At 59.6% G+C, this 90865-nt stretch carries 78 protein-coding genes and 1 other RNA gene (1 of these 79 cut by a window edge); 67 read left to right on the forward strand and 12 right to left on the reverse strand.

Annotated features, from left to right (window positions below; translation table 11 throughout):
* From aspS to ACFOFO_RS11450, 5 genes are all read left to right on the forward strand, one after another.
* Positions 1–836, forward strand: the 3' portion of a protein-coding gene (gene aspS / locus ACFOFO_RS11430) for an aspartate--tRNA ligase (RefSeq protein WP_390322218.1). 970 nt of this gene lie to the left of the window's left edge; only the last 836 of its 1806 coding nucleotides appear in the window; its start codon lies beyond the left edge, outside the window; it ends in the stop codon at positions 834–836.
* Between the two features lie 78 nt (positions 837–914).
* Positions 915–1403 (forward strand): dihydroneopterin triphosphate diphosphatase, encoded by a 489-nt coding sequence (gene nudB, locus ACFOFO_RS11435; RefSeq protein WP_390322219.1) that lies wholly within the window; start codon positions 915–917, stop codon positions 1401–1403.
* Between the two features lie 42 nt (positions 1404–1445).
* Complete coding sequence (locus ACFOFO_RS11440) at positions 1446–3284, forward strand: SWIM zinc finger family protein (RefSeq protein ID WP_390331561.1); 1839 nt, start codon at positions 1446–1448, stop codon at positions 3282–3284.
* Between the two features lie 412 nt (positions 3285–3696).
* Positions 3697–4494 carry an endonuclease/exonuclease/phosphatase family protein gene (locus tag ACFOFO_RS11445; RefSeq protein ID WP_390322221.1) on the forward strand — a complete coding sequence of 266 codons (798 nt, stop codon included), beginning with the start codon at positions 3697–3699 and terminating at the stop codon, positions 4492–4494.
* 67 nt (positions 4495–4561) lie between these two features.
* Positions 4562–5722, forward strand: coding sequence for a phospholipase D-like domain-containing protein (locus ACFOFO_RS11450; RefSeq protein ID WP_390322222.1), 1161 nt, complete (start codon positions 4562–4564; stop codon positions 5720–5722).
* A 76-nt stretch (positions 5723–5798) separates the two neighbouring features.
* Here the strand turns inward: ACFOFO_RS11450 and ACFOFO_RS11455 are convergent, their stop codons facing one another.
* On the reverse strand, positions 5799–6452 hold the full coding sequence (locus ACFOFO_RS11455; protein WP_390322224.1) for a GntR family transcriptional regulator: 654 nt from the start codon (positions 6450–6452) through the stop codon (positions 5799–5801).
* 283 nt (positions 6453–6735) lie between these two features.
* On the opposite strand from ACFOFO_RS11455, the gene ACFOFO_RS11460 reads away from it, so the two are divergent.
* Genes ACFOFO_RS11460 through mdcA form a run of 4 tightly spaced genes read left to right on the forward strand, consistent with a single transcriptional unit; the run spans position 6736 to position 11341 of the window.
* Entirely contained in the window at positions 6736–7764 is a 1029-nt protein-coding gene (locus tag ACFOFO_RS11460; protein WP_390322225.1) for a TRAP transporter substrate-binding protein, read from the forward strand.
* Positions 7761–8336 carry a TRAP transporter small permease gene (locus ACFOFO_RS11465; protein ID WP_390322226.1) on the forward strand — a complete coding sequence of 192 codons (576 nt, stop codon included), beginning with the start codon at positions 7761–7763 and terminating at the stop codon, positions 8334–8336. The genes ACFOFO_RS11460 and ACFOFO_RS11465 overlap by 4 nt, the downstream gene beginning before the upstream one ends.
* A complete protein-coding gene (locus ACFOFO_RS11470) occupies positions 8333–9682 on the forward strand; it encodes a TRAP transporter large permease (protein WP_390331563.1) in 1350 nt (449 codons plus the stop codon). Before ACFOFO_RS11465 ends, ACFOFO_RS11470 begins: the two co-directional genes overlap by 4 nt.
* Positions 9683–11341: a malonate decarboxylase subunit alpha gene (gene mdcA / locus ACFOFO_RS11475; RefSeq protein ID WP_390322227.1), complete on the forward strand. Its 1659-nt coding sequence runs from the start codon at positions 9683–9685 to the stop codon at positions 11339–11341.
* On the opposite strand, the gene ACFOFO_RS11480 is transcribed toward mdcA, so the two are convergent.
* Entirely contained in the window at positions 11311–11535 is a 225-nt protein-coding gene (locus tag ACFOFO_RS11480) for a hypothetical protein (protein WP_390331565.1), read from the reverse strand. The two genes, mdcA and ACFOFO_RS11480, sit on opposite strands and share 31 nt — an antisense overlap.
* A 53-nt stretch (positions 11536–11588) precedes the next feature.
* Between ACFOFO_RS11480 and mdcC the strand changes: the two genes are divergently transcribed.
* From mdcC to ACFOFO_RS11510, 6 genes are all read left to right on the forward strand, one after another.
* Positions 11589–11903 (forward strand): malonate decarboxylase acyl carrier protein, encoded by a 315-nt coding sequence (mdcC, locus tag ACFOFO_RS11485; protein WP_390322228.1) that lies wholly within the window; start codon positions 11589–11591, stop codon positions 11901–11903.
* Positions 11900–12811: a biotin-independent malonate decarboxylase subunit beta gene (locus ACFOFO_RS11490; RefSeq protein WP_390322229.1), complete on the forward strand. Its 912-nt coding sequence runs from the start codon at positions 11900–11902 to the stop codon at positions 12809–12811. Before mdcC ends, ACFOFO_RS11490 begins: the two co-directional genes overlap by 4 nt.
* Positions 12808–13515, forward strand: a complete 708-nt coding sequence (gene mdcE / locus ACFOFO_RS11495) for a biotin-independent malonate decarboxylase subunit gamma (protein WP_390322230.1) — start codon at positions 12808–12810, stop codon at positions 13513–13515. Before ACFOFO_RS11490 ends, mdcE begins: the two co-directional genes overlap by 4 nt.
* On the forward strand, positions 13508–14245 hold the full coding sequence (gene mdcG, locus ACFOFO_RS11500; protein WP_390322231.1) for a malonate decarboxylase holo-[acyl-carrier-protein] synthase: 738 nt from the start codon (positions 13508–13510) through the stop codon (positions 14243–14245). The genes mdcE and mdcG overlap by 8 nt, the downstream gene beginning before the upstream one ends.
* A 65-nt stretch (positions 14246–14310) precedes the next feature.
* Positions 14311–15183 carry a triphosphoribosyl-dephospho-CoA synthase MdcB gene (gene mdcB, locus ACFOFO_RS11505; protein ID WP_390327856.1) on the forward strand — a complete coding sequence of 291 codons (873 nt, stop codon included), beginning with the start codon at positions 14311–14313 and terminating at the stop codon, positions 15181–15183.
* Between the two features lie 11 nt (positions 15184–15194).
* Positions 15195–16124, forward strand: coding sequence for an ACP S-malonyltransferase (locus tag ACFOFO_RS11510; RefSeq protein WP_390322232.1), 930 nt, complete (start codon positions 15195–15197; stop codon positions 16122–16124).
* A 120-nt stretch (positions 16125–16244) separates the two neighbouring features.
* On the opposite strand, the gene ACFOFO_RS11515 is transcribed toward ACFOFO_RS11510, so the two are convergent.
* Positions 16245–16967, reverse strand: a complete 723-nt coding sequence (locus tag ACFOFO_RS11515) for an anti-sigma factor (RefSeq protein ID WP_390322233.1) — start codon at positions 16965–16967, stop codon at positions 16245–16247.
* Positions 16964–17572 (reverse strand): sigma-70 family RNA polymerase sigma factor, encoded by a 609-nt coding sequence (locus ACFOFO_RS11520; RefSeq protein WP_390322234.1) that lies wholly within the window; start codon positions 17570–17572, stop codon positions 16964–16966. The genes ACFOFO_RS11515 and ACFOFO_RS11520 overlap by 4 nt, the downstream gene beginning before the upstream one ends.
* A gap of 499 nt (positions 17573–18071) precedes the next feature.
* Between ACFOFO_RS11520 and ACFOFO_RS11525 the strand changes: the two genes are divergently transcribed.
* The 28 genes from ACFOFO_RS11525 (at position 18072) to ACFOFO_RS11660 (ending at position 51853) form a co-directional block, all read left to right on the forward strand.
* Complete coding sequence (locus tag ACFOFO_RS11525) at positions 18072–18449, forward strand: RNA-binding S4 domain-containing protein (protein ID WP_390322236.1); 378 nt, start codon at positions 18072–18074, stop codon at positions 18447–18449.
* A 251-nt stretch (positions 18450–18700) separates the two neighbouring features.
* On the forward strand, positions 18701–19336 hold the full coding sequence (locus ACFOFO_RS11530) for a TetR/AcrR family transcriptional regulator (protein ID WP_390322238.1): 636 nt from the start codon (positions 18701–18703) through the stop codon (positions 19334–19336).
* Between the two features lie 241 nt (positions 19337–19577).
* Positions 19578–21368, forward strand: coding sequence for an acyl-CoA dehydrogenase C-terminal domain-containing protein (locus ACFOFO_RS11535; RefSeq protein WP_390322239.1), 1791 nt, complete (start codon positions 19578–19580; stop codon positions 21366–21368).
* Positions 21369–21635: 267 nt separating this feature from the next.
* The gene (locus ACFOFO_RS11540; RefSeq protein WP_390322240.1) at positions 21636–24035 is read left to right on the forward strand and encodes a 3-hydroxyacyl-CoA dehydrogenase/enoyl-CoA hydratase family protein; all 2400 of its coding nucleotides are present in this window, start codon (positions 21636–21638) and stop codon (positions 24033–24035) included.
* A gap of 416 nt (positions 24036–24451) precedes the next feature.
* Entirely contained in the window at positions 24452–24832 is a 381-nt protein-coding gene (locus ACFOFO_RS11545) for an endonuclease domain-containing protein (RefSeq protein WP_390322241.1), read from the forward strand.
* Positions 24833–24930: 98 nt separating this feature from the next.
* Complete coding sequence (locus tag ACFOFO_RS11550; protein ID WP_390322243.1) at positions 24931–26127, forward strand: acetyl-CoA C-acyltransferase; 1197 nt, start codon at positions 24931–24933, stop codon at positions 26125–26127.
* Positions 26128–26511: 384 nt separating this feature from the next.
* Positions 26512–27273, forward strand: a complete 762-nt coding sequence (locus ACFOFO_RS11555) for an enoyl-CoA hydratase (protein WP_390322244.1) — start codon at positions 26512–26514, stop codon at positions 27271–27273.
* 1027 nt (positions 27274–28300) lie between these two features.
* A complete protein-coding gene (locus tag ACFOFO_RS11560; protein ID WP_390331566.1) occupies positions 28301–29971 on the forward strand; it encodes a sensor histidine kinase in 1671 nt (556 codons plus the stop codon).
* Positions 29972–29982: 11 nt separating this feature from the next.
* Complete coding sequence (locus ACFOFO_RS11565; RefSeq protein WP_390331567.1) at positions 29983–30669, forward strand: response regulator; 687 nt, start codon at positions 29983–29985, stop codon at positions 30667–30669.
* Positions 30670–31711: 1042 nt separating this feature from the next.
* On the forward strand, positions 31712–34624 hold the full coding sequence (locus tag ACFOFO_RS11570; protein ID WP_390322249.1) for a sensor domain-containing protein: 2913 nt from the start codon (positions 31712–31714) through the stop codon (positions 34622–34624).
* A gap of 608 nt (positions 34625–35232) precedes the next feature.
* On the forward strand, positions 35233–35379 hold the full coding sequence (locus ACFOFO_RS11575) for a Flp family type IVb pilin (RefSeq protein ID WP_390322251.1): 147 nt from the start codon (positions 35233–35235) through the stop codon (positions 35377–35379).
* 168 nt (positions 35380–35547) lie between these two features.
* Entirely contained in the window at positions 35548–35751 is a 204-nt protein-coding gene (locus tag ACFOFO_RS11580) for a Flp family type IVb pilin (RefSeq protein WP_390322252.1), read from the forward strand.
* A 166-nt stretch (positions 35752–35917) separates the two neighbouring features.
* Positions 35918–36121, forward strand: coding sequence for a Flp family type IVb pilin (locus tag ACFOFO_RS11585; protein WP_390322253.1), 204 nt, complete (start codon positions 35918–35920; stop codon positions 36119–36121).
* 168 nt (positions 36122–36289) lie between these two features.
* The gene (locus tag ACFOFO_RS11590) at positions 36290–36493 is read left to right on the forward strand and encodes a Flp family type IVb pilin (RefSeq protein ID WP_390322254.1); all 204 of its coding nucleotides are present in this window, start codon (positions 36290–36292) and stop codon (positions 36491–36493) included.
* A gap of 114 nt (positions 36494–36607) precedes the next feature.
* Positions 36608–37213, forward strand: coding sequence for an A24 family peptidase (locus ACFOFO_RS11595; RefSeq protein ID WP_390322255.1), 606 nt, complete (start codon positions 36608–36610; stop codon positions 37211–37213).
* Positions 37214–37298: 85 nt separating this feature from the next.
* Positions 37299–38615, forward strand: coding sequence for a P-loop NTPase family protein (locus ACFOFO_RS11600; RefSeq protein ID WP_390331569.1), 1317 nt, complete (start codon positions 37299–37301; stop codon positions 38613–38615).
* An 86-nt stretch (positions 38616–38701) separates the two neighbouring features.
* On the forward strand, positions 38702–39571 hold the full coding sequence (gene cpaB, locus ACFOFO_RS11605; protein WP_390331570.1) for a Flp pilus assembly protein CpaB: 870 nt from the start codon (positions 38702–38704) through the stop codon (positions 39569–39571).
* 27 nt (positions 39572–39598) lie between these two features.
* Positions 39599–41245 (forward strand): type II and III secretion system protein family protein, encoded by a 1647-nt coding sequence (locus ACFOFO_RS11610; RefSeq protein ID WP_390322257.1) that lies wholly within the window; start codon positions 39599–39601, stop codon positions 41243–41245.
* A 10-nt stretch (positions 41246–41255) separates the two neighbouring features.
* The gene (locus ACFOFO_RS11615; RefSeq protein ID WP_390322258.1) at positions 41256–41546 is read left to right on the forward strand and encodes a hypothetical protein; all 291 of its coding nucleotides are present in this window, start codon (positions 41256–41258) and stop codon (positions 41544–41546) included.
* A 37-nt stretch (positions 41547–41583) separates the two neighbouring features.
* Entirely contained in the window at positions 41584–43089 is a 1506-nt protein-coding gene (locus tag ACFOFO_RS11620) for a pilus assembly protein TadG-related protein (RefSeq protein ID WP_390331572.1), read from the forward strand.
* A gap of 5 nt (positions 43090–43094) precedes the next feature.
* Positions 43095–43592, forward strand: coding sequence for a TadE/TadG family type IV pilus assembly protein (locus tag ACFOFO_RS11625; protein ID WP_390331573.1), 498 nt, complete (start codon positions 43095–43097; stop codon positions 43590–43592).
* 8 nt (positions 43593–43600) lie between these two features.
* Positions 43601–44182 carry a TadE/TadG family type IV pilus assembly protein gene (locus tag ACFOFO_RS11630; protein ID WP_390322263.1) on the forward strand — a complete coding sequence of 194 codons (582 nt, stop codon included), beginning with the start codon at positions 43601–43603 and terminating at the stop codon, positions 44180–44182.
* A 100-nt stretch (positions 44183–44282) separates the two neighbouring features.
* Entirely contained in the window at positions 44283–45452 is a 1170-nt protein-coding gene (locus ACFOFO_RS11635; RefSeq protein ID WP_390331574.1) for an AAA family ATPase, read from the forward strand.
* Positions 45453–45745: 293 nt separating this feature from the next.
* Positions 45746–47113 (forward strand): CpaF family protein, encoded by a 1368-nt coding sequence (locus ACFOFO_RS11640; RefSeq protein WP_390331576.1) that lies wholly within the window; start codon positions 45746–45748, stop codon positions 47111–47113.
* Between the two features lie 13 nt (positions 47114–47126).
* Positions 47127–48104, forward strand: coding sequence for a type II secretion system F family protein (locus tag ACFOFO_RS11645; RefSeq protein ID WP_390322266.1), 978 nt, complete (start codon positions 47127–47129; stop codon positions 48102–48104).
* 33 nt (positions 48105–48137) lie between these two features.
* Positions 48138–49082: a type II secretion system F family protein gene (locus tag ACFOFO_RS11650; protein ID WP_390322267.1), complete on the forward strand. Its 945-nt coding sequence runs from the start codon at positions 48138–48140 to the stop codon at positions 49080–49082.
* A 10-nt stretch (positions 49083–49092) separates the two neighbouring features.
* The gene (locus tag ACFOFO_RS11655; RefSeq protein WP_390322268.1) at positions 49093–50661 is read left to right on the forward strand and encodes a tetratricopeptide repeat protein; all 1569 of its coding nucleotides are present in this window, start codon (positions 49093–49095) and stop codon (positions 50659–50661) included.
* A gap of 184 nt (positions 50662–50845) precedes the next feature.
* The gene (locus tag ACFOFO_RS11660) at positions 50846–51853 is read left to right on the forward strand and encodes a hypothetical protein (RefSeq protein ID WP_390322270.1); all 1008 of its coding nucleotides are present in this window, start codon (positions 50846–50848) and stop codon (positions 51851–51853) included.
* A gap of 213 nt (positions 51854–52066) precedes the next feature.
* On the opposite strand, the gene ACFOFO_RS11665 is transcribed toward ACFOFO_RS11660, so the two are convergent.
* The 5 genes from ACFOFO_RS11665 to ACFOFO_RS11685 all read right to left on the reverse strand — a co-directional run bounded on the left by ACFOFO_RS11665 (position 52067) and on the right by ACFOFO_RS11685 (position 58165).
* A complete protein-coding gene (locus tag ACFOFO_RS11665; protein WP_390322271.1) occupies positions 52067–52252 on the reverse strand; it encodes a hypothetical protein in 186 nt (61 codons plus the stop codon).
* Between the two features lie 329 nt (positions 52253–52581).
* A complete protein-coding gene (locus ACFOFO_RS11670) occupies positions 52582–53076 on the reverse strand; it encodes a hypothetical protein (RefSeq protein WP_390322272.1) in 495 nt (164 codons plus the stop codon).
* Positions 53064–54104, reverse strand: coding sequence for a GSU2403 family nucleotidyltransferase fold protein (locus ACFOFO_RS11675; RefSeq protein ID WP_390331577.1), 1041 nt, complete (start codon positions 54102–54104; stop codon positions 53064–53066). The genes ACFOFO_RS11670 and ACFOFO_RS11675 overlap by 13 nt, the downstream gene beginning before the upstream one ends.
* Before the next feature lie 615 nt (positions 54105–54719).
* Positions 54720–55928, reverse strand: coding sequence for a DUF4382 domain-containing protein (locus ACFOFO_RS11680; RefSeq protein ID WP_390322274.1), 1209 nt, complete (start codon positions 55926–55928; stop codon positions 54720–54722).
* Positions 55929–56461: 533 nt separating this feature from the next.
* Positions 56462–58165: a thiamine pyrophosphate-binding protein gene (locus ACFOFO_RS11685; protein ID WP_390322275.1), complete on the reverse strand. Its 1704-nt coding sequence runs from the start codon at positions 58163–58165 to the stop codon at positions 56462–56464.
* Positions 58166–58682: 517 nt separating this feature from the next.
* Here ACFOFO_RS11685 and rnpB point away from each other — a divergent pair.
* Positions 58683–59060: RNase P RNA component class A (gene rnpB / locus ACFOFO_RS11690), an RNA gene on the forward strand.
* A 74-nt stretch (positions 59061–59134) separates the two neighbouring features.
* Here the strand turns inward: rnpB and ACFOFO_RS11695 are convergent.
* A complete protein-coding gene (locus tag ACFOFO_RS11695) occupies positions 59135–60238 on the reverse strand; it encodes an AI-2E family transporter (protein WP_390331578.1) in 1104 nt (367 codons plus the stop codon).
* A 938-nt stretch (positions 60239–61176) separates the two neighbouring features.
* On the opposite strand from ACFOFO_RS11695, the gene ACFOFO_RS11700 reads away from it, so the two are divergent.
* From ACFOFO_RS11700 to ftsZ, 19 genes are all read left to right on the forward strand, one after another.
* Positions 61177–61677, forward strand: coding sequence for a glycine zipper 2TM domain-containing protein (locus ACFOFO_RS11700; RefSeq protein ID WP_390331579.1), 501 nt, complete (start codon positions 61177–61179; stop codon positions 61675–61677).
* Positions 61678–61718: 41 nt separating this feature from the next.
* A complete protein-coding gene (locus ACFOFO_RS11705) occupies positions 61719–61889 on the forward strand; it encodes a DUF3309 domain-containing protein (RefSeq protein WP_390327859.1) in 171 nt (56 codons plus the stop codon).
* A 37-nt stretch (positions 61890–61926) separates the two neighbouring features.
* Positions 61927–62346 (forward strand): hypothetical protein, encoded by a 420-nt coding sequence (locus ACFOFO_RS11710; RefSeq protein ID WP_390322280.1) that lies wholly within the window; start codon positions 61927–61929, stop codon positions 62344–62346.
* Positions 62347–62511: 165 nt separating this feature from the next.
* Complete coding sequence (gene fusA, locus ACFOFO_RS11715; protein ID WP_390322281.1) at positions 62512–64560, forward strand: elongation factor G; 2049 nt, start codon at positions 62512–62514, stop codon at positions 64558–64560.
* Between the two features lie 628 nt (positions 64561–65188).
* The gene (mraZ, locus tag ACFOFO_RS11720; protein ID WP_390322282.1) at positions 65189–65617 is read left to right on the forward strand and encodes a division/cell wall cluster transcriptional repressor MraZ; all 429 of its coding nucleotides are present in this window, start codon (positions 65189–65191) and stop codon (positions 65615–65617) included.
* A gap of 8 nt (positions 65618–65625) precedes the next feature.
* Complete coding sequence (rsmH, locus tag ACFOFO_RS11725; protein WP_390322283.1) at positions 65626–66642, forward strand: 16S rRNA (cytosine(1402)-N(4))-methyltransferase RsmH; 1017 nt, start codon at positions 65626–65628, stop codon at positions 66640–66642.
* A complete protein-coding gene (gene ftsL, locus ACFOFO_RS11730; RefSeq protein ID WP_390322284.1) occupies positions 66639–66911 on the forward strand; it encodes a cell division protein FtsL in 273 nt (90 codons plus the stop codon). The genes rsmH and ftsL overlap by 4 nt, the downstream gene beginning before the upstream one ends.
* Positions 66908–68680, forward strand: a complete 1773-nt coding sequence (locus tag ACFOFO_RS11735) for a peptidoglycan D,D-transpeptidase FtsI family protein (protein ID WP_390322285.1) — start codon at positions 66908–66910, stop codon at positions 68678–68680. Before ftsL ends, ACFOFO_RS11735 begins: the two co-directional genes overlap by 4 nt.
* Entirely contained in the window at positions 68680–70200 is a 1521-nt protein-coding gene (locus ACFOFO_RS11740; RefSeq protein ID WP_390322287.1) for a UDP-N-acetylmuramoyl-L-alanyl-D-glutamate--2,6-diaminopimelate ligase, read from the forward strand. Before ACFOFO_RS11735 ends, ACFOFO_RS11740 begins: the two co-directional genes overlap by 1 nt.
* Positions 70200–71603 carry a UDP-N-acetylmuramoyl-tripeptide--D-alanyl-D-alanine ligase gene (locus tag ACFOFO_RS11745; RefSeq protein WP_390331580.1) on the forward strand — a complete coding sequence of 468 codons (1404 nt, stop codon included), beginning with the start codon at positions 70200–70202 and terminating at the stop codon, positions 71601–71603. Before ACFOFO_RS11740 ends, ACFOFO_RS11745 begins: the two co-directional genes overlap by 1 nt.
* Position 71604: 1 nt before the next feature.
* Positions 71605–72774, forward strand: a complete 1170-nt coding sequence (gene mraY, locus ACFOFO_RS11750; protein ID WP_390331582.1) for a phospho-N-acetylmuramoyl-pentapeptide-transferase — start codon at positions 71605–71607, stop codon at positions 72772–72774.
* 48 nt (positions 72775–72822) lie between these two features.
* Complete coding sequence (gene murD, locus ACFOFO_RS11755) at positions 72823–74355, forward strand: UDP-N-acetylmuramoyl-L-alanine--D-glutamate ligase (protein WP_390322288.1); 1533 nt, start codon at positions 72823–72825, stop codon at positions 74353–74355.
* A 20-nt stretch (positions 74356–74375) separates the two neighbouring features.
* Positions 74376–75569 (forward strand): putative lipid II flippase FtsW, encoded by a 1194-nt coding sequence (ftsW, locus tag ACFOFO_RS11760; RefSeq protein WP_390327860.1) that lies wholly within the window; start codon positions 74376–74378, stop codon positions 75567–75569.
* Positions 75570–75589: 20 nt separating this feature from the next.
* Entirely contained in the window at positions 75590–76678 is a 1089-nt protein-coding gene (gene murG / locus ACFOFO_RS11765; RefSeq protein ID WP_390322290.1) for an undecaprenyldiphospho-muramoylpentapeptide beta-N-acetylglucosaminyltransferase, read from the forward strand.
* A 106-nt stretch (positions 76679–76784) separates the two neighbouring features.
* The gene (gene murC, locus ACFOFO_RS11770; protein ID WP_390322291.1) at positions 76785–78200 is read left to right on the forward strand and encodes a UDP-N-acetylmuramate--L-alanine ligase; all 1416 of its coding nucleotides are present in this window, start codon (positions 76785–76787) and stop codon (positions 78198–78200) included.
* Complete coding sequence (locus ACFOFO_RS11775; RefSeq protein ID WP_390322292.1) at positions 78197–79189, forward strand: D-alanine--D-alanine ligase; 993 nt, start codon at positions 78197–78199, stop codon at positions 79187–79189. Before murC ends, ACFOFO_RS11775 begins: the two co-directional genes overlap by 4 nt.
* A 31-nt stretch (positions 79190–79220) precedes the next feature.
* Complete coding sequence (locus ACFOFO_RS11780) at positions 79221–80018, forward strand: cell division protein FtsQ/DivIB (protein ID WP_390331584.1); 798 nt, start codon at positions 79221–79223, stop codon at positions 80016–80018.
* On the forward strand, positions 80015–81247 hold the full coding sequence (ftsA, locus tag ACFOFO_RS11785; protein WP_390331585.1) for a cell division protein FtsA: 1233 nt from the start codon (positions 80015–80017) through the stop codon (positions 81245–81247). Before ACFOFO_RS11780 ends, ftsA begins: the two co-directional genes overlap by 4 nt.
* Positions 81248–81538: 291 nt before the next feature.
* Complete coding sequence (gene ftsZ / locus ACFOFO_RS11790; protein WP_390322294.1) at positions 81539–82741, forward strand: cell division protein FtsZ; 1203 nt, start codon at positions 81539–81541, stop codon at positions 82739–82741.
* A gap of 385 nt (positions 82742–83126) precedes the next feature.
* Here ftsZ and ACFOFO_RS11795 read toward each other — a convergent pair whose 3' ends face one another.
* Entirely contained in the window at positions 83127–83324 is a 198-nt protein-coding gene (locus tag ACFOFO_RS11795; protein ID WP_390322296.1) for a hypothetical protein, read from the reverse strand.
* 53 nt (positions 83325–83377) lie between these two features.
* Between ACFOFO_RS11795 and ACFOFO_RS11800 the strand changes: the two genes are divergently transcribed.
* Together ACFOFO_RS11800 and lpxC are read left to right on the forward strand one after the other, a co-directional pair.
* Positions 83378–83884 (forward strand): peroxiredoxin, encoded by a 507-nt coding sequence (locus tag ACFOFO_RS11800; protein ID WP_390322297.1) that lies wholly within the window; start codon positions 83378–83380, stop codon positions 83882–83884.
* 481 nt (positions 83885–84365) lie between these two features.
* Positions 84366–85301, forward strand: a complete 936-nt coding sequence (lpxC, locus tag ACFOFO_RS11805) for a UDP-3-O-acyl-N-acetylglucosamine deacetylase (protein WP_390322298.1) — start codon at positions 84366–84368, stop codon at positions 85299–85301.
* 525 nt (positions 85302–85826) lie between these two features.
* Here the strand turns inward: lpxC and ACFOFO_RS11810 are convergent.
* Positions 85827–86324, reverse strand: coding sequence for a hypothetical protein (locus ACFOFO_RS11810; protein WP_390322299.1), 498 nt, complete (start codon positions 86322–86324; stop codon positions 85827–85829).
* 67 nt (positions 86325–86391) lie between these two features.
* On the opposite strand from ACFOFO_RS11810, the gene ACFOFO_RS11815 reads away from it, so the two are divergent.
* The gene (locus ACFOFO_RS11815; protein ID WP_390331587.1) at positions 86392–87357 is read left to right on the forward strand and encodes a M23 family metallopeptidase; all 966 of its coding nucleotides are present in this window, start codon (positions 86392–86394) and stop codon (positions 87355–87357) included.
* Positions 87358–87660: 303 nt separating this feature from the next.
* Positions 87661–90423 carry a preprotein translocase subunit SecA gene (gene secA, locus ACFOFO_RS11820; protein WP_390322301.1) on the forward strand — a complete coding sequence of 921 codons (2763 nt, stop codon included), beginning with the start codon at positions 87661–87663 and terminating at the stop codon, positions 90421–90423.
* The last annotated feature ends 442 nt before the right edge of the window (positions 90424–90865 follow it).

A 90865-nucleotide genomic window follows, 5' to 3' on the forward strand; every position in this document is an offset into this window, starting at 1 on the left:
GCCTGCGCATCCCTGGCGGTGGCGCGATGCCGCGCTCCGAGATCGACGCCTACACCCAGTTCGTCGCGATCTACGGCGCCAAGGGCCTGGCCTACATCAAGGTCAACGAAAACAACAAGGGCCGTGAAGGCCTGCAATCGCCGATCGTGAAAAACCTGCACGACGCGGCGCTGGCCCAGATCATTGCGCTGACCGGCGCCCAGGACGGCGACCTGATCTTCTTCGGCGCCGACAAGGCCAAGGTTGTCAACGACGCGATCGGCGCGCTGCGCGTGAAGATCGGTCATTCCGACTTCGGCCGGAAAGTCGGCCTGTTCGACGACGCCTGGCGCCCGCTGTGGGTGATCGACTTCCCGATGTTTGAATATGACGACGACAATGATCGTTGGACGGCGACCCATCATCCGTTCACCGCGCCGAAGGACGGCCACGAAGACTACATGGAAACCGATCCGGGCCGCTGCATTTCCAAGGCCTACGACATGGTGCTGAACGGCTGGGAACTGGGCGGCGGCTCGGTGCGTATCCACCGCGCCGAGGTGCAGAGCAAGGTGTTCCGTGCGCTCAAGATCGAGGCCGAGGAAGCGCAGCTCAAGTTCGGCTTCCTGCTCGACGCGCTGCAATACGGCGCGCCGCCGCACGGTGGTCTGGCATTCGGTCTCGACCGGATCGTCACCATGATGACCGGCGCCGAGTCGATCCGCGACGTGATCGCGTTCCCGAAAACCCAGCGCGCACAATGCCTGCTGACCCAGGCGCCGTCGGTAGTGGATGAGAAGCAATTGCGCGAGTTGCACATCCGTCTGCGCGCAGTGGAACCGGCCGTGAAGGCCTGAGCCCCTCGCTTTGCGGCATAATCAAAGGCGCGGATTTCCGCGCCTTTTTTTTATTCTTGCCGCAGTCACACAGCAGCCATGATCAAGCCTTACAAAATCCCCGAATCCGTCCTCGTCGTCATCCACACTTTTGACCTCGACGTGTTGCTGATCGAGCGCGCCGACAAGCCTGGCTATTGGCAGTCGGTGACCGGCTCGAAGGACCGCCCGGACGAGCCGCTGCGCGAGACGGCGGTGCGCGAGGTGTTTGAAGAGACCGGCATTGTGGTCGGCGCCGATACGCAGCACGCGGTCGCAGCGGACCAGCTGCGCGACTGGCGCCTGTCGAACGTCTATGAAATCTACCCGGTCTGGCGCCACCGCTACGCGCCCGGCGTGATCCACAATACCGAGCATGTATTCGGCCTGCTGGTGCCGCGCGACATTGCGATCACGCTGGCGCCGCTCGAGCATCTGCATTACATGTGGTTGCCGCATCGCGCAGCCGCCGATAAATGCTTTTCGGCATCGAACGCGGAGGCGATTCTGCAACTGCCGCGCCAGACCGGGCTGGGTTACCAGTCGTAATTATGTTTCATTAATAAAAGAAATCCGTTTCAATTCCTGATTATGAGCATTCATCCTCAAACCGACTGGCGCACAGTCTTATCTGACAGCACCTTGCTTGCACTGGCCGGTAACGCTGTATTCAGGCGCGGCCAGACGTACGCCTGCAGCGGTGCAATTAGCGCGGCAGAGTTGTCCTATCCTGATGCCAGCATCACGCTTAAAGCGCAGGTACGCGGCACGCGGGCCTATACCGTTGAATTGAGTGTCGCTGCGGATGAACAGTTAGAAGGTGACTGCGATTGCCCACATGCCGAAGACGGCAATTTTTGCAAGCATCAGGTGGCGGTGGCCATGCAGCTACGCCAGTTATTGGAGGGGGCGGAGCTAACCATTGATCCCGAGGCGCAAAAAAAAGTTGCTGCGGCGAGCAAACGTGCACAAACCCAAGCCAGCAAGCGCGACGCCTTGCTCAAATTTCTACAAGAGCAAACCGCACAGACTTTGGCAGAACGTCTATGGCAGATTGCCGAACATGATCGCTACATCATGGCTGACCTTAAAGCATGGTTTGCTTTAAGCGATGTCCGGCAAGATGGTAAATCACTCAAAACAGCGCTTTCCAATATTTTGAAGTCGCAAGGTTTTCTGGATTGGTATGCTTGCACGGCCTATGCACGGCGCGCCGAACAAATACTGCCGCTGCTGGAGAAAACGCTACAGAATGAACCGCTGTTAGCGCGTACTGGGTGCGAACATGCCTTGCGTTGCCTGTACAGGGTAGCGGAGCACGCAGACGATTCAAATGGGGAAATCGGCGGGGTGCTGGGTGCTGTCATGGACTTGTTGTTGCGCTCGCTCGAGGCTGTACCACCCACGGCCGCCTGGATAGAAAATTGGTTTGCACTGATGGACGCCGATCCATGGGGGCTGTGGAATGAAGCGGCGGTACTGGAAGCGGCAGGCCCTGCGCTGGTGCATGCCTATAGTGAAAAGGTGGCACAGGACTGGCAAAAATGGCAGGTAAGCCAGCCCAAGCAAGAAACTGGCAAGGCCACTGCCAGCCGAGAAGCTGCTTATTTTTCCTATGACTACGTGCGCAGCACATTGCGGCGGCGTTACATGCAAGATCTACAGCGCCAAGGAGACGTCTTGGCAGTCATTGCATTGATGCAGGATAGTGCGCGTGAGAACCATGAACATCTGGAATTGATCAAGTACTGCGAGGATCAAAACAAGATGCGCGAAGCCTTGCAATTTGCTCAGCAAGCCTACACCCGCTACCCAGATCATTTTGCTGTAGTGGATGCTCTGCTACGCTGCTATGACCGCGACGGCTGGGATAATGAAGCCTACGCGATACGCCGCAAGCAGTTGGAAAAATCTCCCACGGTAGCGAACTATCAAGCTGTCTTGAAGAATGCCAAAACAGCAGGATTGGATGTGGCGCTGGTGCGTGAAGGATTGTTTTTCTGGCAAATCCAGGAGGAGCAGCAAGCCTTAAAAAAACCAGCTTATCAACAGAGGCTGGCGCTTCCCAATAGCGACAACAAACGTGGTGGCAACGCCGGCCTGGTCGTGAGCGCCAGAGTAGGCTGGCTGTTGGCAGAAAATCGCGTTGAGGAAGCCTTGGCGCTGGTGCAAATCCCGAACCGCTGCGCACCGGAATTATTGCATGCCATTGCGAGCCGATTACCAAGTAGCGAGAATCAGCGCGCGGTGGTCTTGTTGCTACGCCTATTTGAGCACGCCATGCCCGGTGCTTCCACCCCCTACACGCAAGCACTCGATTTGATACGTGAAATCTTGCCGCGCATGCCGGATAGCGCACAATGGTTGAGCCAGCTACGCATGCAGTACAAGGCCAAAAGAAATTTCATTAAAGGCTTGGCGGAACTGTGATGCCGTTCAGTTAAGAGAATTAATATTCTGACATTGTTACGAAAGGCAATGCTGATTAAATCCACCGATTATGCGCAATGTGCAGATAGTAGAGCCCGTTGACAGACCCAAACCGGTCATTTTTGCGCGGCGCCGCCTGCCGAACCACGATATGTTGATTGCTAAGAAAGAATATACTGGGCCGTGTATATTTCAAGATCGCGTTAAAACAAGGAGGTTTCAGCAATTTTTTCCATATACTCCAGGTGACGACTTCGTCAGATCTACACAACGCGCCCCGCGCAGTGCTGGCGGTTTTGCCGTCACAGCGCTCGAACCGGGGTGCGACCAGACCCGCGAACGGCTCCGCCTATCGCGGCGCCGATACCGATAGCCGCAGCGGCGTGACGCAGCTTTCACTACAATCGAGTCTATGAAACTGCGTATCGCTACCTACAACATCCACAAGGGCATGTCCTCATTCGGCAGCCGTCCGCGCATCCATGCGCTGAAGCAGGCCATGACGTCGATGCATGCCGACGTATTGTTCTTGCAGGAGGTGCAGGGCCGCCACGACCTGCTGGCCGCGCGTCACACGACGCATTGGCCGGAGCAGGCGCAGCACGAATTCCTGGCCGGCGATTCGCATCATTCGGCGTACGGGATGAACGCGGTGTACGACCATGGGCACCACGGCAATGCGCTGCTCAGCTGCTTTCCGATCGCGACCGCCCGCAATCAGGACGTGTCTGACCATGCCTATGAGGCGCGCGGTATCCTGCATTGCGTGGTGCAGGTGGCGCAAGTCGAGGTGCATTGTTATGTCATACATCTCGGCTTGTTTGCCGGCAGCCGTAAACGTCAGACCGAAGCGTTGATCGACGCGGTCGGCGGTTCGGCACCGGCGGATGCGCCCTTGATCATCGCCGGCGATTTCAACGACTGGGGCAACCACCTGGGCGAATCGCTACGCTTGCAGCTGGGCGTGACTGAAGTGTTCGACGACACGCTGGCGCCGCGCAGCCTCTCTGGCTACCTGCGCCGGCTGAGCGGGCGCGGACCGGCCAAGATCAAGCCGGCGCGCACCTTCCCGGCGGCGTTGCCGTGTTTGCGGCTGGATCGCATTTATGTGCGCGGCTTCGCGGTAGAATCGGCGCAGGTGCTGCACGGCGCACTGTGGGCCAAACTGTCGGATCACGCGCCGATCGTCGCGACCCTGAAGTTGCGCTGACCGGGCCAGCTCGTCGGCCCGCACCATCCGCTACCCGTTCCTATTCAATCGAGGTGAATGTCGTTCTATGCGTTCGGTCAACTATATCGCCAAAAACAACCTGACCCTGCTGCATGGCGGCGCCGAATTCTTCCCGGCGCTGCTGGCCGCGATCGATGCCGCGACTTCCGAGATTTATCTTGAAACCTATATCTTTGCCACCGACGACATCGGCGGCGCGATCAAGTCGGCGTTAAAGCGCGCCGCGGAGCGCGGCGTCACGGTGCGGCTGATCACCGACTGGCACGGCACCGGCCGGCGCCGGGTCAACGCGCTGCGGCTCGATTGCCACGGTGGCGGCGTCCAGCATCGTTCCTTCAATCCATGGTTCCGGCGCGGCGTGGCGCGCTCGCATCGTAAGATCTGCGTGGTCGATCGCAGCGTCGCCTTCGTCGGCGGTCTGAATATCAACGATGATCTGCTTGACGATGCGACGGCGACCCCGCTGGCGGCGCCGCGCTGGGATTTCGCGGTGATGGTGAGCGGGCCGCTGGTCGATGTGATCCAGCGCGAGGTCGAGGCGCAGTGGGCGCGACTGGGCAAGCTCGATCTGGTATCGCGTATCGAGTTGTACAAGGAGTTGCGCGCGACCGCCAAAATCGCGTCGCGCGATCCGGCGCTGGCTGGCCTGGTGGTGCGCGACAACCTGCGCAATCGCCGCACCATCCAGCGCGCGTATCTGCAGGCGCTGGGCAACGCGCGCAAGAGCGTGCTGCTGGCCAATCCTTATTTCGCGCCCGGTCGCAAGTTGCGTAATGCGCTGGCATCGGCCGCCGCGCGCGGTGTCGACGTGACCTTGCTGATCGGGGTCGGCCAGTTCCCGCTACAGGATTCGGTGGCGCATTCGTTCTATCCGAAACTGCTGAAAAGCGGTGTCAAAGTGGTCGAATATCGCAAGACCCAGCTGCACGCGAAGATCGCGGTGGTGGACGACGTCTGGGCCACGGTCGGCTCCAGCAACTACGATGGCCTGAGCCTGTTCGTCAATCAGGAAGCCAACGTGGTGATCAAGGACGCGGCGTTTTCGAGAATTTTGCGCCAGAAAATCGAGCACGGCATCAGCGAAGGGATCCCGGTACGGCTGGAGGATTTTGCCAATATCCCGTGGTTCAAACGGGTCTGGTACGGCATCAGCTACCTGATTTACAAGAGCATCATGCGCGTGGTCACGCTGGGTGGCTATACCTAGTACAACATGGCGCAAGTCGGATCGCCTGATCGCGCCAGCGCAGCGGCGGCCGGCGCCAGTTCTGGATGCCGCGCTGTCAGTTCTCCAGTTTGGGGAGGGAAGCGATCAAATCTGCAAACCTCTGTCCCTGAATCAGGATGTGGTGGCGCAGCAGCTCGGCGGTCCGCTCGCCGTCGCCATCGAGAATCGCCTGCACCACGTCTTCATGCTCGCCGTAAGAAGTGCCGACCCGGTCGCGCACGCGCAGTTGTAGCCGGCGGTACAAGCGCAGGCGCCGATGCAGCTTGCTGGCCTGCTCTGCCAGGAAACTGTTGTGGCTGCCGGCATAGATCAGGCCGTGAAAAATTTCATTCTTGTAAAAATAGCCGTCAGGGTCGGCCGCATCGCGGGCCTCCTTGCAGGCCTGATGCGCGGCTAGCAGGGTCGCCTGTTCGGCCGGCGTCATCCTGCGCGCAGCCAGGCGTCCGCACATCGCTTCAAATTCCGCCATCACTTCAAACATTTCCACCAGCAGTTGCGGACCTATCCTGGTCACCAGCGCGCCGCGCCGCGGGCGCATTTCGACGACGCCCATGGAGGACAGTTGTATCAACGCCTCGCGTATCGGCGTGCGCGATACGTTGAATTGCGCCGCGAGCTCGGTCTCGTCCAGATGTTGCCCCGGCTGCAGCTGCCCGACGGCAATCATTTCCTCGATTTCTTCTCGCAGGGTTTCAGAACGATTTTTCATGTTTTGGCGCACCTATTTCGCTGATTACGCGTGGGTTGTTGATTGACAGGTAAGGTCATTTTACCACTTGCATATAATTTTATTGACATTGCATGCATATTATAAGATCTTGTATACATAAATAAAAAATGAGCATATCGAAAAGTAATGTTCGCAAACTTTCAGCCCCGTTTTTGCTGTTCCGAGACCCGTCACTGTTGCTCATGAATAATTCTTCATGTCTACAAGCCGGCTTTCCGTCCAGAAAAATCTTGGTGTTTGTTCCAATCCTCAGGAGACCAGCATGTCCATGTTGAAAAGAAGATCCGTTCTCGGCGCCTTGACCGTCGCGCCCTTGTTGTCGGCACTGTCGCCGATTGCGGCCTGGGCCCAAGCGACCGTGCTCAAAATTTCGCATCAATTCCCGGGTGGCACGCTGGAAGAGGGCGACTTCCGCGACCGCCTGTGCCGCATGTTTGCGGCAGAAGTGCAAAAGCGCACCAAGGGCGCGCTCAAGTTCGAAATCTATCCCGGCTCGTCGCTGATGAAGACCAATGCGCAGTTCTCGGCAATGCGCAAAGGCGCGCTCGATCTGTCGCTGGTGCCGCTGTCCTACGCCGGCGGCGAGGTGCCGGAGGTCAACATCGGCCTGATGCCCGGTCTGGTGCCTTCGTATGAGGTCGGTGCCGCCTGGAAGAATGCGGAAGTCGGCAAGGAGCTGAACCGGCTGTTGCTGGACAAGGGCATCGTCGTGGTGAGCTGGATCTGGCAGGCTGGCGGGGTCGCCTCGCGCACCAAAGCGGTGGTCGATCCGGATGACGTCAAGGGCATGAAGATCCGCGGTGGTTCGCGCGAGGTGGACCTGGTGCTGAAGGCGGCCGGCGCCGCGGTGGTCTCGCTGCCGTCCAACGAGATTTACGCAGCGATGCAAACCGGCGCCATGGATGCGGCGATGACGTCGTCCACCTCGCTGATGTCGTTCCGGCTGGAAGAAGTGTCGAAATATCTGACTAGCGGCCGCGGCCAAAGCTACTGGTACATGTTTGAGCCACTGATGATGTCGAAGGCAATCTTCGACAAACTCAGCAAGGAGCAGCAGGCCACGATCATGGCGGTCGGCGCCGAGCTCGAAGCGTTTGCGACCAAGGCTGCCAAGCAGGACGATGCGCTGGTCGCCACCGTGTACGAGAAGAAGGGCGCGAAAGTGGTCGACCTGAATGCAGCGACCGTCAAAAAGTGGCAGGCGATTGCCAAAGCCACGGCCTGGAAGGATTACGCAGACAGAAACGAGAGCTGCGCCAAATTGATGAAAATGGCGGAGAAGCTGTTATGAGCCATGGTTTTGAACTGGAGCCGCCCAAGGGACCGCCGATCCCCGATAACCCGGCGGTCGCCGCGATCGCGCGGGTGTTGAATGCGATCAATGAACTCATCGTCAAGGTCTCGATGGTCGCGATGTTATTGACGGCACTGGTGCTGACCTATTCGGTCGTGATGCGCTACCTGTTCAAGGTGCCGACCGACTGGCAGGATGAGGCGTCGGTGTTCATGCTGATCGGCGTGTCGTTTTTTTCTGGGGCCTACGTGCAGTCGTACCGGGGGCATATCGGGATCGAGTTCTTGTCAACCGTGTTGCCGCCGTCGGTCAATCGGGTCCGCTTGATCATGGTCGACGTGGTCAGCGGCGCCTTCTGTGCGTTCTTCTCATGGAAATCCTGGACCCTGTTTCACGAAGCCTGGGTCGATGGACAGACCACCACCTCGACCTTTGCGCCACCGCTGTGGATTCCCTACGGCATGATGGCGCTGGGCATGAGCTTGCTGTCGCTGCAGATCCTGACGCAAGTGCTGGCCGCCATCACGGTTTCCAAAGTCGCTCCAGTCGCCGCAGGGAGGCCCGCATGAGTCCGCTGACCCTGGGTGTGCTGTATGGCGTGGTGACCTTGCTGGTGATGTTCTCCGGGATGTCGATCGCCTTTGCGCTCGGTGTAGTGGCGACCGGCTTCATGTATTTTTTCATGCCGGCGGCGTCGCTCGATACGATCACGCAAAACGTGTATGAAGAGATGGCGTCGATTACCCTGCTGTCGATCCCGCTATTCATTCTGAAGGGTGCAGCGATCGGCAAGTCGCCGGCCGGGCGCGACCTGTATTCGGCAATCCATGCGTGGCTGCACAAGGTGCCCGGCGGCTTGGGCATCGCCAACGTGTTTGCCTGCGCGATGTTCGCGGCGATGGCGGGTTCGTCGCCCGCGACCTGCTCCGCGATCGGTTCGGCCGGGATTCCGGAAATGCGCCGGCGCGGTTATTCGCCGGGCTTCGCGGCCGGGATCATCGCGGCCGGTGGCACCCTCGGGATCTTGCTGCCGCCGTCGATCACGATGATCCTGTATGCGGTGGCATCCGAGCAGTCGCTGGGCCGCCTGTTCCTGGCCGGCATCGGCCCCGGCTTGCTGCTGGTGGTGCTGTTCTCCGGCTACGCGGTCTATCGCGCGCGGCACGAGTACCAGCTGGCGTTGGCCGCTTACCAGCAGGGCGGCGTGAAGTCAGCCTATCTGGATGAAGAGCACTTCACGCTGCGGCAAAAAGTCGAGATGTTGCCACGCGTGCTGCCCTTCGTGATTCTGCTGATCGGTGTGATGGTCGCCTTGTATGGCGGGTACGCGACACCGTCCGAGACCGCCGGTCTGGGCGCGTTGCTGGCGATGGTGCTGATCGCGATCGTGTACCGCGTCTGGCGGCCCAAGGACATCGCACCGTTCATCGCGTCGACCATCAAGGAGTCGACCATGCTGCTGTTCATCATCGGCATGTCGCTGCTGTATTCGTATGTGATGAGCTATCTGCACATCAGCCAGTCGGCGGCGCAGTTTGTGGTCGATTTGCATCTGAGTAAATGGCTGTTGCTGAGCGTGATCCTGATGATGGTGGTGGTGTTCGGCTTCTTCCTGCCGCCGGTATCGATCATCCTGATGATGTGCCCGATCATCTTGCCGCCGCTGAGAGCAGCGGGATTTGACCTGATCTGGTTTGGCGTGGTGATGACGATCGTGATGGAGATGGGCCTGATTCATCCGCCGGTCGGCCTGAATATTTTTGTGATCAAGAATATCGCGTCCGATATTCCGCTGCGGGACATCGTGATGGGGGTGCTGCCGTTTCTGTTGTTGATGCTGGTCGCGGTGATCCTGTTGTGCCTGATGCCGCAAATCGCAACGGCGTTTCCTGATGCCTTGATGGGGGTGAAGTAAATGACCGGACGCTGGAATACCTTGCAGCTGAATCGGGATGCGCGGCTGCGTCGTGCGCAGCAGTCGCTCGGTACGCAGCTGGTCGGCAAGATCCTGTCGTCCGAGCGCATCGTGGACTTGCTGCATGCGGTGATCGAATCGGGCGACCGGGTTTGCCTGGAAGGCAATAACCAGAAGCAGGCAGATTTCCTGTCGAGCGCGTTGACCGGTCTGGATGCGGGCCGGGTGCATGACCTGCACATCCTGCAATCGGTGCTGGCCCTGCCCGAGCACCTGGATATATTCGAAAAGGGCATCGCCTCCAAGCTCGATTTTTCGTTTTCCGGACCGCAGGCGGGACGGTTGGCCAAGCTTGCTTCTTCCGGCAAGCTCAACATCGGTGCGATTCATACCTACCTGGAATTGTATGCACGCTATTTCATCGATCTGACGCCGCGCGTGGCATTGGTCGCGGCGCAGGCGGCGGACCGCTTCGGCAACCTTTACACCGGAGCGAATACCGAGGACACCCCGACCATCGTCGAAGCCACCGCCTTCAAGGCCGGCGTGGTGATTGCGCAAGTCAATGAGATCGTCGACACGCTGCCGCGGATCGACATTCCGGCCGGCTGGGTCGACTTCGTGGTCGAGCCACCGACCCCGCATTACATCGAGCCGCTGTTCACGCGCGATCCGGCACTCATTTCCGAGATCCAGGTCCTGATGGCGATGATGGCGATCAAGGGCATCTATGCCGAATATCAGGTCGAACGCCTGAACCACGGCATCGGTTTCGACACCGCCGCGATTGAATTGCTGCTGCCGACCTATGCGGCGTCACTCGGACTCAAGGGCAAGATCGCCCGCTATTGGGCGCTCAATCCGCATCCGGCGCTGATCCCGGCGATCGAGGCCGGCTTTGTCGAATCGGTGTATTCGTTCGGCTCCGAGTTGGGCATGGAAGACTATATCCGCGCCCGGCCGGACGTCTTCTTTGTCGGCGCCGACGGCTCGATGCGCAGCAACCGCGCGCTATGCCAGGCGGCCGGGCATTATGCCTGCGACATGTTCATCGGCTCGACGCTGCAAATCGACTTGCAAGGCAATTCGTCGACCGCGACGCTGGGACGGATATCCGGCTTCGGTGGCGCGCCCAACATGGGTGCGGACGCGCGCGGCCGGCGTCACGCCAGCCCGGCCTGGTTGAAGGCGGGGCAGCAGGCCCGCGCCGGCAAGAACCAGATTCCGCGCGGACAGAAGCTGGTGGTGCAGATCGTGGAGACCTTCCGCGAACACATGCATCCGGCTTTTGTCGAGACGCTGGACGCCTGGCAACTGGCCGAGCAAGCCAACATGGCGATCCCGCCGGTGATGATTTATGGCGACGACGTGACGCATATCCTGACCGAGGAAGGGATTGCCAACCTGCTGCTGTGCCGTGGCGAAGAAGAGCGCGAACAGGCGATCCGCGGCGTGGCCGGTTATACGCCGGTCGGTCTGGCGCGCGACCAGCGCATGGTGGACAACCTGCGTGATCGCGGCGTGATCCAGCGTGCCGAAGATCTCGGCATCGACAAGCGCCTCGCGACCCGCGACCTGCTGGCCGCAAAGAGCATGAAGGATCTGGTGCGTGCATCGGGCGGCTTGTATCAGCCGCCGAAGCGGTTCCGGAATTGGTAGGCAGCGGGAGCGGTGTAAACCGCAAGGAATATACTCCCCATAAATTTTGGCAAATATGCTCTATCTGCCACAGAAATATTGCGGCGTGTAAACATACTATAGTCAGTATTTTTTAGAGTCAGGTACTTACGCAAAATCACGATGTAGGGTGCGCCATGCGCACCAATACGATCAGTGGCGATATTGGTGCGCATGGCGCACCCTACGAAATCCCTTTTTGCGTAAGTCCTAATGAACAAGGATCGCGATGGAAACCCTGTTATTTCGATTTGAAAACGGCCAGCGAAAGCAGCCGCAGAATGCGCAACTGGTGGGCGTGGTCAGCTCGGGCAATCTGGAAGTGCTGATCAGCGCGGCCGATCTGAACGATGGCTGCGAGATCGAAGTGCAGACCGCGGCCAACGGCTTTGGCCCGATCTGGCAAGCCGTGATGCGCGATTTTCAGGCGCGCTGGAATCTGGCCGATACCCGCATACAGATCAACGACATGGGCGCCACGCCGGCGGTCGTCAGCCTGCGGCTGGACCAGGCGGTCGAAGCCTATCTGGAAGGCAAAGCATGAGCAGCTATCTGGAAGCGACTGCAAGACAGCGCATCGGCACGCTGCTGGATCAGTTTGAAGAATTCCTGCCGCCTTCGCAGCAGGTGATCAGCCCGCACCTGGCGCAACTGGATCTGCCGGTGTCGTTTGATGACGGTGTCGTGGTCGGCCAGGGCAGCTTGCAGGACAAGACTGTCTATGCGGCAGCGCAGGAGGGCGGCTTCATGGGCGGCGCAGTGGGCGAGGTGCATGGCGCCAAACTGGTCGGCCTGATGCAACGCGCGGTCTTGCACCAAGCCGATGCGGTAGTGCTGCTGCTGGACAGCGGCGGCGTGCGCCTGCATGAAGCCAATGCCGGTTTGATCGCGGTCTCTGAAGTGATGCGTGCGGTGCTCGATGTGCGCGCCGCCGGTATCCCGGTGATCGTGCTGATCGGCGGCAGCAATGGCTGCTTTGGCGGGATGGGCATCGTGGCCCGCTGCGCCAATGCGATCGTGATGTCGGAAGAGGCGCGGTTGGCGATGTCCGGGCCGGAAGTGATCGAGACCGCCAATGGCGTGGACGAATTCGATTCGCGCGACCGTGCGCTGGTCTGGCGCACCACAGGCGGCAAGCATCGCTATCTGCTGGGAGATTGCCAGATGCTGGTGGCGGACGATATTGGCGCGTTCCGGCAAGCGGCGCTCGACATGATGCAGGCCTGCGCACAGCAGGCGGTGGCACTGACGCTGGACGATCTGGAGCAGGAGCAATTGATGCTGACAAAACGCTTGCAGCAATTTGGCGACTATCGCGAACCGATGCAAATCTGGTCCGCGCTCGGCATCGCAGAACCGCAGCAATTGCCGATGCTGGAAGCGGCTGCATTCGTGGCGCTGGCCGGCCAGCACAGGCACCGGGTCACCACCGCGCCGGGAGCAGCATCATGAACTGGCATGCGCTGGCGACCCGGCTTTTTCCGCAAGGTTTTGAGATTGCCGAGCACGCGTGTTTCTTGTCCGGTACGGCGCAGGTCGATGGCCGCAGCGTCGCGGTGATCGGCACCACCGAACACACCCCGATCGGCGTCGAAATCGCACTGGCCCAGGCGCAGGCGGTGCTGGCGACCGTGCGCGACCATCCGCAACGACCGATCATCATCCTGGTGGACACGCAAGGTCAGCGTCTGCGCCATCGCGATGAGATGCTGGGCATCAACAGCTACATGGCGCATCTCGGTAAATGCATGGAACTGGCGCGGCGCAACGGCCATGTCATCATCGGTCTGGTGTATGACCAGGCCTTGTCCGGCGGTTTCCTGACCAGCGGCTTGATGGCCGACGCCTGTTACGCGCTGCCCGATGCCACCATCCGCGTGATGGGTTTGCCGGCGATGGCGCGCATCACCAAGGTGCCGGAAGAGCGACTGACCGAACTGGCAAAAGACAACCCGGTGTTCGCACCCGGCCCGGCCAACTATGTCCGCATGGGCGGGCTGCAGGCGATCTGGGACGGCGATCTTGCTGCCTGCCTGGTCAAGGCGCTGAGCGAGGCCGGCAGCACCGATCAGCGCAGCGCACTGGGGCAAGCGCGCGGCGGCCGCAAGTGGGCGCAACGGGTGATCGATGCGGTGATCAGCGGCGATCATGTCTAAGGCAGACGCTGCGCGAGCCCCCGAGCGGCATGATCTGGTCTGGCCGTCAGCCTCCGGCTGGCGGCAGTTGCTGGATCAGGTTGCGGTCGGCGATCGCGCCGCGATAGCGCGCTGGCAGCAGGCCGATTGGCCGGCCGTGGTACGCCGACATGATCCTGCCGATGCAGGTGCAAATGCAGCAGCCTCCGACAAAATCTATCTTGGCATTGCGCTGCCGCCCGACGCAGTCGATGGCTGCAAATGCAGGATCGCGTTAAGCATCAATAAAGCGCTGGTGCGCACGCTGCGTGCGCCGCTGGCGCTGAATGACGTGATCGCGACGGCGCCGCCAAGATGGCGCGCCGACTTGCAGGGGTTGGCGGACGGGGCCAGCACTGAAGAGATTGCCCTGCGGGTGTACGGTTCGCTTGCGCTGCAAACACTGACTGGTCAGACCTACCTCACCGACCGGTCCGACATCGATATCCTGTTCGCACCAAACAGCCGCAAACAGCTGGAGGTCGGCATCACGCTGTTATCTGACTTTGCCCGTAATTTGCCGCTGGATGGCGAGATCAGGTTCCCCGACGGGCAAGCGGTCGCCTGGAAAGAGTGGATCAATACCGTCGGTGCCGCCAGCGCCGTCGCTGCCCAACGGAACTTGCGTGCCAGAGTACTGGCCAAGAGCCTGCAACGGGTGCAGTTACAGCCGCCGGCAAAATTACTGGCCAGTCTGGAGCTGACGCCATGATCGCGCTGTCCGCCAGCGCCGCCAGCACCACCGGCGGCCAGGCAGCCAGGCCGGCGCGCGCACCGATGTCGCAGCGCGCGCTGTACCATCAGGATCTGGCGCTGCCGCTGACACCTGCACAGCTGGCGCGGCTGGCATTGCGCAGCCTGCATGGCGAATTGGTGCTCTATCCAAAACCCGGCCTGGTATCGTTGATCGATAACGGCAGCCACACCGACATGACCGCCGCGACCTTTGTGCGCAGCCTGTTTTCCTTGCGCCACTACTTCAGCGAGATCAGCTTCGCCGGCATGCAGGCGCTGCCATTCGCCAGCTTGAAGCGTCTGGCGATCGCCGCGGAACAACGGATGCTGCGCGCGACCAAGGGCGTCAATACCCATCGCGGCGCGATCTTCTCGATAGGCATGTTATGCGCGGCGATCGCCTGTTGCAGTGCGCGGCGCATTGCATTGACACCGCAGGCGATCCGCGCGGCGTTGCTGAACAACTGGGGCGAGGAACTGGCACGGCACACCCACGTGATGCTGGCCGATAGCCACGGCACGCGAGTTGCCAAACAGTATGCTGCCAGCGGTGCGCGGGAAGAGGCAGCGCTCGCTTTTCCTTCGGTATTCGAGATCGCGCTGCCGCGCTTGCAGGCGACGCTTGCGGCCGGCCGCAGTTGGCATGAGGCCCAGATCGACGCCTTCTTTGCACTGGTGGCGCACATCAGCGACACCAATCTGTATCATCGCGGCGGCGCGGCAGGCGCCCATTTCGCCAGAATGGCGGCGCAGGATTTTCTCGATGCGGGTGCCACCGCGCAACCAGACTGGCGCAGCCAGGCTGTGGCATGCCATCGGCTGTTTGTACAACACCGGCTGTCGCCCGGCGGCGCCGCGGACCTGCTGGCCGCGACCTGCCTGCTGCAGCTCTGCATGCACGACAGCGCCTGCTAATGCCCGGCCCCATGTCCAGACTCGCGATACTTTGCCCGGGGCAGGGCGCGCAACACGGCGCGATGTTCGAGCTGGCACGTCAGGATGCCGGGGTGGCCGAACAGATTCAAAAATGGTCACTGAGCGATCGGCTCGGCATGCCGCTCGACCGGATTCTGGCCGACCCGAGCGCGATGTTTGCCAATCGCATCGCGCAACCGCTGATTGTCGCGGCGACGCTGGCGGCATGGGCCGCCGTCCGTCAACTGCTGCCGACGCCGGCGCTGGTGGCCGGCTACAGCATCGGCGAGGTTGCCGCCTATTGCGTGGCCGGTGCGATCTCCGCAACCGATGCGATCGCGCTGGCAGCTGCGCGCGCCGCCCTGATGGATCGCTGTGCGCAGCCTGATGCGCCACAGTCGATGGTCTCCGTGATCGGTGTGCCCGCTGCGGTAGTGGCAGACTTGTTGCGCCAACATCATTTGCATCTCGCGATCGAAGTTGGCGAGACCAGCATCATCGCCGGCGGCTTGAGCCGCGCTTTTGCCCCATTCAACGCCATCATCGAATCCATGGGAGGTGCGGTCAACCCATTGCCGGTCGGGGTCGCTTCGCATACGCCTTTGATGACTGCCGCACTGGAAGACTTTAGCGATCTGCTGGAACGCTGCACTTTCGCAGATCCAAGAATTGCCGTGCTGTCCGGGATCCGCGCCGAACCGGTGCGCCAACGACAGCAGGCCAAGGCCGACCTCGCCCAGCAAATGGTGCAGGCCATACGCTGGAAGGATTGCATGGACCGCTGCGCGGAGCAGGGCATCACGCTCGCGCTGGAACTGGGGCCCGGCGCGGCGTTGGCGCGCATGTTACACAGCCGGCATCCGCACATCGCTTGCCGCTCGCTGCAGGACTTTCGCAGCCTCCATGGTGTCGCCGCCTGGATCAAGCGCCACGCTGATTAGCGGGACAACCTATTGTGGAGTATGGGCGCGATTCGGCGGAATTGATTGCGGATGAGGCGCAGGTAGCCACCCAGTATATGGCCGGATGATATGGCCGGATGAGCACGGCGCGATACCAGCTCAGAGCTGCACCCAGGCGCCCTTGAACACGATCGGCCCGCTCGGTCGGTTCGGATTCGGCGAACCGCCTTTCGGCTCCAGCGTGATCGCCAGCAGCGCAATGGTGTGCGGCGTCGCGTTGTCCGGCAGCGGCAGCGTGACCGTGCCATTGGCAGCCACCAGGCCGAGCGAGCGCGGCGCGCCGTCTTTTGGCACGGCCCACAGTTCCAGGCTCTTGTCGGCCGCAATCGCCTGCGCGGTCAGCACCTTGACCGTCAGTTGCCGACGCTTGGCGTCACCGATGATGATCATTGCCGGTTGCGCCTTGTCGTCGGCCAGGGTGGCGACATACGACGTGATCGGCGTGATGGGTTCCAGCTGGCGCGTCAGCAGCACGGTCACCAGGATCGTCGCCAGCGCGGTGGACGCCATGCCCAGTCCACGCCAGAAACTCAGATCATTGTGCAAACTCAGCCAGAACGCACGCTTGCGCTGCACGGCCGCCAAGTGCTGCAGGTTCAGCTGCTGTTCGAGGTGGCGCCACACCTGCGGCGACGGTTGTGCGCCGGGCGCTAATTCGGCCAGCGGATGCAGCCGATCCTGCCATTCGGCGACCGCGCGCCGCAACAGCGGATTGTCCTGCATCGCGGTCTCGAGGCGCCGCCGTGCGCCGCCCTTGAGCGTGCCGAGCACATATTCGGCCGCCAGTTGTTCCAGCAAGCTATCGTTATCGGAGATGTTCATGCCTGCTCCAGCTTATGATCGAGCTGCGTGTCCAACTTGGTCAGGCACTGGCGCAAGCGTTCCAGCCCACGCCGGATCCAGGTCTTGACGGTGCCCATCGGCAGCTTCATCTGGTCGGCGATCTCACGGTGCGACAGATCGTGATAATAGGCCAGCGCGATCGCCTGCCGGTGCAGACCCTCCAGCCGCGCCAAGCAGCGCGCCAGTCCTTTCGCATCGTCGGTCAGTTGCAGCGCCTCGAGCGGGGTCGGGTCGGTGCTTTCCAGTGCGGCCATCACGTCCTTGTCGAACGTATCGGCGTCGATTTCGACTGCATGGTCGGCCCGGCGCAGCAGGTCAAACGCCTTGTTGCGCACGATCGTGGTCATCCATGTCATCGGCGCGGACAGGCTGGTCTGATAGCCGGCCGCGTTGTTCCAGATGCTGATGAAGCTTTCCTGTAACACGTCTTCGGCCAGTTCGCGCTTCACCAATATACGCAGCGCAAAGCCAAACAGTTTCGACGATGTTGCGTCATATAAAGATCGGAAGGCGGCGACATCCTTGTGACCGACTGCCGTCAGCCAGGTTTTTAGTTGCTGCTGGAGCGCATCGTTGTTGGACATGGGTATTCGCTCATAAAAGTTGCTGCGTGAACAGGCTGCATGCGGCGGACGCCAAATAGAACGGAACTATTTGGCAATTATTGGGCTATTAGGCAACTATTACGCAACTAAGCTTGTTAAGAATACATCATGAATTGTGTGCGTGCAGCAAATCGGAGCACTCGGGCAGGGTTGAGTTCCCTCCCCCTTGCAGGGGTTAGGGGCTGCGCAGGGAATTCAGGAGGCGTGCCTCCTGCCTGCGGAGCGGTATCCGCCTGCAAGCGGATACGCCTGGAAGTGGGGTAGTGCGGTCGATGAATGATGCACGTTGCTGATTGACCATCCTACCCCCATCCCAACCTTCCCCCTGCAAGGGGGAAGGGGCGAAAAGCCTCAGCCTGCAACGATCTTCATGCAGTCGCCCTGCGAGGTCGGGTTACCTCCAGCATCGCCGGCCAAGCGACAGCTGCGGTCAGCGACTGGCAGTGATACGATCAAGGCTGGCAACAATTTCAACTTCATGACCGACACCGTTCGCATCGATAAATGGCTGTGGGCCGCCCGTTTCTTCAAGACCCGCTCGCTGGCGACCGACGCAGTCGACAATGGCAAGGTGCGCCAGAACGACGCTCGTATCAAGCCCGCGCACGGCGTCAGGCCGGGTGACACACTCGAGATCGACAACGGCTCTACCCGTTGGGAAGTGACGGTGCTCGCGCTGGCCGAGCAGCGCGGTTCGGCCGCCGTGGCGCAGACTCTGTATGCCGAAACTGCCGACAGCAGTGTCCGGCGTGCGCAACAGAGCGAGCAACGAAAGTTATACCGCGAACCGGCCAGCCTGCTGAAAGGTCGCCCGACCAAGCGCGATCGCCGCTTGCTGGACAAGGCCGGCGGCTAACCCGCTCCGCCCGGTACCTTGCAGGTGAAAAACCGGTGCGCCACAGTACCGGTCGCGCTCGCACTTCGGCGCCTCTATTGCCGTTCGCCTATAGAACCGCCCCTCTAAAAATCCCATTTGACATTTGCATCCCATTAGACAATAGTACGAGCGTTCGCATTTTTTATGCGCCCCCCGTTTTCATCGTGGCGATTCACAGTCCGGAGCGGGATTCATTGGGACGAAATATCATCAATACCACATCAAAATCCATGCGCAAGGGCGAGCTCACCAAGGCCACGATCCTCGATGTCGCGCTCGAGCTGGCCAGCCGTGATGGTCTGGAGGGCCTGACCATCGGCCTGTTGGCGGACCGGATGAATATGAGCAAGTCCGGCGTGTTCGCGCATTTCGGTTCGCGCGAAGACCTGCAACTGGAAGTGCTGAAGCTGTACCACGTCCGTTTCGAGCAGGAAGTGTTCTATCCGGCCATCCGGGAACCGCGCGGCCTGCCGCGTCTGCAAGCAATGTTTGCGGGTTGGGTCAAGTGCGTCAGCTTCGAAATTGCGTCCGGCTGCATCTATATCAGCGGCGCGGTCGAATACGACGATCGACCGGGTGCGATTCGGGAAGCGCTGGTCGGAATGGTGCAAGCCTGGCAAGACGCGTTGTTGCGCTGCGTTGCGCAATCGGTCGAGACCGGCCATTTGCGGCCGCAAACCGATGCACAGCAGATGGTGTATGAAATGTATGGACTGATCCTGGCCTTGCATCACGATGCCAGGTTCCTGCGCGTACCCGGCAGCGTCGAACGGGCGCAGAACGGATTCGAGCGCTTGCTCGACAGCTATCGCAATCCGCAGCCGGCGGCGAACCTGCATAAGTCAACCGCGAAAAAAGTCGCCTAAAAGTCAACTCACTGACCACGCAAATTCACGTAACTAATCTAGTAACTAAGCAAGTAACTAAACAAGTCAGGACTTACGCAATATAGAGAATGTAGGGTGCGCCATGCGCACCATTACCCGCGCCGACGCTACATTGGTGCGCACGGCGCACCCTACTTTTTTCTAGTTTTGCGTAAGTCCTACAAGTAACCAAACAAGTAACCAAACAAGTAGTTCTCACCATAGTCGTCAGGAGAAAATCATGGGTCAATACGTCGCTCCGTTGCGGGATATGCAGTTCGTGCTGCATGAATTGCTGCACGTCGAAGATGAACTGAAACAGTTGCCGAAGCATGCGGAAATCGATGCCGAGATCATCAACCAGGTGCTGGAAGAGGGCGGAAAATTCACCTCCGAGGTGCTGTTTCCGCTGAACCTTTCCGGCGATCGCGAAGGCTGCCATCACGACAAGACGACCCATACCGTCACCACGCCAAAAGGCTTCAAGGACGCGTACCAGCAGTACGTCGAAGCCGGCTGGCCGGCGCTGTCCTGCGACCCCGACTTCGGCGGCCAGGGCCTGCCACTGGTCCTGAACAACTCGTTCTACGAGATGATGAATTCGTCCAACCAGGCCTGGACCATGTACCCGGGCCTGTCGCACGGCGCCTACGAGTGCCTGCACGAGCATGGCACGCCGGAACAAAAAACGCTGTATCTGCCAAAACTGGTGTCGGGCGAATGGACCGGCACCATGTGCCTGACCGAAGCGCATTGCGGCACCGACCTCGGCATGTTGCGCTCGAAGGCCGAGCCACAGGCGGACGGCTCTTACAAGATCACTGGCAGCAAGATTTTCATCTCGGCCGGCGAGCACGACATGTCGGCCAACATCCTGCACCTGGTGCTGGCACGCCTGCCGGACGCACCGGAAGGCTCGAAAGGCATTTCCCTGTTCCTGGTGCCGAAATTCCTGCCGAACGCGGACGGCACGCTCGGTGCGCGCAACCCGATCACCTGCGGCGCGATCGAAGAAAAAATGGGCATCCATGGCAATTCGACCTGCCAAATGAATCTGGACGGCGCCACCGGCTGGATCATCGGCGCGCCGCACAAGGGTTTGAATGCGATGTTCGTGTTCATGAATGCGGCGCGTCTGGGCGTCGGCATGCAGGGCCTGGGCCTGACCGAAGTCGCGTACCAGAACGCACTGATGTACGCCAAGGACCGCATCCAGATGCGCAGCCTGTCCGGCCCCAAGGCACCGGATCGCCCGGCCGACCCGATCATCGTCCATGCCGACGTGCGCCGCATGCTGTTGACCGCCAAGGCCTATGCCGAAGGCGGTCGCGCTTTCTGTTCGTATGTCGCGTTGCAGATCGACAAGGAACTGAATCACCCGGACGAAGAAGTGCGCAAGGACGCCGCCGACCAGGTGGCGTTGCTGACGCCGGTGATCAAGGCCTTCATTACCGACAATGCCTGGATCGCGACCTCGGAATGCATGCAGGTGTACGGCGGCCACGGCTTTATCTCTGAGTGGGGCATGGAGCAGTATGTGCGCGATGCCCGCATCAACATGATTTACGAAGGCACCAACACCGTGCAGTCGCTCGACCTGCTGGGCCGCAAGGTACTGCAAGACAACGGCGCCAAGCTGCGCAAGTTCGGCGAGCAGGTCAAGGCCTTCGTCGAAGACAACGGCACCGACGAAGCGATGAGCGAATTCATCACGCCGCTGGCCGATCTGGGCGACAAGGTGACCAAGCTGACCATGGAAATCGGCATGAAGGCATTCCAGAATCCGGACGAGGTCGGCGCCGCGGCGGTGCCGTACCTGCGCGTGGTCGGGCATCTGGTGTACGCCTACTTCTTCGCGCAAATGGCGAAGATCGCGCTGGCCAAACAGGATTCAAGCGATACCTTCTACAAGTCGAAACTGGCGACGGCGCGCTTCTACTTCGCGCGCCTGTTGCCGGAAACCGCGATGCTGATCCGTCAGGCGCGCTCCGGCTCGGCCAATCTGATGGCGCTCGAAGCAGATCTGTTTTAAGTCGCGTGTAGCTGTCCGCTGTTTTTCTCCTCCCCCTTCAAGGGGGAGGTCGGTTGTTTCTTCTCCTCCCCCTTCAAGGGGGAGGTTGGGTGGGGGATGGGTATAACGCAATCGCATGAAACCCATCCCCCCTTGCAGGGCGCACACAGGCTTGCAAGCCTGTGCCGTTCCGCAGGCGTGGAGCATGCTCCACGAAATCCCTGCTACACCCCTAACCTCCCCTTGAAGGGGAGGGAATATTCGCTACGAACATAAAGGAATAATCCCATGTCCAATTTCATCGTCAAGAAAGTCGCCGTGCTCGGCGCCGGCGTGATGGGCGCGCAGATCGCCGCCCATTGCGTCAATGCCAAGGTGCCGGTGGTGCTGTTCGATCTGCCCGCCAAGGAAGGTGCCAAGAACGGCATCGTGCTGCGCGCCATCGAGAACCTGAAAAAACTCAACCCTGCGCCGCTCGGCAACAAGGATGATGCCGCTTACATCGAAGTGGCCAACTACGAAGACAATCTCGAGGTGCTCAAAGGCTGCGACCTGATCATCGAAGCGATCGCCGAACGGATGGACTGGAAGCACGACCTGTACCAGAAGGTCGCGCCGTACATCGCACCGAACGCGATCTTTGCATCGAATACCTCCGGCCTGTCGATCAATGCGCTGGCCGAAGGCTTCGACGCCGAACTGAAGGCGCGCTTCTGCGGCGTGCATTTCTTCAACCCGCCGCGCTACATGCATCTGGTGGAATTGATCCCGACCGTCGCCACCCGCCCGGAAATCATCGACCAGCTCGAAGGCTTCCTGACCACAACGCTCGGCAAGGGCGTGGTGCGCGCCAAGGACACGCCGAACTTCATCGCCAACCGCGTCGGCATCTTCGGCATGCTGGCAACGATTTACGAAGCGGAAAAATTCGGTTTGACGGTGGACGTGGTCGACGACCTGACCGGCAAGAAACTCGGTCGCGCATCGTCCGGCACCTTCCGCACCGCCGACGTGGTCGGACTCGATACCATGGGTCACGTGATCAAGACCATGCAGGACAACCTGGCCAGCGATCCATTCTTTGCGGTCTACAAGACACCGGAGGTGCTGGCCAAGCTGGTGGCGGCCGGTGCACTGGGCCAGAAGACCGGCGCCGGCTTCTACAAGAAGGTCGGCAAGGACATCCAGCGCCTCGATTTCGCGTCCGGTCAATACGTCGCCGGCGGCGCCAAGGCGGCCGATATCGTGGCCCGCATCCTGAAAGAAAAGGACCCGGTCAAGCGCATGAAGGCGCTGCGCGAATCGACCAATCCGCAGGCACAGTTCCTGTGGGCGATTTTCCGCGACGTCTTCCATTACATCGCGTTCCATCTCGACACCATCGCCGACAACGCGCGCGACATCGATTTCGCGATGCGCTGGGGCTTCGGCTGGAACGTCGGCCCGTTCGAAACCTGGCAAGCCTCCGGCTGGCAGGAGATCGCGGCCTGGGTCAAGGAAGACATCGAAGCCGGCAAGGCGCTGTGCAACGCACCGCTGCCGGCCTGGGTATTTGACGGCAAGGTTGTACAGAACGGCGGCGTGCACGACGCGCAAGGTTCGTACTCCGCCAGCAAGAACACCCAGGTCGCCCGCTCCGAGCTGCCGGTCTATCAGCGTCAGGCATTCCGTGCTGCGGTGGTCGGGGATGGCGTCGCCAATGGCACCACCGCCGGCATCACCGTGTTCGAGGACGAATCGGTACGCATCTGGCATCAGAACGACGACATCCTGATCCTGTCGTTCAAGACCAAGATGCACGTGATCGGTGCCGGCGTCGTGGACGGCATGTATAAGGCGATCGCAGAGGCTGAAAAGAACTTCAAGGGCCTGGTGATCTGGCATGCCGATGCGGCCGAAGGCGGCGCGTTTTCTGCCGGCGCCGATCTGCAGTCGATGCTGCCGGTATTCATGGCCGGCGGCGCCAAGGCGATCGAGCCGGAAGTGGCACGCTTGCAAAACGCGCACCAGGCGCTGAAATACGCCAACGTGCCGGTGGTCGCGGCGGTTGCCGGCCTGGCGCTGGGCGGCGGTTGCGAGTTGCTGATGCATGCGGCCAAACGCGTGGCGTCGATCGAATCCTATATCGGACTGGTCGAAGTCGGCGTCGGCCTGATCCCGGCCGGCGGCGGCTTGAAGGAAGCCGCAGTACGCGCAGCCGCCAGCGCCAAGGGCAACGATATCCTGCAATTTTTGAAGGCTTCGTTCACCAACGCCGCCACCGCCAGCGTGTCCAAATCGGCGCTGGAAGCGCAAAAGATGGGTTACCTGTCGGACGACGACGTGATCGTGTTCAATCCGTATGAATTGCTGCACGTGGCCAAGGTCGAGGCGCGCGCCATGTTCGACGCCGGCTATCGCCCGCCGTTGAAAGCGCAATTCGCGGTGACCGGCCGTTACGGCATGGCCACCATCATGGCGCAACTGGTCAACATGCGCGACGGCGGCTTCATCTCTGCGCATGACTACAAGCTGGGCGCGATGATCGCCGAGATCGTCGCAGGCGGCGAAGTCGAGCAGGGCAGCGTCGTCAACGAACAATGGGTGCTCGACCTGGAGCGCAAGGCCTTCATCGAACTGCTGAACCATCCGAAGACCCAGGAACGGATCATGGGCATGATGCAGACCGGCAAACCAGTGCGGAACTAAGCAGGCTCCCTCCCTTTCAAGCATGTCCTGAGCTTGTCGAAGGGGGGAGGGCCAAGGTGGGGATGGCGCGCTTAGCCCCCCGCGCAGCGCTGAACGACTCGCTCCCTTTCAAGGGGAGGGTTGGGGTGGGGATGGCGCGCTTAGCCCCCGCACAGCGCTGAACAACTTCCTCCCTTTCAAGCATGTCCTGAGCTTGTCGAAGGGGAGAGGGCCGTGGTGGGGATGGCGAGCTTATCTCCCGCGCAGCGTTGAACGACTCCCTCCCTTTCAAGCATGTCCTGAGCTTGTCGAAGGGGAGAGGGTCGGGGTGGGGATTGCGAGCTTATCTCCCGCGAAGCGTTGAACAACTCCCTCCCCTTCAAGGGGAGGGTTGGGGTGGGGATGGGTTAAAAATGGCTTAAAAAGGGGGTTAAAAAATGCACGGACAAACCAACGCTTTCGCAAAATCCCGCGCACCAGATTTGCGAAAGACCTTGACCGACGCTGAGAAAAAGCTATGGCAGCGTCTGCGAGGTGGCCAACTCGAAGCAAAATTTCGCCGTCAACACCCGTTTGAAAACTATATATTGGATTTTGTATGTCTGGAACATCGCCTGGTGATTGAAGTCGATGGTTCCCAGCATGATGAGCAAAAAGAACACGATGAACTACGGACCGGAAAACTGCACGACGCAGGCTTCCATGTCCTTCGATTTTGGAATAACGAAGTATTAAATGAGACGGATGCGGTTGTTCAAGTGATTTGGGGCGCTTTACACCCAGTTCGTGACCCATCCCCACCCCGGCCCTCCCCTTGAAGGGGAGGGAGAAAACGGAGCGGAGCTAGGCTCGGATGCCCATCCCCACCCCAACCCTCCCCTTGAAGGGGAGGGAGCTTAAACAAGGAGTACACAAAATGACCAAACAACTTCAAGACGCCTACATCGTTGCTGCCACGCGCACACCCATCGGCAAAGCGCCACGCGGCATGTTCAAGAATGTGCGACCGGACGACCTGCTGGTGTACGCGATCCAGTCGGCGATGGCGCAAGTGCCAGGCCTCGATCCGAAGCTGATCGAAGACGCAATCGTCGGCTGTTCGTTCCCGGAAGGCGAGCAAGGCCTGAACCTGGCGCGCATGGGCGTGCTGCTGGCCGGCTTGCCGAAGACCGTGGCCGGCGTCACGGTCAACCGCTACTGCGCATCCGGCATCACCGCGGTGGCGATGGCGGCCGATCGCATCCGCGTTGGCCAGGCTGATGTGATGATCGCCGCCGGTGCCGAGTCGATGTCGATGGTGCCGCTGATGGGTCATCATCCGTCGATGAACATGGGCATCTTCAAGGACGAGAACATCGGCATGGCCTACGGCATGGGTCTGACTGCCGAGAAGGTCGCACAGCAATGGAAGGTCTCGCGCGAGGCGCAGGACCAGTTCTCGCTGGCATCGCACCAGAAGGCGCTGGCGGCGCAGCAGGCCGGCTTCTTTAACGACGAGATGACCCCGGTCGAGATCGTCGAGCGTTTCCCGAATCTAGCCACCGGCCAGATCGACATCAAGACCCGCACCGTCAGCCAGGACGAAGGCGCGCGTCCTGATACCTCGCTGGAAGGCCTGGCCAAGCTCAAGCCGGTGTTTGCGGCCAAAGGTTCGGTCACCGCCGGCAACAGCTCGCAGACCTCGGACGGCGCCGGTGCGCTGATCATCGTCAGCGAAAAAATCCTGAAGCAATTCAACCTGACTCCGCTGGCGCGCTTCGTGTCGTTCGCGGTCAGGGGCGTACCGCCGGAAATCATGGGTATCGGTCCGAAAGAAGCGATCCCGGCAGCCTGCCGCGCCGCCGGCATCACGCAAGATCAGATCGACTGGTTCGAGCTGAACGAAGCGTTCGCAGCGCAATCGCTGGCCGTGATCCAGGACTTGGGCCTCGATCCGGCCAAGGTCAATCCGATGGGAGGCGCAATCGCGCTCGGCCATCCGCTCGGCGCGACCGGCGCGATTCGTTCCGCCACCGTGATCCACGCGATGCGTCGCAATAATCTGAAATACGGCATGGTGACGATGTGCGTCGGCACCGGCATGGGCGCTGCCGGTATTTTTGAACGTATGTAAAATGCAGTAGCACTCGGGAAGCCGTCAGGGCAATCGCACGTAGAATCGCATGAACATTGGTGCTGCCGGGTCCAGTTCCCTCCCCCTTGCAGGGGGTTAGGGGCGCAGCAGGGAATTCAGGAGGCATGCCTCCTGCCTGCGGAGTGGTATCCGCCTGCAAGCGGATACGCCTGGAAGTGGGGTAGTGCGGTCGATGAATGATGCACTTTGCCGATTGACCGTCCCACCCCCATCCCAACCTTCCCCCTTGCAGGGGGAAGGTGCGAGAAGCCTTAGCCAGCAACGATCTTCATGCAATCGCCTTGGGGAAGCTGCACCGCTTTTTTACGAATATAAATCACATGACGCTGGCCATTTCGGCGCACCATTATTAATAGGAGACTTATGGATATTTTGACCAGCAAGCAAGACGGTGTGTTGCATATCGAATTCAACCGGCCAGACAAGAAGAACGCAATCACGGCCGCTATGTACCAGACCATGACCGATGCGCTGAAGGATGCCGACGCGGATGCGTCCGTTCGCGCCATCCTGTTCAGCGGCAAGCCGCAAATCTTCACGGCCGGCAACGATCTGGAAGACTTCCTGAAAAATCCGCCGACAAGCGATAGCGCGCCGGTGTTCCAGTTTCTTTGGAACCTGAGCCACGCCACCAAGCCGATCGTCGCCGCGGTGTCCGGCGCAGCGGTCGGCATCGGCACCACGCTGCTGATGCATTGTGACCTGGTATATGCGGCCGATAACGCCAAATTCTCGCTGCCGTTTGCGCAGCTCGGCGTGTGCCCGGAGGCCGCGTCCAGCCTGCTGTTTCCCAATATAGTTGGCTACCAGCGTGCGGCAGAAAAGCTGATGCTGGGCGAGGTGTTCCTGGCCGACGAGGCACGCGAGATGGGCTTGGTCAACCAGGTCGTCGCGCTAGATGAATTGCAGGCATTCGCGACCCAGCAAGCGGCCAAACTGGTCGCGTTGCCGGCATCATCGATCCGCATGACCAAGCGCCTGATGAAACACAATATGAATGTGATCGAGACCCAGATGGCGGAAGAAGCCAAGCATTTCCGCACCATGCTGTCCGCGCCGGAAGCGAAAGAAGCGTTCACCGCGTTTTTTGAAAAACGCAAACCGGATTTCAAGAAGTTCGCGTAAGAATTTGTCGCTCGCACCCGTCCCAGTGCCGATCTCTTCCTCCCCTTCAAGCATGTCCTGAGCTTGTCTAATGAAGGAGGGCCGGAATGGGGATGGGCATCCAAACCTAGCTTCGCTCCGTTTTCTCCCTCCCCATCAAGGGAGGGCCGGGGTGGGGATGGGCATCCAAACCTAGCTTCGCTCCGTTTTCTCCCTCCCTTTCAAGGGGAGGGCCGGGGTGGGGATGGGTTATCAAACGCACGGCTCCTAACCCATCCCCATCCCAGCCTTCCCCTTGAAGGGGAAGGAGTATCTACGCCAGCCCCGGACACCGGATGGGCATCCAAACCTAGCCCCGCTCCGTTTTCTCCCTCCCTTTCAAGGGGAGGGCCGGGGTGGGATGGGTATCCAAACCTAGCCCCGCTCCGTTTTCTCCCTCCCCTTCAAGGGGAGGGCCGGGGTGGGGATGGGTTATCAAAGCACGGCTCCTAACCCATCCCCATCCCAACCTTCCACTTGAAGGGGAAGGAGCATCTACGCCAGCCCCTGGACGCCATCAATAGCGTCTGTTGTAAAAAAACCACCGACACCACCTTTCTTAGTCCTCATCATGCACCCGCTGCGCTCTAGCGCGGCTCATCTGTGCCAAACGCTCCCCGTATACCAGCCATCACTCTGCTGCCGCAGAGCGCACGGTGCCCGCACGCACTCTTTGTTAACAAATGACACTACTTGATGCTTATCAATAAGTTATGTTTTAACAATGCAACACTTTGTGCGTGCGGGAGTGAAAAGCAGCGTGGTCTTCCACGCAGTTGGAAATGAGCCGTGCTTTGGACCTGGCTAAGGCCTGCGCCCATCTTTCCTGCCAACATGACAAGAATTCTGACCACGGTAACATTTCACCTGTTGCTGTGGACAGAATCTGACAGACGGATGGACTTTTCTCAATCGACTTGCGTTTCGTCAACGAAACATGCTTGCATCAGTGAAACACTACATCCATGTTGTTTCCGATAAAAGCACACGAACACTCGCTGGATACCTTGTGAACTATGAAATCGAAATAAGCTCGCGGCTTGCTAGGGAGGCCGCAGATGCCTCGATGGTCGGCAGGATGCGGCTGGTGCTGTCTATTGCAGCGGTATTGACGATTTTTATCGATCCGGAAGGTGTAGACGACGTTACTGGCCTCACCCAGCTGGTGTTTTGTGGTTATACCCTACACAGCATCGTTCTTTACGTTCTTTCGCAGCTTGATCAGCCGTTCTTGCACAGCAAGATGATCCATTGGCTGGATGTTGGCTGGTATGCGCTCATCGTTTTTTTTACCGGTGGCAGCAACAGCTTTTTCTTCCTCTTCTTTTTCTTCGCCATCCTCACGTCGTCTTTTCGCTGGGGTTTTGAAGAAGGCGCGCGAATAACCCTCGCTTCATCAGCGCTGTTCGCCGTCACCGGCCTGGTATCCATGACGGAAGCCGAAATCTCCCGGCTGCTGTTGCGCACCACCTTCCTGCTTGCGCTCGGCTACATGATCGCGTACTGGGGTGGATCGGAAGTAGCGCAAAAACGCCGACTGGCATTGCTTCGAGATGTCAGCCAGTTGTCGAATCCGCGCTTCGGGGTCGATCACACCATCGCCTCGGTCCTGGAAAAGACGCGGGCGTTTTTTAAGGCCAGCAGCTGCATTCTGGTGATGCGGGACATTGAGTCTGCGACTTGGTCACTGCGTACAGCAATGGAAGACCATGCAGGGCGATCGATCAATGCAGAGCGGATCAGTGCAGAAGCGGCGTCGCCGCTCATGGCTTTTCCGCAGGAGCAGATCGTCGTCTACAACCGCCCGCTCTGGCCGGCGCTACCCCGGACCGGAGGATCCCGGACGCTGGGCAATGCGCAAGTCAGATGGATCAAACGCGTTGGCGAACCAGGCGAGAGTTTGGCCGAGCTGCTGGAAGCGCGTTCCTTTATCACCGCGCCTTTGTCGTTGAGAAAAGGCGAGGGCCGTATTTATGTCGTGTCCTCGAAACATGGGTTCAGCAAAGCGGATGCACTGTTTTTGAGTCATATCACGGCGCAAGCATTTCCGGTCATTGAGAACATCGAGCTTCTGGACCGGCTGGCTTCGGGAGCTGCCGTACGGGAGCGGCGAAAGATTGCACGCGATCTGCATGACACCACGATCCAGCCCTATATAGGCTTGAAACACGGACTAAGCGCCGTGCGCAATAAAGCTGCCGCCGATAATCCCCTGATCGAAGATCTCGACAAATTAACGGCAATGGCAACGCAGGTGGTAGGCGAGCTGCGCCGCTATGCCGGGACATTTAAAAACGGACTGGGGCTAAGCGAACCGGTATTTCTTGTGGCCCTGCGCCGGCAAGCGGCACACGTCAGGGAATTCTACGGAATCGATATCGCGGTCAGCATGGAGGGCGAGCTTGACATGTGCGATCGCCTGGCTGCGGAGGTCTTCCAGGTGGTCAGCGAGGGGATGAGCAATATCCGCAAACACACCAGCGCGCGACGTGGCTTCGTCAAACTCAAGTGCGCAAACGGGTGGCTCAATATCCAGATCGAAAATGAATGCCTGGGCGCGCAGGCAACCGAGTTCATGCCACGCTCGATTGCGGAACGGGCCGCCGCGCTGGGAGGGAAGGCGTACGTGGAGCAAGGGTCGAGCGGCGGTACAGCCGTACACATCGAAATACCAGTTTAAACAGGGGAACAATGATGCTGGCCGAAAAAACGATACGCGTGATGCTTATCGACGATCACAAGACGATGCTGTGGGGATTGGCAAGATTGATCGAGGGCGAAAACTCCAGGATGGAAGTGGTCGGGACCGCCAGTAATTGCGACGAAGCCCTGGCGCAAATCGGCCAGCTGGCTCCCGATGTAATTTTGCTGGATCTCGACCTTGGCGGAAAATGCTCGCTCGATATTCTTCCCGCCCTGCTGGCGAACGGCGTATCGCGCGCATTGATTTTAACCGGCACGCGCGAACAGGCGACGCTGGACCTGGCGGTTCTTCGCGGCGCGCGAGGTGTGGTGCGCAAGGACGCATCGGCGGAACAAGTCCTGAAGGCGATCGAAAAAGTGCATCAAGGCGAGCTATGGCTCGACCATGAAATGCTCGGCAGAGTATTCGGCGAGTTCATGAATCCCAAGGCGACGCGCAAGCCCGACCCCGAAGCGGAAAAGAAAGCGGCGCTTACACCCAAGGAAAGAAAAATCATCGACACGATTGTCGAGGGAAAGGGCGCCTTGAATAAAGCGCTTGCGCAACGGCTCTTCATATCGGACCACACCTTGCGCAACCATTTGACGTCGATATACCAGAAGCTGGGCGTAAGCAATCGGCTTGAATTGTACGTCTATGCGATCAAACATCAATTTGGGAAGTGCGCTTCCTGAGTGCGGTTCTCGTAGACATAGCAGGCGTTGGTAATTCTCGCGGCGGGGACAATCGTTCGCAGCCGCGCCCATTGATTCAGCCCGGAAAAGGTTTGATTTTCCGGGCTGCTGTGTTCTCCGTCTCCCTCTGGGCTAATCTATGCACACATCTTTGCAACTCGTTAATTTATATAGCCTTGTAGGAGCGCACCCGGGCGCGAACACCCACAGCTCACGCAGAGCGGCATAATTACCAAGCTACGCAGCCAATCGCAATCCGATCGCGCCCAGGTGCGCTCCTACAAAAAACCACGTTCCAGCACGGTTCCAACACTATTCGTTCCGGATCTATAGCTGACGATTTGAGCGCGCTGAGAAGCGCCGAGAATTCGCGCAGCCATCGCCCAAAGCAGCACAAAAAAACGCAGATCCTCCCGTCGCCAGCACGCTCAAGCACTAGCGGGCTTGTACGGGCACTAAATACCTGCTCATAATTAATTGTGCATTTTAATAGATGGAAGCAACAAAAAATGGAAGGAAGTAGGGTGCGCCACGCGCACCAATGCAGCCACGGACGGCCATGGTGCGCATGGCGCGCCCTACTTTTTTCGGTTTTTCGTCAACCTGATCACACACACATTTTGCGTGGCTACTTAGTACAAAAATCCTGTCCGTTGCGGTAAAAAAGAGGTGGGTTGTACTAAGAAGAAAAGGATGTTTATCCGATGCATGCGAATACAGACGTGTCTATAGTTGATTCTTCAGCACGGATGTTGTTGCCGACTGAGACAAGCCAGGCAAAGCCATGAAAAAACTATTCGGAGCAAAGTATGGGTTTAGACGGATATCTGCCGCCGGCACTCACGGATTTTTTGTGGGAACAGGCAGGTGCCTCATTTATCGAATACGCCTGAGGGCAATGAGAAAAAGAAGCTGTGTCGGAATCGTCAGCGGCAAATGCACATACCCGCAATGCTCTGCTACCGCAGCGCCGAGGCGTCGTATCGTGGACCCGATGCCAGGGAAGGAATTTCCAAATGCCGACTCGATTCTCGCCTAATCCATGATCATCGCGCCCCCTCCCCATGAGTCGCACCCCGAACTGCCGGGAGCGATCGCCTGCCTTGCCTGGATGGGAGGCGCGGTCGTCACCCTGCTGGTGCCCATTATCTTTCTCGCCATCGGCTACCAGAGCGAGGTCGCCCCGTTGGAGGCGGCGCTCCAGATCGGCGTCCATGACATTTCCGAACAATCTCGCATGCGTCCTGGACGCACGGGGGCGGAACTCCACTCCCCGCAAGAGCTCGCAGAGTCCCTGGCCTGGCTGGGGGATAAAGTCAACATCCGCATCACCGGCGCGGACAAGCAGCTGTTGGTCGAAAAGAATCGTGACCTGAGCCCTCCCCTCATAACCCGGACCGCGACCCTGAACCAGGGCAAGAGGGGTATCTGGCAGCTAGAGTTGAGCCGTTCCTTGCTGCCGCTCCTGATCGTTACGCTCTTAATGCTCGTCCCGGGGCTGCTGCTCGGCTTGGTGACCTTCGTCGCCCTCAAGTTCGTGCCGATGCGCGCCTTCCATCTGGCCTTGCAGGAAATCGCCGTGCGCAAGACTACGGAGGAGCGGCTGGCCAAATCCTTGTCCATCTTCTCCGCTACTCTCGAATCCACAGCCGACGGAATTTTCGCCACCGATGTCCTCGGCCGGGTAGTCGTTGCCAACCAACGCTTCGTCGATTTATGGAACTTGCCTAGGTCGGCCATTACCGGCGTGGCCGACAGCGAAACTCTGTCCACGCTGGCGGCACAGCTGCGGGATCCGGAGGCGTTTTTTACCACGCAGAAGGATCTGACCAAGCACATCGAAGTGGATCACGGCGCCGTCCTCGAGTTGCGGGACGGGCGCCTATTCGAGTGGAATTCCCGGCCCCAGTACGTGGACGGAAACGTTGTGGGGCGGGTTTCGAGCTTCCGCGACATCAGCGAGCGCAAGCGGGCTGAATCGCTCCTGGCGGCGGAGAAAGAGGTGCTTGAAATGGTCGTCTGCGGAACCCCCCTGAAGGCAGCCCTGGACGTTCTGGCGCGCCATGTGGAAGTGCTTTCCGGGCAAATGTTCTGCGCGATACTGTTCCGGGAAGGTAGCGAAGATAGTGATCTATTGTGTGCCACGGGCCCCAGCCTGCCCCACACCGTGACTGATGCCATCCTCAATCAGGGGCGAGCAGCCGTGGGTAAGGTATTCGCAGACGTCAGAAAACGAGGGAACCTGCAGGAGCATGGCCTATCGGACGAATTCAGCGGCGTGATCGAGAACATCGAGGTCAATCCGGCCTGGGCGGAATATAGGAACTTGTTATCCAGAAGGGGCATACAGACCTGCTTTGCGGTGTCCATCAGATCCTCCACAAGGAACCTGCTGGGGCTCATCGTGGCACACTACCGCAAGTCGTCCGACCAGCCGCCCCATGATCGGGAATTGATCTGGGTCGCCGCCCACCTGACCAGCATCGCCATTGAGCGCCGCCAGGCAGAAGCCCGACTGCAGGTCTTGGCCCACTATGACGCCCTAACCCTTTTGCCCAACCGGGACCTGTTCCGTGATCGCCTCAACCAAGCGCTGGCCCGCGCGGAACGGCACAAGGGCATGGTGGCGGTAATGTTCCTGGACCTGGATCGATTCAAAACCATCAATGACACCCTGGGCCACGAATCGGGAGATATTCTGCTGCGTGAAGTGTCGGAACGACTGAAGCAGTGCGTGCGGGAGGTGGACACCGTGGCTCGCCTGGGGGGCGACGAGTTCACCGTGATTCTGGGGGAGATCAACAAGCCGGAAGACGCCGCCATCGTCGCCGCCAAGATCGTCGAAGCCCTAGCTCCACCGATCCTGTTGAGCGGCCAGGAGACCTTCATCACCCCCAGCATCGGCGTCACCATTTACCCTTTGGATAGCAGTAACGCTGAGAATCTCCTCAAGTATGCCGACACCGCCATGTATCGTGTCAAGCAGGAAGGAGGTAACGGCTACCGCTTCTTCACCCCGGAAATGAACACCCTGACCGCGGGCCGGCTTGAAATGGAGAGTGGTCTGCGCCGTGCCCTGGAGCGGGAAGAATTCGTCGTCTATTATCAGCCCAAGGTCGATCTGGAGAACGGGGTGATCATTGGTGCCGAGGCTCTATTGCGTTGGAAACACCCGGACAGGGGCCTCGTTTCGCCGGGCGAATTTATTCCCATTCTGGAAGAGACCGGCCAGATCGAACAGGTGGGCGAATGGGTGCTGAAAACCGTGTGCACCCAGATTCGCTCCTGGCAGGACGCCGCCATGCCCTCCCTGAACGTCGCCGTGAATCTCTCCGGTAGGCAGCTGCAGCGCAACAACCTATGCACCACCATCGCCCGGATTCTCGAAGAAACGGGGCTGGATCCTCGGTTCCTGGAGCTGGAAGTTACTGAGAGCATGCTGATGCACGACCCCAAATACGCCGTCGATATGCTCATGCAGATCCGCGCCAAGGGTGTAGTGCACATCGACGTGGACGATTTCGGCACCGGTTATTCATCCCTAAGCTACCTCAAGCGCTTTCCCATCGATGCCCTAAAACTCGACAAATCCTTCGTGGACGGCCTACCTCACGACGAAGACGACATCGCCATCTGCCAGGCCGTCATAGCACTGGCCCACAGCCTCAAACTCCGTGTCATTGCCGAAGGGGTGGAGAGCGATGACCAGCTAGCATTCCTCCGCAATAACGGCTGCGACGTTATCCAGGGCTACATCGTCAGCCGGCCCCTTCCCGCCGATGCCTTTGCCCAACTGGTGTGGGAGCGCCACCAGAACCCGCTCTGGTTCGCTGAGAAATTCCATCCACGGATGACTCTCATCGACAATCAGCACAAGTCACAGCCCTCCAAGGCAGCGCGGCGCGCGGGCGGCCCCTCTGAAATGAAGGTCCTAAATTCCTCTGTTAGCCCATAACCAAGCGGGTGGGGCGGCGCTACTGTCTGGTTTTGGTGACTTATCATATCGCCACATGATCGCCATGCTATGAACTGCTCCTTCTCCCCCCTTGCGAGAGAAGGAAGCACTGCGCATCTCGTTACGTTTGTCATGCAGTTCCGCTTTGGCCAGGCAGACCAACTTCCAATCAATGCAACGGCCCGTCAGACCTGGAACAAATCCGCAACTTATTTCGTACACATACCTAAGTGGGCTCGCACGACCACAACAGACCGTAACGTTTGCATTGGCAGCAATTTATATGTCAAAACGCCGGATATCCGTTCGTCCTGAGTCGCCTTATATGGACGTATCTCCCCGAAAGGGGAGAGGCGTCCATACCATCTAGTAGCGCATTCACCGCGCCCAGCCCGTAAGCGCATCTCTGCCGAATTCATTGTTACAGCCCACTAGGACAAAAGTCCTGCCCGCTGCAGTAAAAAAGAGGCGAGTTGTACTAAAAAGAAAGGGACGTTTATCCGATGTATGTGCACACCAGCGCGCCTATAGTTCATTCATCAGCGCGGGTGTTGTTGCCGACTGAGACAAGCCAAGCGAAGCCATGAAAAAACCATCAGGAGCAAAGTATGCGTTTAGATGAGTATCTGCCACCTGCCCTCACGCGTTTTTTGAGGGAAGAGGAAGGTACTTCATTTACCGAATACGCGCTCGTGGTTTCGCTCATCGCCGTAGTCTGTGTGATTGCGCTACTTGCACTGGGCAAAGGCATATGAGGCTTGTTCCAATTCCTCGCTGCGGCGATGGGATAGGTGTGTGAAGTAGCGGAAGGTCCCCCGGGACTGTACCCCACAAGGTTACAGATTCGGTCAACAATCCGCCGAGCAGTGCTTGCCACAAAGCCTTGAGAAACGTTAACTCTTAAATCTGAAAAGGAAATGATCATGAATGCCATCAAGAAATTTATGCAAGACGAAGAAGGTGCCGTTGCCATTGAGTATGCGTTGCTCGCAGGATTGATCGCGCTCGCAATCGCTGCGGGCGCCACGGTACTGGGTAAAGATATCTGTGGTGTGTTCAAAGGCATTGGTGCAGCGCTCATGGCTAATCCTGTCGTTGTGCCATCCAGCTTTACCGCGTGCACGTAAGCTCAATATGTACTCCACTCGTTTGTTGCCAGGAGGACAGGCGGGTGGGGTGCAAGCAATACGGTTTCAAACAATGCCGTTAAGCGCAAAGTGAGTCAACAAAAAATCCGCACCGCGCACAGGGGGGCGGCGGTAGAGTAAGTCTATTGAATTTACGGAGGGTCCAATGAATGCCATCAAGAAATTTATGCAGGACGAAGAAGGTGCGGTTGCCATTGAGTATGCGTTGCTCGCAGGATTGATCGCGCTCGCAATCGCTGCCGGTGCCACGGTGTTGGGTAAAGATATCTGTGGTGTGTTCAAAGGCATCGGCGATGCACTCATGGCTACTCCTATCACGGTGCCAACCTCCTTTACCGCGTGCACGTAAGCTTAATATGTACTCCACTCGTCTGTTGCCAAGAGGACAGGCGGGTTGGGTGCAAGCGATAAAGTTTCAAACAATGTCGTTAAGCGCAAAGTAATTCAGTAAGAAATCCGAACCACGCACTGCGGTCGGTGGCAGCAGGGTAAGTCCAGTAAATTTAAGGGGGTTCCAATGAATGCCATCAAGAAATTTATGCAAGATGAAGAAGGCGCCGTCGCTGTCGAATATGCATTGCTGGGGGCGCTAATCGCACTCACAGGCGCCGCTGGCGCCACAGTACTTGGTAAAGATCTCTGTGGCGTTTTCCAAGGTTTAGCTACCGCAGTGGCAACCAATATTTATACGTTACCACCCAGCTTCACCCCTTGCACGTAACCGCTTGGTAACTGTTTATGCACACGCCTCTCAGAAGGCTAGCTCATAAAAGTGTTGGGATGGCGCAGGTTTAAAAGAAAGTGTTACCGACAATACGGAATGACAGAGAGAAAAATGGACTATTTAACCCCGACCCTAAATGCCGTCATCGTGATCGGCCTGCTGTGCGCGCTGTTACTAGTTGCGGTCTGGAGCGATGTGAAGAGTCACCGCATTCCCAATTGGTTGGTGTTAGCCGGCGCCGGGCTCGGATTGCTGCTCAACAGTGTGTTGCCACTGGGTTATGGATTTGTCAGTTCGCTGACCGGCGCACTCGGTTTTAACAAGGCATTGGGTGGCATGGCCTTAGGTTTGGTGATCATGCTGCCGCTATACGTGTTGAAGGGCATGGGGGCCGGCGATGTGAAACTGACGGCGATGGCCGGTGCCTTTCTAGGGCCGAATGCGATTGTTGGCACCATCATCACGACCTTTATCGTGGGTGGCGTTCTGGCTCTGATGATCACCATGTATCGAGGCAGCATGGGGCGGCTGTTGGTCAATGTGCGCACCATGCTGTGGGGAAGTATTTTCAAGGTGGCAATACGTGAAATGCCGACACTTGACGCAGCACCAGTATCGGCCGGCAAGCTGCCTTATGGGATCGCGATTGCGGCGGGTACGTTTATTTACATCGCGCTGCAGCGCGGCGGCAATATGAATTTCCTGAAATTCCTTTAGTACCAATTTAGTACCAATAAGCCCGTTGGCGGCCGCAGCAAGCACCTAAGCCACCAACCCGATAATAGCAGCAGGGAGGAGCGTCATGACTACCATGAACCTGGCCGCCAGTGGCGATGGCACGAGCACGCCGTCCACGCTGCCGCAATCGCCGCGCACGGTCGAGGAAACCGGTCTTGATTTTTTGTTCCTGACCGAGCTGTTGTGCAAGGTGTTGTTCCTGCGCGGCCGCATGAGCCTGGCCGACCTTTCCAGCCACGTCAAATTGCATGCGGTCGTGCTGGAGTCCTTGCTCGACTTCATGCGCGCCGAGCACCTGTGCGAGCTGTCCAGCCGGGGTGACACCAGCGCCAGCACCTTTTTTCAGTTGACCGATACCGGACGCGCGCGCGCCAGCGACTTCCTGAATCGTTGCCAGTACGCGGGACCGGCGCCGGTCAGCCTGGACGCCTACGCCGCGCAAATTTTGCGCCAGTCGATCCGCGACGTACGCTATACCCGCACCGTCATGGAGGCCGGTTACGGCGACTTCGTGATGCACGATAAGGTGCGTGATCAGCTCGGCGCGGCGATGAATTCCGGGCGCGCGATCATGATTTACGGCCCGGCCGGCAGCGGAAAAACTTATATTGCCGAAAATCTGGCACGCCTGCTGTCGGACTATATCGCGATCCCTTATGCAATAGCAGTCGATAACGAGGTCATCCAGGTCTACGACCCACACGTGCATCAACTGAAGATGCAAAAAGCCGTGGTCAACGCCAATCTCGATCGCAAGAGTGTGTCCGACGCGCGCTGGCTGCCCTGTCTGCGGCCGATTGCGATCAGCGGCGGCGAACTGACTCTCGACACGCTCGATCTGGATTTTGACGACAGCACTCGCTACTACCAGGCGCCGCCGCACGTCAAGGCCAACAACGGCGTGTTCGTCATTGACGACCTCGGACGGCAGCTGGTGTCGCCGCAAGACCTGATGAATCGCTGGATCGTGCCGCTCGACCGCCGTCGCGATTACCTCACCCTGCATACCGGCTACAAGTTTCAGATTCCGTTCGATGTGATCGTGGTGTTCTCATCCAATCAAGATCCGAAGGAGCTGGCCGATGAGGCCTTCCTGCGCCGGCTCGGTTACAAGATCGAGATCGGGCCGCTGAACGAGCAACAGTATCGGCAGGTGTTTCGCCAGGTATGCAGCGAGTTGGCGATCCCGTTTTCTGACTCTGCGCTGCATTATTTGCTACATGAGTATCACTACAAGGAAGGCCGCGCGCTGCTCGCCTGCTACCCGCGTGACCTGCTGGGCCAGGTCCGCGATCTGGCGCTGTATGAGGGGCGCCTGCCGTCGCTGACTGCGGACGCAATGGACTGGGCGTGGGGCAATTACTTCATGCCGAACGGGTAGATTGCGGCTAGTACAGCCACACCACCACAGATGTAATTCGACACCACCGTCACCGGATCGATTAACCGAAGAACGCAGGGGGATATATGAAAAACACCAGGGCATTTGTCATGATCGGGGTCTCGATCCTTGCCGCGCTGTCGGCGGTCGTGCTGGCGTCGCGCTGGATATCCCAGCAAGCCACGCTCAGTACCAACAAGGTGGTGGTGGTGGCGACGGACGTGAACCTGGGCACCCGCCTGACGCCCGACATGATCCGCCTGACCGACTGGCCTGCCGGCAGCGTGCCGAGCGGCAGCTTTACCGACCTCAAGGCACTCGACACCAGGGTGACCCGGGTCAGCCTGCAGCGCGGCGAACCATTGATAGAAACCAAGCTGGCCCCGGTCGGTGCGACCGGCGGTCTGTCGGCGGTGGTGGCCGACGGCAAGCGGGCGATGACAGTGCGCGTCAACGACGTGATCGGCGTCGCCGGTTTTGCGCTGCCGGGGAACTTCGTCGATATCCTCGTCAGCACCCAGGATGAACGCAGCAAAACCGCCACCAACAAGGATCAGAACATTTCCAAGCTGGTGCTGGAACGCATCCTGGTGCTGGCAGTCGCGCAAGAATCCAGCCAGAACGACACCAAGCCCAAGGTCGTCACCGCGGTCACGCTCGAAGTGACACCCGAGCAGGCGGAAAAGCTGGACCTCGCCCGTAGCGTCGGCCAGCTGTCACTGGTACTGCGTAACCAGGTCGACCTGAAACCAACCGTCACGGAAGGTGCGACCAAGCAAACCTTGCTGTACGCGACCAACACCGCCACGCCGGAAGCAGCCCCGGCCGTCAAGCCAGCGGTACTGAAAATTTCCAAACCGAGAAAGCCGGCGATCAGAGTCGCGGAATATCAACCAGCGCTAGAACAATGCCAGCAAGTCATCACGGGCTCCGGTCGCATGACCCAGTGCTACTAAAAACGTGCATAAAAATAGGGGGAAAGCATGAACAATAAAAACAGGAATTGCATCGGGCGCAACCGGCTGTTGTTCGCGGTCGCGACGACCGGCGTCATGGCGACGCTGGCCTTGCCGGCCCATGCGCAGCCTGCTGCCGAGACCGCTGCACTGACCAACGCCGCACCGCAGAAAGGATCGGCGAAGATCGCGATGCAGAACCCGGTCCTGAAGGCGTCGGACCCGCAGGCCAAGTCGGCGGCGGCGCCTCGCGCGATGAACGTGCCGGTGTGCTCGGGCGAATTTGCGCCGGCCGCCAATGTCAATCTGCCCGAGGGCAAGTCTGGCCTGCTCGATTTGCAGCAGCTGCATTTGCCGTCGCCGGCCTGGCTGCGCACCATCGGCGATCCTGAAGTGGTACAGGTGGAACCGACCGTGTCGCGCGATCCGCGTGCAATGTTCTTCGTGTTCGGGAAGAAAGTAGGCTCCACCAACCTGATGTTTCAGAATCGGGAAGGGCGCTGCGCGATGGTCGAGGTATCGGTCGGCGTTGACACCGCCGCGGTGCAGTCGAAACTGAGCCAGCTGATGCCGGAGGAAAAAAACATCAGAATCGGCGCGGCAGCCGACTCGCTGGTGCTCAGCGGCAGCGTCAGCGATGCGATTGCCGCCGACAAGGCGATGTCGATCGCCAATGCCTATGTGCGTAAGGCGGGTGGCGGTGCTGCGGGAGGCGCGGGCGGTGACAAGGGCAACGAACGGATCGTCAACATGCTATCGGTGGCCGCGCCGCAGCAAGTGATGCTGGAAGTGAAAGTGGCCGAAGTATCCAAGACCTTGCTCGACCAGCTCGGCGTCAACTTCTCCGCCGCTTTGCATCGCGGCAACTGGGCCGCGAGCCTGGTATCCAATTTCCTGACCAGCAGTGCCGGTGTATTGAATCTGACCAAGACCACTACCGGCGAATTCGTCACGCTGGATGCGCAGAACAAGGACGGCCTGGTCAAGATCCTGGCCGAGCCAACCATCATGGCGATCAGCGGACAGGAGGGCAGCTTCCTCGCTGGCGGCAGGATCTTCATCCCGGTCTCGCAAAGCGACAGCAACGGCATACTCAAAGTTACGCTGGAAGAAAAGGAGTTTGGTGTCGGCCTGCGTTTCACGCCGACCGTACTGAATGGCGGCCGTATCAATCTGCGCGTGGCGCCGGAAGTATCCGAGCTGTCGCGTGAAGGGGTCGGCATTAGTGCGGCTGCCACCGGCGGCACAGCGGTGCTGCCCTTGATCACGACGCGTCGCGCTTCGACTACGGTGCAGCTGTTCGACGGCCAGAGCTTTGCCATTGCCGGCCTGATCAAGAACAACGTGACGCAAAACATCAAGGCACTGCCGGTGCTGGGTGAAGTGCCGGTACTGGGCACCCTGTTCCGCAGCAGCGACTTCCAGACCGACCGGACCGAGCTGGTGTTCATCATCACGCCGCATCTGGTGAAGCCGCTGCCGCCGGACTATGCGTTGCCGACCGATCAATTCATCCAACCGAATCGCGCCGAATTCTTCCTTGGCGGAAAAATGGAGGGCTCGGCCCCGGATGCACAAGCGACACCAAAGACAACGACAGCTACCAGTGCCAACACTGCGGCGCCAAAGCCGAGCCAGCAAAACGCCGGCCCTTCCGGTTTTGAGATGAAATAAGGAGACCAAGATGAAAACGACATCGACCGTTCTGAAATGGGTGGCAGGCAGCATCGGCATCGGCGTGCTTACCGGTTGCGTCGCGACCACACCGACCTACGACAGCCATTTCGGCGACAGCGTCAAGGTATTGATGGCGCAGCAGGTTCTCAATCCCGACGCTTCCAGCAACCCGAATAACCCGGCGATGGACGGCCAGGCGGCACACTCGGCAATCGAGCTCTATAACAAATCGTTCAAGGCACCGACGCCGCCGGCCAACGTATTCACCATCGGCGTGGGCAGCGGTCAGAGTCAGTAATTCGGACTGACAATAAAAATACGGAGGTTTTGTAATCATGAGGCGAATATTCATCGCGCAACATCGTCAGAGCGGCACCATTGCGATCATGTTCGCCCTATCGTTGATCGTTTTGTTCGCTTGCATGGGATTCGCCTTGGACCTGGGGCGCCTTTATGTGGTGCGCACCGAGTTGCAGAACGCCGCCGATGCGGCGGCGCTGGCGGGCGCGAAGGATCTTGATCAAACACAGGCCGGCGTGAATAAGGCCGTCGCAACAGCGAACGCGATTGCAGGGCAAAACAGGACGTCATTTTCTTTTAATGGCAACACGAGTATCACAACATCTGCGAGCAATATCTGGGTAGGTAGTTGCCCCGCTGATGCGTGTATGGTGCTGGCAAGTAGCGTGACGTCCAATGCGCTGGCCTCGAATAAAACCTTTCTGAAGGTGAATATTCCATCTGCCAGCCTGACCTCTTATTTCATGCGGATGGTGCCGGCGCTGACGGCAAGTGCGACCAGTACCAACACGTCGACGTTCGGGATGGCAGTGGCGGGGCGGTTTGTCAATGATGTCACACCCATTGGCGTGTGTGCGATCGATCTTAATAAAGGCGGGACCAGGCCCACCACTCCGCCTGGTCCGGATAACGAATTGACCGAATTCGGATTCAGGCGCGGGGTAAGTTATAACGTATTTGAATTAGGCCCGCTGGGCGGGCCATCTAATCCTTACCTGCTGGACCCGGTTGACGTGTACCCGAACCCGTGCAACCCGTCCAGTGCCAGCGCCAATACTACCGCACCATTTATCTGCAGCGGGTCATCAGCTGTAATTGTCTCAACATCAGGGACCGTGTATGGCAACACGGGGCTATCGGCGGGCAAAATCCAGGCGGCGCTGAACTCCCGATTCAATGACTATAGTGGCCCTTCGGTCTGCATACCAGCGCAGGCGCCACCGGATATCAACATCAGAGATTATCCATGCACATCGTCATCATGCCCGAAGATGTCGCCCGTCAATTCGGCAGCGTTTCCCAACACGTGGATGGATCCGGCAACCTTGACCACACCAAATACCCGCCAAACTTTTAACCTGGCCGGGATCACGACCAAGGATGATTATGGCGTGTTGTGGTCATACAGCCGCGCAGTGAAAGCCGTAGGCACTTCGCCGAACGCTACACCTGGCGCCCCGTTTACGCCGGCAGATTGGCCGAAGCTATACCCCAGTCCCGCCTTGAGTGCTGAAACGACTTATCCGGGTGGTCTTGCGGGGACGACTGAATCACCTTACTCGCAGCCCAGTGGCAGCAATTATTTCCTGGCACCGACAACGAATCCCGGTACAGCCAAACGGCGCGTACTGCATCTGGCGATTGCAAATTGTCCTGCCGTCACCGGAAGCGGATCTTGCCAGTCAATTCCGATATTGGGCATCGGTCGCTTTTTCATGCAAGTGCCGGCGGACCTCTCCGGGTCTCCACAGAAGCTGCAAGCGGAGTTTGCCGGCTTGATCGATCCGATCCCCACCGCTGAGATCAAGCTCTACAGGTGACCACCATGCGGACAAAAAATTTTCCATCGAACGCGTCGATGCGCATGCAATGCGGCGCAGCTGCGGTCGAACTGGCATTCTTGATCATTGTGATGATGTTCATTATCGCCGGCATCATCGAATTCGGCCGTGTGTTTTGGTATGCCGATGCGCTGACCAAGGCGACGCGGGATGGCGCCCGGTTGATGTCCAGCTGGCCTGTCGCAAGTCTGAACTCAAGCGGCGTGGGGACTGCTCAAAGTATTGCCGCGACTGCGGCAAATGCCGCCAGAGTCAGTCCCAATCTGGACGTCGCCACCAATGTGTTGGTCGAGTGCCTCGGGCCATCCCCCGGTTTCAGTGTTGTCGGCTGTGTCGACGGCACCGCGCCGGCGAATGTCAGGGTCAGCATTACCGGATTTAATATCGCCATCGGCGCGATGGTTCCTTTTATCAAGGTATATGGGGGCGGCTTCGGCAATATCCCTCTGTCGCCCTATACCACGATGCGTTACATGAATTGAGTGCCCAAATGAAAACGCCATCTTTTGCCTCAATAAAAGCCATGCCATCCCAATGCGGTGCGGCTGCGGTCGAACTCGCGTTGGTTCTCCCGATTTTCCTGGTTTTGTTCTTCGGCACGCTCGAGTTCGGGCGTCTGATTTATCTGTGGAATACGGTACAAGAAGTGAGCCGCAATGCGGCGCGAATGGCCGTTGTCACCGACTTTTCTAACGCCACCGCAATTACGGCTATCAAGCGCCTGGCAGTGTTTCGCACTTCGGACGGCACGCTGCCTGCGTCTGCTGAAGTCAGCAATGCCAATATCAACATCCAATATCTGAATGCAGCCGGAACGGTGCCAGCCGTGATGCCGCTCGACCCCGGTGACAACATTTCAGCCTGCCTGGATGCAACGAGAACCGATAGTTGCATTCGTTACGTTGAAGTAAAGGTATGCACGGCGGGTGCATGTGAGCCAATTCCGTTTGTTCCTTTGATCGGCTTTCTTTCTGCCGGAGCAGGGTCGTTGTCGACGTTGAGCCTGAGCATCCCTATTCCGATATCGACTGTACGGATGCCGGTGGAGAGCTTGGGCTTCAGCGGGACATGATGTCAAGACAGCGTCGTTAACAATCTGACTGTAGGCGGGAAAAATGAACAAACCCATGTTATCCATCGTAGATAAAGAAAGTATGAGCAAGGTGACGGCCATGAATGATTTTCATATCACGGTGATTTCCCCCAGTAAAAAGCATCTGGACGCGATCGTCGATGCTGTGCATGGTGTCTCTTTTGCTGCCAGTATTAACGCCGTCGAAGGATCACTTCAGGTGCTGGCATCGCGGATTAATCAAACGGTACCTGACGTTTTGATCGTCGACAGTGCATGCGACGGGCGCAGCGATCTGGAGCCGCTAGAGCAGCTCGGCCATCTGTATCCGAATATGGCCTTCATCGTGCTGTGCGAGCAGCAATCGCCGGATTTCCTGATCCAGGCGATGCGGGCCGGCGTGCGCGAGGTGTTGCCGTCACCGATCAATGCCGAGGCGCTGAAGGCCGCGCTCGACCGGATTCAGCACAAGCTCGGTTTTGCACCGCGCAAGCAGGGCAAGATTCTGTCCTTCATCTCTTGCAAGGGGGGCAGTGGCGCCACCTTCCTGGCCGCGAATCTGGCCTATGCACTGGCCCAGGGCGGCAAGAAGGTCGCGCTGATCGATCTCAATTTGCAATTCGGTGATGCGCTGCTATTCCTGTCCGATCAGAAGCCAGCCACGACCCTGACCGATGTGGCGCGCGGCATTCACCGGCTAGACCCGGCCTTGCTGGAAGCGAGCATGGTCAGCGTCGATCGTAATCTGAGCGTGCTGGCAGCACCCGAGGACCCGGCGCACGGGATGGAAGTCAAACCGGACCACATCGATGCGCTGCTGAAGCTGGCACGTCATCAGTACGATTTTGTGGTGCTCGACGTCGGCCGCAATCTGGACGCGCAGACCATCAAGGCACTGGATCATGCGGACATGATTTTTACGGTGTTGCAGATCACGCTGCCCTTCATTCGCGATGGCAAGCGATTGCTCGACGTGTTCCGCACGCTCGATTACGCCAAGAACAAGGTCCAGTTGGTGGTCAACCGCTTCGAAAAAGGCGGCGACATCGGGCTCAAGGATCTGGAACAGTCACTCGGCAACAAGGTGATGTATACGGTGCCGAATCACTACGACGCGGCCGCCACGTCGGTCAACCAGGGCATTCCGATTGCCAAACTGGCGCGCAATAGCCCAATCACCAAGACGTTGCAGGAGTGGAGTGAGGCACTGGCGCGCGAACCGGAGCAGGACGGCGGCAGCTGGATTACACGCGTATTCAAGCGCGCATGATGGTGAATATGAAGGAGTATAGGCAAAAAATACCGTAGTGCCCTCGTATTCATTGGGTTTCTGCAAATACACGGACTAGTATATTTTTGTGGGAGTTACGCAAAATGCGTAATTTTGTAGGACGGGTGGAACCCATCATTAAGCGACAAGGGAGAAAGATGGGTTGCATCCATCCTGCTTTCTGTCTCGTTTGCGTAGGTCCAGGATTGAAATCAGCATCAAACACGTGACACACCGGAACCAGCCGCCAGCGTCAGCGAACTACCGCGGCATAAGCACAAAGAGGATGCATCATGTCATTACGAGACCGACTGGAAACCAATGAAAACGACGCGGGCCTGGCCGGTGTGACCAGCCTGCATAGCCGATCGAACGACCATCGCGCCTACCGCGCGCTGAAGATGCGGATCCACAGCACTCTCCTTGAGCGCATCGACCTGCAGGTGATGGAAAGCCTGAGCGAGCAGCAACTGCGCGAAGAGCTGAAGAATCTGGTCGGTGAATTGCTGAATGCCGAAAACGTCGTGGTCAACGACGTCGAGCGCAAGAACCTGGTGCGCGACATTCAGGATGAGATGCTGGGGCTAGGACCGCTGGAATTATTGATGTCGGACCCCACGATTTCCGACATCCTGGTCAATACCCACAAGCAGGTTTTTGTCGAGCGATTCGGTAAACTGGAAACCACCGACATCAGTTTCAATGACAATGCGCACCTGATGAAGATCATCGACAAGATCGTGTCGCGTGTCGGCCGCCGGGTCGACGAATCGAGCCCGATGGTCGATGCCCGGCTGCCGGACGGGTCGCGCGTCAACGTGATCATTCCACCGTTGGCGATCGACGGTCCGATCATGTCGATCCGCCGCTTTGCCGCCAAGCCGCTGACGATGGATAACTTCATCGAATATCAGAGCCTGATTCCAGAGATGGCGCAGTTGCTGCGGGGGCTGGCAAAGGCCAAGGTCAACATGATCATCTCGGGTGGCACCGGCGGCGGCAAGACCACCATGCTCAACATCCTGTCGAGCTTTATCGGTACCACCGAACGGATCGTCACGATCGAAGATGCGGCCGAGCTGCAGCTACAGCAACCCCATGTGGTGCGGCTCGAATCGCGACCACCGAACATCGAAGGCAAGGGCGAAATCACGCAACGCTCGCTGGTCAAGAATGCATTGCGGATGCGGCCGGATCGCATCATCCTGGGCGAGGTGCGCGGTGCCGAGGCGATCGACATGCTGCAGGCGATGAATACCGGTCATGAGGGTTCGCTGGCAACGATTCACGCCAACACGCCGCGCGACGCACTGACCCGGCTGGAAAACATGATTGGACTGGCTGGCCTGAATCTGCCATCGAAAGTGGCGCGGCATCAGATCAGTTCGGCCATCACAGTGGTACTGCAGATCGCCCGGTTGTCGGACGGCAAGCGCAAGGTGGTCAGCATCCAGGAGATTACCGGGATGGAAGGCGACATCATCACGATGCAGGAAATCTTCAGCTTCCGCCAGACCGGCATCACCACCAGCGGCGCGGTGTCCGGACATTTCTGCGCGACTGGCGTGCGGCCGCGCTTTTACGAGCGCCTGCGGGTGCATGGCATCGAGCTGCCGGATTCGCTGTTCGATCCGTCCCGCGTCTACGAAGTAAAGAGCTGAGCCGGAGGTTGACATGGACTATCTCTACATCCTGTTTGGGCTGGCGATTTTTGTCGCGGTGGTATTGCTGATCGAAGGCGTGTACGTGACCTGGAATTCGTCGCGCGGGCCGGAAGCCAAGCGGATTGCGCGTCGCCTGCAGGCGATGTCGGCCGGCAGCCATAGCGCGCAAAGCGACGTTTCGATTTTGAAGAAGCGGCTATTGAGTGAATCGCCCGATATGCAACGCCTGTTGCTGCAGATCCGGCGCGTGCATAACCTGGACCGACTGCTGCAGCAGTCCGGCTCGACATTGAATGTGTCGCAGTTCGGTCTGGCTTCGGCCGCTTGCGCTGTGGTGGCGTTGTTGGTCCTGTTGATGTTTCATGCGCCTGCAATCGTGACGTTAGTGGTCGCCGCCGCCGCCGCCACCTTGCCCTGGTTGTGGGTGGTGCGCAAACGCCGCAAACGCTTGACGCGCATCGAGGAACAATTGCCGGACGCGCTGGACTTGCTGAGTCGGGCCTTGCGGGCCGGCCATGCCTTGCCGTCAGCGATCCAGATGGTGGGTGAAGAAATGACTGACCCGATCGCCGGCGAGTTTCGCATCGTGTTCGACGAGGTGAATTATGGCGTGTCGATGCAGGATGCGCTGATTAATCTGTCGGCCCGCGTGCCGGGCACCGATATCGGTTACTTTGTGGTGGCGGTGCTGATCCAGCGCGAAACCGGTGGCAATTTGACCGAGCTACTCGGCAACATCGCGACCATCGTACGCGAGCGGCTCAAGCTGTTCGGGCAGATCCGCGTGTTGTCGGCCGAAGGACGTCTGTCGGCCTGGATACTGAGCCTGCTGCCGTTTGCGCTGGCCGCTTTGATGAGCCTCATCAATCCCGAATTTATGAAATTACTGTGGACCGATCCGGTTGGCAAGAAATTGTTGGTTTGGATGGCGGTGTTCATGCTGTTCGGCATCGTCTGGATGCGCAAAGTGATCCGCATCAGGGTTTGATCCGGGGTTGATCTGGTTGAAGAGGGGAATGTCATGCCTGCAATCTACATGGTTTATCTGGGCGTCGTCTTTGTCGCCGTGTTCGGCTTCGCGATGCTGATGATGCGTTATCTGGTACCGAGCCAGGTGCAGCAACGGCTGCACAGCTTTGTCGATAACCACGGGGGGAAAGCCGAAAAGATGGCTGATGCCTGGGTAGCCCGCGTCGCCAAGCTGTCCGGGCCACTAGCCAAACTGTCGTTACCGGAAGATGGATGGGAGAAATCGTCGCTGCGTACTCGCTTCATGAATGCCGGATTCAGGGGCGAGCAGGCACCGGTGATCTATTTCGGCGCCAAGACCTTGCTGGCCGTCGTCGGACCGATCCTGCTGTGGCCGGTCCTGATTTTGTCCCACCCGACGCTAAATTCGACGTCGACCATGTTCTACCTATTGCTGGCGTCGGCGATCGGATTCTATTTGCCGAATCTGGTCCTGTCGCGCATGGTGGCGGCGCGCCAGTTGGCCGTTTTCGAACACTTTCCCGATGCGCTCGACCTGATGGTGGTGTGTATCGAAGCCGGCCTGGCGATGGACGCGGCGATCGCGCGGGTGGCGTCGGAGATGGCGGTATCGGCGCCGGTGGTCAGCGAGGAGCTGCACCTGGTGACGCTGGAGCTGCGCGCCGGCAACAGCAAGGAAAAGGCGCTGCGCAACCTGGCGATGCGCACCGGGGTCGAGGATGTCGACACGCTGGTGGCGATGCTGATCCAGGCCGAGCGTTTCGGCACCAGTATCGGTGATTCACTGCGGGTGCATTCGGATACCCTGCGCACCAAGCGGCGTCAACGGGCGGAAGAGGCCGCGGCCAAGATTGCGGTGAAGCTGCTGTTCCCGCTGATCTTCTGCATCTTCCCGGCCATCATGCTGGTGCTGCTGGGACCGGCAATGATTCAGATCTATCGGGTGCTGTTGCCGATGATGTCAGGGCAAGGATAAGGAGATTGCGATGAACAAGTTCCGACTGTTGCCGCTGGCTTGCAGCCTGCCGGTATTGCTCAGTTGCAGCGCACCCGTTGGCGCCCCGCCGAGCTCGACAAATTCAGCGATGCGAATCGAGCCGGTATTAAGTATCCGCAATTCCGACGGCAACGCGCGCGGTCTGTATCAGCTGGGGCGCTATTATCAGGGCCAGAACCGGCTGGAACAGGCGGCCGACGCCTACCGCAAGGCGGTGCAGCAGCATGCCGACTATATCGAAGCACGCAGCGCGCTCGGCACGATCTATTCAACGCAAGGAAAATACGACGCGGCAATCGAGGAGTTCTCCGCAATCCTGAAGTTGGCGCCACAGCTGGCGCACATCTACAACAATCTCGGCTATACCTATTATTTGCAGGGCAGCTATGCCGAGGCGGTGGCCGCCTTCGACAAGGCGATCGCCATCGATCCCGACAATCCGCGTCCCTACAATAATCTGGGATCGGTCTATCACCAGCTGGGCGAGCAGCAGCGCGCGCAGCTCGCATTCGCACGCGCGAATGCGTTGACAGCGCGTGCCGCGGCCACGCCAGGTTCCGCTGCCGGCGATGCGTCGCTGGCCGTTGCCGGTCGCGGCGAACAGTCGCCGGACTCGATCGCGCTGACCAATCCTGCCGCGCCGATTGCGCTGCAAACCGTTGCTGCAGGACCGTCGACTGCGCTGGAGGCGACTTCCCGGGTGTTTACGTCTGGCGAACCGGCTGTCGTCGTGCCGGTCGCACCGACCACCCCTGCCGCAACGATAGCATCGACCGCAGCGGCTGCAGTCGAATGGAACGAGCCGTCGGCCGCGACGCCAGTATTAGCGGCTGGCGAACTTGCTGTAGTGCCGGCCGCACCGACCACCCCTGCTGCAGAGATAGCATGGTCCGCATCGCCCGCCGTCGCATCGAACGAGCTGTCAGCCCCGACGCCAGTATTTGCGGCTGGCGAATTGGCTGTTGTGGCGGCCGCGCCGACCACCCCTGCCGCCGCGATTGCATCGACCGCAGTGCCTGCCGTCGAATGGAACGAGCCATCAGCGGTGGCACCGACATTCACGGCTGGCGAATTGGCTGTTGTGGCGGCCGCACTGACCACCCCTGCGGCAACGATGGCAGCGGCCGCAGTGACATCGATCGAGCCGTCAGTCACCGCGCCGGCTGAACCTCGCGAGTCCGGCGCTTTTGCCACGGCAGACAGAAAATTCAGAATGGAAATTGCCAACGGCAACGGCGTACCAGGCCTGGCCAGGCGAATCGGCGCCACCATGGCAAGCCAGGGCTTTGCGCCCTCGCGCCTGACCAATCAGAAACCTTATCGGCAGCTGGAAACGACGGTCCGGTATCGCGATGGCTTCCATGACGAAGCACTGCGGATCAGTCAGCAATTCAATAAGCCGACCAGACTGGTAGGCAATGCGAACCTGCGCGACACCGTCGATGTGCAACTGGTGCTTGGCAAGGACGTCATCAGTAATGTGGCCCTGTTCAGATTGAACTTGGCGCCAATGAAACTGGCGAAAAAAGTTGTGCCGCTGCTTGACGAAAAGAGTTGAAAGAGTTGGCTTTGTTTGAGTGAGCGCGCGCGATATGCTGCCTACTTTATCTCAAAGTGAAAAGGTGTGTTTTGTGTAACAGGGAGCGGGCACGTATCAGGCGGATCGTAAAACGCTATTGATACATGCCTAGCAAGGCGATGCGGTGGCGCCATCTTTGCCGCAATCAATAAAAGGTGTAATCGTGAATATAAAAGCGATCAAGCTAATCAAAACTTGTGCCCTGTTTGTGGCAGTCGGCCTTGGTGGATGTGGTGGCAGTGGTGGTGAACCCACGAACGTGCTGGCCGCAAACTGCGCGAGTGGAGTTGCTGCACCCAGCAGTTGTACCGCCATTACACCTGCTACAGCGGCTATTGCCGCGACCCTCTTCACTACCGCCCCGAGTGCTGTCACCATGACTTCTGGTGGAAGTGCGACCTACACCGTGGGCGGAGGTACTGCGCCCTACACGGCCACCAGCGGCAATACGAGCGCAGTCACAACGACCCTCGCCGGTACAACCCTGACCATCAACAGCATAGCGGCGACCAGCATATTGGCGGGCGCTGTGCCGATTGCCATCGTGGATTCAACTGGTAAGTCTGTGACGATTAACGTGACGGTCCTAGGGATAGGAGCAGCGGGAACACCGCCATCTATCTTTCCCGCCTCAATTACGACAGGCGACTGCACCACTAACATACCGTTTATTTTTTCTGGTGGAACTGCCCCATTTACCATCTTCACCAGTGACAACATTGCTGTACCGGTCAGCGCTGCCATGCCCCTCGGAACAAAATCCTTCTTTATGGCCAGTGTTCTCTCACAGTTCCTGAGTCCAGACACTGACGTAGATGGGCTTAAGACAGTTACTGTTCCTAGGGTGGCAACCGTCACTGTACTTGATAGCCAATCTAGGGCAGCGACGGCTACGATCACCATACCGTTGGCGCATCTCACCTGCCCGAACAATCCTCTGTTGCAAACAGCGCCCGCTTCTGCGAACGCCCATGTTACTGAGATACTGGCCTTCCAGATCACCGGAGGTATCGCACCGTATTCCTTTACTTCGAGCGCACCGGGAATCGCGAACGTTGTTGGAAGCTCCAGTACATCGTTCAACGCTCAAGGTATAGCAGTCGGGACTGCTTTGCTTACTGTCACCAGCGCAGATGGCCAAAAGGCAAACATAACATTTACGGTTTTCTAAAATAGGTGAATTCGCGCGGGTCGCAGAGGACTGAGGGTCACCTTTGCGCTCCCGCGCCATAATCCGTACTCCGAAAGTTTCGATGCAAGCGCATACCAGAACCGCTAAATTTTAGGTGGAGGCGTTCGCACTCTTCTCGGCCAACATCGAGATATTAGGTATCTTGCTTGCCAAGTAGCGTACCGTTGGCGTTGCATCGCCCTCGAACTGACCTTACATCGTCGCAAACATCGCCACCACCGCGATCAGCATGATCGCCACGCCCATCCAGCCGATTACCGTATAACCAGCAACCAGCACTTGCTGCATCTCGCGGATTTCGTAACTGTTCAGTCCGCAGGCTAGCGTTGAATGAAGATGCACAAGAGACCATTCGCCCTGAGTGGGTCCGGTTGCCATGAGTAGATCCGTTCGCCCTGAGTAGTGAAGCGTATCGAAGGATTGCTTGAGTCAGCAGACCCTTCGATACGCCCTTCGGGCTACTCAGGGCGAACGGTCCACTGCCTGTAACTGACACGCCGCACCATAGCGGGCTGAACAGTTTCCGGATTTCTTTCTGAAAGCATCACTTAGCGGCATATTCGCAACTTTTGGCATTACAGAATCCGGGGTGCATGGCTTGCGCGGTGCTGTCGAACGGGGGATTGATGCCCGCACTGATGCAAATCGGTTCCGCAAAAAAAAGCGCACACCCCACTGCGGGATGTGCGCTTTTTAATTACGGCCGATCAGGGAATCAGCGCGAAATTAACTGCAGTCTGGTTGGCGACCGAGATATCCACCGACAGGATCGACAGCGTTGTATAGCCGTTCGCCGAAGCCTCCAGCTTGTACTTGCCGGTACCAGGTGTCGTGGTGGTCTGCGTTGCAAACACCAACGGCAGGGTCGCGCTGTATGGGGCCAGTTGCGGCGCCACGGTTGGCAGGCTGAGCGTGTAGGCGCCGGTCGTCACGTCTGCACCCTGGTACTTGATCGCGACCGTCGGACCGGCGGCGAAGCTTTGCTTGGCAGTGACGTAGGCAACCTCGGTGCTGCTAACGGGATTGAGGCTCGCGATGCCGCTGATCGTGCGGTCTGCAGTGGCTGCCGCTGCCAGACTGATCGGCGCGGCGCTGGTGCTGACTACTACCGTACTGGTGGTGCTGGCGACCGGCACTGCCGCGATGACGGCGGTTGCACTGTTTTCGGCGGTGATGACGACGTCGTAATTCAATCCGCCCATAGCTCTGGGTTAGCCAAGTCCGGGGCGAGGCTTATCAACGCACTACGACCTTGAAGGGCTCGCTCTTTCCAGCCTTTGCCTCGTTGCAAGGCATCTTGCCAAGCTGCGTTAAATACGTCTGCCTGCCCATTTTCAGAAAAATAGCTTGCCAAGCTCGCTGCCTGCAAGAGGTCCTTTTTAGACTTGACTCGCTCGCTGACTGGCCGCTCCCCATAGACGATGAGCTTGTGAACAGCAAATCGTTCCGGTGCCGGCAGATTAACGGCACAAGAGCCTGCGTTTCCGAATACGCAGCCTTGCGTTGTTTGCTCAAGCGAAAATTCCATGAATTTCAGGGGTTCGAGCGCCAAGTTGAGGTCGGGCAGCACTACGGTCTTGTTATCCCTTGTCATGCTGGTGACGAAATCTATCCGCAGCTCCTGGTCTTTGGGGTTGCGATATTGCGCGCCAGCCGAACCGTTGAATTGCGTTATCGGCAGCAAGCCCATTTCAAGGGACTCAAGTGCTCCGAGGACATCGAGTTTGATCGACGCAGGCAGGGCAACCGAGACATTTCGCCCGGCATGCGCAAAATCGACATCAAGCGTCGCCGCGCCAGCTAGCCAGCGAACACCCAGCATATTGCCTATAGCAAGAAATGCGTGGGTGCCGATAAGAATGCCTCCGGCGCGGAAGAACCCGTATTCGGCAAGGCGCTTAATGATTCTAAAATGCTTTGGTGCGACTGGCGTGCATCCCAATGCAATAGCCGAGCGCGCAGCTGGTGCAAGAGGTTTGTCTTGTCGAATTTCGGCAAACTTGGCGACGAGCGCTTGTACTCTGGCTTCGTCAGGCCCAACGTACGCCATTCTGGTTCTTTGGTCGGTATCTCTGTAAGCAAAATACCAATAGGATTTGCCCTTGCGCTCCAGTTTTTGGAAGCTTCCTTTGAGCCCGGCCAGTGCGTTTGTCATTTCAAACGAACGCGTTTGCTCAAACAGCTCGGCATAAGCGGTCTGGGACGATAATTTCAGCTCAGAAAATCTCATAACGGCCTCCAGTTGCTAAACATTTTATCTTATTGTTTAGCAACGAGCAACGAGCAACGAGCAACGAGCAACGAGCAACGAGCAACGAACAACGAGCCACCAGCAACCAGCGACCAGCAACCAAAACTTGCTGCATCTCGCCGATTTCATAACTGTTCAGTCCGCAGTGGTGGGTTGCATGAATGATGCACAAAAGGCCGTTCGTCCTGAGTAGGTCCGTTCGACCTGAGTAGGTCCGTTCGCCCTGAGTAGCGGAGCGTATCGAAGGGAGCGTATCGAAGGAAGCGTATCGAAGGATTGCTTGAGTCAGCAGACCCTTCGATACGCCCTTCGGGCTACTCAGGGCCCTTCGATACGCCCTTCGGGCTACTCAGGGCGAACGGTCTACTGCCCGCAACTAACACGCCGCACCATAGCGGGCTGAACAGTTACCGGATTTCTTTCTGAAAGCATCACCTAGCGGCATACGCAACTTTTGGCACTACTGAATCCGGGGTGCATGGCTCACGCGGTGCTGCCGAACGAAGGATTGATGGCTGCACTGATGCAAATCGGTTCAGCAAAAAAAAAGCGCACACCCCACTGCGGGATGTGCGCCTTTTTAATTACGGCCGATCAGGGAATCAGCGCGAAATTAACTGTAGCCTGGTTGGCGACCGAGATATCCACTGACAGGATCGACAGCGTCGTATAGCCGTTCGCCGAAGCCTCCAGCTTGTACTTGCCGGTACCGGGTGTCGTGTTGGTCTGCGTTGTAAACACCAGCGGCAGGGTCGCGCTGTATGGGGCCAGTTGCGGCGCCACGGTTGGCAGGCTGAGCGTGTAGGCGCCGGTCGTCACGTCTGCGCCCTGGTACTTGATCGCGACCGTCGGACCGGTGGCGAAGCTTTGCTTGGCAGTGACGTAGGCAACTTCAGTGCTGCTAACGGGATTGAGGCTCGCGATGCCGCTGATCGTGCGGTCTGCAGTGGCTGCCGCTGCCAGACTGATCGGCGCGGCGTTGGTGCTGACCACTACCGTACTGGTGGTGCTGGCGACCGGCACTGCCGCGATGACGGCGGTTGCACTATTGTCGGCGGTAATGACGACGTCGTAATTGCCCGGTACCAGGCGCGCCAGGAAGAACTCGCCAGTGGTGGCATTGGGTACGGTGGAACTGACGATCGTCCCGTTTTGTTCGGCCGATACCATCACATGCTTGCTCAGCATGGCCGGGCTGATAAAGCCGTCAATCCCATTGAGTACGGTCGGCACCACCTTGACCACAGGCTTGAGCGCAAAGCCGCCGTTGCCTTTTTTGACGACCGATTTGCAGGCATCGAAGTCGAGCACCAGGTCGACGCGTTGACCGGCGGCGACGTCGAATTCATTGATCAGCTTGATGCCGCTTTGTACTGCGCTCGGTGTATTGAGCGAGACTTCAGTGGTGCTACCGGTCGCGACCACCGAATTGGCCAACGCCGAACCGGCATTGCCGTCGAGTACTAGCCGCAGCTGGGTATAGTGGCCGGGTGTCAAAGGTGTTTGGCCCAGATCCTCCAGCGCACCGTTGGTCAGGTTCAGCAGATTGATTTTCCTGGCCGGGTTCAGCGTGATGTCGGTCCAGCCGGCATCGTTCTCGCTGGCAGTCGCGCTTTGGTGGACGCGCACCTTGTTGACGGTGATGTTAACCGCGTCGAAGCCGCAGGACGGCGCGTCGGTCATGGCCACGCCGAGCGTGCCGTTGGAGGAGGATGGCGAGCCGCCACCACCACCGCATGCCGCGACCAACGCGGCGGCCGAGATGGCGCCTGCCAGTCCTATCAATTTGAATTTGTTCTTCATGGGATTTCTCCTGAGTCGTTCGAGTTGTGTATCCATATCTGCCAACCAGATTACCTTGCCCGGTTGGCCAGAATCCGCTTTGGATCAAGCGTGGAGGCGAAATGAAAGCGGTTGTCTGGCAGCATCGGCCGGCCAACAACGCACCGGTTCCAACTATATGCGGAAGAATTTTTTAGGCGACGTTTGTTTCAAATGGAAACAATTAGCGTAATTTCAATAGTGTGATTTTTATAACAATCAACGCCGCGGGCGGTGCGCACGACCGCGGCGGGCGAAGAATTTGGCGATCCAGGGCAATTGCACGAAGAACCGCATGAACATTGGTGCTGCCGGGTTGAGTTCCCTCCCCTCCCGCCTTGTAGGGGGACCAAGTAGGATGGGTGCAACCCATCATTGCGGACGTGGATGATGGGTTGCACCCATCCTACGCGCGGCAAGACGGAAGGGGCGAGAAGCCCTAGCCTGCAACGATCTTCATGCAATCGCCCTGTTTGGCGGCCCGCTTGCCGGGCCGCAGCGGAACGATGGCTTCGTTATTTTTCGGCCAATGCGGAAGCGCGAATTGCCTCCAGCGTCGCATTCGGCGTGATCAGGTTGCCGTCGTAGCGCAGCTCGATCAGCGCCGGCAACTGTGTCGATTGCGTATGCGCGACTGCGCGTTGCAACGCCGGCGCGAATTCGGCCGTCGCATTGACCACTTCGCCATGCGCGCCGAAGGCCCGCGCCACTGCGGCGAAATCGGGATTGTGCAACTGTGTGCCCGATACCCTGCCCGGATAATGGCGCTCCTGGTGCATGCGTATTGTGCCGAACATCTGGTTGTTGAAGACCAGGATCACGACGCCGGCGCGATATTGCACCGCGGTTGCCAGTTCCTGGCCGTTCATCAGGTATTCGCCATCGCCGGCGAAAATGACGACGGTGCGGTCGGGCGCCGCGATCTTGGCGGCGATGCCGGCCGGGACACCATAGCCCATCGCGCCCGAGGTGGGCGCCAGCTGAGTGCGGAACCCGCCATAGCGGTAGAAGCGATGCGCCCACGACGCGTAGTTGCCGGCACCGTTGGTGACGATGCTGTCGGTTGGTATCGCCTGCATCACATCCTGCACCACTTGCCACAGATCGAGCGGCGACTGACCATCCTGGAATACGGGCGGCGGCGCCTGATACGCATCCAGTTCTGCGCGCGCTTCGGCGCAGCTGTGCCGCCAGGCTTTGGCATCGACCGGTTCCATCGCGGCCAGTAGCGCGGCGATCTGCGGCATGCCGCTGTTGATCATCAGGTCGGCCTGGTACACGCTGCCGAGTTCTTCGGCGCCGCCATGAACGTGTATCAATTTCTGTTGCGGTAGCGGCGCTTCGATCAGCGTGTAGCCGCCGGTCGTCATTTCGCCGAGGCGCGGTCCGATCGCCAGGATCAGATCGGCGTTCCTGACACGCGCGGCCAGTTTCGGACTGATGCCGATGCCGACATCGCCGATGTAATTGGGATGATGGTTGTCGAGCAGATCCTGGAAGCGAAACGCACATGCAACCGGTAGCCGGTTGCTTTCGGCGAAGCGGCGCACATCGTCGCACGCGGCCTGGTTCCAGCCGCCGCCGCCGAGCAATACCAGTGGCCGTTGTGCGGCTGCCAGCATGTTGCGCAGCTGGGCGATTTGCGCAGTCGAAGGCGATGCCTGTACCGGAATGTAGCGGCGCGTGTCGGCCACGCTGGCGCGCGCGACCAGCATGTCTTCAGGTAGCGCCAGCACCACCGGGCCGGGGCGGCCGCTGGTGGCGACCTGAAACGCATGCGCGATGTATTCCGGGATGCGGTCGGCACGGTCGATCTGGGCCACCCATTTCGCCATCTGTCCGTACATCCGGCGGTAGTCGATTTCCTGAAACGCCTCCCGGTCCGTGTAGTCGCTGCCGACCTGGCCGATGAACAAGATCATCGGCGTCGAATCCTGGTACGCGGTATGGACGCCGATCGATGCATTGGTGGCGCCCGGACCACGCGTGACGAAGCAGATGCCGGGATTGCCGGTGAGCTTGCCGTAGGCTTCGGCCATGAAGGCGGCGCCGCCTTCTTGCCGATTGACGATGAAGCGGATCGGCGCATCGTACAGCGCGTCCAGCACGTCGAGATAACTCTCGCCGGGAACGCCGAAGGCGAGCTCGACGCCGTGAATTTTCAGGGCGTCGACCAGGATCTGGCCGCCGCTGCGATTGCTTGGATCTGCACGGTGCATGTGATTGCCATAGTTGCCAAAAACGCTAACGTAACAGAAAAATTGCGGCCTGAACACGGTGACAATTGCGCCCTCAGGGCGATTGCATAAAGATCGTTGCCGGCTAAGGCTTCTCGCCCCTTCCGTCTTGCAACGCGTAGGATGGGTGCAACCCATCATCCACGTCCGCAATGATGGGTTGCACCCATCCTACTTGTTGAACAAGATCAGGCAATCGCACGAAGATCTGCACAAACATTGGTGATGCCGGGTTGAGTTCCCTCCCCCTTGCAGGGGGTTAGGGGCGGAGCAGGGAATTCAGGAGGCATGCCTCCTGCCTGAGTAGCGGTATCCGCTTGCAAGCGGATACACATGGACGCGGGGTAGTGCGGTTGATAAATAATGCACGTTGCCGATCGACCGTCCTACCCCCATCCCAACCTTCCCCCTGCAAGGGGGAAGGGGCGAGAAGCCTTAGCCTATGAGCACGGTGATGATTGCGCCCTGCGTGCACGCTCCTTACGTTACAATGCCGCCTGAAGCAAGCCAGACAGCCGCTGGTTATCGTTGCGACTTCGGTCGCGGCGATAACGGGAGGAAGGTCCGGACTCCATAGAGCAGGGTGACGGTTAACGGCCGTCCGCTGAAAGCCGCAAGCGAAGTTTGCCTAGCAAATTTTGCCCAGGTATAAGGCGAGGAATAGGGCCACAGAGACGAGCGTATTAAGTTACGGTGAAACGCGGTAACCTCCACTCGGTGCAATTCCAAATAGGCACGCGTTGATGTGGCTCGCGGAGCGTGCGGGTAGGAAGCTTGAGCGCCGGAGTAATTCGGCGCCTAGAGGAATGGCTGTCATAGCGGCGGGTCGCAAGATTCGCTGCCGTAACAAAATCCGGCCTATCGGCTTGCTTCACTGTATTTCAGATTTTCGCCGGCGCACGCCTAGCTGATGCGCCGGCGCGAGATCCCTCACTTGGATCGAATGCTTCGTTACTCGCCGAGCAATTCGGCGACCAGTTGCAGTCCGGCGATATGTTCGGAAACCACCTTCACGATCACTATGATCGGGATCCCGAGCAGCAGGCCGGAAATACCCCACAGCCAACCCCAGAACAGCAGCCCGATGAAAACCGCCGCCGCATTCGTTTTGGTGATGCGGCCGGCCATCCAGGTCGTAACGAAAATGCCGACCACGGTCGCGATCGCGAGCGAGCTGCCGGCCACCAGAAACAGCATCGGAAAGGTACTGAATTGCATGAATGCAGCCAGACCGGTCGCGATCGCGGTTAGCAGCGGCCCGAAGTAGGGAATGATGTGCAGAAAGCCGCCGGCCAAGGCCCATGCCCCGGCGTTCTCGAGTCCGATCCAGCGGAACGCGCCCCACATCAGCAGCGCCGCCAGCGCATTGGTGACCATCATCGTGAACATATAGTGCTGGATCGAGCGGTTGATGCCGTCAAGCATGTGCACCGTAATCCTTTTTTGCGAGATCGTCGGCCCGGTCAGCTTGACCAGTTTGCGCTTGAACATGTCGCCCGACAGCAATAGAAAAAATACCAGAAACAGCACCATCAAGCTCTGGCCGATCCATTCCACCGCGCCCATCGAGCCGGCCCATAACCACGAGCTCAGCTTGAATGGCGACTCGGCGGCGGGCGTTGCCGGCCGCCGCTTGAGGTCGCCGTCGGTGGCCCGGCTGGTGGCTGTTTCGATTTCAGTGGCGGCGGCCTGGATCTGTTCGATGGTGCCGCGTTCGCCGCTGCGTGATCTGGGTATCGCGCGAGCCAGCTTGTGGGCGGCGTCGGGCAACTGTTCCAGAATCGCCTGAAACTCGCCGTACAAAGTATTGGTCACGGCGACGGTACCGCCCAACAGCGTCAGCATCACGACGGTGGTCGCGATCGCGCGCGGCAGTTTCAACTTTTCCAGCCAGGCCACGACCGGATTGAGCGTGTAGGCGATGACGATGCCGAATGCCAGCGGGATAAAAAATTTCTGCGCCCATTGCAGCGCAAACACGAAAGCGATCACCACCAGTATGGCCAGCGCCGCCCCGCGTGCTTCGACCCGGATGCTGTCAGAGGTGGGGCTCACAACCCCCGGCACAGGATCGTCCGTGTGTGGCGCTGCCGTCGTCACCACGGTTGTTGGATCATCGGTTCGCCCAGTCTGTTGGGGGTCGGTCTGCATTGCGCGCTCGCTATTGAATTTGCTCGAATCAGCAAGGAATTAGGTGGAGTATATGGTCAATGCCATTAATTTATTAGCGATAATTTAACTATCGCTAATGGAGTATATTTTCGCCGCAGCTGCCGAACGGGCCCGCCAAGCTGCTGAAGTCGACTTTAGCACACCGCTCGGCGCGGCAGCACAGGCGGTGGTTGGACCCAGGGCTGTTTATTTCTACAAGAGCGTTCGCGCTGAGTAGCCGACCGACCTGAGTAGATCCGTTTGCCCTGAGTAGGCCCGTCTGCCCTGAGCGGGTCCGTTCGCCCTGAGTAGGTCCGTTCGCCCTGAGTAGCGCAGCGTATCGAAGGGAGCGTATCGAAGGGAGCGTTTGTCAGGCTGAGCCAAGCTTCAATACGCCGCTTTGGGCTACTCAGCCCGAACGGATAACTAAGGTGAAAAATTAACAGCCAGGATGATTGCATGAAAATCGTTGCAGGCTAGGGCTTCTCGCCCCTTCCCCCTTGCAGGGGGAAGGTTGGGATGGGGGTAGGACGGTCGATCGGCAACATGCATCATTCATCGACCGCACTACCCCCACCCTAACCCTCCCCCTGCAAGGGGGAGGGAACGCAACCCGGAACGACGACAAGCTTGGCGCCCACGCAGCCTTGAGTATTGGCTATCGTCAAGGGAATGCCGCTCTGCGCTGGCGTGCCAAGGTTTTGGAGCCTATGATAAAAGATATTGACTGCCCCTGGCAGTGCTGGAGAGTGCCCGGGTGTAACCTAGATACTGGCGCATCGATGCAGCGCCGCTGTTTGTCTGTTTCAGGCTTCTGGTTCTTTCTTTTATAAGGAATTGTCATGAACAAACATAAAATAGTTGGCATTGCATTGCTTGCCGGCAGCGCCCTATTGACCGGCTGCGCCGACACCGGTCAACCGGCATCGCAACCGTATAACCAGCCGTATAGCCAGCCGGCTAGTCCGGCCCAGGGCAGTTATCCCACATCTTCGCAAAACTATGCCAGCGGCTACGGCGTGATCGAGGCGATCGACGTCGCTCCGGCAGCTAGCAGCAGCCCGGTTAATGCCGGGACCGTATTGGGCGGCGTGGTCGGCGGATTGCTCGGCAACCAGGTCGGCAGCGGCAGCGGCCGCACTGCGGCGACGGTCGCCGGTGCGGTGGGCGGCGCGGTCGTCGGCAACCAGATTGAAAAAAGCAGGACCGCCCCCAGTCAGGCCTACCAAATTCGGGTCAGGCTCGACAACGGCAGCTATCAGACAGTCGCCCAGGATGATGTGGGCGATCTGCGCGTCGGTAATCGGGTGCGGATCGAGAACAATCGGGTGTATCGCTATTGATTGATTGATTGATTGATTGGTTGCTGCTGCGCGGTTGGTCCATGCCGGGGGAGTGGAGCATGGGAGTGATTCTCCTGGTAATCATGGTTCTGGTTTTCGTCGGCAGCTTACCGCATTGGCCGCATAGCAGGACTTGGGGCTATGGGCCGAGTGGCGGGGTCGGCGTGGTTATGCTGATCGTCGCGATCTTGGTACTCCTGCACAGGATCTAGCGTCGCAGGGTTTGGTTCAATCATTGAAAGGGATCTCATGCTTAGCAAATTCATCCGTGTCATCTTGGCGACCGCGTTGTTCGGCGGTGCGCTGCTCAATTGCAGCGCTGCTTTGGCCCAGACCTCGGTCGATCTGAGTCCGAGCGATAAAGATCCCGCGCGCTGGTATGTGGAAGACAGCACCGCCAGGGCGCAAGTGAAGACATCGCAGAAAGAGGCCGCCGCAGCCTATCAACAGGCGCTGGCCGAGTGCCGGAAAATGCGTGGTGCCGAGGCAAAATCCTGTGTGAAGGAAGCACGCGACAATTATCAGAGCGATATGGCGGACGCCAAGAAACCGCGGACCGAGCCCCAGCCGCAGTCCCAGCCGCAGCCCCAAGCTCAGCCGCAGCCGCAGCCCCAAGCTCAGCCGCAGCCCCCGGCCCCAGCCCCAGCCTCAGGAGTCGCGCCGCAGTGACGAGCTGACGCACCCGGGATGCGTCTTGCCTGATGCGGGACACTGCGCGACTGGCCCGACCGGTTGGTGGAAGGGCCGCCAAGCTGACTTCAGCGGCCGAGCGCTGTCGCGTCGATTTGGGCGGCCCAATAGCGGCGATCCGCTGTTTTCCGACGGGAGCAAGCCATGAGTTATAGCACCGAGGCGATACGCACCATTGCACTGCTTGGCCACACCGCCGCCGGCAAGACCAGCCTGGTGGAGGCGCTGCTGCAGGCGGCAGGGATGATCGGCGCCGCCGGCACCGTCGAGCGCGGCAATACCGTCAGCGACTTCGATGCGCTCGAGCGCAAGGCCGGGCACTCTCTATACTCATCCATAGTCAATTTGAATCATCTTGATACGCGGGTCCATTTAATCGACACGCCTGGCTACCCGGATTTCATCGGGCAAGCGATCGCGGCGCTGCCGGCGGTGGAGACGGCCGCCATCGTGATCAACGCGCAGACCGGCGTCGACCTGAGCGCGACGCGGATGATGGCGCTGGCGCAGCAGCGCAAGCTGTGTCGCATGATTATCGTGAACAAGATCGATGCCGACCATCTCGACCTGCCGGGTTTGCTGACACGACTGCAGGAAGCGTTCGGCAAGGAATGCCTGCCGATCAACCTGCCGGCAGCCGGCGGCAGCAAGGTGGTCGATTGCTTCTTCAACCCGAGCGGTGACGCCGATTTCTCGTCGGTCGCCGCAGCACATCAGGCGCTGGTCGATCAAGTGGTCGAAGTCGATGCCGATCTGATGGCGCTGTATCTGGAGCAGGGCGAGATCGCGCCCGAGCAGTTGCACGCGCCGTTCGAGCAAGCGCTGCGCGAGGGGCATCTGGTGCCGGTCTGCTTTACCTCAGTGCGCAACGGCGCCGGTATCGCCGAACTGCTCGACGTCCTGGTCAAGCTGTTGCCGAATCCGGCGGAAGGCAATCCACCGCTGTTTTACCGCGTCGATCCGCAGAATCCCGACGCCCAGAAGGAACTGCGCGCCGAGCCCGATCCTGCCAGGCATGTGCTGGCCCATGTGTTCAAGATCACGCTCGATCCGTTCGTCGGCAAGATGGGCGTGTTCCGCATTCATCAAGGCAGCGTGCAGCGCGACAGCCTGCTGTATATCGGTGATCGCCGCAAGCCGTTCAAGGTCGGCCATCTGTTCCTGTTGCAAGGCAAGGAGCATGTCGAGATCCAGCAGGCGTTGCCGGGCGATATCTGCGCGGTGGCCAAGGTCGACGAGCTGGCGCTGGATGCAGTGCTGCACGATGCGGCCGAAGATGAGCATATCCACTTGCGTCCGTCCGAGTTTCCGACACCGATCTACGGCCTTGCGCTGGAGCCGAAGCGTCGCGGCGACGAGCAGCGGTTATGGGAAACCTTGCAAAAGCTCGCCGCCGAAGACCCCTGCCTGAAGGTCGAGCATATGATCAGCACCAACGAAACCGTGCTGCTCGGACTGGGGGAGCTGCACCTGCGCTCCGCGTTGGAGCGGATGCTGGAGGTCTATAAGGTTGACGTTGCGGCCCATCCGCCCAAGATCGCCTATCGTGAAACGATTGCCGGCAAGGCCGAGGGCCACAGCCGGCACAAAAAGCAGAGCGGCGGTGCCGGCCAGTTCGGCGAAGTGTTCCTGCGGGTCGAGCCGCTGCCGCGCGGCGCCGGCTTTGAATTCGTCGACGCCGTCAAGGGTGGCGCGATTCCCGGCCAGTTCATCCCGGCCGTCGAGAAAGGCGTGCGGTATGCATTGGAGGCCGGGCCGCTGGCCGGCTTCCCGGTGCAGGACCTGCGCGTCACCGTATACGACGGCAAGAGCCATCCGGTCGATTCCAAGGAGATCGCGTTCTTCAGCGCCGGGCGCAAAGCCTTGCTCGACGCGGTATTGAAGGCACGACCGCTGGTGCTGGAACCGATCGTCAACATCGAAATCGTCGGCCCGGAAAGCAGCATGGGCGACATCACCGGCGACCTGTCGGCCAAGCGCGGTCAGGTCAGCGGCATGCAAAGCGCCGCCGGCGCCATTGTCATCATCGCCGGCCAAGTGCCGCTGTCGGAGCTGAACGGCTACCAGTCGCGCCTGCATGCCAGCACCGCCGGACGCGGCAGTTATACGATGGCGTTCAGCCATTACGACGCGGTGCCGCCCGCGGTCCAGCAGCGCATGGCCAGCCAGTACAAGGCGGCGCCGGAGGACTGATGCGCCGTCGTGCGACGGATGCGTTGCGTCGCCTGATCCCCACCCACCCGATCTTCGGGTTTGCCATGGCGCCTGCGCCGTACTTGCCGGCATGACAATATACTCATCGACATTGTTGCATCTTGTGCAAGTAAAACGTGCAGATTGGCAATATACTCCCGTCAAATTCAGGGAATTAATACGCAACTTCACTGTCATAGTGGTCGCGACAGAATGTCGCATGCATGCCCGCATTCGGATCGGCACCTGCCGACCGCAGCGCGTCAGCGAACAGTCGGACAATACCGCGCCGCAACGTTTTTGCCGGCAAGGATGCGTTTTTTTAAAATATTTTTGCGATATTATGGCGCCCAAATACATGTATGTACGTGAGATGCCACTTTCACTATCGTTTATAAGTGCCTAATTTATCAACGAATTTGTATTTTGCATTACTTCAACGAAACAGTCTAAGTCTTTGACTTTATTCATAAAAATCACATTTTCCCCTTTGCAAATTGCTTGACCGCACTTAGTGCATCCACTAAAGTGGGCATCAGTGTCAAAAAGTGTGTTTTTGTGGGATGTAATTCGCGAAAAAGCACTTCGACCCATTTGTCCACTGATGCATGCATAAAGGTTTTTCACTGTGTTCCAGGGCGCGTCCGCAATCAATCTCGATGTCAAAGGCAGGATGTCCATCCCTGCCAGGCATCGTGACGCCCTGACAACACAGTACGAAGGCCGCCTCACGCTCACCCGCCATCCGCATGGCTGCCTGCTGTTCTTCCCACGCCCGACCTGGGAAAGCCATCGCGAGCAAATCGCCGCCTGGCCGATGTCGGCGCGCGCCTGGCAGCGGATATTCCTCGGCAATGCCTCGGACGTGGAGCTCGATTCCGCCGGCCGCATCCTGATCGCGCCGGAACTGCGCAGTGCCGTCGGCCTCACGCGCGACGTGATGTTGCTCGGCATGGGCAGCCATTTCGAGATCTGGGACGCCGCCAAACTCGCCGAGAGCGAGGCGCAAGCGATTGCGAGCGGGATGCCCGACGTCCTTTCCAATTTTTCCTTCTGAGCACCGCGATGACGACACAGGCGGAGCCAGATTTCCAGCACCGCACGGTGTTGCTGGACGAAGCGGTCGATGCGCTCGCGATCAATGGCGCACGCGCCGATGGCGTGTATGTCGACGGCACCTTCGGCCGCGGTGGCCACAGTCGCAAGCTGCTGGCCAATCTGGGTGCGGGCGGCCGCCTGATCGCGTTCGACAAGGACCCGCAGGCGATCGCCACCGCCCAGCAGATCACGGATCCGCGCTTTGAAATTGTGCACGACAGCTTCGCGACGATGACGGCGGCGCTGACCGAGCGCGGCCTCACCCAGGTCGATGGCGTGTTGCTGGACCTGGGCATTTCGTCGCCCCAGGTCGACGACGCGACGCGCGGCTTCAGTTTCCGGCTCGATGGTCCGCTCGACATGCGGATGGATACCACGCGCGGCCAGTCGGCAGCACAATGGCTGGCGACCGCAACCGAACAAAACATAGAAAAGGTGGTGCGCGATTATGGGGAAGAACGGTTTGCTTTTCAGGTTGCAAAGGCGATTGTTACTCGCCGGTCAGTCGCGCCAATTTCAAGCACACGACAGCTTGCCCAGATCGTGGCAAGCGCCGTCAAGACCCGCGAGAAAGGCAAGGACCCGGCCACCCGCACCTTTCAGGCTATTCGGATTTTCATCAATCAAGAGCTTGAAGACCTCGAAATAGTGCTGGATCAGGCGTTCCGGCTGCTGGCGCCGGAAGGACGGCTGGCCGTGATCAGCTTCCATTCGCTGGAAGACCGGATCGTCAAGCGCTTCCTGGCTGGCAAGGCCAATGTGCCGCAGCCGGACCGCCGGCTGCCGATCCGCGCGGTCGACCTGCCGCAACCCGAGATGAGGCTGGTGGCAAAACTGAAGCCGTCGGACGCGGAAGTCGCGGCCAATCCGCGCGCGCGCTCTGCGATCCTGCGGGTGGCCCAGCGTCTGCCCGCTAGCGTGTCTGTTAGTCCGTCCAACAATCAATCCGGCCGAGCCGCCCGAACCGGCCGGAGCGCGCCATGAGCGGCCGCCTGAACCTGTTGCTGACCGGCTTGCTGGTGATCTGTGCGCTGTCGCTGGTGAACGCGCAATACCAGTCGCGCCGCCTGTTTATCGAACTGGAACGCGCGCAATCGCAGGCGCGCCAGCTCGATATTGAGTGGGCGCAGCTGCAACTCGATCAATCGACGCTCGGCAAGAACGCCAGGATCGAAACCAATGCCCGCCGCGACCTCCACATGCAGGCACTGACCGCTGCCCGCACCCAGTATTTGATGGTGGGGGGCAAATGACGCGCAAAGCGACAGGCACCGGCGCATCGCGGGTGGCGGCGTCGAAAGGCGTACCGTTTTCCGCCAATCCGGTATTGGCGACGCGGCTGCCGGCGTGGCGCTCGCGGGTCGTGCTGTTCGCGCTGTTCGCCGCGTTTCTGGCGCTGGCCGGCCGCGCGTTGTGGCTGCAGGGACTGTCGACCGATTTCCTGCAGAAACAGGGCGAGTCGCGCTATGCGCGCACCCTCGAATTGCCGGCCACCCGCGGCAAGATCACCGACCGCAATGGCCAGGTGCTGGCATCCTCGGTGCCGGTAAAGGCGATCTGGGCGATTCCCGACGACGTGGCCGACGCACCGACGGAAAAGCTGCGCCAGCTGGCACAATTGCTCGATATGAGCGACGCCGAGTTGCGCAAGAAGCTCGATTCGGACCGCAATTTCGTTTATCTGAAGCGGCAGGTGGAGCAGGACACTTCCGACAAGATCGTCCGCCTTGGCATCACCGGCATCGAGACCCGCAAGGAATACAAGCGCTTCTACCCTGAAGGCGATGTGATGGCGCACGTGGTCGGCTTCACTAACGTCGAAGACGCCGGCCAGGATGGGATGGAGCTGTCGTCGCAAAAGAGTCTGGTCGGCATGACCGGCAGCCGGCGCGTGATCAAGGATCGCCTCGGCCGTGTGGTGGAGGATATCGGCGCGGTGCGCGAACCGCATGACGGCAAGGACCTGACCCTGTCGATCGACAGCAAGATCCAATTCATCGCGTTCTCGCAACTGAAGGAGGCGGTCGAAAAACACAAGGCCAAGGCCGGCGGAATCATCGTGCTCGATGTGAAGACCGGCGAGGTGCTGGCACTGGCCAACCTGCCCAGCTATAACCCGAACAACCGCGCGATCCTGACCGGTGCGCAGCTGCGCAACCGTGTGCTGACCGACACCTTTGAGCCGGGCTCGACCCTGAAGCCGTTCACGGTGGCCTTGGCGCTCGATACCAATCGGGTGACGCCGTCGACCACCTTCCAGACTTCGCCCGGCAGGATGACGATCGGCACCGCCACCATTGGCGACTCGCACGCGCACGGCTTGCTGAGTGTGAGCCAGATCATCCAGAAATCGTCGAACATCGGCACCGCCAAGATCGCGCTGCAAATGCCGCCGCAGGACATGTGGGAAATGTTTACCACGGTCGGCTTCGGTCAGCAGCCGCGTTTCGGCTTCCCCGGCGCGGTCGCCGGCCGGGTGCGGCCATACAAGTCATGGCGCCCGATCGAGCAAGCGACGATGAGCTATGGCCACGGCATTTCGGTATCGCTGATCCAGCTGGCGCGCGCCTACATGATTTTTGCGCGCAATGGCGACATCATTCCGCTGTCGTTCCAGAAAATGCATGACCTGCCGGTCGGCCAACGCGTGATTTCCGAAAAGACCGCGCTCCAGATGCGCGGCATGCTGGAGTCGGTGGTCAGTCCGGAAGGGACGGCGCCGAAAGCGCAAGTGCCCGGCTACCGGGTCGGCGGCAAGACCGGGACCGCCTACAAGATCGTCCACGGCAAATACGTGAAGGAATACATCGGCGACTTCGTCGGCTTCGCGCCGGCTTCCAACCCGCGCATCATCGTTGCGGTGATGATCGACGAACCGACGTCGGGTCATCTGGCCGGCGACGTCGCGGCGCCGGTGTTTGCCACGGTCGCGGCCAACGCGCTGCGCGCGATGAACGTGGCGCCCGATTCCTCAGTGACGAATATCATCATTCCGGCCGACAGTATCGAAGAGAGCATGTAATGACGATAACGCCCACCAATTTGAACGAGATCCTGGACTGGCTGCGCGAAGTTGCGCCCGGCGCCCAGCTGTCATCCGATTCGCGCAGCATTGCGCAGGGAGACGTGTTTCTGGCTTATCCGGGTGATAGCGCCGATGGCCGCCATTTCATCGCCGACGCGATTGCCCGTGGCGCCCAGGCAGTGCTGTTCGATGGCACGGATTTCGATTGGAACGATGACTGGAACGTGCCGCATCTGGCGCTCGCCGACCTGAAGCTGGCCGCCGGGCATGTCGCCAACGCGTATTACGGACGGCCCGATGCCGATATGTATACCGTCGCGGTGACCGGTACCAACGGCAAGACTTCCAGTGCGCAATGGATCGGCAACGCGCTGTCGCGTCTGGAACAGTCAACCGCGGTGATCGGCACTCTCGGCGTCAGCCTGTACCAGCACGGCGAATCCGGCGCCCACGACGAAACCGGTTACACCACGCCCGATGCGGTACTGCTGCAACGCAAACTGGCCGCGCTGCACGCGGCCGGTGCCAGCGCGCTGGCGATCGAAGCGTCGTCGATCGGCCTCGATCAGGGGCGATTGAACGGCCTGCATGTCGACGTTGCGGTGTTCACTAATTTTACCCGTGACCATCTCGATTATCACGGCGACATGGCGAGTTACGAGGTGGCCAAGACCCGCCTGTTCGACTGGCCAGGATTGCGCTATGGCGTGGTGAACCTGGACGACGAGATGGGCTTGCGCCTGGCGCATGCCTACCAGGATAAATTAACGCTGATCGGCTACACGCTGCAGGATGACGGCGAGGTGCCAAATCTGCCCGGCGTCGTGATCCTGCGTGCGACCGATATCCGCAGCCGCCATGCCGGCACCGAATTCCAGCTCGACACGCCTTATGGATCGAGCGCGGTAAAAATCAACATGGTCGGGCGCTTCAATGTCAGCAATGTGCTGGGCGTGCTCGGCGTGCTGCTGGCCAAGGCGGTCGATTTGCACGCTGCAGTCGGCGCGCTCGAAGCGCTGACGCCGGCGCCCGGACGCATGCAACAACTGGGTGGCGCCGACGCACCGATGATCGTGATCGACTATGCGCACACACCCGACGCGCTTGAAAAAACCCTGGCTGCGTTGCGTCAGGTGGCGCAGGAGCGACACGGTCAGCTGTGGTGCGTGTTCGGCTGCGGCGGTGACCGTGACCCCGGCAAGCGGCCGCAGATGGGTGCGATCGCGCAAGCGGCCGATCACGTGGTGGTCACCAGCGACAACCCGCGTAGTGAAAATGCGCACCAGATCATCGAACAGATTCTGGCCGGCATGACGTCGACGCCACAGGCGATCGACGACCGTGCCGCCGCGATCCTGTCTGCGGTGCGCCATGCTGAAAAGAACGACGTGATACTGCTGGCCGGCAAAGGCCATGAAAGTTCCCAGGAAGTGATGGGCAAGAAACTCTCCTTTTCCGATACCGACCATGCCGCACTGGCCTTGGCGGCGCGCGCGACGATGGGGAGGGCGCTCTGATGCGGGCCACGCTGATGGAGTTGCAAGGCGCGCTGCCAAATGCGATGACGGTCAATGCGACCATTGTCAACCATAGCGCCGTGCACGCGCAGTGCGACGGCATCAGTACCGACAGCCGCAACGTGGCCGCTGGCAATCTGTTCTTCGCGCTGCGCGGCGAACATTTCGACGCCCACGACTTTCTGCCCCAGGTTGCGGCGCAAGGCGCGGCGGCCGTGGTGGTCGATCGTTTGCCGCAGGGGCTGAACATTCCGGCGCTGGTGGTGCCGGATACACGCATCGCGCTGGGCCAGGTTGCGCGTTTCTGGCGCAACAAGTTTGCCTTGCCGCTGATCGGCGTGACCGGCAGCAACGGCAAGACCACGGTCAAGGAAATGATCGCGTCGATCCTGGCCGCCGCGTTCGGCGCCGATGGCTATCTGGCGACCCGCGGCAACTTGAATAACGAAATTGGTGTGCCGCTGACCCTGGCGCGGCTCACTGCGGCGCACCAGGCCGCAGTGGTCGAGTTGGGGATGAATCATCCCGGCGAGATTGCCATGCTGACCGCGATCGCACAGCCGACTATCGGGCTGGTCAACAACGCGCAGCGTGAGCATCAGGAATTCATGGCCAGTGTCGATGCGGTCGCGCAGGAAAACGGGGCCGTGATCAGCGGCCTGCCGGGGAACGGCATCGCCGTGTTTCCGGCCGACGACCAGTACTCGCCGTTGTGGCGCGGTTATGCGCGCAGCAGCGGCCAGCGCCGGATTGTCACCTTTGGTCTGTCCGACGATGCTGATGTGCGCTGCAGTTTTCAGGGCAGCGAGTTCGGCAACGAGATGCAAGTGTTCATCGGCGCCAATACGTTTGCGGTGAAGCTGGCGGCCCCCGGCGTCCACAATGTGCGCAACGCACTGGCCGCGGTCGCCTGTACCTTTGCCAGCGGTGTCGCGTTCGGTGCGATCGTGCATGGGCTGGAATCGTTTGCGCCGGTCAGCGGCCGCTTGCAGCGCAAAACCGCGCTCAACGGCGCCAAAGTGATCGACGATACCTATAACGCCAACCCGGATTCGGTGCGGGCGGCAATCGATGTGCTGGCCCAAGCTGATGGCGTAGGAGTGCTGGTGCTGGGCGATATGGGCGAGGTCGGCAACGAGGGCCGTCAGTTCCATGAAGAAATCGGCGCCTATGCGCATGCGCGCGGCATCGACCTGCTGTTTACCCTGGGCCAGCTGGCGCAGCATTCCGCCACCGCCTTCGGTACCCAGGCGAAACATTATGACGATCTGGGTGCGCTGCAGCAGGCGCTCGATGCGGTCACAAACAAGGACACCACGGTGCTGGTGAAGGGCTCACGCTTCATGAAAATGGAGCGGCTGGTCCAGCATCTGATCAACGAACCAACAAGGGAAGCCCACTGACATGCTGCTCTGGCTTGCACAATTTTTCAAACAGGATATCGGCCTGCTGCGGGTCTTTAACTTCATTACATTTCGCGCGGTATTCGCGACCCTGACCGCGCTCGCGATTGGATTATTCGCTGGTCCGGCCGTGATTCGCATGCTGACCCGGATGAAGGTCGGGCAGGCGGTACGCACCAACGGTCCGCAAACGCACCTCGTCAAATCCGGTACGCCAACCATGGGTGGCGTGCTGATCCTGATCGCGATCGGCGTCTCGACCTTGCTCTGGTCCGATCTGTCGAATCGCTTCATCTGGGTGGTGCTGGTGGTGACGCTCGGGTTCGGCACGGTCGGCTGGGTCGACGATTACCGCAAGGTGGTCTACAAGGACCCGAACGGAATGGCGTCGCGCGAGAAATATTTCTGGCAGTCGCTGATCGGCATCGTCGCCGCGCTGTATCTCGCGTTTTCGGTATCGGCGCCGACCAATACCAAGGTCTGGCAATTGTTTGTGGCGTGGGTGCAATCCGGGTTCAATCTGGACCTGCCGCCGAAGGCCGATCTGATCGTGCCGTTTTTCAAGACGATCAGCTATCCGCTCGGTGTCTGGGGCTTCATCGCCCTGACTTATTTCGTGATTGTCGGCACCAGCAATGCAGTCAATCTGACCGATGGCCTGGACGGGCTGGCGATCATGCCGACCGTGATGGTCGGCACCGCGTTGGGCATCTTTGCGTATTTGACGGGTAACGCCACCTATTCGAAATACCTGTTCATTCCGCACATTCCCGGCGCTGGCGAGTTGTTGATATTTTGTGGCGCGATGGCCGGTGCCGGCCTGGCTTTCCTCTGGTTCAATGCACATCCGGCCCAGGTCTTCATGGGCGACGTTGGCGCGCTCGCGCTGGGCGGCGCGCTCGGCACCGTCGCCGTGATCGTGCGCCAGGAAATCGTGTTGTTCATCATGGGCGGCATCTTCGTGGTCGAGACCTTGTCGGTCATGATGCAGGTGGCCTACTTCAAGCTCACCAAGAAAAGATATGGCGTCGGCAAGCGAATACTGCTGATGGCGCCGCTGCATCACCATTTTGAACAGAAGGGATGGAAAGAGACGCAGGTAGTAGTGCGTTTCTGGATCATCTCGATGATGCTGGTGCTGTTTGGTCTGTCGACCTTGAAATTGCGTTGACACCGTATTGAAACCAAGTTCAAACCGTGCGAAATGACACAAAGCTAAATGGATTACGCAGGAAAACACGTACTGGTACTCGGCCTCGGTGAATCCGGGCTGGCGATGGCGCAATGGCTGGCCCGTTGCGGCGCGACCTTGCGCGTGGCCGACACCCGCGAGCAGCCTGCGCGTTTGCCGGCATTGCGGCAGGCCTTGCCGGACGCCGAATTTATCGGTGCGCCTTTTTCCGCCACTTTGCTCGATGGAATCGATTTTGTCGCCGTCAGTCCGGGTCTCGCGCCGACGCGCGAACTGGCGCAAATTCTGCCCGCCTCGGAGCAGCGCAATATGCCGGTCTGGGGCGAGATTGAATTGTTCGCGCAGGCACTGGCCGCATTACGCGCGCAGCGCGAGTACGCGCCGAAGCTGATCGCGATTACCGGCACCAACGGCAAGACCACGGTCACCAGCCTGGTCGGCCTGCTGTGCCAGCGCGCCGGCATGACGGTGCAATTGGCCGGCAACATCAGCCCTGCGGCACTCGACGTGCTGCGCGAGGCGATCGACAACCAGGCGCTGCCGCAGGTGTGGGTGCTGGAACTGTCGAGTTTCCAATTGCACACCACCTATAGCCTGCAGGCCGATGCGGCGACGGTACTCAATATCACTCAGGATCATCTGGACTGGCACGGCGACATGGACGCCTATGCCGCCGACAAGGCAAGAATCTTTGGCGCGAATACGGTGCGCGTGCTCAATCGCGACGACGCGCGCGTGATGCGCATGGCGACGCCGCAGGCGCCCATCATGAGCTTCGGTGCGGCCGAACCGGCGCAGGACCATGCCTTTGGTCTGCAGAGCGAACGCGGCATGCAATGGCTGTGCGTGGCCGCTACGGGAGAAGGTGACGACGAGGGCCGCAGCGAGGGCCACCACAAGCGCCGCCGCAAATATGACCCGGTCGAACTGCCGGTGACCGTCAAGCGCCTGATGCCGGCCGATGCGCTGAAGATTCGTGGCCAGCACAATGCGGTCAATGCACTCGCAGCGCTGGCCCTGTGCCGTGCGATCGGCCTGCCGTTCGCGCCTTTGTTGCACGGGCTGCGCGAATATCATGGCGAGCCGCATCGGGTCGAGCTGGTTACCACCATCGGCAGGGTCGAATACTACGACGATAGCAAGGGCACCAATGTCGGCGCCACCGTCGCCGCATTGAATGGCCTCGGTTCCAGCAAGAATGCAGGCCAGGGCATGGTGCGTGCGCACCTGCTGCTGATTGCCGGCGGCGATGGCAAGGGCCAGGATTTCAGTCCACTGGCCGAACCGGTCGGACGCTATGCACACGCGGTATTCCTGATCGGCAAGGACGGCGCAGCCGTGCGCGCCGCGCTACAGAATGCAGGGGTCCAGCTGACCGATTGCGCGACCCTGGAGCAGGCGGTGCAAGCGGCCGCCAATCTGGCGCAGGACGGCGATGCGGTGCTGTTGTCGCCGGCCTGCGCCAGCCTCGACATGTTCGACAATTATGCACACCGGGCCCAGGTCTTTATCGATGCAGTCCGTGAAATTGCGTTGTCGCGCGGCGAGGTCACCGTATGAAGCTCGGCATACCATCGTTCATGCCATCCTGGTCGGCGCCGGAGCAGCGGCCGCTGAATAGCCTGACGCAGCGCTCCAAGATGATGGAGTACGACCAGCCACTGGTATGGGTCACGCTGCTGCTGATGCTGCTGGGGATGGTGATGGTGTATTCGGCCTCGATTTCGTTGCCGGATTCGCCGAAATACGCGAGCTACAAGAACGCGCACTTCCTGATTCGTCAGGCCATGTTCATCGGCGTCTCGCTGCTGGCGGGCATGTTCGTATTCCGGATCCGGATCGAAGCCTGGCAGCGCGCGGCCCCTTATTTGTTTGTCGCCACGCTGGTACTGCTGGCGCTGGTGCTGGTGCCCGGTATCGGCAAGGGCGTCAATGGCGCGAAGCGCTGGTTGTCATTCAAGGTGTTCAATCTGCAGCCGTCGGAATTGATGAAGCTGTTCGTGGTCCTGTATGCCGCCGATTACACGGTGCGCAAGCAGCAGTTCATGCATAAATTCACCAAGGGCTTCATGCCGATGGCAATGGCGGTCGCGGTGGTCGGCCTGTTGCTGTTGCTGGAGCCGGATCTTGGCGCGTTTGGCGTAATCGTCTGCGTCGCGATGGGGATCCTGTTCCTAGGCGGGATTAACGGCATCTGGTTCGGCGGCATCGGTGCCACGCTGGTCGGGATCTTCAGCCTGGTCATCATGCTGTCGCCGTGGCGGCGGGAGCGGATCTTTGCCTATATGAATCCGTGGACGGAAGAGAACTCCCTGGGCAAAGCCTATCAGCTGTCGCACTCGCTGATCGCGTTCGGCCGCGGCGAACTGTTTGGGGTCGGGCTCGGCGGCAGTGTCGAAAAGCTGCACTATCTGCCGGAAGCGCACACGGATTTCTTATTGGCCGTAATCGGCGAAGAGCTCGGCTTTGTCGGCGTGCTGGTAGTGGTGGTGATGTTTTACTGGATCATCAAACGCGCATTTGAAATCGGGCGCCAGGCGATCGCAATCGACCTGACCTTTGCCGGTTTGACCGCGAAAGGGATCGGCATCTGGATCGGGGTCCAGGCCTTCATCAATATGGGCGTCAATCTTGGCCTGCTTCCTACAAAAGGTTTGACCTTGCCACTGATGAGCTACGGCGGTTCGGGCGTGCTGATCAATTGCGTCGGGCTGGCGATTCTGCTGCGGATCGATTATGAGAACCGGGTACTGATGCGGGGAGGGCGCGTATGAGTGCTCGAATGAATACGCGGATGCCAAAGCGACTGCTGATCATGGCGGCCGGCACCGGTGGTCATATCTTCCCCGGTCTGGCGATTGCAGAGACGATGAAGGCGCGCGGCTGGCAAGTGTCGTGGCTCGGCACGCTTCACGGCATGGAGCGCGAGCTGGTGTCAAAACACGGCATCGAGATGGATACACTCGATTTTTCCGGATTGCGCGGCAAGGGCACCATGCATACGCTGCGCGGCGCGTTCAAGCTGGTCGCCAGTTGCGTCAGCTGTTTCGGCATCCTGGGCCGTCGCAAGCCCGATGTGGTGCTCGGCATGGGCGGGTACGTGACCGTGCCCGGCGGCGTGATGGCGAAATTGCGCGGTATCCCGGTGGCGTTGGTGAATGCCGACGCCGCGCTGCTGTTGTCGAACAAGACCCTGGCGCCGTTGGCACAGCGGGTGCTGTTCGGCTTCCCGGCCGATTTCGGTGGTGCCGCGAGCAAGGCGCTGGTGACCGGCAATCCGGTGCGGACCGAGATCATGGCGCTGCCATTGCCGGCACAACGTTTTGCCAATCGCAGCGGTCCGCTGCACATATTGGTGGTCGGCGGCAGCCTGGGTGCCACGGTATTGAATGAATGTCTGCCTGCGGCGTTGGCACGCATACCGGAACAGGTCCGTCCCACGGTGACGCATCAGGCCGGCAAGCAGCAGGCCGGTGCCGTGTGCGCTGCCTATGGCAAGGGGCAGGTCGAAGCCGAAGTGCTCAGCTTCATCGACGACATGCCGCGGCGCTATGCGCAGGCCGACCTGGTAGTCTGCCGCGCCGGCGCGATCACCGTGTCCGAGCTGACCGCCGCCGGTGTCGCCAGCGTGCTGGTGCCGCTGATGGTGTCGACCACCTCGCACCAGCGCCAGAATGCAGTCTGGATGGCCGATCAGAAGGCCGCGATCCATTTGCCGCAGAGCGAACTGACAGTGGAGCGGCTGGCGGAGTTACTGCAGGGGTTGACGCGCGAACGATGTCTGGAGATGGCGAGCGCCGCGCATGCCATCGGCAAACGCGATGCGAATCAAACGATCGCCAACGTATTGGAAGAATTGGCAGGAGCAGCAAACAAATCATGAAACATAAAGTTAAAAATATTCATTTCGTCGGGATTGGCACCAAGCCGGACGGTCGTCCGGCGTCCCATCTACACGGCACATGCCGCGCCGCCAGTGAGCTGAGAACATGAAACACAAGGTCAAGAATATCCATTTCGTCGGAATCGGCGGCAGCGGCATGAGCGGCATTGCCGAAGTGCTGATCAACCTCGGCTACACGGTGTCCGGCTCGGATCTCGGATCGAATGCCGCGACTCAGCGTCTCGCCAGTCTGGGCGCGAAAGTGACGCTCGGGCACGCCCCCGAAAACATCGACAAGGCCGATGCGATCGTGACCTCGACTGCAGTCAATCAGGACAATCCGGAAGTCATCGCCGGACGGGAAAAGCATATTCCGATCGTGCCGCGGGCATTGATGCTGGCAGAACTGATGCGCCTCAAGCGCGGCATCGCGATTGCCGGCACCCATGGCAAGACCACCACCACCAGTTTGGTGGCCAGTATCCTGGCACAAGGCGGCTTCGATCCGACGTTTGTGATCGGCGGCCGTTTGAACAGCGCCGGCGCCAATGCCAAGCTGGGCACCGGCGACTTCATCGTGGCCGAAGCGGACGAGTCGGACGCATCGTTCCTGAATCTGTATCCAGTGATCGAAGTCATCACCAATATCGATGCCGACCATATGGAAACCTATGGCCACGATTTCGCGAAATTGAAACAGGCCTTCGTCGAATTCACGCAACGCCTGCCGTTCTATGGCCGCGCGATGCTCTGCATCGACGATCCAAATGTGCGTGAAATCATCCCGATGATTTCCAAGCCGATCACTACCTACGGATTTCATGAAGATGCCGATGTGCGCGCGGTCGACGCCAGGGCGGTCGGCGGACACATGCAGTTCACCGTGATCCAGGATGGCTATGCGCCGATGTCGGTCAGCCTGAATCAGCCCGGCATGCACAACGTTCAGAACGCCTGCGCCGCGATTGCCATCGCGCGTGAAGTGGGAGTCGCCGATAGCGCAACGCAACAGGCGCTGACCGAATTTAACGGTGTCGGTCGTCGCTTCACCCGTCACGGCGAGCTGAGCCTGACCGATGCCGACGGCAAGCCGCGCGGCTCGTTTGCGCTGGTCGATGACTATGGCCATCATCCGGTCGAGACCGCAGCGACGCTGGCGGCCGCTCGTGGTGCCTATCCAGGGCGGCGGTTGGTGCTGGCATTCCAGCCGCATCGATATACCCGTACCCGCGACCTGTTTGAGGATTTCGTCAAGGTCCTGTCGATGACCGACGCCTTGCTGCTGGCCGAAGTCTATGCGGCCGGCGAGTCGCCGATCGTGGCCGCTGATGGGCGCACATTGGCCCATGCGCTGCGCGTGGTCGGCAAGGTCGAGCCGGTGTTCGTGGAAGACATCGGCGACATGCCCGCGACGATCGCCAGCCTGGTCAGGGATGGCGACGTGGTGATCACGATGGGCGCCGGTTCGATCAGTGCGGTGCCGGCGAAATTGATGCAGGTTTTTGGACAGGATAAATCATGAGCAAACCGGTCCCTACCGACCCCAGTGCATTCGGCAAGGTCGGCGTGCTGTTCGGAGGCCGTTCGGCCGAGCGCGAAGTGTCTCTCATGTCGGGCAATGGCGTACTCAAGGCGTTGCAGAGCAAGGGCATCGATGCGCATGGATTCGATCCGGCGCAGCGCAGCCTGGCCGAACTGGCAGCCGAAAAATTCGATCGCGTGTTCATTGCGCTGCATGGACGCTATGGCGAAGACGGCAGCCTGCAAGGCGCGCTGGAGCAACTGGGCATTCCATATACCGGCTCCGGCGTCATGGCCTCTGCCATCGCGATGGACAAGGTCATGACAAAACGCATCTGGCAAAGCTACGACCTGCCGACGCCACGCTTCCTGGTGCTGGAAGCGGATGGCATGTCGCGCGAACAGCTGCGCAAGGTGCCGGACGTGCTGGGGCTGCCGCTGATGCTGAAGGCGCCGCACGAGGGTTCGACCATCGGCATCAGCAAGATCAACGGCTATTCGGACATGCAGGACGGTTTTGCGCTGTGCGCGAAGTTCGACGAGGTGGTGCTGGCGGAAGAATTCATTCAGGGCCGCGAGCTGACCGTGGCGATACTTGGCGCCGGCAGTTCGGCGCGGGCGCTGCCGGTGATCGAGATTCGCGCACCGGGCGGCAATTACGACTACGAGCACAAATACCTCAGCGACGACACCCAGTACCTGTGTCCGGCGCCGCTCAACTCTGATCTGACCGGGCAGATCCAGGCAATTGCGGTGCGGGCTTACAAGGCCGCCGGCTGCAAGGGCTGGGCGCGGGTCGACTTCATGCTGCGCAACGGCGACGACGAACCATTCCTGCTGGAGATCAACACGTCACCCGGCATGACCGGCCATTCGCTGGTGCCGATGGCGGCCAAGGCGGCGGGCATGAGTTACGAAGATCTGTGCGTCGAGATACTCGCTTCGGCGGCGCTGGAATTGAAGCCGTCGCAGGACTGGAAGCCGGCTTAGCCGCCACACCAACAAGAAAACGGACAACGCCATGTGGCAAGACATCAGGATGCTGAACGCAACGACCAATGCACTACTTGGTCTGTTCGCGCTCGTCCTGCTGGCCACGGGCGTCTGGTGGCTGGCGCAGCGACCGATGTTTACGCTCAAGCTGATCCGGGTCGAAGGCGTCGCGCACGCGGAACTGCGTCACGTCAATGCGCTGACCATCAGAGGCACCGCGTTGCCACGCATCAAAGGCAATTTTTTTACCACCAATCTGGATGCGGCGCGGGTCGCGTTCGAGGCGGTGCCGTGGGTTAGCAAGGCCACGGTACGGCGCGAATGGCCGAACCGGCTGATTGTCGAGATTGAAGAGCATCAGCCGCTCGGTACCTGGGGCGATGCCGGGCGTCTGCTGTCGGTCAAGGGCGAAGTATTTACCGCCAATCTGGACGAGGCGGAAGAGGACGGCGAACTGCCGGAATTTGGTGGCCCGGCCGGCAGCGAAAAGGAAGTGGTGACCCAATTTGCGCAATTGCGCGAATGGTTCGCGCCGATCCATCTGGCGCCGGAATCGGTGCAACTGTCGAGCCGTTACGCGTGGTCGGTCAAGCTCAACAACGGCATGACGGTCGAACTCGGGCGCGAGCGCGACAAGACCACGTTGAAGGAGCGGGTTGATCGCCTGACCACGATTTATCCGCAGTTACTGGCGCGTTTGCAGGATCGTATTGAAAGCGTGGATATGCGTTATCCGAATGGTTTGGCTCTCAAGGCCAGCGGGATGGCATTCGGACCAGATGGTCAACCCAAAAATAAGCAAAAAAAAGTAAGCGGAACGAGATGACAAAAGACGCAAAAAACCTGATCGTCGGACTCGATATTGGTACCTCGAAAGTGGTCGCGGTGGTGGCCGAGGTGATGCCGGACGGCCGTCACGAGGTGATCGGCCTGGGCCAGCATGAGTCGAAAGGACTCAAGAAAGGCGTAGTCGTCAATATCGAGGCGACCGTCGAGTCGATTCAGCGCGCGCTGGAAGAGGCCGAGCTGATGGCAGACTGCAAGATCAGGAATGTCTACACCGGGATCGCCGGCAGTCATATCCGCAGCTTCAATTCCAGCGGCATGGTCGCGATCAAGGACAAGGAAGTCACCGCCACCGACGTCGCGCGCGTGATCGAAACCGCGAAGGCGGTCAATATCCCGACCGACCAGCAATTGCTGCATACCGTGCCGCAGGAATTCATTGTCGACAACCAGGAAGACGTGCGCGAGCCGATCGGCATGAGCGGCATCCGGCTGGAGGTCAAGGTACACATCGTCACCGGCGCGGTGTCGGCGGTGCAGAACATCGTCAAGTGCGTGCGTCGCTGCGGACTGGAAGTGTCCGATCTGATCCTGCAGCCGATGGCGTCGGCCGACGCGGTGCTGACGCCCGACGAAAAGGAACTGGGCGTGGTGCTGATCGACATCGGCGGCGGCACCACCGCGGTCGCGGTGTTTACCGAGGGCGCGATTCGCCACACCGCAGTGATCCCGATTGCCGGCGACCAGATCACCAACGACATCGCGATGGCGCTACGCACGCCGACCTCGGAAGCCGAAGAAATCAAGTTGCGCTACGGCGTCGCGAAACAGGTGCTGGCCGATCCCGGCGAGCACCTGGAAGTGCCGGGGTTGGGCGATCGCGGTCCGCGCACCCTGTCGCGCCAGGCGCTGGCAGCCGTGATCGAGCCGCGCGTCGAAGAATTGTTCGCGCTGGTGCACCAGGTGGTGCGCGAGTCGGGTTACGAAGAAGTGCTGTCGTCCGGCGTGGTGCTGACCGGCGGCTCGGCAATGATGCCGGGCATGGTCGAGATGGCGGAAGACATCTTCCTGAAGCCGGCACGGCTCGGCACACCCGACTACCGTGGTCAGTTGGCCGACGTGGTGCGCAGCCCGCGCTACGCGGCCGTGCTGGGCCTGTTACTGGAAGCAAAACGGCAGTATCAGCGCGGCAATATCGTCACCCGCCAGCAGGGACAGGCCAAGGCGATCTGGCAGCGCATGAAGGAATGGTTTTTGGGAAATTTTTAAACGACCGGTCTGGCCGCTGAACTGGCCGCTGAATACGACCGAACGATCGAGATCAATTTTTGTCTGGTAGTTTGTTGTATTTATATACTCGTTGTATTACTGTTGTACTAAGCAGGTAATTCAAGGGAAGTTTTGTTATACACCCTGAAATTCTGGTTTTTGCAGGGCTTGATCTGGTTTTGCCGGATGTTGTGAAAAATAAATTTTGAGTTAACCGCTGTTTTTAGTCGCTAGGCGTCACACCGCGTGATGCCTAGCGACTAAAAACCGCATCTTGATAGGGAGCGCATCATGGAGTTTGACTTGGTCGATAACGCAACACAAGGTACCGTAATCAAGGTCGTCGGCGTCGGCGGCGCGGGCGGCAACGCGGTCCAGCACATGATCAACAAGGGTGTGTCGGGTGTGGAATTCATCGCCGCTAACACCGACGCACAGGCGCTCGCTACATCGAAGGCGCATAACGTGATCCAGATCGGCGAGACCGGTCTGGGTGCGGGCATGAAGCCGGCAGTCGGCCGCCAGCTGGCGGAAGAGTCGCGCGCCCGCATCGAGGACGCGCTGCGCGGTGCGCACATGGTGTTCATCGCCGCCGGCATGGGCGGCGGCACCGGTACCGGCGCCGCGCCGGTCGTGGCCGAAATCGCCAAGTCGCTCGGCGCGCTGACCGTCGCGGTGGTGTCCAAGCCGTTTTCGTACGAAGGCCAGAAGTGCATGGACATCGCGGACGAAGGGCTGGAAGCGCTGTCGCTGCATGTCGATTCGCTGATCATCATCCTCAATGAAAAACTGGAAGAGATCTACGAAGACGACACCATGATGGAATGGCTGCAGCATGCCGACGACGTGCTCAACAACGCGGTCGCCGGGATCGCCGAGATCATCAACGTGCCGGGCCACATCAACGTCGACTTCAACGACGTCAAGACCATCATGGGCGAGCAGGGCAAGGCGATGATGGGAACCGCCACCGCATCCGGCATCGATCGCGCCCGCATCGCAGCGGAACAGGCGGTCGCATCGCCGCTGCTGGACGGCATCGACCTGTCGGGCGCGCGCGGCGTGCTGGTCAACGTCACTGCCAGCCGTAGCTTGAAAGGTAAGGAAATCAAGGAAGTGATGGCGGCGGTACGCGCTTTTGCCGCACCCGACGCCTCGATCGCGCAAGGCATCGCGTACGACGACACGATGGGTGACGACATCCGCGTCACCGTGGTTGCCACCGGTCTCGGGCGCGCCAAGAAGGCGATGCAACTGGTGCAGACGCCGATGCTGCGCACCGGTACCCACAACGAGCCGATGATGGCGATGGGCGGCGCGGCGGCGGTATCGAATCCGATGCATCCGACTACCGCGCACACGCCATCGTTCGATGGACTGAAGGCGCCGGCGGTATGGCGTCGCGAGTCGGCGTCGGAAACCGTGCGTGCGCTGGAGAAGAACGGGATGGAGACCTACGACATCCCGGCTTTCCTGCGCAAGCAAGCGGATTGAGTGGGGTAGCCCCTCGCCCGCGTGCGGGCGAGGGGTTGAATGACTCCTTCCCCTTCAAGGGGAAGGCTGGGATGGGGATGGGCTTCGGTCGCAAATCGTCGTCTTCATTTGCTGCGTGAATTGTTTTGAGATCGCTGGCCGGGAGTGGCCCGGCAGCCACTTACCTTTTTTGTCTCGCCAAAAAAGCTAAGCCAAAAAACGCGACCGCACAGTCGCTGCCCCTTCGGGGGTGTAGTGGGGAATTCGGGCAGCATGCTGTCCGCCCGCGGAACGGTTTGCGCGTGTAAGCGCAAACTCCCTCTCCCGTTGGTGCGAGACCAAAAATGGGAAATGTCCGAAACTCGCTGCCCTTGCAGGGCGCATCTCCGCTTGCAAGCGGAGACCGTTACGCAGGCGCGGGGCTTGCCCCGCGAAATCCCTGCTTCACCTCAGACAACGGACATTTCTGATCCATTTTCTGTCCCGCACCAACGGCAGCGCCAAAGCGGAACGGCAAATTCAAAACCAAATCAATACGCCAGTCTTTTGTCTTCTGCACAAAAATTCCGGCTGAGGCATACTTGCGGCCTGCACGCTTTCTCATCTGCGTTGCGCATCTCAGTCGGCGCTTTCCCATCCCATACAAAGGAGCAAATCATGACCATCAAGATCGGCGACAAACTACCAGAAGGCACACTTGCCGAATTCATCGAAACCGCCACCGAAGGCTGCGCGCTCGGACCGAATACCTTCAAAGTCGGTGAATTGGCCAAAGGCAAGAAGATCGCCATCTTCGGCCTGCCCGGCGCCTACACCCCGACCTGCTCCGCGCAACATGTGCCGGGCTATGTGAAGCACGCCGCCGACCTGAAGGCCAAGGGCGTCGATGAAATCTGGTGCATCTCGGTCAACGACGCATTCGTGATGGGCGCGTGGGGCCGCGATCAGCATGCGACCGGTATCGTGCGCATGATGGCGGACGGCAATGGCGACTTCAGCAAGGCGCTCGGCCTGGACGCCGATTTTTCAAAATTCGGCATGGGCACGCGCTCGCAGCGTTATTCGATGGTGGTTGAAGACGCCGTGGTCAAGCAGTTGAACGTCGAGCAGGGCGGCAATTTCGAAGTGTCGAACGCCGAGACGATGCTGACCCAATTGGGTTAATCCGGTTTGGCGGTAGTAGTAAAGCAATTAGGAATTACGCAGAGTATTACTAAAACTTACCGTGTCATTCCCGCGCAGGGTGTAGCAGGGAATTCGGACAGCCCGCTGCCCGCCTGCGAAACGATCTGCGCGTGCAAGCGCAGATGCGCCCTGCAAGGGGGAATCCAGTGTCTGTCGTTGATCAACCAACGACGCTGGGTTCCTGCTTGGCCGCAGGCCAGTTTATCCTGAGCTTGTCGAAGGGCAGGAACGACAATACAGTTTGCGATTTTTCGTGGTTTTTGCGTACGTCCAGACAATATTAGAACGGCACCGGGTGGTTTCACGGCGCCGTTTTTTTTGCGGCGATGAGAAGTCTGGCAACTTGCGTCAGGGCTACCTACGCGGGCGCCGCCAAGCGCATCGGCTAAGCGTTGATATTATCCGACAGAGCGGCTCGTGCGTATCAATTGACTCACCGGTAAGTTGCTATAATTCTGGGATGCTCAAACAACGCACCATCAAACAGCTCGTCAAGACCGTCGGCGTCGGATTGCACTCCGGCACCAAGGTCGAATTGACGTTGCGACCGTCCGCGCCAGATACCGGAATCCTGTTTCGACGCGTCGATCTGACGCCGGTGGTCGAGTTCCCGGCCGCGGCGCTCGCTGTCGGCGACACCCGGATGGCGTCGACGCTGATGCAGGATGGCGCCAAGGTGTCCACCGTCGAACATCTGATGTCGGCCTGCGCCGGCCTCGGCATCGACAACCTGATCATCGACGTCAGCGCGGAAGAAATCCCGATCATGGACGGCTCGGCATCGTCCTTTGTGTTCCTGTTACAGCAGGCCGGATTGCAGGAGCAGAACGTCGCCAAGAAATTCATCCGCGTCAAGCAGCTAGTCGAGATCCGCGAAGGTCAGGGCGCATCCGAGAAATGGGCGCGGCTGGAACCGTTCGACGGTTACAAGCTGAAATTTTTCATCGAATTCAACCACCCCGCAGTCGACGGCACGACCCAGACCGCCGAGGTCGATTTCAGCAAGGTGTCCTACGTCAGAGACGTCGCGCGCGCGCGCACCTTCGGCTTCATGCAGGATGTCGAGACCTTGCGCGGCCTCGGGCTGGCACGCGGCGGCTCGTTTGAAAACGCGATCGTGATGGACGAATACCGGATCCTGAACGCCGACGGTCTGCGCTATGAAGATGAATTCGTGCGCCACAAGATTCTGGACGCGATCGGCGACCTGTATCTGGTCGGCCATCCGCTGCTGGCCAGCTATACCGCGCACAAGTCCGGCCATGGCCTCAACAACCAGTTGTTGCGGGCGCTGCTGGCGCAACCGGATGCCTACGAGATCGTCACCTTCGACAACATCGCCGCGGCGCCGCCGTCGTATGCGCGCCAGGCGGCGCACGAGTGGGCACTGACTTGAGCTTTAGTGCTCACGGTGGTTTATATACTCCTGTAGAGGCCGCTCTGTCCTGCGCGTGAATCAATCGCAATCTATTGATACCGGCATCAATTTTTAGGGCGGGACATGGTTCAACAAAAAAGCCGTCGCGAGACGGCTTTTTTACGTCAGTAACAACCTGAATCAGCAGGTCAGTCACGCATGCGCCGATCAGGCCGCCGTTCCAGCACCGGCGTGATGCTCGGTCGCGAGCGGGCGAAGGGCCTACGCAAGGCCGCGACGGAATACCGTCGCGCGTGTCAGGCAAGCCGGGCCACGTAGCGTAACAACGGGCGCGGCCACCAGCTTGGCAGCGGAGGCTCTTACAAATTCTTTCAATTTTGTGGCGCGCGCCGCGATCAGGCCGCAGCCGCTCCGCTGTCGCCTCATTGACTCGCATTGCTAGTGGAGTATATTGAATATTTACAACAAATACTCCGATGATGTCGCTGCACCTATGGGAGTATGTGTTCCGGCAGGGCGCGCTGACCGGTCAGCTTGTCCGCTTCAGCCAGGGTGGCGCCGCCGATCGAGCAATGCCGCGATCGCCGCGTTCAGGCCGGCATTGCGCGGCGATTTTTCCAGCGTGGCGCCGAGTTCCGCGAGCGCCGACACGGCCTTCGACGGTAGCGTTAATTGACGGGGAATCGTTGATTTTGAAAGGCTCTTCGTTACTTGCACTTTGAGACGTATTGCATTAACCTGCCAGCCCGACTTGAGCAGTTCACCTTGCAATTTTGGCAATTGCTGTTTCAGCTTGGCAGCCAGCGCGGCGTTCGGTATCGACAGCAGCAACAGACCGGCATCGAACTGCAGTACGTCGCACGACGCAAACATCGCGGGCAGCAGCGCGGTGCAATCCCGTTGCAACGCGATCATGCGTGTGACCGTCGGCAGCAGGGCCGCCATCGCGTCATCGGCGCGCAACAAATCCGCGGCGCCGGTCGCCGTCCTTGGTTTACGGCGTACGCTGCTGCGCTGATAAGGGGAATAGGTGGTGGCCATCACCCGAAACCATATCACAGCCGGCCCCACAATGCTGCGTGGCGAGCAATGAGTTCCTGGAGTCGCAATGCAAATAATTCTGCTGCACCCGCGCTTTACGCAAGCCAAGTCGGTCACGCTCGGATCGCGCCACGTGGTGCTGGCCGGCCTGGCTTTCCTGAGCTCGGTGCTACTCTGTGCGGCCTTGCTGTCGTTGCTGGGCTTGCGGCTGGCGGCCGACGGCCGACTGCCCTTCCTGCGCGACCTTGTCGGCATCAGTGCGCCCGATGACGGCGGCGTCAAGCAGGACAAATACCTGAAGGAAAACCTGGCCGCGATGGCGGTCAAGCTGGGCGCGATGCAGGCGCAACTGATGCGGCTCGACGCGTTGGGCGAGCGGGTCCAGGGTCTGGCCGGCGTCAAGCCGGAGGAATTCAATTTCAAAGACAAGCCCGGGCAGGGCGGAGCCGAGCCGAGCAGCGCCGCTGCGCCGGCCGCGCATGCGCTGACCATCAGCGAATTTCAGAAGGCGCTGGACGCGCTGGCGGTCGATGTCGAGCATCGCTCCGACTACATGAACGTGGTCGAGAGCACGCTGATGAGCTTCAAGGTCAAATCCAAGCTGCTGCCGACCAGCCAACCGGTCGATGCGAATTATGTGGCATCGAGTTTTGGCCTGCGCATCGATCCGTTCACCGGTCGCAGCACTTTTCACGAAGGACTGGACTTCCCGGCGTCGACCGGCACGGCGATAGTGGCGGCCGCGGGCGGGGTCGTGATCGCGGCGGAATATCATCCGCAGTTCGGCAACATGATCGATATCGATCACGGCAACGATATTGTGACCCGCTACGCGCACGCCTCGCGCACCTTGGTCAAGGTCGGCGACATCGTCAAGCGCGGCCAGCATATCGCCGACGTCGGCACTACCGGGCGCTCCACCGGCCCACACCTGCATTTCGAGGTGCATGTGAAGGGCGTGCCGCAAAACCCGCAGAAATTCCTGTCGGCCGGTGCCGATCAGGCAAAAATCGCGGCGCTCGAGCCAAAATGAGAAATGTTGTAATTTTGGTATGGCGCGTGATGCTGAATGGAGTGTAGTAAAAAGTGCAACTTTATGCGGGCCGCGCCAACAGGTGCCTGCATTGCGGGATCACGGTGGCACGCGTTGCCAGGCAGACACGCAAATCGCGGCGGTCACAGCATTTCCGGGGCCGCTATTGTTTCCCAGCGGATAAGCCCAATCTGGGGCGTATCGCATGCTAAAATCGTTTTTTTAGCCATAGTCGGACTCGATGCGGTAACAATATGGACCGCATAGAGTCTTTTTTTACGGCGCTTTTTCAAGAATTCACGCATGTCCTTACTGACCCAGATCTTCGGTAGCCGCAATCAGCGCCTGCTCAAACAATATCAAAAAACCGTCAACGCAATTAATGCACTCGAGCCGGCGATGGAGCAGCTGAGCGACGCCGAATTGCAGGCCAAGACACCGGCCTTCAAGCAACGTATTGCCAGCGGAGAAAAACTCGACGATCTGCTGCCGGAAGCCTTTGCAGTGTGCCGCGAGGCCGGTCGCCGGGTGCTGAAGATGCGCCACTTCGACGTGCAGCTGATCGGCGGCATGGTGCTGCATTACGGCAAGATCGCAGAAATGGGTACCGGCGAGGGCAAGACCCTGATGGCGACACTGGCGGCGTACCTGAATGCGCTGGCCGGCAACGGTGTGCACGTGATCACGGTCAATGACTACCTGGCCCAGCGCGATGCCGACTGGATGGGCAAGCTATATGGCTGGCTCGGCATGTCGACCGGCGTCAACCTGTCGCAGATGGAGCACGATGCCAAGCAGACCGCTTATGCGTCCGACATTACCTACGGCACCAACAATGAATTCGGTTTCGATTACCTGCGCGACAACATGGTATTCGACGCCAAGGATCGGGTGCAGCGCAGCCTCCATTTCGCGATCGTCGATGAAGTCGACTCGATCCTGATCGATGAGGCCAGAACGCCACTGATCATCTCCGGACAGGCCGAAAACCACACCGATCTGTACCACAAGATCAACGAAGTGCCGAAACTGCTGACCTTGCAGATCGGCGAAGAAACGCCGGACGGCAAGGGCCTGGTCGAAGTGCCGGGCGATTACACCAAGGACGAGAAAGCGAACCAGGTGTTGCTGACCGAAGCCGGCCACGAAAAGGCGGAGCAGATTTTGACCCAGATGGGGCTGCTGCCGGAAGGTGCATCGCTGTATGACGCCGCCAACATCACGCTGATCCACCACCTGTATGCGGCGCTGCGCGCCAACGTGCTGTTCCACAAGGACCAGCATTACGTGGTGCAGAACGATGAGGTCATCATCGTCGACGAATTCACCGGCCGTCTGATGACGGGCCGCCGCTGGTCCGACGGCCTGCATCAGGCAGTCGAAGCGAAGGAAGGGGTCCGGATCCAGAACGAGAACCAGACGCTGGCGTCGATCACGTTCCAGAATTATTTCCGCATGTACAGCAAGCTGGCTGGCATGACCGGTACCGCCGATACCGAAGCCTACGAATTCCAGGAAATCTACGGCCTCGAAACCGTCGTGATTCCGCAGAACCGGCCGAACCAGCGCAAGGATCGCCACGATCAGGTCTACAAGACGCCGCAGGAAAAATACAATGCGATGCTCAATGACATCCAGGAATGTTACGGTCGCGGTCAGCCGGTACTGGTCGGCACCACGTCGATCGAAAATTCCGAGCTGCTGTCGGGCATCCTGACCAAGGCCAAGCTGCCGCACAATGTGCTGAACGCGAAGCAGCATGCGCGCGAGGCCGAAATTATCGCCCAGGCCGGCAGTCCGAAAGGCATCACCATCGCGACCAATATGGCCGGTCGCGGCACCGACATCGTGCTGGGCGGCAATGTCGAAAAGCAGATCCAGTTCATCGAGGCCGACGACCAGCTGTCCGACGCCGACCAGCTGCAGCAAGCGCAAAAATTGCGCGATGAATGGCAGTCCTTGCACGACCATGTGGTCGAGGTCGGCGGCCTGCATATCGTCGGCACCGAGCGCCACGAATCGCGCCGGGTCGACAATCAGTTGCGTGGCCGCGCCGCACGTCAGGGCGACCCCGGATCGTCGCGTTTCTACCTGTCGCTGGACGACTCGCTGCTGCGCATCTTCGCCGGCGACCGCGTGCGCGCGATCATGGACCGGCTGAAGATGCCGGAAGGTGAGCCGATCGAAGCCGGCATCGTGTCGCGCTCGATCGAATCGGCGCAGCGCAAGGTCGAGGCGCGCAACTTCGACATCCGCAAGCAATTGCTGGAATACGATGATGTCGCCAACGATCAGCGCAAGGTGATCTATCAGCAGCGCAATGAACTGCTGGAGTCGAAGGACGTCTCCGACCTGATCGCGTCGCTGCGGCACGGCGTGTTCACCGATATCTTCCGTACCTATGTGCCGAAAGAATCAGTCGAAGAGCAGTGGGATCTGAAGTCGCTGGAAGCGACTCTGAAGAACGAGTGGCAGCTCGACGTGCCGTTCAGCGGCATCCTGGCAGCCGAGCCGAATCTGACCGACGAGGATCTGCTGCAGCGCGTGTTGACCGCCGCTGACGAAGCCTATGCCGCGAAGACCGCGATCGTCGGCCAGGAAGCTTTTGCCGGTTTCGAGCGCAGCATCATGCTGCAAAGCGTCGATACCCACTGGCGCGAGCACCTGGCAGCGCTCGATCACCTGCGTCAGGGCATCCATCTGCGCGGCTATGCGCAAAAGAACCCGAAGCAGGAATACAAGCGCGAAGCATTCGAACTGTTCGGCCAGATGCTCGACATGATCAAGAATGAAGTGATCAAGATCGTGATGACGGTGCACATCGAGACGCGCGAAGAAATCGCAGCGGCCGAAGAGGAGCTGGCGCAGCAGCAGGTTGCGAACGTGCATTACGAGCATGCCGACTTCAATCCGAATGCGGCACCGGAAGAGCTGCTGGCGCCAGCGGCCAATCCGGGCCCGCCCCTGCAGCCTATGGTCAACCTGGTGCCAAAAGTCGGCCGCAACGACCCTTGCCCTTGCGGCAGCGGCAAGAAGTACAAGCAGTGCCATGGCCGGCTCGAATAATCATCCCAGACCATGAAACTTGAAAAAGGCGGAGCGATCCGTCTTTTTTATTGGTGCGCCCGGCAGGGCGCACCTACTTGGAGGTGAAAGTCCTCTACTTGCCCGACAAGGGGAAGAGTTAGCGGAAGGCAAGGGTGTCGCGGGCGACTGCGAATCTGAAGGAAGCCGGAAGCAAAGCGCTGGCATGACGGGGACGCCGAGTCGAACAGGAAGCGGATACGAGGCGGCGTAGCCGGGTGAGATGTCCAATTTCATCGAAGCCCGATACTTGTACGGAAGGCTACGGCGTAGATCCGACAGGCATAAGCGTGAAGGTGGGTGCGCAATACCCGGGGAGATCTGCATGCGTGCCTTGTGCTACCGACATCGAGAGGTGTTGGGATGCGCATGCAGAAGTCAGCAAACGGCATAGTAGGTCGAGGACGAGGCGGCGAGCCGGAGA

Origin of the sequence: Pseudundibacterium arcticum (genome assembly GCF_042646465.1) — a bacterium.
In the GTDB taxonomy this organism is placed as follows: Bacteria; Pseudomonadota; Gammaproteobacteria; order Burkholderiales; family Burkholderiaceae_D; genus Undibacterium_A; species Undibacterium_A arcticum.

Coding starts and splice junctions, on each gene's coding strand:
- nudB (WP_390322219.1), top strand. CDS start 915: ATGATCAAGCCTTACAAAATCCCCGAATCCGTCCTCGTCGTCATCCAC.
- ACFOFO_RS11440 (WP_390331561.1), top strand. CDS start 1,446: ATGAGCATTCATCCTCAAACCGACTGGCGCACAGTCTTATCTGACAGC.
- ACFOFO_RS11445 (WP_390322221.1), top strand. CDS start 3,697: ATGAAACTGCGTATCGCTACCTACAACATCCACAAGGGCATGTCCTCA.
- ACFOFO_RS11450 (WP_390322222.1), top strand. CDS start 4,562: ATGCGTTCGGTCAACTATATCGCCAAAAACAACCTGACCCTGCTGCAT.
- ACFOFO_RS11455 (WP_390322224.1), bottom strand. CDS start 6,452: ATGAAAAATCGTTCTGAAACCCTGCGAGAAGAAATCGAGGAAATGATT.
- ACFOFO_RS11460 (WP_390322225.1), top strand. CDS start 6,736: ATGTCCATGTTGAAAAGAAGATCCGTTCTCGGCGCCTTGACCGTCGCG.
- ACFOFO_RS11465 (WP_390322226.1), top strand. CDS start 7,761: ATGAGCCATGGTTTTGAACTGGAGCCGCCCAAGGGACCGCCGATCCCC.
- ACFOFO_RS11470 (WP_390331563.1), top strand. CDS start 8,333: ATGAGTCCGCTGACCCTGGGTGTGCTGTATGGCGTGGTGACCTTGCTG.
- mdcA (WP_390322227.1), top strand. CDS start 9,683: ATGACCGGACGCTGGAATACCTTGCAGCTGAATCGGGATGCGCGGCTG.
- ACFOFO_RS11480 (WP_390331565.1), bottom strand. CDS start 11,535: ATGCGCACCAATATCGCCACTGATCGTATTGGTGCGCATGGCGCACCC.
- mdcC (WP_390322228.1), top strand. CDS start 11,589: ATGGAAACCCTGTTATTTCGATTTGAAAACGGCCAGCGAAAGCAGCCG.
- ACFOFO_RS11490 (WP_390322229.1), top strand. CDS start 11,900: ATGAGCAGCTATCTGGAAGCGACTGCAAGACAGCGCATCGGCACGCTG.
- mdcE (WP_390322230.1), top strand. CDS start 12,808: ATGAACTGGCATGCGCTGGCGACCCGGCTTTTTCCGCAAGGTTTTGAG.
- mdcG (WP_390322231.1), top strand. CDS start 13,508: ATGTCTAAGGCAGACGCTGCGCGAGCCCCCGAGCGGCATGATCTGGTC.
- mdcB (WP_390327856.1), top strand. CDS start 14,311: ATGTCGCAGCGCGCGCTGTACCATCAGGATCTGGCGCTGCCGCTGACA.
- ACFOFO_RS11510 (WP_390322232.1), top strand. CDS start 15,195: ATGTCCAGACTCGCGATACTTTGCCCGGGGCAGGGCGCGCAACACGGC.
- ACFOFO_RS11515 (WP_390322233.1), bottom strand. CDS start 16,967: ATGAACATCTCCGATAACGATAGCTTGCTGGAACAACTGGCGGCCGAA.
- ACFOFO_RS11520 (WP_390322234.1), bottom strand. CDS start 17,572: ATGTCCAACAACGATGCGCTCCAGCAGCAACTAAAAACCTGGCTGACG.
- ACFOFO_RS11525 (WP_390322236.1), top strand. CDS start 18,072: ATGACCGACACCGTTCGCATCGATAAATGGCTGTGGGCCGCCCGTTTC.
- ACFOFO_RS11530 (WP_390322238.1), top strand. CDS start 18,701: ATGCGCAAGGGCGAGCTCACCAAGGCCACGATCCTCGATGTCGCGCTC.
- ACFOFO_RS11535 (WP_390322239.1), top strand. CDS start 19,578: ATGGGTCAATACGTCGCTCCGTTGCGGGATATGCAGTTCGTGCTGCAT.
- ACFOFO_RS11540 (WP_390322240.1), top strand. CDS start 21,636: ATGTCCAATTTCATCGTCAAGAAAGTCGCCGTGCTCGGCGCCGGCGTG.
- ACFOFO_RS11545 (WP_390322241.1), top strand. CDS start 24,452: ATGCACGGACAAACCAACGCTTTCGCAAAATCCCGCGCACCAGATTTG.
- ACFOFO_RS11550 (WP_390322243.1), top strand. CDS start 24,931: ATGACCAAACAACTTCAAGACGCCTACATCGTTGCTGCCACGCGCACA.
- ACFOFO_RS11555 (WP_390322244.1), top strand. CDS start 26,512: ATGGATATTTTGACCAGCAAGCAAGACGGTGTGTTGCATATCGAATTC.
- ACFOFO_RS11565 (WP_390331567.1), top strand. CDS start 29,983: ATGATGCTGGCCGAAAAAACGATACGCGTGATGCTTATCGACGATCAC.
- ACFOFO_RS11570 (WP_390322249.1), top strand. CDS start 31,712: ATGATCATCGCGCCCCCTCCCCATGAGTCGCACCCCGAACTGCCGGGA.
- ACFOFO_RS11575 (WP_390322251.1), top strand. CDS start 35,233: ATGCGTTTAGATGAGTATCTGCCACCTGCCCTCACGCGTTTTTTGAGG.
- ACFOFO_RS11580 (WP_390322252.1), top strand. CDS start 35,548: ATGAATGCCATCAAGAAATTTATGCAAGACGAAGAAGGTGCCGTTGCC.
- ACFOFO_RS11585 (WP_390322253.1), top strand. CDS start 35,918: ATGAATGCCATCAAGAAATTTATGCAGGACGAAGAAGGTGCGGTTGCC.
- ACFOFO_RS11590 (WP_390322254.1), top strand. CDS start 36,290: ATGAATGCCATCAAGAAATTTATGCAAGATGAAGAAGGCGCCGTCGCT.
- ACFOFO_RS11595 (WP_390322255.1), top strand. CDS start 36,608: ATGGACTATTTAACCCCGACCCTAAATGCCGTCATCGTGATCGGCCTG.
- ACFOFO_RS11600 (WP_390331569.1), top strand. CDS start 37,299: ATGACTACCATGAACCTGGCCGCCAGTGGCGATGGCACGAGCACGCCG.
- cpaB (WP_390331570.1), top strand. CDS start 38,702: ATGAAAAACACCAGGGCATTTGTCATGATCGGGGTCTCGATCCTTGCC.
- ACFOFO_RS11610 (WP_390322257.1), top strand. CDS start 39,599: ATGAACAATAAAAACAGGAATTGCATCGGGCGCAACCGGCTGTTGTTC.
- ACFOFO_RS11615 (WP_390322258.1), top strand. CDS start 41,256: ATGAAAACGACATCGACCGTTCTGAAATGGGTGGCAGGCAGCATCGGC.
- ACFOFO_RS11620 (WP_390331572.1), top strand. CDS start 41,584: ATGAGGCGAATATTCATCGCGCAACATCGTCAGAGCGGCACCATTGCG.
- ACFOFO_RS11625 (WP_390331573.1), top strand. CDS start 43,095: ATGCGGACAAAAAATTTTCCATCGAACGCGTCGATGCGCATGCAATGC.
- ACFOFO_RS11630 (WP_390322263.1), top strand. CDS start 43,601: ATGAAAACGCCATCTTTTGCCTCAATAAAAGCCATGCCATCCCAATGC.
- ACFOFO_RS11635 (WP_390331574.1), top strand. CDS start 44,283: ATGAATGATTTTCATATCACGGTGATTTCCCCCAGTAAAAAGCATCTG.
- ACFOFO_RS11640 (WP_390331576.1), top strand. CDS start 45,746: ATGTCATTACGAGACCGACTGGAAACCAATGAAAACGACGCGGGCCTG.
- ACFOFO_RS11645 (WP_390322266.1), top strand. CDS start 47,127: ATGGACTATCTCTACATCCTGTTTGGGCTGGCGATTTTTGTCGCGGTG.
- ACFOFO_RS11650 (WP_390322267.1), top strand. CDS start 48,138: ATGCCTGCAATCTACATGGTTTATCTGGGCGTCGTCTTTGTCGCCGTG.
- ACFOFO_RS11655 (WP_390322268.1), top strand. CDS start 49,093: ATGAACAAGTTCCGACTGTTGCCGCTGGCTTGCAGCCTGCCGGTATTG.
- ACFOFO_RS11665 (WP_390322271.1), bottom strand. CDS start 52,252: ATGGCAACCGGACCCACTCAGGGCGAATGGTCTCTTGTGCATCTTCAT.
- ACFOFO_RS11670 (WP_390322272.1), bottom strand. CDS start 53,076: ATGGGCGGATTGAATTACGACGTCGTCATCACCGCCGAAAACAGTGCA.
- ACFOFO_RS11675 (WP_390331577.1), bottom strand. CDS start 54,104: ATGAGATTTTCTGAGCTGAAATTATCGTCCCAGACCGCTTATGCCGAG.
- ACFOFO_RS11680 (WP_390322274.1), bottom strand. CDS start 55,928: ATGAAGAACAAATTCAAATTGATAGGACTGGCAGGCGCCATCTCGGCC.
- ACFOFO_RS11685 (WP_390322275.1), bottom strand. CDS start 58,165: ATGCACCGTGCAGATCCAAGCAATCGCAGCGGCGGCCAGATCCTGGTC.
- ACFOFO_RS11700 (WP_390331579.1), top strand. CDS start 61,177: ATGAACAAACATAAAATAGTTGGCATTGCATTGCTTGCCGGCAGCGCC.
- ACFOFO_RS11705 (WP_390327859.1), top strand. CDS start 61,719: ATGCCGGGGGAGTGGAGCATGGGAGTGATTCTCCTGGTAATCATGGTT.
- ACFOFO_RS11710 (WP_390322280.1), top strand. CDS start 61,927: ATGCTTAGCAAATTCATCCGTGTCATCTTGGCGACCGCGTTGTTCGGC.
- fusA (WP_390322281.1), top strand. CDS start 62,512: ATGAGTTATAGCACCGAGGCGATACGCACCATTGCACTGCTTGGCCAC.
- rsmH (WP_390322283.1), top strand. CDS start 65,626: ATGACGACACAGGCGGAGCCAGATTTCCAGCACCGCACGGTGTTGCTG.
- ftsL (WP_390322284.1), top strand. CDS start 66,639: ATGAGCGGCCGCCTGAACCTGTTGCTGACCGGCTTGCTGGTGATCTGT.
- ACFOFO_RS11735 (WP_390322285.1), top strand. CDS start 66,908: ATGACGCGCAAAGCGACAGGCACCGGCGCATCGCGGGTGGCGGCGTCG.
- ACFOFO_RS11740 (WP_390322287.1), top strand. CDS start 68,680: ATGACGATAACGCCCACCAATTTGAACGAGATCCTGGACTGGCTGCGC.
- ACFOFO_RS11745 (WP_390331580.1), top strand. CDS start 70,200: ATGCGGGCCACGCTGATGGAGTTGCAAGGCGCGCTGCCAAATGCGATG.
- mraY (WP_390331582.1), top strand. CDS start 71,605: ATGCTGCTCTGGCTTGCACAATTTTTCAAACAGGATATCGGCCTGCTG.
- murD (WP_390322288.1), top strand. CDS start 72,823: ATGGATTACGCAGGAAAACACGTACTGGTACTCGGCCTCGGTGAATCC.
- ftsW (WP_390327860.1), top strand. CDS start 74,376: ATGCCATCCTGGTCGGCGCCGGAGCAGCGGCCGCTGAATAGCCTGACG.
- murG (WP_390322290.1), top strand. CDS start 75,590: ATGCCAAAGCGACTGCTGATCATGGCGGCCGGCACCGGTGGTCATATC.
- murC (WP_390322291.1), top strand. CDS start 76,785: ATGAAACACAAGGTCAAGAATATCCATTTCGTCGGAATCGGCGGCAGC.
- ACFOFO_RS11775 (WP_390322292.1), top strand. CDS start 78,197: ATGAGCAAACCGGTCCCTACCGACCCCAGTGCATTCGGCAAGGTCGGC.
- ACFOFO_RS11780 (WP_390331584.1), top strand. CDS start 79,221: ATGTGGCAAGACATCAGGATGCTGAACGCAACGACCAATGCACTACTT.
- ftsA (WP_390331585.1), top strand. CDS start 80,015: ATGACAAAAGACGCAAAAAACCTGATCGTCGGACTCGATATTGGTACC.
- ftsZ (WP_390322294.1), top strand. CDS start 81,539: ATGGAGTTTGACTTGGTCGATAACGCAACACAAGGTACCGTAATCAAG.
- ACFOFO_RS11795 (WP_390322296.1), bottom strand. CDS start 83,324: ATGAGAAAGCGTGCAGGCCGCAAGTATGCCTCAGCCGGAATTTTTGTG.
- ACFOFO_RS11800 (WP_390322297.1), top strand. CDS start 83,378: ATGACCATCAAGATCGGCGACAAACTACCAGAAGGCACACTTGCCGAA.
- lpxC (WP_390322298.1), top strand. CDS start 84,366: ATGCTCAAACAACGCACCATCAAACAGCTCGTCAAGACCGTCGGCGTC.
- ACFOFO_RS11810 (WP_390322299.1), bottom strand. CDS start 86,324: ATGGCCACCACCTATTCCCCTTATCAGCGCAGCAGCGTACGCCGTAAA.
- ACFOFO_RS11815 (WP_390331587.1), top strand. CDS start 86,392: ATGCAAATAATTCTGCTGCACCCGCGCTTTACGCAAGCCAAGTCGGTC.
- secA (WP_390322301.1), top strand. CDS start 87,661: ATGTCCTTACTGACCCAGATCTTCGGTAGCCGCAATCAGCGCCTGCTC.